At 39.3% G+C, this 94,619-nt stretch carries 87 protein-coding genes and 1 pseudogene; 51 read left to right on the forward strand and 37 right to left on the reverse strand.

Going from position 1 to position 94,619, the window contains the following annotated elements; genetic code table 11:
* Window positions 1–107 precede the first annotated feature (107 nt).
* Complete coding sequence (locus tag M5U24_RS05605) at window positions 108–599, reverse strand: SBBP repeat-containing protein (RefSeq protein ID WP_099326790.1); 492 nt, start codon at window positions 597–599, stop codon at window positions 108–110.
* Window positions 600–676: 77 nt separating this feature from the next.
* Here M5U24_RS05605 and M5U24_RS05610 point away from each other — a divergent pair, with 77 nt between their 5' ends.
* The 6 genes from M5U24_RS05610 to M5U24_RS05635 all read left to right on the forward strand — a co-directional run bounded on the left by M5U24_RS05610 (window position 677) and on the right by M5U24_RS05635 (window position 8,502).
* Window positions 677–1,438 (forward strand): hypothetical protein, encoded by a 762-nt coding sequence (locus tag M5U24_RS05610; RefSeq protein ID WP_099326789.1) that lies wholly within the window; start codon window positions 677–679, stop codon window positions 1,436–1,438.
* The gene (locus M5U24_RS05615; RefSeq protein WP_099326881.1) at window positions 1,432–2,370 is read left to right on the forward strand and encodes an ISAzo13 family transposase; all 939 of its coding nucleotides are present in this window, start codon (window positions 1,432–1,434) and stop codon (window positions 2,368–2,370) included. The genes M5U24_RS05610 and M5U24_RS05615 overlap by 7 nt, the downstream gene beginning before the upstream one ends.
* A 1,351-nt stretch (window positions 2,371–3,721) precedes the next feature.
* Entirely contained in the window at window positions 3,722–4,738 is a 1,017-nt protein-coding gene (locus M5U24_RS05620; protein WP_099323925.1) for an IS110 family transposase, read from the forward strand.
* A 1,073-nt stretch (window positions 4,739–5,811) separates the two neighbouring features.
* A complete protein-coding gene (locus M5U24_RS05625; RefSeq protein ID WP_099326593.1) occupies window positions 5,812–6,921 on the forward strand; it encodes a GNAT family N-acetyltransferase/peptidase C39 family protein in 1,110 nt (369 codons plus the stop codon).
* Window positions 6,922–7,000: 79 nt separating this feature from the next.
* Window positions 7,001–7,831, forward strand: coding sequence for a RimK-like ATPgrasp N-terminal domain-containing protein (locus tag M5U24_RS05630; RefSeq protein WP_298201802.1), 831 nt, complete (start codon window positions 7,001–7,003; stop codon window positions 7,829–7,831).
* Complete coding sequence (locus M5U24_RS05635) at window positions 7,819–8,502, forward strand: RimK family alpha-L-glutamate ligase (protein WP_298201805.1); 684 nt, start codon at window positions 7,819–7,821, stop codon at window positions 8,500–8,502. Before M5U24_RS05630 ends, M5U24_RS05635 begins: the two co-directional genes overlap by 13 nt.
* Before the next feature lie 61 nt (window positions 8,503–8,563).
* Here the strand turns inward: M5U24_RS05635 and M5U24_RS05640 are convergent, their stop codons facing one another.
* The 7 genes from M5U24_RS05640 to M5U24_RS05670 form a co-directional block, all read right to left on the reverse strand.
* Window positions 8,564–9,214, reverse strand: a complete 651-nt coding sequence (locus M5U24_RS05640) for a hypothetical protein (RefSeq protein WP_099326595.1) — start codon at window positions 9,212–9,214, stop codon at window positions 8,564–8,566.
* A gap of 219 nt (window positions 9,215–9,433) precedes the next feature.
* A complete protein-coding gene (locus M5U24_RS05645) occupies window positions 9,434–10,351 on the reverse strand; it encodes an NAD(P)H-binding protein (RefSeq protein WP_099326596.1) in 918 nt (305 codons plus the stop codon).
* A gap of 51 nt (window positions 10,352–10,402) precedes the next feature.
* Window positions 10,403–11,554, reverse strand: coding sequence for an aminotransferase class V-fold PLP-dependent enzyme (locus M5U24_RS05650; RefSeq protein WP_099326597.1), 1,152 nt, complete (start codon window positions 11,552–11,554; stop codon window positions 10,403–10,405).
* Window positions 11,555–11,691: 137 nt separating this feature from the next.
* Complete coding sequence (locus M5U24_RS05655; RefSeq protein WP_099326598.1) at window positions 11,692–12,717, reverse strand: ThiF family adenylyltransferase; 1,026 nt, start codon at window positions 12,715–12,717, stop codon at window positions 11,692–11,694.
* 1 nt (window position 12,718) lies between these two features.
* Window positions 12,719–13,396, reverse strand: a complete 678-nt coding sequence (locus M5U24_RS05660; RefSeq protein WP_099326599.1) for a hypothetical protein — start codon at window positions 13,394–13,396, stop codon at window positions 12,719–12,721.
* A 59-nt stretch (window positions 13,397–13,455) separates the two neighbouring features.
* Window positions 13,456–13,674 (reverse strand): NifU family protein, encoded by a 219-nt coding sequence (locus M5U24_RS05665; RefSeq protein WP_099326600.1) that lies wholly within the window; start codon window positions 13,672–13,674, stop codon window positions 13,456–13,458.
* An 18-nt stretch (window positions 13,675–13,692) separates the two neighbouring features.
* Window positions 13,693–13,917 carry a DUF1858 domain-containing protein gene (locus M5U24_RS05670; RefSeq protein WP_099326601.1) on the reverse strand — a complete coding sequence of 75 codons (225 nt, stop codon included), beginning with the start codon at window positions 13,915–13,917 and terminating at the stop codon, window positions 13,693–13,695.
* Window positions 13,918–14,168: 251 nt separating this feature from the next.
* Here M5U24_RS05670 and ccsA point away from each other — a divergent pair, with 251 nt between their 5' ends.
* On the forward strand, window positions 14,169–15,065 hold the full coding sequence (ccsA, locus tag M5U24_RS05675) for a cytochrome c biogenesis protein CcsA (RefSeq protein ID WP_099326602.1): 897 nt from the start codon (window positions 14,169–14,171) through the stop codon (window positions 15,063–15,065).
* Window positions 15,066–15,297: 232 nt separating this feature from the next.
* Window positions 15,298–16,590 (forward strand): glutamyl-tRNA reductase, encoded by a 1,293-nt coding sequence (gene hemA, locus M5U24_RS05680; RefSeq protein ID WP_099326603.1) that lies wholly within the window; start codon window positions 15,298–15,300, stop codon window positions 16,588–16,590.
* 66 nt (window positions 16,591–16,656) lie between these two features.
* Here the strand turns inward: hemA and queC are convergent, their stop codons facing one another.
* From queC to M5U24_RS05695, 3 genes are all read right to left on the reverse strand, one after another.
* On the reverse strand, window positions 16,657–17,334 hold the full coding sequence (queC, locus tag M5U24_RS05685) for a 7-cyano-7-deazaguanine synthase QueC (RefSeq protein WP_099326604.1): 678 nt from the start codon (window positions 17,332–17,334) through the stop codon (window positions 16,657–16,659).
* A 3-nt stretch (window positions 17,335–17,337) separates the two neighbouring features.
* Window positions 17,338–17,973, reverse strand: a complete 636-nt coding sequence (locus tag M5U24_RS05690; RefSeq protein WP_099326605.1) for a radical SAM protein — start codon at window positions 17,971–17,973, stop codon at window positions 17,338–17,340.
* 311 nt (window positions 17,974–18,284) lie between these two features.
* On the reverse strand, window positions 18,285–19,622 hold the full coding sequence (locus M5U24_RS05695; protein WP_099323988.1) for an IS1380-like element ISCku8 family transposase: 1,338 nt from the start codon (window positions 19,620–19,622) through the stop codon (window positions 18,285–18,287).
* Between the two features lie 56 nt (window positions 19,623–19,678).
* Between M5U24_RS05695 and M5U24_RS05700 the strand changes: the two genes are divergently transcribed.
* From M5U24_RS05700 to M5U24_RS05715, 4 genes are all read left to right on the forward strand, one after another.
* Complete coding sequence (locus tag M5U24_RS05700) at window positions 19,679–20,290, forward strand: 23S rRNA (pseudouridine(1915)-N(3))-methyltransferase RlmH (protein WP_197705248.1); 612 nt, start codon at window positions 19,679–19,681, stop codon at window positions 20,288–20,290.
* Window positions 20,291–20,728: 438 nt separating this feature from the next.
* Window positions 20,729–20,944, forward strand: a complete 216-nt coding sequence (locus M5U24_RS05705; protein WP_099326606.1) for a hypothetical protein — start codon at window positions 20,729–20,731, stop codon at window positions 20,942–20,944.
* Entirely contained in the window at window positions 20,931–21,494 is a 564-nt protein-coding gene (locus M5U24_RS05710) for a hypothetical protein (RefSeq protein ID WP_099326607.1), read from the forward strand. The genes M5U24_RS05705 and M5U24_RS05710 overlap by 14 nt, the downstream gene beginning before the upstream one ends.
* 174 nt (window positions 21,495–21,668) lie before the next feature.
* On the forward strand, window positions 21,669–21,824 hold the full coding sequence (locus M5U24_RS05715) for a hypothetical protein (protein WP_157820723.1): 156 nt from the start codon (window positions 21,669–21,671) through the stop codon (window positions 21,822–21,824).
* Window positions 21,825–22,084: 260 nt separating this feature from the next.
* Here M5U24_RS05715 and cobM read toward each other — a convergent pair whose 3' ends face one another.
* From cobM to M5U24_RS05735, 4 genes are all read right to left on the reverse strand, one after another.
* Window positions 22,085–22,816, reverse strand: coding sequence for a precorrin-4 C(11)-methyltransferase (gene cobM, locus M5U24_RS05720; protein WP_099326608.1), 732 nt, complete (start codon window positions 22,814–22,816; stop codon window positions 22,085–22,087).
* A gap of 53 nt (window positions 22,817–22,869) precedes the next feature.
* Window positions 22,870–23,235 carry a hypothetical protein gene (locus M5U24_RS05725; protein WP_099326609.1) on the reverse strand — a complete coding sequence of 122 codons (366 nt, stop codon included), beginning with the start codon at window positions 23,233–23,235 and terminating at the stop codon, window positions 22,870–22,872.
* 267 nt (window positions 23,236–23,502) lie between these two features.
* A complete protein-coding gene (locus M5U24_RS05730) occupies window positions 23,503–23,910 on the reverse strand; it encodes a carboxypeptidase-like regulatory domain-containing protein (protein ID WP_099326610.1) in 408 nt (135 codons plus the stop codon).
* A 332-nt stretch (window positions 23,911–24,242) separates the two neighbouring features.
* Window positions 24,243–25,949: a tetratricopeptide repeat protein gene (locus M5U24_RS05735; RefSeq protein WP_099326611.1), complete on the reverse strand. Its 1,707-nt coding sequence runs from the start codon at window positions 25,947–25,949 to the stop codon at window positions 24,243–24,245.
* Window positions 25,950–26,249: 300 nt separating this feature from the next.
* Between M5U24_RS05735 and M5U24_RS05740 the strand changes: the two genes are divergently transcribed.
* The 5 genes from M5U24_RS05740 to M5U24_RS05760 all read left to right on the forward strand — a co-directional run bounded on the left by M5U24_RS05740 (window position 26,250) and on the right by M5U24_RS05760 (window position 30,541).
* Complete coding sequence (locus M5U24_RS05740) at window positions 26,250–26,519, forward strand: AbrB/MazE/SpoVT family DNA-binding domain-containing protein (protein ID WP_099326612.1); 270 nt, start codon at window positions 26,250–26,252, stop codon at window positions 26,517–26,519.
* Window positions 26,516–26,779 carry a DNA helicase gene (locus tag M5U24_RS05745; protein ID WP_099326613.1) on the forward strand — a complete coding sequence of 88 codons (264 nt, stop codon included), beginning with the start codon at window positions 26,516–26,518 and terminating at the stop codon, window positions 26,777–26,779. The genes M5U24_RS05740 and M5U24_RS05745 overlap by 4 nt, the downstream gene beginning before the upstream one ends.
* A 105-nt stretch (window positions 26,780–26,884) precedes the next feature.
* A complete protein-coding gene (locus M5U24_RS05750; protein WP_099326614.1) occupies window positions 26,885–28,390 on the forward strand; it encodes a 2-isopropylmalate synthase in 1,506 nt (501 codons plus the stop codon).
* 4 nt (window positions 28,391–28,394) lie between these two features.
* On the forward strand, window positions 28,395–29,879 hold the full coding sequence (locus M5U24_RS05755; RefSeq protein WP_099326615.1) for a shikimate dehydrogenase: 1,485 nt from the start codon (window positions 28,395–28,397) through the stop codon (window positions 29,877–29,879).
* Window positions 29,880–29,977: 98 nt separating this feature from the next.
* Window positions 29,978–30,541: a shikimate kinase gene (locus tag M5U24_RS05760; RefSeq protein WP_099326616.1), complete on the forward strand. Its 564-nt coding sequence runs from the start codon at window positions 29,978–29,980 to the stop codon at window positions 30,539–30,541.
* Window positions 30,542–30,630: 89 nt separating this feature from the next.
* Here the strand turns inward: M5U24_RS05760 and M5U24_RS05765 are convergent, their stop codons facing one another.
* Complete coding sequence (locus M5U24_RS05765) at window positions 30,631–30,933, reverse strand: hypothetical protein (RefSeq protein ID WP_099326617.1); 303 nt, start codon at window positions 30,931–30,933, stop codon at window positions 30,631–30,633.
* A 580-nt stretch (window positions 30,934–31,513) separates the two neighbouring features.
* Between M5U24_RS05765 and M5U24_RS05770 the strand changes: the two genes are divergently transcribed.
* Window positions 31,514–31,867, forward strand: a complete 354-nt coding sequence (locus tag M5U24_RS05770) for a diacylglycerol kinase (protein WP_099326618.1) — start codon at window positions 31,514–31,516, stop codon at window positions 31,865–31,867.
* Between the two features lie 131 nt (window positions 31,868–31,998).
* Window positions 31,999–34,131 (forward strand): sulfatase-like hydrolase/transferase, encoded by a 2,133-nt coding sequence (locus M5U24_RS05775; protein ID WP_099326619.1) that lies wholly within the window; start codon window positions 31,999–32,001, stop codon window positions 34,129–34,131.
* Between the two features lie 132 nt (window positions 34,132–34,263).
* On the opposite strand, the gene M5U24_RS05780 is transcribed toward M5U24_RS05775, so the two are convergent.
* Window positions 34,264–34,812: a hypothetical protein gene (locus M5U24_RS05780; RefSeq protein WP_099326620.1), complete on the reverse strand. Its 549-nt coding sequence runs from the start codon at window positions 34,810–34,812 to the stop codon at window positions 34,264–34,266.
* Between the two features lie 32 nt (window positions 34,813–34,844).
* Window positions 34,845–35,585 carry a phosphoadenylyl-sulfate reductase gene (locus tag M5U24_RS05785; protein ID WP_157820724.1) on the reverse strand — a complete coding sequence of 247 codons (741 nt, stop codon included), beginning with the start codon at window positions 35,583–35,585 and terminating at the stop codon, window positions 34,845–34,847.
* 395 nt (window positions 35,586–35,980) lie between these two features.
* On the opposite strand from M5U24_RS05785, the gene acpS reads away from it, so the two are divergent.
* The 4 genes from acpS to M5U24_RS05805 all read left to right on the forward strand — a co-directional run bounded on the left by acpS (window position 35,981) and on the right by M5U24_RS05805 (window position 40,453).
* Window positions 35,981–36,379, forward strand: a complete 399-nt coding sequence (gene acpS / locus M5U24_RS05790; protein ID WP_099326622.1) for a holo-ACP synthase — start codon at window positions 35,981–35,983, stop codon at window positions 36,377–36,379.
* Window positions 36,380–36,402: 23 nt separating this feature from the next.
* Window positions 36,403–37,884: a radical SAM protein gene (locus tag M5U24_RS05795; RefSeq protein WP_099326623.1), complete on the forward strand. Its 1,482-nt coding sequence runs from the start codon at window positions 36,403–36,405 to the stop codon at window positions 37,882–37,884.
* Between the two features lie 103 nt (window positions 37,885–37,987).
* Window positions 37,988–39,199 carry a beta-ketoacyl-[acyl-carrier-protein] synthase family protein gene (locus tag M5U24_RS05800; RefSeq protein ID WP_099326624.1) on the forward strand — a complete coding sequence of 404 codons (1,212 nt, stop codon included), beginning with the start codon at window positions 37,988–37,990 and terminating at the stop codon, window positions 39,197–39,199.
* 18 nt (window positions 39,200–39,217) lie between these two features.
* The gene (locus M5U24_RS05805) at window positions 39,218–40,453 is read left to right on the forward strand and encodes a beta-ketoacyl-[acyl-carrier-protein] synthase family protein (protein WP_164995032.1); all 1,236 of its coding nucleotides are present in this window, start codon (window positions 39,218–39,220) and stop codon (window positions 40,451–40,453) included.
* A 239-nt stretch (window positions 40,454–40,692) separates the two neighbouring features.
* On the opposite strand, the gene M5U24_RS05810 is transcribed toward M5U24_RS05805, so the two are convergent.
* From M5U24_RS05810 to M5U24_RS05820, 3 genes are all read right to left on the reverse strand, one after another.
* Window positions 40,693–40,839 (reverse strand): hypothetical protein, encoded by a 147-nt coding sequence (locus M5U24_RS05810; RefSeq protein WP_298201820.1) that lies wholly within the window; start codon window positions 40,837–40,839, stop codon window positions 40,693–40,695.
* A gap of 405 nt (window positions 40,840–41,244) precedes the next feature.
* Window positions 41,245–42,099, reverse strand: coding sequence for a tetratricopeptide repeat protein (locus M5U24_RS05815; protein ID WP_099323520.1), 855 nt, complete (start codon window positions 42,097–42,099; stop codon window positions 41,245–41,247).
* A 70-nt stretch (window positions 42,100–42,169) separates the two neighbouring features.
* Entirely contained in the window at window positions 42,170–44,266 is a 2,097-nt protein-coding gene (locus M5U24_RS05820; protein WP_099323519.1) for a glutamine synthetase III, read from the reverse strand.
* Between the two features lie 698 nt (window positions 44,267–44,964).
* Here M5U24_RS05820 and M5U24_RS05825 point away from each other — a divergent pair.
* From M5U24_RS05825 to M5U24_RS05850, 6 genes are all read left to right on the forward strand, one after another.
* On the forward strand, window positions 44,965–45,324 hold the full coding sequence (locus M5U24_RS05825) for a hypothetical protein (RefSeq protein WP_099323518.1): 360 nt from the start codon (window positions 44,965–44,967) through the stop codon (window positions 45,322–45,324).
* A 27-nt stretch (window positions 45,325–45,351) separates the two neighbouring features.
* Window positions 45,352–45,717, forward strand: coding sequence for a Rap1a/Tai family immunity protein (locus M5U24_RS05830; protein WP_298201822.1), 366 nt, complete (start codon window positions 45,352–45,354; stop codon window positions 45,715–45,717).
* Entirely contained in the window at window positions 45,705–46,292 is a 588-nt protein-coding gene (locus tag M5U24_RS05835) for a thermonuclease family protein (protein WP_099323516.1), read from the forward strand. Before M5U24_RS05830 ends, M5U24_RS05835 begins: the two co-directional genes overlap by 13 nt.
* A 90-nt stretch (window positions 46,293–46,382) precedes the next feature.
* On the forward strand, window positions 46,383–47,003 hold the full coding sequence (locus M5U24_RS05840) for a hypothetical protein (RefSeq protein WP_298201824.1): 621 nt from the start codon (window positions 46,383–46,385) through the stop codon (window positions 47,001–47,003).
* Window positions 46,957–47,649 (forward strand): class I SAM-dependent methyltransferase, encoded by a 693-nt coding sequence (locus M5U24_RS05845; protein ID WP_298201826.1) that lies wholly within the window; start codon window positions 46,957–46,959, stop codon window positions 47,647–47,649. The genes M5U24_RS05840 and M5U24_RS05845 overlap by 47 nt, the downstream gene beginning before the upstream one ends.
* A 236-nt stretch (window positions 47,650–47,885) precedes the next feature.
* A complete protein-coding gene (locus tag M5U24_RS05850; RefSeq protein WP_099326926.1) occupies window positions 47,886–48,584 on the forward strand; it encodes a DUF445 domain-containing protein in 699 nt (232 codons plus the stop codon).
* Between the two features lie 34 nt (window positions 48,585–48,618).
* Here the strand turns inward: M5U24_RS05850 and M5U24_RS05855 are convergent, their stop codons facing one another.
* Window positions 48,619–50,451, reverse strand: coding sequence for a sodium:solute symporter family protein (locus M5U24_RS05855; protein ID WP_298201829.1), 1,833 nt, complete (start codon window positions 50,449–50,451; stop codon window positions 48,619–48,621).
* 429 nt (window positions 50,452–50,880) lie between these two features.
* Here M5U24_RS05855 and M5U24_RS05860 point away from each other — a divergent pair, with 429 nt between their 5' ends.
* From M5U24_RS05860 to M5U24_RS05870, 3 genes are all read left to right on the forward strand, one after another.
* On the forward strand, window positions 50,881–51,513 hold the full coding sequence (locus M5U24_RS05860; RefSeq protein WP_230405655.1) for a TetR/AcrR family transcriptional regulator: 633 nt from the start codon (window positions 50,881–50,883) through the stop codon (window positions 51,511–51,513).
* Window positions 51,514–51,773: 260 nt separating this feature from the next.
* Window positions 51,774–52,838 (forward strand): efflux RND transporter periplasmic adaptor subunit, encoded by a 1,065-nt coding sequence (locus M5U24_RS05865; RefSeq protein ID WP_295101959.1) that lies wholly within the window; start codon window positions 51,774–51,776, stop codon window positions 52,836–52,838.
* Between the two features lie 4 nt (window positions 52,839–52,842).
* Window positions 52,843–55,959 (forward strand): efflux RND transporter permease subunit, encoded by a 3,117-nt coding sequence (locus M5U24_RS05870; RefSeq protein WP_099323511.1) that lies wholly within the window; start codon window positions 52,843–52,845, stop codon window positions 55,957–55,959.
* A 405-nt stretch (window positions 55,960–56,364) separates the two neighbouring features.
* Here M5U24_RS05870 and M5U24_RS05875 read toward each other — a convergent pair whose 3' ends face one another.
* From M5U24_RS05875 to M5U24_RS05885, 3 genes are all read right to left on the reverse strand, one after another.
* On the reverse strand, window positions 56,365–56,493 hold the full coding sequence (locus M5U24_RS05875; RefSeq protein ID WP_261341073.1) for a hypothetical protein: 129 nt from the start codon (window positions 56,491–56,493) through the stop codon (window positions 56,365–56,367).
* 631 nt (window positions 56,494–57,124) lie between these two features.
* Window positions 57,125–57,640 carry a hemerythrin domain-containing protein gene (locus M5U24_RS05880; RefSeq protein ID WP_099323509.1) on the reverse strand — a complete coding sequence of 172 codons (516 nt, stop codon included), beginning with the start codon at window positions 57,638–57,640 and terminating at the stop codon, window positions 57,125–57,127.
* Window positions 57,641–58,319: 679 nt separating this feature from the next.
* Window positions 58,320–59,009 (reverse strand): hypothetical protein, encoded by a 690-nt coding sequence (locus M5U24_RS05885; RefSeq protein WP_099323508.1) that lies wholly within the window; start codon window positions 59,007–59,009, stop codon window positions 58,320–58,322.
* A gap of 1,493 nt (window positions 59,010–60,502) precedes the next feature.
* Between M5U24_RS05885 and M5U24_RS05890 the strand changes: the two genes are divergently transcribed.
* The 3 genes from M5U24_RS05890 (at window position 60,503) to M5U24_RS05900 (ending at window position 64,503) form a co-directional block, all read left to right on the forward strand.
* A complete protein-coding gene (locus tag M5U24_RS05890; RefSeq protein WP_164995040.1) occupies window positions 60,503–60,916 on the forward strand; it encodes a hypothetical protein in 414 nt (137 codons plus the stop codon).
* Between the two features lie 275 nt (window positions 60,917–61,191).
* Window positions 61,192–62,562, forward strand: coding sequence for a hypothetical protein (locus M5U24_RS05895; RefSeq protein ID WP_099323506.1), 1,371 nt, complete (start codon window positions 61,192–61,194; stop codon window positions 62,560–62,562).
* A 366-nt stretch (window positions 62,563–62,928) separates the two neighbouring features.
* Window positions 62,929–64,503: a hypothetical protein gene (locus tag M5U24_RS05900; RefSeq protein ID WP_197705293.1), complete on the forward strand. Its 1,575-nt coding sequence runs from the start codon at window positions 62,929–62,931 to the stop codon at window positions 64,501–64,503.
* A gap of 83 nt (window positions 64,504–64,586) precedes the next feature.
* On the opposite strand, the gene M5U24_RS05905 is transcribed toward M5U24_RS05900, so the two are convergent.
* On the reverse strand, window positions 64,587–64,829 hold the full coding sequence (locus tag M5U24_RS05905) for a hypothetical protein (RefSeq protein WP_157775534.1): 243 nt from the start codon (window positions 64,827–64,829) through the stop codon (window positions 64,587–64,589).
* Between the two features lie 477 nt (window positions 64,830–65,306).
* Between M5U24_RS05905 and M5U24_RS05910 the strand changes: the two genes are divergently transcribed.
* Window positions 65,307–65,618 carry a metalloregulator ArsR/SmtB family transcription factor gene (locus M5U24_RS05910; protein WP_099323503.1) on the forward strand — a complete coding sequence of 104 codons (312 nt, stop codon included), beginning with the start codon at window positions 65,307–65,309 and terminating at the stop codon, window positions 65,616–65,618.
* Between the two features lie 516 nt (window positions 65,619–66,134).
* Here M5U24_RS05910 and M5U24_RS05915 read toward each other — a convergent pair.
* A complete protein-coding gene (locus tag M5U24_RS05915; protein WP_099323502.1) occupies window positions 66,135–66,404 on the reverse strand; it encodes a hypothetical protein in 270 nt (89 codons plus the stop codon).
* Window positions 66,405–66,518: 114 nt separating this feature from the next.
* On the opposite strand from M5U24_RS05915, the gene arsB reads away from it, so the two are divergent.
* The 3 genes from arsB to M5U24_RS05930 all read left to right on the forward strand — a co-directional run bounded on the left by arsB (window position 66,519) and on the right by M5U24_RS05930 (window position 69,995).
* On the forward strand, window positions 66,519–67,592 hold the full coding sequence (gene arsB, locus M5U24_RS05920) for an ACR3 family arsenite efflux transporter (protein ID WP_099323501.1): 1,074 nt from the start codon (window positions 66,519–66,521) through the stop codon (window positions 67,590–67,592).
* 52 nt (window positions 67,593–67,644) lie between these two features.
* Window positions 67,645–68,244, forward strand: a complete 600-nt coding sequence (locus M5U24_RS05925; RefSeq protein ID WP_099323500.1) for a DUF4405 domain-containing protein — start codon at window positions 67,645–67,647, stop codon at window positions 68,242–68,244.
* Between the two features lie 83 nt (window positions 68,245–68,327).
* Entirely contained in the window at window positions 68,328–69,995 is a 1,668-nt protein-coding gene (locus tag M5U24_RS05930; protein ID WP_099323499.1) for an FAD-dependent oxidoreductase, read from the forward strand.
* 175 nt (window positions 69,996–70,170) lie between these two features.
* Here the strand turns inward: M5U24_RS05930 and M5U24_RS05935 are convergent, their stop codons facing one another.
* Window positions 70,171–70,356, reverse strand: a complete 186-nt coding sequence (locus M5U24_RS05935) for a hypothetical protein (protein ID WP_157775531.1) — start codon at window positions 70,354–70,356, stop codon at window positions 70,171–70,173.
* Window positions 70,357–70,688: 332 nt separating this feature from the next.
* Entirely contained in the window at window positions 70,689–73,532 is a 2,844-nt protein-coding gene (locus tag M5U24_RS05940) for a hypothetical protein (RefSeq protein WP_099323497.1), read from the reverse strand.
* Window positions 73,533–73,543: 11 nt separating this feature from the next.
* Between M5U24_RS05940 and M5U24_RS05945 the strand changes: the two genes are divergently transcribed.
* Window positions 73,544–74,230, forward strand: a complete 687-nt coding sequence (locus M5U24_RS05945) for a GGDEF domain-containing protein (protein WP_157775528.1) — start codon at window positions 73,544–73,546, stop codon at window positions 74,228–74,230.
* A 26-nt stretch (window positions 74,231–74,256) separates the two neighbouring features.
* Here the strand turns inward: M5U24_RS05945 and M5U24_RS05950 are convergent, their stop codons facing one another.
* From M5U24_RS05950 to panC, 8 genes and pseudogenes are all read right to left on the reverse strand, one after another.
* Window positions 74,257–74,868, reverse strand: a complete 612-nt coding sequence (locus tag M5U24_RS05950) for a transposase (RefSeq protein WP_298201832.1) — start codon at window positions 74,866–74,868, stop codon at window positions 74,257–74,259.
* 20 nt (window positions 74,869–74,888) lie between these two features.
* Window positions 74,889–75,347: pseudogene (locus M5U24_RS05955) on the reverse strand (transposase); the annotation flags it as partial.
* 386 nt (window positions 75,348–75,733) lie between these two features.
* Window positions 75,734–76,864, reverse strand: coding sequence for a glycosyltransferase family 9 protein (locus M5U24_RS05960; RefSeq protein ID WP_099323494.1), 1,131 nt, complete (start codon window positions 76,862–76,864; stop codon window positions 75,734–75,736).
* A gap of 58 nt (window positions 76,865–76,922) precedes the next feature.
* Window positions 76,923–77,909: a site-specific DNA-methyltransferase gene (locus M5U24_RS05965; RefSeq protein WP_099323493.1), complete on the reverse strand. Its 987-nt coding sequence runs from the start codon at window positions 77,907–77,909 to the stop codon at window positions 76,923–76,925.
* Between the two features lie 99 nt (window positions 77,910–78,008).
* Window positions 78,009–79,583 carry a DUF262 domain-containing HNH endonuclease family protein gene (locus M5U24_RS05970; RefSeq protein WP_298201835.1) on the reverse strand — a complete coding sequence of 525 codons (1,575 nt, stop codon included), beginning with the start codon at window positions 79,581–79,583 and terminating at the stop codon, window positions 78,009–78,011.
* Window positions 79,580–80,554 (reverse strand): DpnII family type II restriction endonuclease, encoded by a 975-nt coding sequence (locus M5U24_RS05975; protein WP_157775522.1) that lies wholly within the window; start codon window positions 80,552–80,554, stop codon window positions 79,580–79,582. Before M5U24_RS05975 ends, M5U24_RS05970 begins: the two co-directional genes overlap by 4 nt.
* A 13-nt stretch (window positions 80,555–80,567) precedes the next feature.
* Complete coding sequence (locus tag M5U24_RS05980; RefSeq protein WP_099323491.1) at window positions 80,568–81,812, reverse strand: DNA methyltransferase; 1,245 nt, start codon at window positions 81,810–81,812, stop codon at window positions 80,568–80,570.
* Window positions 81,813–81,874: 62 nt separating this feature from the next.
* Window positions 81,875–82,747: a pantoate--beta-alanine ligase gene (panC, locus tag M5U24_RS05985; protein ID WP_099323490.1), complete on the reverse strand. Its 873-nt coding sequence runs from the start codon at window positions 82,745–82,747 to the stop codon at window positions 81,875–81,877.
* Between the two features lie 1,795 nt (window positions 82,748–84,542).
* Here panC and M5U24_RS05990 point away from each other — a divergent pair.
* From M5U24_RS05990 to M5U24_RS06040, 11 genes are all read left to right on the forward strand, one after another.
* Window positions 84,543–85,271 carry a DnaA/Hda family protein gene (locus tag M5U24_RS05990; RefSeq protein ID WP_298201837.1) on the forward strand — a complete coding sequence of 243 codons (729 nt, stop codon included), beginning with the start codon at window positions 84,543–84,545 and terminating at the stop codon, window positions 85,269–85,271.
* Complete coding sequence (locus tag M5U24_RS05995) at window positions 85,229–85,504, forward strand: DnaA/Hda family protein (protein WP_298201839.1); 276 nt, start codon at window positions 85,229–85,231, stop codon at window positions 85,502–85,504. Before M5U24_RS05990 ends, M5U24_RS05995 begins: the two co-directional genes overlap by 43 nt.
* The gene (locus M5U24_RS06000) at window positions 85,501–85,893 is read left to right on the forward strand and encodes a helix-turn-helix domain-containing protein (protein WP_298201844.1); all 393 of its coding nucleotides are present in this window, start codon (window positions 85,501–85,503) and stop codon (window positions 85,891–85,893) included. The genes M5U24_RS05995 and M5U24_RS06000 overlap by 4 nt, the downstream gene beginning before the upstream one ends.
* 84 nt (window positions 85,894–85,977) lie before the next feature.
* Window positions 85,978–87,045, forward strand: coding sequence for a Xaa-Pro peptidase family protein (locus M5U24_RS06005; protein ID WP_099326583.1), 1,068 nt, complete (start codon window positions 85,978–85,980; stop codon window positions 87,043–87,045).
* A gap of 219 nt (window positions 87,046–87,264) precedes the next feature.
* Window positions 87,265–87,735, forward strand: a complete 471-nt coding sequence (gene accB, locus M5U24_RS06010) for an acetyl-CoA carboxylase biotin carboxyl carrier protein (RefSeq protein WP_099326584.1) — start codon at window positions 87,265–87,267, stop codon at window positions 87,733–87,735.
* 41 nt (window positions 87,736–87,776) lie between these two features.
* Window positions 87,777–89,123 (forward strand): acetyl-CoA carboxylase biotin carboxylase subunit, encoded by a 1,347-nt coding sequence (accC, locus tag M5U24_RS06015; RefSeq protein WP_099326585.1) that lies wholly within the window; start codon window positions 87,777–87,779, stop codon window positions 89,121–89,123.
* A gap of 418 nt (window positions 89,124–89,541) precedes the next feature.
* A complete protein-coding gene (locus M5U24_RS06020) occupies window positions 89,542–90,252 on the forward strand; it encodes a multiheme c-type cytochrome (RefSeq protein ID WP_099326586.1) in 711 nt (236 codons plus the stop codon).
* A gap of 79 nt (window positions 90,253–90,331) precedes the next feature.
* Window positions 90,332–91,375 carry a hypothetical protein gene (locus tag M5U24_RS06025; protein WP_099326587.1) on the forward strand — a complete coding sequence of 348 codons (1,044 nt, stop codon included), beginning with the start codon at window positions 90,332–90,334 and terminating at the stop codon, window positions 91,373–91,375.
* A 70-nt stretch (window positions 91,376–91,445) separates the two neighbouring features.
* A complete protein-coding gene (locus tag M5U24_RS06030; RefSeq protein WP_298201842.1) occupies window positions 91,446–92,204 on the forward strand; it encodes a hypothetical protein in 759 nt (252 codons plus the stop codon).
* 82 nt (window positions 92,205–92,286) lie between these two features.
* Window positions 92,287–93,678, forward strand: coding sequence for a sigma-54 dependent transcriptional regulator (locus M5U24_RS06035; protein ID WP_164995043.1), 1,392 nt, complete (start codon window positions 92,287–92,289; stop codon window positions 93,676–93,678).
* 257 nt (window positions 93,679–93,935) lie between these two features.
* On the forward strand, window positions 93,936–94,481 hold the full coding sequence (locus tag M5U24_RS06040) for a hypothetical protein (RefSeq protein ID WP_099326590.1): 546 nt from the start codon (window positions 93,936–93,938) through the stop codon (window positions 94,479–94,481).
* Window positions 94,482–94,619 lie beyond the last annotated feature (138 nt).

The following is a 94,619-nucleotide window of genomic DNA, read 5'->3' on the forward strand; positions in this document are numbered from 1 at the left end:
AGATATGTTCAGCAATTATGCGATGTTCTTAATAGTTCCGAAACATTATTCCCAGGCACAAATCTGCGCCTTGTATATAATCTGGTATCAAATCAAATTCCACCAGATCAGGAGTTCTGAAGGTAGGTGGAGTATTCGATGCTGCTGCCCGATGTGCCAAGCTTGGTGACAAAGGCGTCATAACTGCCGCCGTGAGGAGTCGTTGTTCCCACGATTGGGAGGCCGTTGCCCTCAGTATATCCGGTAACATAGGCAGACCCCGCGCCGTCCACCGCTATGCCATAGCCATGATCCGTGTCGCCTCCTCCAAGGTAGGTGGAGTATTCGAGGATGGGGTCTATGACGAGGGGGGAGGATTTTTCGTATGAGGCAACGGTAAAGCCGTAGATGAATTTATGATGGCGTCTTTCGGGATGTACACTCTTGGATGGTTCGGGTGGGAGCAGGTTTGTAACCTGATCCCCGTTGTTTATGTCTTTTAAAATCTTAGCTATGGGAGCGACCACAAATAACATGGTATTGTATAGTACCAATAGTATCGTTGCAGTGTCTTTGTGTATGTCACGGTAATAGCCGTTACAACTAGTAAATATAGGCATTGACACCCTCCAGCCATTATGATAACATTAGGATTAAGTGGTATTTTATCCGGCGTATTAATCCTAATGGTGTCATTATGCGTTTAGCTAAGTATTCTCATCGCAAGCTCTTGGGACTATTCAGCAGGGATGTCGTTTTAACTCTGGACAGTATCAAAGAAGCTTTGGGAACGACTTCAAAAGCAACGGTTTTCAGGAAGCTAAAATCGCTCGGACATCGTGCGAGTTATTCCCATGCGGGCAAATACCATACACTGGATACACTTGCAAGCTATAATAAATATGGCATTTGGAGTTTCAATCAAATATATTTTTCTCAACAAGGAAGTCTTGTAGATACTCTCGAGGCCATCATTAATAAATCCCAGGAAGGTTATTTTGCCTCGGAGCTTCAAACGCTGGTACATGTGCGAGTCTTTAATGCACTGACTCAATTAGTGGTATCTGGAAGGGTCTTGCGCGAGCAGATTGCCGGAGAATATTTGTATATCTCCAAGGTGTTAGGTACGGATCAACTCGCCAGACGTAAACAGTCAATCATGTTGTGTGCTTGTAAGGAAGAAAAGGTATTAATTCCCGGCTTTGGGAGTGAAGTGGTTACGGATTGCCTGCAGACATTTCTTTCCATACTTGATGAAAGGCAGAAACGGCTTTATCTTGGTTTAGAATCAATGAAACTGGGACATGGCGGCGATTTAAGACTTTCACAGCTAACCGGCATAAATGTAAAAACAATTGCCAAGGGGCGTCGGGAACTTTCGAGTAAGAACATTACACCGGGACGGATACGTAAGGTTGGTTCAGGTCGTTCTTCGATTAAAAAAAAACTGATGTGGTAAAACTTCTTGAAGAATTGATGGAGGGCGATACTGCAGGAGACCCAATGGGTAAAGGAAAAATATGGACGAGAAGAAGCACACGTACTCTAAAAAAAGAATGCGGTGATAGAGGTGTAAGCGTATGTGCAACAACAGTTAGTAGGCTTCTTAAGGACATGGATTATTCTCTGAGAGTAAATCGCAAAACGATAGCAGAGACACGTCATCCGGACCGTAATAGACAGTTTGAAATTATTAATGAGACAAAAAAGTATTTTGAAGATTCTGGTCAGCCAATAATCAGTGTTGACAGTAAGAAAAAGGAATTGATAGGTAATTTCAGAAATGAGGGCAAGGCGTGGACAAAAATAGTAAATGAAGTTTTGGCCCATGATTTTCGTTCTCAGGCAATTGGTGTTGGATGTCCGTTTGGTATCTATGAATTGCTGACTAATTTAGGGACAGTTATTGTTGGTACGTCCTATGACACACCGGAATTTGCAGTCGAGTCAATTAAGATTTGGCTGGATGAATTTGGTTGGAAGAGGTATCCATGCGCAAAAGAACTCCTTATTCTTTGTGACGCAGGAGGGAGCAACGGATTTCGTCCCCGGTTGTGGAAATATGCGCTTTATCAAAATATTTGTAAAGTTTACGGACTCTCCATCAGGATTTGCCACTATCCCTCAGGAGCATCAAAATGGAATCCGGTAGAACATCGTCTGTTTAGTTTTATCAGTAAAAATTGGGAGGGGAATCCTTTGAGGTCTTATGATGTTATGCTAAGTTTAATTGCTGGCACTACAACAACAGCGGGTCTTCTCGTACAAACCATTCTTAACGAGAAAGAATACCAAAAAGGAATCAAAATCACTGATGACCAAATGAAAGAAATAAACATAAACAAACACAGTGTCTTGCCAGATTGGAATTATACAATTTCACTTAACTAAATTAATAAAAATACCAAATTATTTTTGGACAGTGCCTTAGTTATAGCCAAACAAATATGATTTTAGAGATTTGGCGATAAAATGGCTTTCTAAAAAACAGATTTATTTGACTAGGCATATTATCAAACACACCCCTAAATCCCCTCTTGATAGAGGGGACTTCTTATCTCCCCCCTAAAAAGAGGGGCCGGGGGTGTGTAAATTTTTCGAAAACCTTATTTGTTTGACTATATTTGAAAAATCCAAGGGGACATAAAAAACAATGTAGCCCCTTTAGGGGCGGTCTGTTTGTAGCGCAATAAAATTCAACAGGTAAATAGCTCCGTAGGAGCGGCCTGTATATGATTGACAGGAAGACAGGCCGCTCCTGATTATAGAGACAGGTTTCAAACCTGTCTCTACGATCTGTTATGGTATCCTATCTACAAACAGGTTGCTCCTACGGAGCTTATCGGTAATACGTTTTTTTTAAAAACCAAAGTGTTACAATAATTCTTAACTTAATGACATTGGCTTGCAACCTGAACCTATGAGTTTATGCGTATAATGGGGCCATGTACTGCGGTAAAATTCCAATGCACAAAATCCCTGACTCGAAAATCAGACTACAAAAAATAGTTTAAATACAGATACTACAACACGATATGGTTATAAGCCCATTTTTATCGTTTCTGGGTGTTGCAAATGAAACATGATGACTGGTGACTTATTTTGTCATTACAAGGGTATCAGCTTGTTATTGCGAGGGTCTCAGCTTGTCATTGCGAGGGTCTTTTCCGAAGCAATCTCATAAACCGTCATAGAGATCCTTCCATCCTGCATTCATTCCATTAATTAATTCTATTTTTTAAGCCCTTGAGCCACCCTTAATTTGCTTCTCCTGCGATATGGCGTTTCTTACGTCACGAAATATCTCGTAGTATACTGATTGCTTCGGAAAAGACCCTCGCAATGACAAGCTGAGAGACCCTTGCAATGACAAGCTGATACTTTTTGGATGGCCCTATACATTTGAACCGGTACAGAAACAGAAATGCCAGATGTTTCCGACTCTAAAGTAAGACTACAAAAAAATAGTTTAAGTACACATACTACAACACGATAGGGTTATAAAACCATTTTCATCGTTTCCGGGTGTTGCAAATGAAACATGATGACTGTTTGGAATCTGGAATTTATTTGTCATTTGTTCTGCTAATAGAAGGCTGGATTGAAAGTATAAAACGTTTGGTTCAGGTTGCAAACCTGATAATCATATAGAAGGCACCTCCGAGCGCACTCTTCATGGTAAAATGGAGGATACCGTGAAAGGCGATTGTTAAATAATAACAAAGTAAGGAGGGAGCGAGCAATGGGATATTTCGTAGGAATAGATTTACATGGTGATAATAATTATATTGGAATACTCGATGAGGAGGATCGGAAGGTATTCAAGAGGAGAAACCGTAATGACATCAATGAAATAAAGCGCGTATTAGAGCCATACAAAAAAGAAATAAAGGGTATAGTAGTAGAATCGACCTTTAACTGGTACTGGATAGTGGATGGTCTGATGGAGGCAGGCTATCAGGTACACCTGGCAAATACATCGGCAATGCAGCAGTATGAGGGATTAAAGTACATTGACGACACGAGGGATTCGTTTTGGTTGGCAAAGATGTTACGGTTAAAGATATTACCAGAGGGATATATTTATCCCAAAGAGACGCGGTCAGTGAGGGATTTACTGAGGAAGCGGATGATGTTGGTACAACAAAGGACAGCGCATATATTGAGTATGCAAACGATGGTAAACCGTAACAAAGGAGTACCGATAAGCGGTGATACGATAAAGAAGCTGAGTAACGAAGAGGTAATGGGGATGTTCAGCGACGTGCATTTGACCATGTCAGCACAGTGCGATCACGAGGTAATAGAGGTATTAAATAAGCAGATATACAAGATAGAGAAAGCGGTATTAAAGGAGGTGAAGCTAAAGAAGCCGTATAAGAAATTGCTCAAGGTGCCTGGGATAGGCGAAATCCTGGCAATGACGATAATGCTGGAGACTGGGAACATAGAGCGATTTAGTGATGTGGGGATGTATTCATCTTATTGCAGATGCGTATCGGCAAAAAAATTATCGAATGGTAAGAGCAAAGGGAAAGGAAACCGTAAGAACGGGAATAAATACCTTGCGTGGGCGTATGTGGAGGCAGCGCATTTTCACGTAAGATTTTGCGAAAAGGGAAGGAAATGGCATCAGAGGAAGGCGTCAAAGAGCCATGTAGTTCTGGCAACGAAAGCCTTGAGCAATAAGCTGGCCAGGGCATGTTATTACATAATAAAGGAGCAAGTAAACTACGACGAGAAAAAAATGTTTGGGTAGCAAGCAGATTAGGTGGTGCAAGGAACCGGTTGCGGGTTAGGTAACCAATCCATGAAACCTGATTGGAAGTTGTTCCACCTTTTATTATGAGTTGTGCCGGTAAAGGAATCGGCGAAAAAGAATATTCCATTCTGATCTGCCCATACCATGAGCCGTGAGGTTTTGGCCGTAGAGCCGAATATTCTGTGAATAACGATTGGACACTGGTATGGAACCGATGGTTTTCTGGGACAGAAGATAAGTCAGGGGCGGTGAGAAAGTCTTTCACAAAGCCTTGATCCCGATGGGTGAATGGTGCGGATGAGAACGATACCAAAACAATTGCGAAATACCACGGGCGTAGATAAACGTGAACGGTATAGTCATTTTCGTAAACAGCAGTAAGAGCGATTCCGTACTTGGAGGGGTATTCAAAACGTGAAAATGTAGATATTTTTGCGACCGGAGATATTTTGTCCTTGACAAAAGCCTTCTAATGAGTGAACCCACGAATGTAGTTTCCATTGCCAATTCGTTCCCAAACAGATACTTCACTATGTTCAGTACAAGGTTTGAGAACGAGTTGTGCTTCGGTAGTTTAATAGATTACGCTGAATAGTTACGGAAATTGTGGGGTGGGTAAAAATTAATGCTGTTGCGTTTCTGTCTTTTAAAACGCAACCCAATTTAAATATGTTTCAAAAAACTAAATTGCTACAAAAATAATTATTTCTTTACTTTTTTATAAAGCGCAGATATAAGCAATTTATAATAAATCATACAAATAGTACTTTTTCGCTTCAATTTAGTCCGAAAATAGGTTTTTACCCTCCCTTGTGAGACTGTTTTAGGCTATGAAGGTTTCACCTGTAGTTTTCATTTCGACCAAAGGATAAATCCTGAAGAGTCCTCGCTCGTTCGGAGTTCCGAATGGCAGATTAAAGGGATGTTTCTTTCTCCTTTGTGACCGAAAGTAATGGATTTTTAGTAGAGAGAGAACTATTAATAGAACATTTCTGACATACCCATTATATAAACTGTCTGTACCTTTTATCATTTCTTTTACATATTTCACAGGGATAAACTGTTTTTACATGATTCAAGAGATTACATTAGAACATCTGGACGAGTTGGAAGAACTTGAAAATAAGAGTTTTGCCACAGATAGACTGTCGCGCAGGAATTTCCGGTATCTTCTGACAAAAGCAAATGCAATAACCCTTGCGGAGATAGTCGATAATGCCATTCGGGGCTACTCTATCATACTCTACAATACCGGTACATCATTAGCCAGGCTCTATTCGTTTGCAGTTGACCCTGATTTTAGAAATCAGGGCATTGGCAAACAACTTCTCGAGGCTTCAGAAAAAGCCGCAATTGATTACGATTGTATTTCCATGAGGCTTGAAGTGAGAGAAGACAATTATAACGCAATACAGTTTTACAAAAAAAACGGATATAAGCAAATAGGGGTTATTGACGATTATTATGAGGATCATATGGACGCTATTCGCTTTGAAAAGCTTTTAGCGCCACATCTTAAGCTGGAAATGGTACATGTTCCTTATTACAGGCAGACATTAGATTTTACTTGCGGCCCTTCAGTATTGATGATGGCAATGAAGGCGCTGGACACCTCTGTAGAGATAAACCGTCAAATGGAATTAAGGATTTGGCGTGAATCTACTACCATTTTTATGACGTCTGGGTATGGTGGTTGCGGGCCTTACGGCCTTGCACTAGCTGCCTTTCGAAGAGGTTTTGACGTTGAAGTGTATGTAAATGAAAGCAGTGCGTTTTTTATTGATTCGGTAAGAAGCCCGTATAAAAAAGAGGTGATACAACTTGTTCAGGAAGATCTTCTTGAAGAACTTAGTCAATTACCTATCGAATTAAAATATAAAACATTAAGCGTATCTGAAATTCAGGAAAAGTTTGATAAGGGTGGTATTCCTATTGTCCTGATAAGCTCTTATCGAATTTACCGTGAAAAATTTCCTCACTGGGTAGTAGTTACCGGCTTTGATGAAAAATATATTTATGTGCATGACCCATTTGTAGATGTAGAGGTTTATAAAACAGAAACAGACTGTATTAACATGCCCATTTTGAAAAAGGATTTTGAACGGATGGCAAAATATGGAAAATCAGGGCAAAAATCAGTAATCATTGTAAAAAAGAAGAAGGCAAACATCCTATCTTAATGGGAATATTCAGGAGACATGCCGTGAAACTATTATATTACCTTATTTTGGAATACTTATTACATTTCGATAAAAAATAATGGCAACTCATATTGTGTTAGTGGAAAATTATAAGGATTGGAATCCTCATTATTCTGATGCATTAGTAGTGACTGCAAAAGATTATGTAGCACACCAGGAATATTTGAAAATAAAAGATATAAAAATTGTTAATTTATGCCGTAGCTACCGGTACCTGAGTCTAGGGTATTATTGTTCGCTTCTTGCGGAAGCACGACGGCACAAAGTGATCCCCTCCGTAAAAACGATCAATGATCTGAGCAGTAAGTCAATTTATAGCCTCAACGTAGAAGACCTCGACGTATCCGTTCAAAAAAGCTTAAAGAAGAGAACGAAACACCTGGCGGAAACGGCGACGTCATTTGATTACATGATATATTTCGGGCAATGCGAAGAGAATGATTTGCAGGAACTCGCACGGCAATTATTCGACATGTTTCGCTGTCCGATCCTCAAAGTAGAGTTTCGTTTTCAGGGCAAGTGGAATATTTTTGCGATAAAACCTTCATACGTGCATAATCTTATCCAAGGGCAGGAAGCTATTTTTTTTCAGGCATTCAATGACTATTTAACAAAACGCTGGCAAACGCCTAAAGTAAAAAACAAAGAAAAGTATGACCTTGCAATTTTATATAATCCGACGGAACAATTACCTCCTTCCAACCAACGGTCTCTCCAAAAATTCATCAAGATTGGGAAAAAACTCGACGTTAACGTTGATTTAATTGAAAAAAAGACTATTCAAAACTCGCGGAATATGATGCCCTGTTTATTCGTGAGACAACAAGGATTAATCATCATACGTTCCGATTTGCGAAAAAAGCGGAAAATGAAGGCATGGTCGTCATAGATGATCCCGATTCAATTGTGAAATGTACCAATAAGGTATATCTCTTTGAAATACTTTCCGCCAATAAAGTACCTGTCCCTAAAACGATATTGTTGCAGAAAAAAGATATTAATAGAATAATAAAAGCGCTCGAATTAAAGTTTTCTTATCCGATTGTTTTGAAAATACCTGATAGTTCATTTTCAAGGGGAGTAATAAAAGCAGATAACCTTGACGAATTAAAAGAAATAACAAGCCGCCTGTTTGAAGAATCCGATTTGATTCTGGCACAGGAATTTTTATATACCCCATTTGACTGGCGTATAGGCATTTTAAATCGTGTCCCGATATATGCCTGCCAGTATTTCATGTCGAAAAAGCACTGGCAAATCATACAACATGGCCCTGATGGCCGTTTTACCGGGGGAGACTTTAAAACATTTCATGTTGAAGACGTTCCGCAGGATGTTATTTACATTGCCGTAAAAGCTGCAAATCTCATCGGCAACGGATTGTATGGAGTGGATTTAAAGAAGACCGACAAGGGAGTGCTGGTGATGGAGATAAATGATAATCCTACCATTGACGTAGGTGTAGAAGATGGCTGTTTAGGCGATAAATTGTATCGGATTATTATTGAAGAATTCATTAGAAGACTGAGCATGAAAAACGGCGAAAAGCATGAAAAATAGGTATGCAAGCATAGTGGTGGGTGCAAGCAATAGGGCATAGGGCACTGCCCACAGATTTGAACTAGGGAAGGGGGGGGTATTTGGATAAAATTAAATATTCAAATCCACCGGGGCCACAAACTTTAGTGAGTTGATCAATGATATACTTCTGTCGGGTAGCATTTTCATTGGGACCTGAAATGTAAAAAGGTTTTCCATTTTGTCCAAATTCAATTTCTTCCGAACAGGTATTTGGGTCAACATCACCAAAAATCATACACGCCTTAATATATGCAGGATGAGGATTAAAGCCCAAATCTCTCGCATAGGAAACAGCACTTTCTACTAATTTTCTCACATAGGAAGGGTCTTTTTTCACAAACAATGATGCCTGGTAGCTGTCATGACCCTTAAGTTTGGCGTTATATTCAGTTTCCGGGGCGACAATATACATTGCGTTTTTTACTCCTAAGCAATATACATCAACTAAAAAAGCACTAGCGGCGATATTGCCGTTTGGCAGAACCCTGCTAAATAATATATTCGTGATACCCCTGTCTAAGGTCTCCTGCATCAGACACTCATACATAGGATATTTTGCAATCTTTTCCGCGTCGATTTTATTAAATAATACTTCTTTTTTTAATTTTGTTGTTTTTTTTGCAAGTATCAATTTTCTTTTCGCCTTCTTTTTTTCAACTTTCTTTTGCTGTTTTTTGTCTCTTTTGTGCATGTTAGTTCCTTAATTAATATACTATATATAGCGTTTCATTAAAATATCTACATTGATACCGTCATTGCGAGCGATAGCGAAGCAATCTTAAGTCTTTTGGGAACAAGAGATTGCTTCGTCGCTCCACTCCTCGCAATGACATTTTTTTACGCACACATTTTAACGAAACAAGGGACAATTAAATATTTTGTTAATACTTTATAAGCATCTTGAGTCTAATTATTTTATTCTTCTTCTCGCAAGTTCGCTTTCGTATTGTTTTCCCAGTATTGATGCATTTTCCCTCGCCCATTCGGTTAATTTTGTATTGCCCGCCGGAGGTGCATCAACGTAAAGCAAGTCATCCATAAGCCCTTCTATTTCATCTTTTGTTATCAAAACATCATGGACAAATTTCCCGATAATTAGTGCAAGGCAATATCCAATGAAGGGAGAAACTGAAATAAAAAGTCTCTTTTTACCAATGATGTCGCCAATTTCCGTAACCAAATCACGATAAGAAAATGTTTCAGGTCCGATGGCATTAATAATGGTATTTTCGCTCTTTTCACCTTGCTCCACCGCCAATATGGCAAAATCATTTACGTAAATTGGTTGTAAACGATAATTGCCCTCGCCGAATATACTAAAAAAGGGAAATTTTCGCAACGCCCACGCAATGTTGTTGATCAAAATGCCTTCCTTTCCGAACAAGACAGCCGGACGTAAAATAGCATACGAAATACCGGATTCTATAAGGTTTTTTTCGATTATTGCCTTATCCCTGAAATACTCATACGGTGAACTTTCGGAAGGGTTCGTTATACTCGTGTGTACTATTCTTTTTACTCCGGCTTTTTTAGCCGTTTCGAACAGGGCAAAAGTATTTTGTATCGCAGTGGAGTAACCAAAAGTCTTGTAATTAAAACGAACCCAATAGGTGTTGTAGAGCACTGAAACACCACTTAATGATTCCGCAAGTTTCTCTGGCTTGTCAAAATTAAAAGGATACGCCTTTACACTTTCACCAAAAGGGTTAGGGCGATGCAAGGAATTGGTGAGGGTAATGACATTACGCCCGCGGTCTAATAAGTTTCTTGCAATATATCTTCCGGAAAATCCGAATGCTCCGGTGACGGCATGTAATTCAGTACTCATACTGATTTGTTTAATATAGGGGTTATTGATAGGATAATGGCGGTTTTGTACTTAATGAATCGTTTCATTTGCAATGTCATTCAATGCAGAGATTAATATATCTATTTCTTCTTCCGTGTTAAAAAAACCAGGACTAATTCTTATTGTGCCATCGGGATACGTACCCATTTGCTGATGAACAAAAGGTGCGCAATGTAGTCCGGGTCGTACTGCAATAGTAAATGATTGATCTAATATTGCCCCTGCTTCTGCTGCAGTATATCCTTTTATGTTTATTGAAAGTATTCCTACTTTCCTTGATACATCTTTCGTCCCATATAAAATAAATCGTTCATCATTTTGAAGGGCATTGATTATTTTTTGAATTAATTTCCGTTCATGCGCCCTAATCGTGTGTGTACCCTTTGATACGACATATTCAATTCCAGCTTTCAGGCCAACGATACCAACGGTATTTGGGGTGCCGCTTTCCAGCCGGAACGGCATTTCTTCCGGTTGTGTTAATGATGCGGGTTCAAATCCAGTGCCTCCCTCTCTCCATGGACGAAGCTTAATACGTTCATGGATATAAAGACCGCCTGTTCCCGTTGGGCCAAAGGGCGCTTTATGTCCCGTAAACGCAAGCATATCAATATTGCATTCATTAACATCAATTTCACATACTCCGGTAGTTTGCGCTGCATCTACCATAAACACAATATCCCGTTCTTTTGCAATCAAACCAATTTCTTTTATCGGTTGAATTGTGCCAAGAACGTTTGTTGCATGGGTGAGAACGATTAAGCGGGTTTTGGGAGTAATGGCATTTTTTACGTCGTCAGGATTAATAAAACCATCAGAGGAATTTTTCACCTTTGTTACGGTTATTTTATTATCTTGTGCTAATCCGTTTAATGCGCGGGATACAGCGTTATGTTCAAGATAAGAAGTAATTGCATGATCGCCTGTTTTGAGTAACCCTTTTATGCCCATATTTATCGCATCAGTTGCATTGAAGGTAAATACAAACCTGTTTGGGTCCTTTATGGCAAGAAAATCCGCAATTATCTTTCTTGTATTCTCAATTTCACGTTCTACGGTGACTGCCATCCTGTGGCCGGAACGTCCGGGGTTAGCCCCCATTGTCCTGTAAAAGGTATCCATTGACGTATATACAATTTCTGGTTTCGGATAACTTGTTGCTGCATTATCTAAATAGATCATAATTAAATAGGTCCCCTAAGCTGGCGTAGCCAGAACCAAACAAGCATGAAATAAAAAATACGAGATTCGAAGTACTAAATACGAAACAAATCCGAATAACAAAGCATCAAATCCAAAATATACAATAATAATCGGTTTTACATCCCGATGTATTTTGCATAAATACCTTTTGCCGTTATTACATCATTTGTTCCGGCTATAATTGTCCTGCCGTCAGGGAAGGCCGTTAATTCATAATTATTTACCTTCAACCGTAGCAGATATTTATTAAAAGATACGTTTCCTGCTGTACTCAAACGCGAGGCAAGCGTTGACAAATCAATCGTTGAACCGTTTGCCGGTGCGATTTGCACTGCATTTCGTCCGCATAAAGAAGTGGTTGAAGAGTATTTTTCATTCCTTAAATATTCATATTGTTTGTTTTTACAGGCCTTACAATCATTTATTTCTCTGAGGTTGTTTATATTAAGCCTTGTTATCTCATTCTTCCACAAATCAAATTTGAGAAGCTGCCTGTTAATAGACGCGCCATTGCCAGTCAGGATTTTTAAAGCCTCGGCAACCTGAATCGAGGCGATCAAACTTGCGGCAGGCGATAGTATCCCTGCGGTATCACATGTTTCAGTATTGCCGAAAGGGGGAATGTCCTGCATGACACAGCGTAAACAGGGGGTTTCTCCGGGAACGATTGTCATCGTTAATCCCGTGCTGCCAATACATGCACCATAAATCCATGGAATGTCATTTTTCACACAATAATCGTTAATGAGAAACCGGGTTTCAAAATTATCGGTGCCGTCAATGATTATATTTGCATTGTGTAAGTTTGTATCGATATTGGAGGGATTAATATCCGTGACGGCTGCTTCTATTATTATGCCGGAGTTGATTTTTTGTAGTTTTTTTTGGGCGGCTATTGCTTTGGGTAGATTATTCCAGAGGTCTTCTTCATCAAATAATGTCTGGCGCTGCAAGTTGCTTTCTTCAATAAAATCCCGGTCGATTATTTTTACACGATTCACACCGCTGCGTACCAGGAGATTTGCAGAAGTGCAGCCCAATGCGCCGCAGCCAATAATGACGACTGTCGTATGGGCGAGTTTTCTTTGTCCTTCTTTTCCTATGGCAGAGAATAATTCCTGCCGGACATAACGGTCAGACATGTTAACTGTTATTTTTTAGAATACTTAAACACGATTTGTCACCGGATGCAATTGCCTTTTCTCTTTTATATGTTGAGCTGGGATTCAGTCCCTCGCAAAAACCGGAAATCCATGCATTAACAATATCGCACATCGTTAAAAAATCTGCGCCTGCATTTTTCCAGTATTTTTCATGCACACATTCCTCATGATCCCATGTGGTGCATTTCTCTGAATCTTCCACAACCTGAGCGCCTCTGTCGCAAGGCATCCCATCGCACAGGTAATCACCCAGTAATTCAAATGCCTTTGATGTACTTTTGCACTCGTTCGCAGATAACCCTTTACGGTTTACGGCCTCCTTACCACATTGAATGCCATGAGCATGCGCTGCTTCGGAGGCATTTTTCCCTGCAGCATCATATTTTGCACAAAAGGCAGCTATAATAGCTGCCTCCCGTGTTTCTCCCTCGATAATAATGCTTTGAATCCCCTGATGAATGGACTTGTTTGCCAGTAATTCTTCTAACGATTTAGTGCTGTCTGTTTGAGGGTATTTTTTATATACCTCTCCGAGCAATGCTTCTGCGTCAGCACCGTATCTTGCTTTGAATGCAGAGACAATATTATTTTCGCGTGCTTCAGAAGTCTTTATTTTTCCAAACATCCAATAGTGGATAGGTCCCAGGACCATGCTCATAATAGCGCTCCTTTTATTTATCAGTCTCTTCTGTATTGCGTTGCCTAATAGATAGTAACTTACGCCAGTTCTACGGATTCAATCTCAGGGATAATTTCCTTAAGTCTGGCTTCAACTCCATATTTCAATGTGGCAAGAGAGCTGGGGCATGAACCACATGCGCCTTTTAAACGCACTTTAACAATACCATCTTCATAATCAACAAGCTCAATATCTCCGCCGTCTGCTTGTAATGCCGGCCTAATGCCCTTAAGAGCCTCTTCTATTTTTTCCTTCATTATTCTTCCTCCTTAAAATTATGATTTATGTTTTTCGATAATTTCATTTAATTCCTTTATGATAACTTCCGGATCTACATTATGCATCGTTGCGCCAAATGCAATGTCTTCTGTTTTAGAACCGGGGCAGGTATAGCAGCCTGCGCCAAAATACTTTTTTACAACGGATTCTGTTTCGGGGTAATTTTGGATTACATCGCCTATGGAAGTCTTCTTTGTTATCTTAGGTTTTGTTTCCGGCATAGATAAAACCTTTCTTAAATAATACGTTTTAAAAGTAAAAGCTCTTACTGAGTACAACCACTTAAAAAAGCTTATTCAAAGCAGAAAGCATAGATGCGGGTTGTGATTCCATCCAAAAAATGATTACGGTTTTCAGGTTATCTGACAAATAAATATTTGTCAATTAAAAAAAACCAATATATTTCCTACTATCGCTGATGATTGAAAATAATGGTTGATTAATAGAGGGTTATTTTTTAAATTAACCTATTATGTTTACGGCATCTCACATTCCATTTATAATAAGCATCGTCTTGTACCTTATTTCATCGGTATGGTCGGTCGGTCACATTATAAAACCTGATTTATTTAACAAAAAAGTGGCCAGATGGGCAACGGTAATGGGCTTTTTAATCCATAGCGGGTATCTCATCTTTCTTGGCATTCGTTCTAACAACATTCCCATCACAAACGTTTATGAATCTTTTGTTTCATTGCTCTGGTGCGTCTTATTTGTCTTTATCAACATAGATTACCTCTATAAATTGCCTTCTCTGGATACCTTTCTCATGCCGCTCGTTACGGCGCTTTCTCTATGGGCGCTCTCTTTTGATAAAAGTGACATGTTGATTACGGTGAGTCTCCAGAAATTCTGGCTTGTTGCCCATATTATTCCTATTTTTATCGGCTATGCGGCTTTTACTATATCGTTTAGTTTGAGCGTAATGTATTTAACACAGCAGAGACAGCTAAAGCATAAAATATTTGGTCGTCTGTTTAACAAACTCCCTTCTTTGGAAGGTATTGATATGCTCATTTGGAAGACTATTTCTTTCGGTTTTCCATTACTTACTCTTGGTTTGGTATTTGGTACGTTCTGGGTAAAGACACAGGATATTTTGGGGGAAATGTGGTATTTGGATCCCAAAGTTATTCTTGGCCTTGCCACATGGCTTATTTATGCCGCCTTATTACACATGCGCCTGGTTGCTTCCTTTCACGGCACAAAGATAGCGTTATTAACGATTGCCGGTTTTTGTTTTGTTCTTTTTACCTTTATCGGAGCATTTTTTATCGGGTCAAAACACGCTTTTCAAAAACTGAGCACTAATGCGGCATATATCGAAATTTTAGCGGCGAATAAACAACAGTACCCTAAGCGGACATAGCTGATAAAAAATACGAAGCACGAAATACGAAAGAGGAACCACTGATTGCACGGATTGCATCGATTAAAAAAGTAGTCGGCAACCCACAATCTACAGTCGGCAAATTGCAGATTGCAGACTGAGGACTGAGCGAAAAATGGGAATCTTAGGATTTCCTACTTTTTAACGGTACAACCATGGCGGAAGTAAGAGTTATTATTATTTTGATTTGCAATAAGGATTAAATAAAATCATGAGTATTTTAGTGGTGGGACTAAATCATAAATCTGCTCCGGTTGATATCAGGGAAAAGCTTGCATTTAATAATAATTCTGTTTCAAACGCACTGTCTTTATTTTCCCAAAAATATCCTTCGTCAGAAGCAGTTATTTTATCCACCTGTAACCGCGTAGAAATGTACGCGTCGTCCGCTTCAGATGCGGTGAAATTGGAAGATATCCTCTCGTTCCTGGCGGAATTTCATAAAATCGAAGAAAATGAATTTTCCCAGTATATGTATCATTATAAAGACGACCGTGCGGTGATGCATCTCTTCCATGTGAGTTCCAGCATTGATTCTATGGTAATCGGTGAGTCGCAAATTCTTTCACAGGTTAAAGAGGCATACACACTCGCCAGCATGGAACAATCAACCGGAAAAATTCTCAATCAATTATTCCAACAGGCGTTAAATATTTCCAAAACGATACACACCAATACTTCCATAGGCCAGGGCAAGGTTTCCATAAGCTCTGTTGCTGTCGAATTTGCTGAAAAGATATTCCAGGATTTTGCCGGCAAAATGGTATTAGTGGTAGGGGCTGGTGAGATGTGTGAACTTTTGCTTAAACACCTTTATGAAGAGGGGGCGCGAACGATTATTGTAGCAAACCGTACCTTTGAACGCGCACAGGCAATTGCTGATGCATTTCAAGGTGAGGCGATTAAATATGAATTGCTCGGTGAATACCTTTCAAAGACTGATATTATTATTACTTCCACCTCAGCGCCGCATTACGTAATTCATAGCGATCAGGTGAAAGACGCAATTAAGCACCGCAGGGGGAATCCCATGTTCCTTATCGATATTGCCGTTCCCAGAGACATAGAACCGTCTGTTGGCAATATCGACAATGTGTATTTATATAATATTGATGACCTTCAATCCGTTGTAAACCAGAACCTTGACGACAGAACCCGCGAAATCGAAAAATGCCGGGCAATTATTGAAAAAGAAGTGGAACACTTCATGGCAAAGCTTGAACAAATAAAGATAGAACCTGCGATAACATTATTGAGAAACAGTTTTCACACCATCGGAAAAGATGAATTAAGCCGCTTGAAACCAAAACTGAGGAATATTAATGATGAAGAATGGAACCAGGTGGTTTACACTATGGAAAGAACCCTCAATAAACTCTTGCATCATCCTGCCAAGATAGCAAAGCAGGAAGCAAGTAACGGAGGAGGATACCGTTACGTAGAGACAATTAAAAAACTCTTTGGCGTCTTTCATCACCATTCATCAGAAGATTCAAACAAATAGCCCCGCCTCATAGTATCACCATGTAAAAATGTATTACCCTATGCAATTGTTCACCATGCCGGCGTATCATGCATATTCAACCGGGTCTTTGTATCCGGATTCTTCGAATGCCTTTCGTCTTAGATAACAGCTATTGCACACACCGCAAGCCTTATCAGTGTTTTTGTAACATGACCAGCTAAGATGGAGCGGCGCTTTCAATGATATACCCAATGTTACAATCTCTGCCTTCGTTTTAAAAATAAGTGGAGTCTCCACCGCTATGCGGGTTTCAGGTTTTGTTCCGGCGTCAATCAATTTGTTAAACACTTCGTAATAAAATGGTTTACAATCAGGGTATCCCGGGGTGTCGTGTGAAACGGCGCCGATAAATACCTTTTCAGCGCCGATAACCTCTGCCCATGAAACTGCTACGGAAAGAAAGAGGGTATTTCTGAATGGCACGTATGTTGTCGGAATTTCTTTGCTATCAGGCTCTGCCTCTTGAACAGGTATCATCGTATCCGTAAGGCTTGAACCACCAATTTTTTTAAGATAATCGATATTTGCAATAAGAATTTGTTCGGCAGGGACTTTGTAATATGCGGCTATTTCATGGAATGCCGAAAGTTCTTTTGATTCGGTTCTTTGTCCATAATTGATATGTAATAATGCGAGATCGTATGTTTCATTTGCGATTGCAGCGGTTACACAGCTATCCAAACCGCCGCTGGCAAGCACAATAGCAGTATCTTTTCCTTTCATTTTTTACACGCCCCTTGTTTCCGGCCCCCAAATATACTTATGCATCTGAAGCTGCAACCGCACGTTAATGTGATCCTCTAAAATCCATGAAGCAATTAAAGAAGGTTGAATCATTCCGTAAACAGGATTCATTAAGATATGGGCAATTTCGGTTAGATGATATTTACTGATCATTGATCTTGCCCATTCATAGTCGTTTCGTGAAGACAGGACAAATTTAACCTCATCCTTTTTTGTTAAATGCGATATATTGTGCCAGCACATTTTATGGCTCATACCGCTGTCTGGACACTTTACATCCAAAATCCTTATTGTACCTTCGGGCAAAACACTGACGTCATAACTGCCGTTTGTTTCAACAAGAACGGTATAATTCCTGTTAAGTAATTCACGTACCAACACAGGTGTATTGTGATTTGACAGAGGTTCTCCCCCGGTAACACACACTGATTTCAATCCGAATGAATCAATCTTGTCAATGATGGAAGAAATTGGCATTTCATTCCCTTCATCATAGGCATACTGCGTATCACAATAGCTGCAGCGCAAGTTGCATCCGGTTAACCTGACAAAAACAAACGGAAGGCCGGTAAAAGACGTCTCTCCCTGTATACTCCTGAATATTTCATTAATCAACATGCAATAATTTTATCAGCAAAAGAAATCCTTGCAAAGTAATTAATGGTATTGATACCTAAATCCTGCAAACGATTTTCGCAATGCGAAAATCAGTATTTTCCACTACCAAGATTGGCAAAAAGCGATAACAGATATCCGTTTTTTAGCAATTGTGGTAGCGCTATTGTACTACTTTAAACAAAAAGACATGGGAAATTGTCGGAAACGTGCTCTCTGATGCAATGAAAATCAAGATAGGGATGTACTGTCTCCATCTGCGGTATACTTACCACTCTCAAAAGACTAAAAAAACGAAATACAACGTCGGTTTTCTACTGAAAAACTACATCCAGTGACATGCGTTCCCACTTTTCCCATTCCTCCTGATGGAGAAATTTCTCCGGCAATTTTAATGTCATCTGCCGGCTTCTCTCCACCAGTTTCCCTGCCACACGGATTAACCACAGTCTCATCGTCTTTACTTCCCACTTTTGTATCACTCCACCACTGAGCAATCCCATCCACTTCAAAAGATTATACGCTAACACCGCACACTGAAATAGCGCAGCATTGGCCAAAAATTCACCCGTACGTATGTGCCCCGCATTCATCTGTCCTTTACTCTCTTCTATCAAAGTCTCGCAGGTAGCCCTCTTTCCATAACAACGATGCGCTTCCATCGGACTTAACCGCTCCGTTGTAACGTAACAAAAATACTCATACACGGACACTTCTACTAATTTCTTTTCTCTTTTGACCAATTGCCGCACTGCCACAAAACGTCTCGCACGATCCCACCCTGCACATCGATACCAAAATTCAGCCTGTTCCCATCCTGGCTCCCCTTTCACCTCATTCCATTTCTGCCCTTCAAGCAATCCTTCCAGATTCTTCAGCTTTACCTTAATCAGATATCCCGCCAATATTGACTCAAGGTATTCAAGTAATTCTCCGGTAAAAAAACCGCTGTCTCCCCGAAATACCACCCTTACCCCCTTATTCATGTACGCCATACATTCCTTCATGAACTCTACTACTCCGTTACTCGTGTAGGCGCTTCCACAGCGGAACCAACTATGTAATACCTCCTTTGTTTCTGCAATAAATGCCATTAAGGGATGATACGCCTTCTGCCCCTTCTTGTGCGGATTATATCCTACCTCTGCACCCTCCTGTTTCCCATATACACCATCTACGGTAGAATCAACATCTATCCATACTTCGCAAAGAGCACTCCTGAGTTTATGGCCTGATCTCACCGCACGCTTCCATATCTTTCCCCTAAACCGGTGGATCACCCCCGTCAGTTCCACTATATCTCCCTGACTCGCCAGCTTCATAATACGTCCTATCGTAGTATCTACAGGTACCTCTTTCCACCCGGACATCTTCTTCAATACCTCATCTGTACACACCTTCATCACCTCTACCATCGATGTCGCCCCTGCTATCAACCCTATCACTACCATTTGTACCGCATCGACAAACTGATACCGGGCATTTGCTCCACGATCCTTATGGACCGCTTCATGGACTCTCTCCCGGAACATCAGCTTACCCATAAAATTCAATACCGGTAAAAGCCCTGCATGTACCGTTAAGCCTTTCCCGCTCATCTCTGCCTTGATTTTCGGTTGTCTTTTGCTGTATTTTTTTGCTATATTCTTCATCGAAATGGTGAATCTCCTTTCAGGTGTTTTTTGTTATCAATATACCGCCGAATACCTTGGAAATCCTACCATTTCAATCCTATTCCTGCAACAAGGCTTTGCCTTGTTTGCAGGATTTAGGAGATACTATTTCATTTCGTATTCGGATGTTATTCAATGTACGATTTACGGCAGGGGATGTTACGGATATTCACATGAAGATTGAACTTATAGTAACAGGGAAAACGGAAGATGACTATCTGAAGAGGGGGATATCCGTTTATGCAAACAGGCTAAAGCATTATTGCGCATTTAATATTGCAGAAATTTCTTCAGTAAAACCTATTAGCAGCAAATCGTCTGAAGATGTGAAGGAAAGAGAAGCAGTTGCTCTTGAAAAATTGCTGGCGCCAACAGACTTTGTTGTACTGTTGGACGAAAAGGGCAGAGAACTGACTTCTGTTGAATTTGCTGATTTTTTACAGCAAAAGATGAATACGGGTGTAAGGGCAGTTAAATTTGTCTCCGGCGGGGCATACGGCATTGCAACACAGATAAAAAAAAGGGCAAATTTTACGTTATCATTATCACTGATGACGTTTTCTCATCAGATGGTGCGCCTGTTTTTCGTAGAGCAACTTTATAGGGCAATGACCATTATCAGGAATGAAAAATATCACCACGAATGATTGAGATATAGTCAAACAAGTCAGGTTTTTGAAACTTAAACCGGCAAATGCAGGCGATTCGCACTACATTTTTAGAAAATCAGAAGCTTTTGGCTATAGTACCTGGTGTAAAATAATTATTTCCCTTGCCCTTTTACGGCAAAAATAGTAATTGCTGTAACAATTTAGTTTTTTGAAAAAGTAGGGGCGAAGCATTTGCCAGTTTGGGGAAGAACGCATTTGTGAAATTTATAGCGAATGCTTCGCCCCTGCACTATACGGCAAACATCATTATTATTGGAATTTATCAAAGAACTAAAGGGGAGTATTCCCGAACTAAAGTGTTACGAAAGAAAAAAAATGTCTATTCTACATGCTGCATTCATGCTGCATTCAGCTTACAATATAACAAAGGTTAATGCGTGGCCATTCGTGGCTAACTATTGAGGACTGTATGGTATGAGGCTGGACAAAGGGCAGATTGAAGTAGTGGACGATAAGGTTGCGGAGATACTCCGTGGAAAAACAGGCATGGAGCGATTACAAATAGTTTGGGATTTATGGACGTATTTTCAAAAGAGTCTGAGGGCATATTTAAAAAACCTTCATCCTGAATGGACTGATGAAGAATTGCAAAAAGAGATTATAAGGCGGATGACCCGTGGAACAAACTAAACTTATGCGTTTGATTGTTCAGGTGTTGGAATCCCTGGAAATACCGTATATGATTACTGGTTCTCACGCATCTGCATATTATGGTGAACCCCGTTTTACCATGGATATTGATATTGTCGCAGACCTGAAAGAAGAACAGATTGATGGATTTATCACATTCTTTCAGTCTGATGAATTTTATTGTGATAAAGAAACGATAAGGACTGAAATAAAAAGGCGGGGACAGTTCAATATCATCCACTCTACTTCAGGGTTAAAAATTGACATTATTTTGACAAAAGAAACCACTTTTTCTAAAACTGAATTTTCCAGGAGAAAAAGGGAATCACTGTTTATTGATAAAAAAGCGAACTTTACAACACCGGAAGATGTAATTATAAAAAAAATGGAATTTTATAAAGAGGGCGGTTCTGAAAAACACCTCCGTGATATTACCGGGATTCTCAAAATATCAGGTGACGTACTAGACATGAACTACATCGCCCAATGGGCAGACAGATTAGGCATTCGTGTTATATGGGATGCAGTATTAAGGCGACTGAAGGAATAATTGGTTTGTTTGTGTAGAAATTCTTGCTTTGGACTCGGGTAAATACTGATGTTATTCCGTGTCCTATTGAAAGGAGAATTGCACAATGGCAACAGGCAGATGGGTTATAGACGATCGCACACTAAAAGGAGAAGAGCTTAAGGCATATTTGGAAGCATAGAAGTATGGGATGAAATGGAAATTGCACGACTTGGCTGGACAGGAGGAGACGATTACAACCTTGCCTACTTTCGGCACACCGGCAAATGGCAGGACTGTTTATCAGGGACACTGGACGAATGCCTTCAGGCGATAAAAGATAATGAGTTTGGGTTGTTTTGGATTTTTTAATTTGAATTGTCTGACCAACCCCAATGGATTTGACTGGTAATTAAGAAAAGGCTGAAATGATTGAAAAAGCCGAATATGAGGAGCTTGAAAGCCTGATTTAATCAAAGAATGATTCGGCTGAAGATAAAGCAGAAAATTAAAAAGAGTCTGGTAGGTGAATGCCATTATCTTGGCTATACCCAACCCATATCTGTCCGCGTCTCAATTACAAAAGTATGGAGGGGATATGTATGCCATGTGAACGGTTACTGTTTTTATTTCTAACGAGCATTTTCACTATAGAGTATTGATCGCTCAAATTCCTTGTTTAGCACGTGTCCTACTATAATCATAGCTGTTTTTGTTATAGCCTCGTCTTTTACTAATTTATCAATGTGCGATAAGCATGAGCGAACGATTTTTTGTTGTGGCCAGGATGCCTTGTAGACAACTGCGATAGGACATTCATTTCCATAATGAGGAATGAGAATTTTTACAATCTCAGATAATTTTTCAATGCTAAGAAAAATACACAGTGTAGGAGTAGAGGCCGCGAGTTTGCTGAGGTGTTCTTTTTCCGGCATGGGAGTGTTGCCTTCCATTCTTGTAATTACAATCGTTTGGGTAACTCCTGGAAGCGTCAATTCCTGTTTTAATGCGGCAGAAGCGGCAACGAAAGAACTCACTCCCGGAATAATTTCATATAAAATCCCTAGTTCATCAAGCACACGCATTTGTTCCTGTATAGCGCCGTAAATAGCGGGGTCGCCGGAATGCAGACGAACGAGGTCTTTGTTTGCTATTTTTGCCTCTTTGAATACCTTTGTCATATTTTCCAGATTCATTTTCGATGAATCGTATTTTTTTGCACCGGATGGCAGGGCGGAGAGCAATTCCTCGTTTACCAGTGATCCTGCGAAAATACAATATTCTGCGCATTTAAGCAGATTAAAACCTTTTACTGTTATAAGATCTTTGTCACCTGGTCCAGCGCCAACAAAATATACTTTCATGAAAAAACTCCGTTTATAATGGGGAGGGTTAAAGGTATATTAACGGTATTCTATCAGTTTCCGTCTTTCCAATGAATTGAGTTTATGATAACTTTTTTTGATTCCTCGCCCACGATCTTAAATTGGCTATCTTTTATTACATAGGTAGAGGCAGATTTACTGCTGTTTCTTACCGTAATAATCCAATACGCACCGTCTTTGCCAACGGATTCCACTCTTCCGTTTTTTAAAGTGATAGTAACACTTAGCACCGCTTCGCCTTCGCTACCCGAGATTTGTCTTACATTGCTTATGGTAAAAACGCTGGGCAATCCTGCTTTTAACCGGATCTGCTGAGATCCTACATCGATAAATTGTCCATTTGCAATAACTGGCATAGTAAACAATAAAAATAGAAACAAAATAATTTTGCAATTCATTTCCTGCTCCTTTTCTCTCTTTTCCCGAATATTTTGTTGTTTATACGGATATGATTTATTATTAAATTTTCCCTGTTATACCCATTTTCCCGTAAAGATTTCAAATAAATCCTTATTTTAAGCACCTGCCTTCTTCATATTTCCATTCTTCGGCATGATTACTTTCGGTATATATACTTACAAAAAAACGCATAAGCCAATTTATTAATTTTAAATCAGACTTATGCGTTTTATTTAACAGGAAAATGAAGTTGCAGGGGTTGTTTACTATTTCTTTCCTGAAGATTCGATCTCTATTTCGGCAAATTTCGCCCTTCCGCTTTTCAATTTTACGGTAGCTTTTGAATTTTTAAAATTTTTCTTTCCCGCCGTCAATTTATAAGTATCTTCTTTCAAATTATCAAATTTAAATTTACCGTTGCTGTCTGTATTAACCTCATCCTTCATCCCTGTATTTTTCCCTTTCAGTTGTACCTGGGCAGCCTGCATGTATGACATATAACATGATTGAAAATATACTACCGTGCCATAAATAGACCCCTTTTTACTGCAAGCATTCTCAACGCTATTTGTGAGTCCTTTTTCTCCATCCGTGCCTGCCTTGAGGGATAACACAAGCGATATAATCAATACACCAACCATAGGTAAAATAAACAAAAATTTACGTTTTTTCATAGAACTGTTCTCCTTTGCTTTATGTTAAAAAGATTGAATGTACAAATGGTAGAATAATTATGTTTAATTCGAAGGCTAATTTGAATTATCGGGCTATCGTCGAAACACCTTAATAAAAATCCGGCTTATTATATAAACCCTAATAGATAAGTCAAGACAAAAAAAAAGAGGTTAAAAGCGTTTTACCTGTAATTACCATTTCGAGGAATGAAGTATCGTGAAATCTTTGTCCGGATCAGGCTACGAGGGGGGGATTCTCGTTCTACGCTGAATGAACGCCGTCTAAGTGGTGATTTCATGACTATTTGTGACCAAAGAAACTATTGAATGCTTCATTCTTCTTCCGCTTTAAATGATTTCAGACTGTTGTAGATTCTCTCTTCAGTTTGAGCTTCCAGATCCATGTCTTTTTCTTTGTAAAGTAGCCATAAATTGTGGTGTGCGTCAATATCATCAGGGTCAATATCAATTGTTTTTGAAAATGCCGCAATTGCCTCATCGAGCCGCCCGAGTTTTTTATAGGTTTTCCCTAAATTGAAATAGGCATTCACGAAATCCGGGTCAATAATGACTGCTTGTTCCCAACAGGCAAGGGCAGAATTATACTTATTCTTTTTTGTATATGCATTTCCTAATTTGTAATATACCAATGAATTAACCGGGTGGCCTTCTACAATTTTTTCCCATGTTTTTATCGCTTTGTCGATGCTGCCTTTGGCTTCGTAAGCGTCCGCAAGATTATTCAATGTAGTATAATCATCAGGATTTGTTTCAAGCACCTTTGACCACATGGAAATAGCATTATCAATTTTTCCTTGATTATAAAGCGCAACGCCCAGATTAAAGTATGCGTCTGTGTTTGTTGGATTTATTTCTATAGTCTTTTTCCATGCACGGATAGATTTGTCTACATCACCAATTTCAGCGGCCAGTTCACCATAATTATAATACGCTTCTTCATACGAGGGGTCATCGGAAAAGGCGCTTTCATATGCGGATAAAGCTTTGTCAGGCATGTTAATTTTTGTATAGATTTCTCCAAGTTTAAAATGTGCGGGGGCAATGGCATTGCTTATTGCTATTGCCTTTTCAAGCGATGCTATGGCTTCTTTTGAGTTGCCTTCTTTACTTAAAATTAATCCAAGGTTATAGTGTGCTTCGGCAAAATCCGCTCTTAGTTTCAGAGCGGTTTCAAAAGCATCTTTTGCCTCGTTTAAATTATTATGTGCAAAGAGTGCAATACCCAGGTTGTTATAGGCGTCTGTGTAATTATTTTTTAATTTGACAGCAGTTTGGTGTGCAGAAATGGCCTTTTCAATTTCGTTCATCTCATAGTAAATAATACCTAAGTAATTGTGTGCTTCAGCATCCCTGGGATTCAAATCAAGTGTTTTTTGGAACTCTGTAAGCGCTTTTTCCGGCATGTTTTTTTTGTAAAATGCAAGTCCCATGCTAAAATGAAAATCAGGATTGTTTGAATCGAGCTTGATTGCTTTATTTAAATAGTCAAAGCTCTCATTGATTTTGTTTGTTTCAAGGTATAAAAGTGCCATAGTGTAGTATGCTTCCGCCATAGAAGGATTTAATTTCAGGCACTCTTTTAAAGCGGAAAATGCCTCTGTATATTCATTTTTCTTTTTGTATAAAAGACCCAGGTCGTTGTATGCCTCAGCTTTTCCTTTAAAGTTATATTTGTCGTAGTAAGAGATGGCATTATTTAGTTCATTCATTGCTTTACTAAATTGATTAATTTCTAAGTAAGCCTTGCCTAAATAATGGTGCAATTCTCCATCTTGCCGGATACCCTGCAATGCAAAATTAAATTCGTCAATGGCTTCCTCGGTCATGCCTTTTTTGAAATAGGTAATACCTAAAGTTTTATGTTCCTTTGCTGACAATGCGCCGGTCAATTTGTCGGTTATTGAACCGATATATCCGCCTTTTATGTTTTTTTTATCTTTAGTATCGTATGGAGAGCTGCATGCCATCGGGAAGAAAAGAAGAATGTAAGCTACCCAGAAATATTTCTTAATGATCATTGGTTTTTAAGTAAAAAATAAAATTAAGCCTTCAGCGACTTTTTTGGATGAAATATTTCAACGCAGGGGCGATCCGGCAGGGATTGAAGATCTTCAACCCCTCCTTTATCAGTTCCTTGCTCTAAATCTTACCAGTATTTACAAGGCATTCAAGGAAATTCATTTACTTTTTGCTTGTATCTGTTTTTGTTTCCTGTGACTTTCCGGATAAAATAAAAAGTAATGGTGGAATTGGAAACGGTAGTATAGTAAGATATTCTTACCATTTATCATATAATTTACAATTGGAGATACGGAAATATGAAGGTGTTGACAATATCATCCAAAGGGCAAATTGCAATACCAAAGGAGATAAGGGATTTTTTGCATATCAAAGAGGGCGACAGACTGGTTTATAAGATAGACAGGGGCAGGATTGTATTGGAGCCTGTAGTAAGCGTCCCACGTTCACAGTCGTACTTCTGGACACCCGAAGTACAGGAGAAGGTTAAAAATGCTGATGAGAATTTTAAGACGGGCAATTTCAAGACGTATAAGGTAGATAAATTTATAAAGGAATTAAAGGCGTGAGCGGGTATCTTATTGCCGTAGAACCCGAATTCTTCCCACAGTACGACAGTCTGCCTAAAGAGATAAAGAAGAAGTTTAAGAAACAATTAACCTGTCTGAAAGGCAATCCAAAGCACAATTCATTACAGATGCACAAACTTGAAGGTACGGACTTCTGGGAATTTTATGTTGATAAGGGCTATCGCTGTGTCTTTAAACTAGAGGGTAATGTTTTCAAGCTTTATTTTATAGGGACACATAAATTGATTGATAATTTTTAATAATTAAAGTTTGTCTTTTATCCTATGTATAGTGTAAAAAACAAAAAACTAAAGTGTTACAAAAACTTTGAAGGTCTCATTTAATTATATTGGCAAAAGGATGTTATGGATAATATCATTATTTTTGATACAACTTTGCGTGATGGGGAACAGTCGCCAGGCGCCAGCCTTGATATTGGGGAAAAGCTACAGATAGCACGACAGTTGGCATTGTTAAATGTTGATGTAATTGAAGCGGGCTTTCCGATTGCGTCTCCGGGCGATTTTCAGTCCGTGAGCAATATAGCAAAGGAAATTCGCGGTGTTTCCATTGCTGCACTTGCCCGCGCAATGGAAAAGGATATAGACAGTGCGGCAAAGGCATTGGAAAAAGCGGAAAAGCCTCGGATTCATATTTTTCTCGCCACTTCCGAGATTCACAGAAAATACAAATTGCTTAAAGCAAAAGATGAAATAATTAATTTGGCAGTGAAGGCTGTTGCTTATGCCCGAAAATTTGTTGAGGATATAGAGTTTTCTTCGGAGGATGCTTCCCGCACGGAGATGGATTTTCTTGCCCAGGTCGTTGAGTCTGTTATTGCAGCAGGCGCCACAACCGTTAATATTCCCGATACTGTTGGTTATGCAGTGCCCGAACATTATGCGTCAATAATTACCGGATTAAAAGAAAAGGTAAAGAATATCAGCAAAGCTGTTTTAAGCGTACATTGTCATAATGATCTTGGTTTGGCAGTGGCTAACTCATTGGCGGCGGTAAAAGCAGGCGCAAAACAAGTGGAATGCACCATGAATGGATTGGGGGAACGGGCGGGGAATGCCGCTTTGGAAGAGGTAGTTATGGCGATAAAAACACGTCAGGATTACTATCGCTGTTCAACTCGCATCAAAACAAGGGAATTAACAAATTCAAGCCGGCTTGTGAGTGTGTTAACGGGGATGCGTGTTCAGAGGAATAAGGCAATTGTAGGCGAAAATGCGTTTGCACATCAATCCGGCGTCCATCAGGATGGTGTGCTCAAGGAGAGAACCACATACGAAATTATGCATCCAGAAGACATTGGACTTCAGAAAACAAAAATCGTGTTAGGGAAATTATCAGGCAGGCACGCTTTTAAAGAAAGAATTAAGGAGTTAGGGTATGATTTGACGGAGATTGAATTTGAAAAGGCTTTTGAAGAATTCAAACGGCTTGCTGACAAGAAGAAGGAGATATTTGATGAAGAAATAGAAGCTATTATCGATACGGAAAAGATGGAAATTCCTCACATTTTCCAGTTAGAAAGTTTAAGCATTAGCTGCGGGCCAAATGTTGTGCCAACTGCAGGCGTTCGGATCAGATTGAGTGATGGAAGTGTTGCTGATAATGCGACAATAGGCGACGGCCCCATAGACGCGCTTTTTAAGGCTATCGATCTTGCTACCGGAATTTCAGGTAAGTTACTTGATTATCATATTCAGGCTATTACCAGTGGAAAGGACGCCATGGGCGAGGTTTACGTAAATGTTGATATACACGGGAAGAATGTGAAAGGCCGTGCGGTAAGTACTGACATCATTGAGGCGAGTGCAAAAGCCTATTTAAATGCATTAAATAAAGTGGCTGCAAAATAAACCCATGATCTGTGTACCAATAGTTGCAAATAATAATAACGATGCCATTCACGACATGGAATGTGCATCAAAAATTGCCGATGCTGTCGAGTTGCGTATTGATTACATTCATGATTTGAATTTACGGCAGATACTGGGAAAATGTACGAAGCCTGTTATCGTCACAAACCGTCCGGTTCGGGAAGGGGGAAAGTTCAGAGGAACTGAAGAAGAAAGACTACAATTGCTGAAACAGGCAATACAACTGCAAGCCGATTATGTAGATATAGAACATGACAGCATCCGGAACGTTAAAAAAAACGGAAATGCCCTGTTTGCCGCCAGCAAAACTAAAATAATTGTCTCTTATCATAATTTCAGGGAAACTCCTGAAAATCTTTCGGAAATATACAATACATTATTTCAGAGTGGTGCTGATATTGTAAAGATTGTTACTCATGCGAATTCGATAACCGATAATATTAAAATATACCAGCTTCTTCAGCAGTCAAAAATACCCATAATTTCATTTTGTATGGGCGAATACGGAATAATCAGTCGTATATTATATAAAATATTTGGCAGTTATTTGACTTTTGCATCACTTCAGAAAGGAAAAGAATCCGCCCCCGGCCAAATCAATATCGAAGAACTTTTAAATAGGTATAATATTAAAAACCAAAACAAGCATACCGCAGTGTATGGTTTAATTGGCAATCCTGTTTCTCACAGTATTAGTCCAGTGATTCATAATGCACTTTTTAAAGAAATAGGCATGAATTGTGTTTATGTTCCTTTTAAAGTGGATGAAATTGGCAGATTTATTTCTGAATTTAAAAAATTAAATATTTCAGGGTACAGCGTTACTATTCCTCATAAAGAATCGATAATAAATTATCTTGATGACGCGGATCCGATTGCCAAAAAAATTGGTGCGGTAAATACTGTGGTAAACAAAAATAACCGTTTGATAGGTTTTAATACTGATTTGGAAGCTGCCGTTACCGTGCTCGCAGAGGTTGCGAATGTATCTGGCCATACTGCAGCGGATGCTTGCTTTAAAAACAAGCATGTTACTATTATTGGAGCAGGGGGTGTTGCACGTGCGATTGCCTTTGGGTTAAAAATGTATGGCGCCGATATTACACTCGTTAGTAGAAATCACAATCGTATGCAATCACTTGCCGGCGAAGTTGGTTGTTCCTTTACCAATAAGAATGGTTTGCAAAATTTGGAAACGGACATATTCGTTAATGCAACACCGGTGGGTATGTATCCCTCAATAAATGAGACGCCCGTTGATAGAAAACTTTTGAAGCCGAATATGATTGTTTTTGACACTATTTATAATCCTCCCGAAACGAAATTAATAAAAGATGCAAAGGAAATAGGCTGTAAAACGGTGGGGGGGATGCCTATGTTTATTCGCCAGGCAGCAGCGCAGTTTAGATTGTGGACGGATACAGAACCACCTCTGAATATAATAGAAAATATTGCATACAATGCCTAGCAAATACGTTTTGATGTCGGGTTTTCTCATACTGAAGTAAGGGATATGGACGTTCGTTTAATGTTCATTGATAATAAACGTATTAATGAGGATCAGGATTGAACATTTTTTTAATTGGTTTTCGAGGCACCGGAAAAACTTCTGTAGGCAAAATACTCGCTCAACGATTAAATAGGAAATATATTGATGCGGATGAGTATTTGGAGCAAAAAGAAGGAAAAACCATAAAAGACATATTTGAAGAATGCGACGAAGGGAAATTCCGGGAAATAGAATCGGACGTAATTGCTGAGTTGTGTTTGCAAAATAACACGGTTATTGCTACCGGCGGGGGAGTGGTTATTAAAGAGGAAAATGTAAAGAGGATGAAAAAGTGCGGTGTTGCCATTCTTCTGGAAGCGGATGCTGATACTCTGTATAAACGAATAAAAGGAGACATTACCTCAACTACTAAAAGGCCTGGCCTGACAAATTATGGGGAATATCAGGAAATCCGGTATCTTTTGGGAAAAAGAAAACCATTATATGATAAGACGGCTGATTTTGTTGTAAACACCGGAAAGATGTCAATAGATGAAGCGGCAGGTAAAATAGCGTCTTTTATAGAAAATTATGTGATGGATTTTGATAAAGGGCAAGATCCTTCTCTGACAATGCAATAAATTGAAATTCATTGCAGGCACTGGTTCTCTAACACCTTTCCCGATGATTTGATATTAAAATGTACCGTATAAATTTTGTTTAATAGGAATTATGACCTGGTGCTGTTTATTTCCTTAACTAATTTTCTGATTAATTTTTCATAAGATTTAACAACGTTTTCTTTCGCATTTGTATCAATGCGTTTTAATGGGTTCTTTTCGATCAGTGCCAGGAGGGAATCGGTAGCATTTGAAATAGTAACGGCGGAAGTTTTATCAAATAATGGAGATTTTAATAGTTTCGATTCCGGCGACGTATCACTTGATATCCCATTTTTTTTCGTTGAAGACTTTTTGCCTGATGTAGATTTCTTGGGCTGCCTGCCTGATGCAGATGTGTTTTTTTTGTTCATATTTTCCTCTTTCCCGCCTCTGAAAATTTTTTATTTACTCATTTAACGCAAGGAATATCAATTTTTTTGTAGAGACGCATTGCATGCGTCTGGAAACTACTGCACGTAATGAAAATGTTGACACAACAGAGAGGCACATGCAATGCGTCTTTACATCAACATCAACAACAGTCATCATGCCGCTATAGCGGCATGATGACTGTTGTACAAAAGCAGCTTTTTGTAAAAAGAAAAACTCTGTACATATACATGTACAATGTATATGTATATAGATACTAACTACCAAAATCAACATATTTTTCATTTGGTTTTACTGAGGCATTACATACAATAAAAATATGCGCATTTTGTTATTTGAAGTTTTTAGCCCTTTTTTTAACAGAAAATAAAAATATGAAAATTCATCTATCTTTAATAAAAGTAGGCATTTCAGGAATATATCACACTCAATAATTCGCATCGCACGTAATTGACCGTAATTTTCATTTGTGTCTGTCTTTTGTATTCCTTCTGAAATGATGAAACATTGGGTGGGGATGCAATCATCTGTTTAATTTTTTTTAAATAAATAAGTAAAAATATGAAGCGTTTATGGAATGCCCTGATGTATTCTCTTTTTGGGTTAAAAGATACCTTCGTCATGGAACGTGCTTTTAGACAGGAGATAATTGCTACAAGTATATTGCTGCCTCTTGCGCTATACATAAAGGTTTCGCTCTGCTTAAAACTTCTGTTAATCGTTTGTAATATTACCGTGCTTATCGTCGAACTTTTGAACACTTCTTTGGAATTAATAGCCGATATTGTTTCTCCCGGATTTAATATTAAAGTAAAACATGCGAAAGACTGCGGGAGCGCCGCTGTTTTCCTGAGTCTGGTAAGTTGGTTTATTGTATGGATGGTTGCTTTTTCCCAATGGTTATGTGCTCTATAGCAGTAAACAGAAAGATATAAGCATGGAAACGTACATAAGAGGGAGAAATAACTATCAATACGTTTACGTTTTCGCCCACTTTATATACACACCGTTTATAGTAGTCCTTATTTAATTTAGTTGCTGTATCTATGAAAAGACATTATTTCAACAAAGCATTTGTTACGCCAATAATACTCATGTGGGTGTTTATGAGCGTGCCCAGGCTTTGGTATTTTTACCGGGGAGGGCTGCCGGCAGATACTACGATACTTACCGGCGGAGTCTATCCGTTTATTCTCGGCTTTATGCGAGACGGGGCTTTTGCCTGTTCTGTTCTTATCCCCGTACAGTTTTTATATCTGCTCAAAGTGGCAGATATAATGCCGGACAAGATAATAAAAATTTTCGGGATTTCATTAAAAGTATTTTTCTCCGTACTCCTTGCAATCATGATGGTCAACGTAGAGTTCTTCAGATATTTTGGCTTTCATTTCAATAGTACCCATTTTAGTTTCCTCAATTACACAGGCCATATTTCAAGCTCATTTTTTGAATTTTCTAATCCTTTATGCATGGCTTTTGAACTTCTTATTTTCCCTGGAATATTTCTTTTTTTTAGTTTGGTTATTTCAATAAAAAAATTTGAAAAGGTGTTTTTATCCCGTTACTCATTCTCAATCTCACTTTTTATTCTGCTTGCTGGAATAGTTGTTCAATATGTTCCGTTAAAAACGGCGCTCATTACCAATTTGACGGAAAACTATAACATCGCCTTTGTAAAACACCTGGTTTTTGGAGATGAAATAAAGAGCAGACATTCCAAGGATATTGAGAAAATATTGGATACACTTCCGCTTAACGATGACCGGATAAAGAATCAGCCATGGGTATATCCAGACCCCGATTATCCTCTATTAAAGGCAACCTTGCACCATTTATGTAAACTTGGGAAATTGCCGGAGGCAGTATGCAATGAAGACAAAGACGGCGACGGTTATGTCTTGAAAGATGATTGCAACGATTATGACCCTAATATTCATCCCGGAGCATATGATATTCCTAGAAATGGAATTGATGAAGATTGTTCCGGGTGTGACGCCGAACCGCCAAACATTATATTTGTTCATTGGGAAGGTGTGCGGGCAGTAAATGTAGATTGCATTGGTTATTCCGCGCCGTCCACCCCGAGGTTTTGCGACATTTGCACAGAGAATGGAGTACTCTTCACGAATGCTTATTGCAATGGCGTTCAGACAAGGTGGTCTCTCATTTCGGTATATTGTTCCATACTTCCCCGTCTTTCAACTGAATGGATATTCCAATATAACATTGATTTGAATTTGTTGTCTTTTCCTGAAATCCTGAGAAGAAGGGGATATGAAACGATTTATGTTCATGGAGGCAATATTGGGTTTTCAAACAAATTAAGCCGGTTTGCCGGATGGTTTGAAACCAGGTACGACCGTACAAATGCACCAATAAAAGATATGGAAATGTTTAACTGGGGGTTAAAAGACAGGGATTTATTTGAATTTGCGTACAGTGCTATGGAGAACCGTGAAGATCCAAGGCCTTTTTATATGACAATTGCGACACTTTCCATGCATCATCCTTTTAAATTGCCTGAAAAGGAATTTGAAATGAACGATCATAACGATGTGAAGAATCAATTATCAAATATTGCAATATATTCTGACGATGCACTGGGCGATTTCCTGGAAAAGGTATTATCAAGTGAAAAACTGGAAAATACCATCATTATTGTGACGAGCGACCACGGCATTAATTGGTTCTATCCCCACCCGGAAAGAGAACAAAACATATTATGGGAAGACCTCGTATGGATACCTATCGCTCTTATTGGGAAAAACTGGAATATTGATACCGGACAAAAAATCAGTGAAGTCAGACAATTGGCAGACATAGGGCCAACAATCCTTGACCGATTAGGCATAGAAATCCCAAATCCATTTATTGGACATTCTCTTCTGAGGCGTTTTAAGAATCGGGATGCGAGGGCATTTTTTGCGACGGCGAATGGTGGGGCATCAGCGGGAATCCGGTTTAAAAATCATAAATATTTTACTCACTTTGATTCAAAAAAAGAATATTTATATGATATTGAGAACGACAGGGAAGAAAAGTTTAATCTATGTGAGGATTCTCGTTACAAAGAACAGCTTGAATTGTACAACAGTATGGTATCAGATGTGTACTCGCAAAGTACGGAACTTATTAAAGATGACAGAATCTGGAATTGGGAGTATTGGATAGAATATTAAATAAAAAACGATACGTATGATAAATATAGTAGTTCTGATAGGTGCGCTACCGCTTGCAAACCAGAATCCCGCCCCCAGGGTATTCTGCCGGAGCAAAAGTTATGCGCATAATTCTGGTATTAATCGTGGATCCTATAATACTCCTTTAGGCGGGAAAAGTTTTTCAATCAAAGTTCTTATAAAGGCAAGTTCTTCCTTTTGTTTTTCAAGTGTTGATTCCATTATCGTTTGCTTCTTTTGCATCAACCATAACATTCTTAGAACAAATCCAAGAATTACAATGCTTATGGTAATAAAGAGGCCAAACATCCACTGGAGTATGTCAAACCTTTTGTCTACAGATGCGAATTTGGCGTTCATCTCAGAACGTAGGTCATCAAATCTCTTGTCGACAGCATCAAATCTTTTGTCGACAGATTCAAATCTCTTATCGACAGCATCAAATCTCTTATCGACAGCATCAAATTTTGTGTCAACAGATTCAAATCTTGTGTTCATTTCAGAACGCAGGCCTTCTAATTGTTTTTCTAAATTTTTTTGTCCGTATTCCAGTTGAGTAAGTCTTTCAATGATTTTCCTATCGGTAATCCTTGGAGCAACTTCAACCTCAGCAGCAATAACGTGCGCTGTCTTTAATAAAACTACTGATAAACATAAAAATATCGTCAATGTTCTATACATGACCGGATTCTATCATACCACAATGGATAAAGTCAAATGCCTGAACCATCGGAAAAGTTAATATTGCAATATTTTGGTACATTGTCAGATGATTCATTTAAGTGCCTCCAGCGACCTGCCCTTGGGTTTTCTCCAGGTCTTACGGGCGTCGTGCAGCACTCGCAACCAATGCTGGGATAATTCTTATTATGTAAAGGATGAATCGGTATGTCATTTTCAAGCAAGTAGGATTCTATTTGTTCATCCGACCAGTCAAAAAGCGGGTGGAGTGCATAACCCTCTATTCTCGGGTCCCGCAATAAAGGCTCTAATTTCGAGCGTTTTCCGCCTTCCGTTTGTCTCAGACCAACCATAGACAACATCAAACCATTGTTTTTCATGTAACTAAGATAGGGCGCCTCTTTTCTTAAACGACAACATTCTTTCTGTCCGTCAATATATTGATACAACTTCTTGCCGTACAGCTTTTCTTGTTGCTCTATAGTAAGATCAGGGTACAATGTGACCATGTTTAATTTGTATCGTGTAATGAATTCATCCCTGAGTTGTAATGTTTCTGCAAAATGGTATCCCGTATCGATAAATAAGATGTAATTTTCCAGGCCCAGGGAATAAAAATAGTGCATTAACACAGAAGCCGTCTTTTGCATACTGCTCAATAAAATTGCATCCATTCCGAAATTGTCAACTGCCCATTGTATTCTTTCCACGGCGGAAAAATTTCTAAGTTTTTGATTAACTGAGATAATATCCAGTTGCATTGTTTGTTCCATTCGTTTTGCATAACTCCCGGTATAATTACGTAAAAGTTGTTTTATCGTAAAATTAAAATTCCACAAAGATGCCTGTGGCAATCCTGTTATTATGGTTGAAAAATGAAAATTCCATCTCAGTTTATTAATCAATTAACAGTGAGTCAAGCAATAAGTAAGGTGTTTTGTAAAATCGTAAAGATTTTAACAAATTAAGGACTGCTTGCTCAAAAAGGTAAGATTGTAAATATGCAGCTATCGATATACAAGGGCTTATTGCCTGAACAGCAAAGATGATATTATGCATACAATAAATTGTCGTTGACTTTACATTTATTAGCCTGTACAATGCGAAAAATTATATTAGATACTTATTTTATAAGGAGTTACGATAGTTTTGGTTGGTTAGGATTTATATGTTTATAGGCATTGACATAGTTGAAATAAATCGTATAAAGAAGCTATGTATTTCCAACGAAAGATTTTTAAATAAAATTTATACGGTGAAAGAACTTGAGTATTGTTTACCGAAAAAGAACAGACATCAACATTTAGCGGCACGTTTTGCTACGAAAGAAGCTATGTTCAAAGCTTTAGGAACCGGATGGACTGGTAAAATAAAATGGACTGACGTCGAGTTGTTAAATGATGAAAAAGGGAAGCCATATCTGAATTTTTATGGAAATGTAAAAGAATTAGTTGAAGAGAAGAATATTAATACTGCCGAGGTCTCATTATCACATTGTAATGAATACGCTATTGCACAGGTGTTATTAGTGCCAGGAGCAGTATCTGCAGCATCATCAAAACTGTAAACGCTTATAAAAAGGGTAATTGCATGAAAAAGCTCGTACTTATCAACCCGCATCCAATGGGTAACGTTGGTGAGGAGAATGTGTCCGTATTAAACCAAATGCCGGTAAATCTTGGTTATTTGAAAGTGCTAACGCCCGGCAACTGGCAAGTCGATATCATTGATGAAACGCAGGAATATGCCATTGATGAAAATACAGGCGACATTACCTTTGGAGGCGCCGACCTGGTTGGGATTACCTCAGTAAGTTATCAGGCAGACCGTGCGTATAAAATAGCAACAGCCTGCAGAAAAAGAGGAATACCTGTAATTATGGGTGGCATTCATGCCACAAGCAATCCTGATGAGGCTGCAAAATATGTTGACAGTGTGGTGATCAGAGAGGGAATCACCCTTTGGTCAACCATTATTGATGATTTCGAAAAGGGTCGTCTCCGGAAAAGGTATGACGGCGGCCTTACCCCCATGGAAATCTACTGCAATTTAAGCCCTGATAGAAAGTTTTTGAAGGATAAATATAAATACCGGTATTCGGGGATTATTACCACCGCAGGGTGTCCGTTTGCCTGTGAATTTTGCTCCGTCCCACAATTTCAGGGTCAAAAATACAGGGAACGGCCTGTAGACGATATATTGAATGAATTTGAATCGATAAAGGGACAATACCGCGGTTTGATTCTAACGGATGAAAATTTTTACGGACATAGTAAGAAATCTAATGAACGGGTTCGCACTCTTTTTAAAGGTATGGTCGAGAGAGGTATCTATCAAAACTGGTTCGGCTTTACCTCCCTTAATATATATAAGGATGACGAAACGCTTGAGTATATGGCGAAGAGTGGATGCGTTGGCGTGCTGATTGGCATAGAATCCATTGAGGAAGAATCTCTCAAGTCCATGAACAAAAATGTGAATTTGAAAATATCCGTAGAAAATTATTATGAGGCAATCGCTAACATAAGAAAACATGGTCTTGCCGTGTGGGGAACTATGGTATTCGGAAATGACGCCGATACCTCTGGCACGTTTGAACGGGTAGCCGATTTTATCCTTGATTCGCATATCGATATTATGACTTGCGGCATACTCTGTCCGTTTATCAATACGCCGCTTTATCACCGCCTGAACAGAGAAAACAGGCTTTTTCGTACACATTTTCCTGAAGATTGGAAATATTACACGTCGCATCATTTGACGTATGTATTGAAAAAACTGACCCTCGATGAAATGATCGAGGGGTTCCAATACCTTTACGACAGGATTTTTGCCACAGAGGTGTTGCGGAAGAGATTCCACCGCGCTAAGGATGAGTTGAATAATAATATGAATGCCGCTATGTTTGCATTTCGCGTGAATCTTGACTGGCAAAATGTGTATCAGCATTTGATTCAAAATCTAAAAGATTTACAGACCTCTGGCGATTATGAGGCAGCCTTAAAATGCTACGTTGATACAGATAAGCAAGGCAAAGGGAAAAAATTAGCTTCAATTGAAGCAGCTCCTTAAAATGTAGTTCCTTTTTTTGCAGATTTAAAACAGGCATCGTTCAGGTCAACTTATTTACATATACTCGTGGATAGTTGACCTCTCTTATTTTTGAGAACTGAAAATGACAAAGGTCGTTATTACTGGATTAGGATTGGTCACTCCGGTTGGAACCGGTTTAAAAAAAAGCTGGGAATCTTTTGCACAAGGGCGTGATGGGGCTTGTGAAATGAAATCATTTGACACCTCCTTGTACAAGGTACACAGGTCGTGCGAGGTAAAGGATTTCTTCCTCGATGTCGAACTGGAAAACCAGATCAGCGAAAATACCCTTCACAAGTATGTTTATTATGCGGCAAGAGAGGCATTGCTGGAAAGCGGATTACATGGAGATAAGAAATCGGGTAGAGAACGGTTTGGTATTGCCATAGGAACGCTTGCTGCAGAGCTGACCCCTTTTGAGCGACTTTTAAGAAAAAACACTTCTTTAAAAAATAATGGATTCGACCACAAAGTAGCTGCGGTATACCCCCCCAATTCTATCACGAAGATGCTGGCAAATTATTTCAACTTTGAAGGGCAGTCAATGATATCCCTTAATGCCTGCTCTTCCGGGAATCATGCCATTGCCTGGGCGTATGACCGTCTGATTGACAATAAGCTTGATGTGGTAATGGTGGGAGGAGCCGATATGATTCCTCAAACGGAATTTACCCACTTTCATAATCTTAAGGCATTAACGCCTGATAAATGCCAGCCTTTTGACAAGAATCGTAAGGGGCTTATGATTGGAGAGGGCGCTGGTATATTGATTATGGAACGTTATGAATATGCAAAAAATCGCGGCGCTGCAATTATTGCCGAAATGGCGGGATATGGGCTGAGTTGCGACGGGTTTCACATGACTGCCCCGCATCCGGAAGGGGATGGGGCGGTAAAATCCATGAGTGATGCGCTTAAAATGGCGAGAATGAATCCGGAGGATATCGGATATATTAACGCTCACGGAACTGGTACGCCACATAATGATAGAACGGAGACTATTGCGATAAAAAGAGTTTTCGGTGAGCATGCTTACAAAATTCCGTGTAGTTCCACGAAGTCCATGATAGGACACCTCATGGGCGCCGCAAGCGCCGTGGAGTCTGTAATATGTTGTTTAGTATTGAGGCATGGTATAATTCCTCCAACAATCAATTACGAGACCCCTGACCCGGAATGCAATCTGGATGTAACGCCAAACAATGCCCGCGAGGCAAATGTATCCTGTATTGTTAATAATTCATTTGCCTTCGGGGGCAATAATGCAACTACTATTTTTAGAAAATTAGAGTAATTAACCAATAATAAGGGCATGAAAAAAAGGGTAGTGATAACAGGATTGGGGGCGGTATCGCCCCTTGGAAATACGAAAGAAGAATTCTGGAATGGACTTGTAGAAGGGAAATCAGGCATTGCCCCGATGACTTCACTTGATTTATCCTGTTATAAGTCCAAATTAGGCGGGGAAGTACGCGATCTCCTGCCGGAAATCCATTTGGGGAAAAAGGGGCTGCGTTATTTGAATAAAGGCACATACTTTCTCGGTTCTGCCGCTAAAATGGCACTTGATGATTCAAAATTACCTCAGGATGGTTCTCTGGAAGATACGATTGGCATTATTATCGGGTCATCTCTGGGAAATTTTTCTGAAACTACAGATTATTTTTATGAAATAATACGGAATAACCCGTCAGAATTGTCCCCTATGTGCAGTTACGATGTGGCATTAAACTCTTCTGTCAATTATGTGTCCGTTCTCTTTAAAGCAAAAGGGCCCGTTCGTACTATTTCTGCAGGATTTACGTCAAGCATCGATGCCATAGAAGATGCATACCGAATGATACGGAATGATAGGGCAAAAGTTATGATAACCGGTGGTGTTGAGCAGATTTCCATTGATTTGTATTTGATATTTTACCTCAGAAAATATCTTTCCGGTATCAATGGGGGGCAGGAAATTAGCGCTCCCTTCGATGCAAAACGAAACGGATTCATTATGGCAGAGGGTAGCTATGTAATCATCCTTGAAGAGCTTCAGCACGCATTGGAAAGGGGCGCCTCCATTTATGGTGAAATAAAAGGATTTGGGAATACCTATGTGGGTGCAAAAAATTATTCTCTCCTTGAAAGAGTAAGCAGTGTTGAAAAAGCCATGCAGGAAGCATTACAGCGAGCGGGGATAAAGAAGGAAGATTTAGATTGCATGAGCGTAAATGCGAATGGATGCAAAATACAGGACCCCATAGAGGCAAACGCCATACAATTTCTGTATGGTGAGGACGTAAAACATATCCCTATATCTGCAATAAAATCAAACGTGGGAGAGTCTTACGGTACGGCAGGCGCCGCACAACTAGTTTCAACGGCAATGTCTATTAATAACGGCATTATACCCCACATCATCAATCACCAGGGAAAAGAGCCTGAAAATAACCTCAACCTCGTCCTCGGTAAACCACTTCGCAAACAAACCAACCACGCAATGATTAACAACATGGATTTTGAAGGGAATAATTCTTGTCTGGTCGTGAGCAGGTTCATTCAATAAAACATTGCAGCGATCCCAGGCTGGTTCAATAGTTCACGATTGAACCGAAACGTTTTTTATTGGTTCCTATGCCTCTTGCCAATTCAATAACGTGCATATCTTTTCCAAACACATGGCATGGTTCAATCTAAAAGATTGAACCGGTCATCATGTTGCATTTGCAACACCCAGAAACGATGAAAATGGTTTTATAGCCATATCATATTGCGGTACCTGAGCTTGAGCTATTTTTTGTAGTCTTACTTTCGAGTCGAAAACATCTGGCATTTCTGTTTCTGTACCGGTTCAAATGTATAGGGCCATTCAAAAGGTATCAGATTGTCATTGCAAGGGGCTCGGCTTGTCATTGCGAGGGTCTTTTCCGAAGCAACCTCATAAACCGTCATAGAGATCCTTCCATCCTGCATTCATTCTATTAATTAATTCTATTTTTTTAGCTCTTGAGCCACCCTTAATTTGCTTCTTTCTCCCGCGATATGGCGTCTCTTACGTCACAAAATATCTCGTAGTATACTGATTGCTTCGGAAAAGACCCTCGCAATGACAAAGCGGATACTCGCGTAATGACAAAATGAGTCATCAGTCATCATGTTGTATTTGCAATGCCCAGAAACGATGAAAATGGGTTTATAGCTATATCGTGTTGTAGTATCTGTACTTAAACTATTTTTTGCAGTTTTATTTTCGAACCGGACAATCCATGCCGGGTACAGGCTTGTAACCCATAGTGATAAACCATGCGAAAGGGTACAAATTTTACTGATAAGGTACGATTCGTGTTACAACGCATTTCATTTCCGGTAATTGGAATAAATCTTTTTTGCCCTGTCATGTAGTTGTTTTGCAGCTTCTTTTTTTCCGGTTCCCTCGTAAAAAACTGCCATATTTTCCAGTATGGTTGCAACTAAGGGATGGTCTGCGCCGTATTCATTTTCATATATTTCCAGCGCCTGTTTATAAAGAGACTCCGCTTTTGTGTTTTCTCCATTGTGATAATAAAGTGTTGCAAGATTGTTCATTGATGATGCAACGTCCGGGTGGTCGTTGCCAAAGATTTCCACTTCAATTGCCAACGCCCTTTTGTAAAAGAGTATTGCGTCGGCATATTTTTCCTGGTGTTGGTAAATTTCTCCCAATCTGTTCAGGATGTTGACTATGCCGGGATTGTCCTGTCCGGAGACATTCTCATATATACCAAGAGATTGTTTGTAAAGCGGCTCTGCTTTAGCATAGTTGTCCTGAAGGAGAAACATTTCCGCCAATTCCTGCAGGACGTAAGCGACCGTAGGGTGGTCTGTGCCATTTGTTTCCCTATAAATATCCAGCGCCTGATTGAAAAGAGGTTCGGCTTCGTCATACATGGTGTAGGTTCTATAAAGTATACCAAGCAAGTTCATTGAAGCTGCAATAGAGATATGGCCGGGCGGGAATGTTTCCTTTGCAATCTTTAATGCATCTTCCCCTGACTTTATTGCGTCGGCGTATCTTTTCTCTTGTAAAAGTGTGGTAGTTTTATCATTGAGTTCCTTCCACAGATTCTCCTGCGCATATGCAGGTAAAATAAAAGATACCACAAGTGACAGTGTCAAAATGATTTTCGTCCCATGGCGTCGAAACGATTTTATACTGTTTATTAACTTACTCATTGATGTAATTCCCCTTTATTAGTATGAAATGATGTGTTTGTTACAAAAATATTTTATCTTTGCGATTAAATTACAAATTGAATAAAAGGTCTGCATAGGTAGGAACCGGCCACAATTTTCGTGAGACAATTTTTTCCAGTGAGTCGATGTTTTGCCTCAAATCATTCATTGTAGCAACCACCGTATCACGGCATGCAGCCGCACGTTTATCGCTATCCTCAATTTCATACGTCTTTGTCAGTTCGGTATCAAGTTGTTCAACATTTTTGTATGACGTCTCCAGAAGGGTGGATACCTTTGTCAGCAAATCTCTTTGCACAACAGAAGAACCTTTTATCGTCTCCAGCTTTTCTATTGATTCCGCAAGTTCTTTAACAAAGGTCAATACTGCGGGAATATATAAACTTCTTGCCATATCAAGCGCCGCTTTTGCCTCAATACAAATCTGTTTTGCATACTGTTCGAGATAAATCTCGCGCCGTGAATGCAACTCTTCTTTAGAAAGTACTTTGTATTTTCTAAACAAATCAACTGCCTTTTTTTCCGCAAACGTTTTCAGCGCTTCTGCGGTGGAACGAATATTTGGCAATCCTCTTTTCTCCGCTTCTTTTATCCATTCTTCCGAATAACTGTTCCCGTTAAAAATAATCCTTCCATGTTCCTGCACGGCGTCGCGTATAACGAGTGTGGTTTCTTTGTTTATATCCTTTGCTTTTTCAAGCCGGGTGGCAATTTCATCAAGCGCTTCCGCCACAATGGTATTTAAAACAACGCATGGCCCTGAAATGGAAGCGGAAGACGCAACCATACGGAATTCAAATTTATTGCCGGTAAACGCAAAGGGAGACGTTCGGTTTCTGTCAGAATTATCCAACGGAAGTGGCGGCAAGGTATCTACCCCTATCTCAATCGATGTGAGGCCTTTTGAAGTCGCTTTTTTCCCCTTAGAAATTGCTTCTAAAATGTCAGTCAGTTCCTGTCCCATAAAGACAGAAATAATCGCAGGCGGCGCCTCATTCGCGCCAAGGCGGTGGTCATTGCCAGAATTTGCCGCTGATCTTCTCAAAAGGTGCGCATGGCGGTCAACAGCCGTTATCAGTGCGCTGAGAAAAAGTAAAAACTGAGCGTTCTCGTGGGGTGTGGTTCCGGGGTCAAGCAAATTCATGCCGTCATCAGTACACAATGACCAGTTTGTATGTTTTCCTGAACCACTTAAACCGGCATAGGGTTTCTCATGCAAAAGGCATACAAGGTTATGCCTGATGGCAACCTTCTGCAGCGTCTCCATTACAAGCTGATTTTGATCTGCCGCAATATTTGCCGATGTAAAGAGCGGCGCCATTTCAAATTGAGAAGGGGCGACTTCATTATGTTTCGTTTTAGAAGCGACCCCAAGTTTCCATAGCTCCTTATCAAGGTCCTTCATAAACTCGGCAATACGATCCTTTATTTGACCAAAGTAATGGTCTTCCATTTCCTGCCCTTTGGGGGCTGAAGCTCCAAAAAGTGTTCTTCCTGCTACAATCAAATCTAATCTTTGCGCGAAGAATTTTTTATCAACCAGGAAATACTCCTGCTCTGCGCCGACTGTTGGGGTAACTTTATTTGTGGTTTTATTCCCCAATGCCCTTAAAACGCGGAGCGCTTGTTTTGAAACAGCCGCCATGGAACGAAGCATTGGCGTTTTCTTGTCAAGCGCCATACCGGTATAGGAACAAAAAGCGGTTGGAATACAGAGGGTGACGCCGCCAAGCCCGTCTTCCTTTAAAAATGCAGGAGAGGTGCAGTCCCAAGCGGTATATCCACGAGCCTCAAAGGTTGCGCGCAACCCACCGCTTGGGAAACTCGATGCGTCCGGTTCTCCTTTGATAAGTTGCTTGCCGGAAAATTCCATAATTATGCCGCCTTGTGTTGTCTGCGAGATGAAAGAATCATGCTTCTCGGCGGTACTTCCAGTCAGAGGCTGAAACCAGTGGGTATAATGTGTTGCGCCCCTCTCTATTGCCCAGTCTTTCATAGCGCTTGCAACAACATCCGCGACCTCCGGCGGTAAAGGAATTTCTTTATCAATTGTTTTTTTAAGCAGTTGATAGGTATCCTTTGGCAGCCTTTTCCTCATAACTTCATCGTTAAAGACATTTGTGCCAAAGATTTGGGTAACATCCATTTCGCAACCTCCTAACGGTATGCTGTTCTATTGTATTTATAATGAAGACTGCATCATGAATAGGGTATCTGTTTGTTTACTATGCATAAATAATAAACGACAAATAACAAATAACAAATAAATTCGCATTTTTATAATAGTTTGGCTTTTTGAAAAAAATAGAGTTTTTACAAAATAATACTATAAATAGCATAGTAAACACATGCAAATTTTCATAATGAGCTCATGTTTGCAGCCCAATGTCATTAAGTTAAACTACCTGCCGCAAAATCCCCCTTAGAAAAGGGGGTTGTTTTTGATCAAATATCCTTAACTTAATGACATTGGTTTGTGGCCTGAACCCTTGCATGAATGTATTTGTATAATAGCTTTAGATACAAGCAACGGTGAGTACGCTATCGCGTCACCCTTCCTTACTATGAATAAAACACAGCGCTGTTTTTCATTTCCGATTTGTCTGTATTACATATAATTTTTCTATCGTTACAAAAGTATTATAAAGATATTATTGCCATAAATAGTTACAATTATTTACAAAATTGATTGAAGGTGTGAAATACCGGCGAAAAAACATATAGAGAGAAGTAAATATGTTTTATACTACCCAGCTTTCTTGTGTTTTAATTGGTTGCGGGTCAGTATCACTCGTTATTTTACATAAATTACTATAAAGAAGCCCAAAGGGGAGGTTCCGATGTATGATAAAGTATGATAAAAAGCGTTTTTTATTTATGGGGGTCAGTAGTCTTTTGCTCTTAGTAGTTATTGCCGGATTAGCAGTGAATGTATCGAAGACAATGCCCCGGAATACCTATGTTTATGTTAATGATGAGGACAAGGAATATTATGCCCCGAATTGTGTGAAAGATGTTCGGAAATTACGATTAATTACGGTACAGGAAGCACTCTCATTAGGATATATTCCTGAACCTCAATGTGCGAAATCGGGAGAGTTTCTTCAAAAAGGACGTTCATTAGCCGGAGTTTTGTTAGAAAAAATGGGCATTTTAAAAGAATTGCCGCCAAGATGGAATAAAGACGGATCGTGGAATTACTAAAATTATTAAAAAATGGAGACTGATAAAATGAGAAGGTGTATTTTTTTTGTTATGGTTATTATATGTGCGGGGGTTTTTAACACAGTGAATGCAGACGCCGTACCATTCACTTCAGGGATCAAACTTGTGGATCATATGAAGGAAAATGATAAGGCAGTGTCCGGGATGAAAGAGGTTGATTGGTTAAAGACAGGCCTTTATCTGGGTTTTATCGGAGGCGTTTATGATGCATGTGATGGGGCATTCTTTTGCGCGAGTCCATCAGACCCCACACAAGGAGAAATAGTGTCAACAGTGTCAAAATATTTAAAGGAAAACCCGGAAAGATGGAATGAACCAGCAGTTGTGTTAGTTGTTGATGCGTTAAAAGAGGCTTATCCATGTCCACAGTAAAACAATACAATCGTATTATTTCATACAGGAGGCACACCGTGTTTAAAATGAAACTATCTCCCAAAGTTATTGTTTTGTTTTTCTTATTCAATGTTGTATTCTTACCCCATCTTTTTGCAAGGGACAAGGCAATTGTGTTATCCGTGATCGATAGTGATACTTTAAGGGTAAGGTATAAAAGCAACGAAGAACGGTTTAAATTGGTGGGAATAACCACGCCCGACACTAAGCTAAACAGTGCAGTACTGGACAACGCCGAAAAATATGAAAAAGATGTAAACGACATCCTGCTGATAGGCAAACGTACCCTGGAGTTTACGAAAAGCCTGGTAAAACCGAATGATAAAGTATCGATAGAGTTTGACATCCAGTTTTTGGATAAGGACGGCAGGTATCTGGGATACGTATATCTTGAGGATGGAAGGATGCTTAATGAGGAAATTATTAAGGCTGGGTTTGCAAGCCCTTCTGCTGAGCGACTCAATGTTAAATATAAAAAGAAATTCCAGAAGGCATTCGCAGATGCAAGAGAAAATAGAAAAGGGTTGTGGAATCCGGCGGAGTCTGGTAAATAACAATATTTGTGAGGAATTACTATTACTCGCTGCCAATACTGGCCGCAAACAACTTTTTAAACAAATTTTAAAGACTGCCATCTCTGTTAAATGAAACTTCCTGTTATATCACTTAAAGCAAAAAGAAATTCACTCCACCCATGGATCTTCAACCGCATGATTCGTCATCCGCAAAAACCTGTTCCACCAGGGACATTGGTTGAAGTGGTATCCAAAGAAGGAGGGTTTATCGGCAGGGGTATTTATAACCGGAAAAGCAATATCGGTATTCGGCTTTTAACCGAAAATGTTACCGAACATTTGTGCAAGGAATTTATATTAAAAAAACTTGAATACGCCAAAGCATTGCGTGAAGAGGTGTTGGGGATACATAAGACGTCGGATTGCTACAGGCTCGTTCATGGCGAGGCAGACGGGCTTTCCGGCCTGATCATTGATAAATTTGCCCATGTGATTGTAGTTGAACCTTATTCCGCCGGCTACATTGGAATTATGGACTGGATAGTTTCGTCACTAAAAACCCTCTATCCGGATAGCAATGTAACGGTAAGACCAAAAAAAAGGTTACGTTGCGAGGAATGGGGAAAAAAAAGGGGGGGATTTCTAAAAAAGGGAAAAAACCCCCCCCCCCCCTCTCTGAAAAAAAACAAAAAAAAAAAATTTTATGATGATAAATTTCAAATCGGGACACAAAACAGGTTTTTTTCTTGACCAGAGGGAAAACCGTTTGGCCTTGTCTCTTTTATGTCGCGACAAGGAGGTGCTTGATTGTTTTTGTTACACCGGAGGGTTTGGAATATCTGCAATGCGTGCAGGCGCAAGGTCTGCAACAGGCGTTGACCTTGATGAAAAGGCATTAGAAACCGCAAAAGAAAACGCCCGGTTAAATTCGGCAGCTATTTCGTATGTACATATTGACGTATTTGATTTTTTAAGAAAAATGTATAACAGTGGTACGCAAACAGATGTGGTAATACTGGATCCCGCCAAGCTTGCCGGTTGTACAGGAGAAATAAAGAGAGCCATGAGAACATATGGAGATATTAACCGGCTTGGTATGCAAGTGGTCCGGCCAGGGGGGATATTGCTAACCTGTTCCTGTTCCGGCCTTATTTCAGAAAAAGATTTTCTTTCAATACTTACCCGTTCAGCCGCCGAAGCCGGTGTAATATTGCAAATATTTAAAATCACAGGAGCTGCGCCGGATCATCCGTTTAGTTCTGTATTTCCGGAAGGGAGATATCTCAAGGCCGTTTTTGCAAGAGTCTTTCCGTTCGCAGGAAAAAAACATTCGTTCCGAATAGTTCGGAATATGAATCATACTAAAGAAGTTTGTTATATAGCCAAACAAATATAGTTTTAAAAATTTGGCGATAAAATGGCTTTCTAAAAACGGCGGGGGGGATTTAACAGGAACAGATTTATTTGACTAAGCATACTATCAAAGCCCCCTTAAATTTCCTTTTGATAGAGGGGGCATCTTCTCTTCCATCTAAAAAGAGGCGGCAGGGGGGAGAGGTAAATTTTCTAAAACCTTATTTGTTTGACTATATCTATGCCTTATTATTTGAAATTTCAGTGAGGATATCTTTCGTGAATAAAAGTTTACTTACCAATCTTATAGCCGGTATTGTCTTTCTTGTTTCTTATTTTTATCCATCTTTTTTTGGAAAGACAGTGATAGTGCATGCAAGTCTCTTTGCCTTGTCCGGCGCATTGACAAACTGGGTAGCCATTCATATGTTATTCGAAAAAATACCCGGCCTGTACGGTTCAGGAATAATTACGCTCAGGTTTGAACAATTTAAGGAAGGCATTCGTTCGTTGATTATGGAGAATTTTTTTACAGAAAAAAACTTTGCCAAAGTCACGCAGGAAACACTTCCTCATACCATAAAGCCGGAACTTGTAATGGATCAGATAGATTTTGACAAAGTATTTGCCGGGCTGGTTTCCACCGTGAAAAAATCGACCTTTGGCGGCATGCTGGATATGTTTGGAGGAAAAAATGCCCTTGAACCGCTGAGAGAACCATTTAAAGCCGAAATGGAAAAACAGGTGACGGATATCATCACAAACATTGACATAGCTTCGATATTGCAAAAAGAAACTGATTTCGACTCCTTTCGGTCGAAGATTGATACTATGGTAAATGCGAGACTCAATGAATTATCGCCGCAACATGTAAAGAAAATTGTTGAGGAAATGATACGCAGTCACCTGGGCTGGCTTGTTGTTTGGGGAGGGGTATTTGGGGCGTTGATTGGTTTTTTCAGCGCACTTCTGCTCTGAAAATGAGTTTTGCGGCAATGATTCAATTCGCAGTTTATCGCAAGCGTTTTTCTTGTTTTTTCAGGAAAAAAAATAATGCGGTTCCCGAACAAATTGCAACAAGCAATAAGATTATTCCCGATACTTCAGCGCCCAATATAACCTTTCCCGTTCCTATCAGGATGCAATTTACCACGATAATTCCCAATAGAATATGAAGGAAAGTTACCGGTTTAATCCCTTGATCTTCATAACCGGGGACTTTTTGCGCAATTGACTTCCAACCAGGCCCTCCGGGATACACCTTTTTGTAAAAGGCGATAAGATGGTTTTGGGATACCGGACGGGTAATGAATGTAATTGCTATCCAGGCGGGAATAATAACAACCATTGATACTGCAATTGAATAGGGAAACTGAAACAGTGGTTGTTCCGGATAAAAACCGGACAATCCTTTCCCCCAGATGGTATCTTTTAAAAAAGAGAGTCGATTTGAAAACGGAATGCCTTTAAAGACAAATGTGCCGGCAAGCGCAAGGGAAAACGCCGAAATTTCCGACCATGCATTTACCCGCCACCAATACCAGCGCAATATATAAACAGAACCAATCCCCGCTGTAACAGAAAATACAATAATCCATACCTGAGAAATATCCTTCACTGCAAATGAAAAAAACGCACCAAGAAAGGCAAGGCATACAATAACGATTCTTGCTATCAGCACATATTCTTTATCGCCTGATGTTTTCCTAAAAAAACGTTTATAACAATCATTAACGATGATAGAGGCGCCCCAGTTTAACTGCGTGTCGATAGTTGACATAAACGCCGCGAAAAATGCAGCGATCATAACACCGAACATCCCTACAGGCAGCGTCTCTTTCATCATAAGCGGATAGTATGTTTCCACGTCATCAATCTTCCCAAAATATGCCATGCCGCAGAGTCCGACAATAATCCATGGCCAGGGACGCAGGCATATCATGGCAGTGTTAAACCATAAATAAGCAAACATGGAATGCCGTTCATTTTTTGCGGCAAACAGTCGTTGCGCAATATAACCTCCCCCATCCACATTGTACATAACCACCCACACGATTAAGACAAGCGCCAGGAATTCCGTAAACGGTGTGGTATGGTTAAGCGGCGTAACCTTTGGAATGATTCTCAGGACAGAATCTACGTCAAAATGCCCTTCTGCCAGTTTGCGTTGTATTTCAGCCATTCCGCCAAGTTTTATAACTGAAGCAACTGCAAGATAAATTGATCCTGTCATTGCGATGATAAACTGTACCACATCAGTAGCAACGACCCCCCAAAGCCCTGACATTGTCGTGTAAACAACCGTAATCAGGAAAAGCACCAAAACGGCAAATACCTCGGCATTCAGCCCAAGTATTATAGTAGTCTGGTCCCACTCCATGATGGTGACAATGATCTTGGACATTGCCTTCATAACCCATGCAATTATCAGCACATTCTGGAAAAGGCCAAACCATACTGCACGGTAAATCCGGAGACATGCGGCAGCCATGCCGTCGTAACGCAGCTCAACCAGCTCTGCATCTGTGGTAATGCCAGCCCTGTTCCAGAGACGTGCAAAGAGAAATACGGCAAAAATACCGCCTACTCCCCAATTCCACCAAATCCAGTTCTTCCAGATACCACCTTTTGCAACAAGACCGGAAACAGCAAGGGGCGTATCAGCCGCAAACGTTGTGGCAACCATAGAAGTGCCTACAATCCACCACGGCAAACATCGCCCCGAAACAAAAAACTCGTCCATGTTTTTTGATGCACGGCGTGAAAAATACACACCAATCAGAAAAGTGAAGAAAAGATAGGCAAGGATAATGGAAACGTCGATGTAATGAAGCCGTTCAAACATTGTTACCGTTGTTATAAAGAGAGGAATTTAATAAATCGTAACACTTTCGTTTTTTTGAAAAACCATCAAAGCAAAATCATGCTGTGCAGCAGTCATTCTGCATTCCTACCCCTCAATTTCACCTTCTACAACCACGTCAGCGGGGCACAGTTTTTAGCAATCGCCCTTGTTTTAAAACTCTGGCATGGAAATGAGCGTTTTTGTTTTTTCAAGAGATTAAATTGATACGGTAAATGAAGTATTGTGCATGTACGTTATCGGCAATAAGCCATAATTGTAATCGTTCAAAGGGTCGTTATCAATCAAAACAATTGTTCATGCAAAAAAGTAATGAGAAACCTATGTATCTGTTTTAAATGTTGAAAAACAATATATTCAAATTATAATGCTAATGTAAGCGTATGCTAACAATTGCAAATCAATTTTATTTTGAATAAACTACAGTATTCGTTATATATCATGTCCGGTCATCAGGAAGAAGCACACTCGGCGAGGAAAAAGATTCTGGAAACGGGATTGAAGCTTTTTTCAAAAAAAGGCTATCTTGGCACAACTACGAGAGAAATCGCAAAAGAGGCGGGCACTGCAGAGGTAACGATTTTCAGGCATTTTATATCAAAAGAAAAACTTTTTGAAGAAGTTTTAAATACCTATTCGTTTCTTCCGGCTTTGCAGGGACTTCTGCCGGAGGTTGCTGAAATGCATTATACGGAAGCATTGACTGTTATTGCGGAAAGATTCCTCGATACGCTTGCTGTGAGAAAAGATATTATAAAAATAATGCATATTGAAATTCAAAGATATCCTCAAAAAATCCTAAAAATGTATCATGCGTTTATTGATGAAATTTTTAAAACGCTGGCTTCCTATTTCACAACGATGCAAAAGAAAGGGGTTCTTCGGGAGTTTAATGCTGAAACTGCAGCACGTGCCTTCCTTGGGATGTTATTCTCCTATTTTGATGCAAAGGAATTTCTCATGTGGAAAAAATACAGAATTGATGATTCAGATGCGATTATAAAGGAATTTGTCGATATCTTCGCGTCAGGGACAATGAAATAATTTTTTGAGGTATTATATCTGTTAATGTTCAATTCTCAAATTGTTGCTCATTTACCTTTATTCCTTCACATTGAGTATTAATTTTCAAATACGAAATCGGATTTCACCGTTAGATATACCAAACAAATTAGGTTTTTTAAAAAAAAAAAAATTTATTAAAAAAAGATTTCCCCCCTTTTTTTAAATTCTTTTTCTCACCCCCCCCCTTTTTTATATTTTGCCAAAACTTAAATTTATTTTTTTAAGGATACCTTATGTTTATGCGGACGTGTTATTTTCTTATCGTGCCTTTTGTGCTACTCTCAATTATTTCATCGCTTTTCGGACAAAGCGAAAAACAGAGTCCACCGCCGCTTGTCGTTGTTTCAGAAATCACCACCGGTATAATGACTCCAAAGACTGAATTTATAGGAACGGTAAATTATCCCTATATATCGGATGTTGCGGCTGAAGTAAATGGCAAGGCAGACTATGTAAACCTTGAAGAAGGTTTTAGGGTAAAGAAGGGAGAGTTGCTTGTAAAAACGAATTCGGATTTGCTGAGAAAAGAAATTAAATCGAAAAAGGCGTTAAGGGATCAGGTTTTATCCGACATCGATCTGGCATTATTAAACAAACAAAGGGTTGAAAAACTGTATCACGAAGAAGTCGTTTCTCAACAGATGTATGACGAAATTATATTTAAATTGATTAATTTTGAAAAAAAATCTGATTCAATAAAAGCGGAGTTGGAGTCGCTCTCAATCGAACTTCAAAAGAAAAACATACGGTCTCCCTTTAATGGAGTAATATTAAAAAAATATGTGCAGGTTGGCGAATGGCTTACGCCAGGTACTGTTATCGCAACCATTGCGCAAACCGATGTGGTTGAAGTAGTTCTTAACGTTCCTGAGAAAATATGTCTGTTAATAAAACAAAATATGGATGCCGTTGTCAAAATTAACGAAAAAATATTCCATGGGAAAATATTTGTCGTGATTCCCCACGGCGATGTGTCAACAAGAACGTTCCCTGTAAGAATAAGAATAACAGACGCTGAAACGCTTATGTCCGGTATGGAGGCTGTAGTATCTTTGCCCTCCGGAGAAGAAACGAAATCTCTTCTGGTGGACAGGGATGCAATAATCAACTTTTTCGGAAACACGGTGGTTTTTGCGGTAAAGGACTCACAAGCATATATGACGCCTGTTCGCGTACTGGACTACAGTGAAACAAAGGCTGGCATTGAAGGAGTTGGCCTTATGGAAGGAACAGAGGTGGTAATAAAGGGAAATGAACGGCTTCGTGACGGCCAGAGAATAAATGTAAAGAGAGAGGGGATATAATCTTTTGGACAGCATCAGATTTTCCATTGAAAAACCGGTTACTATTATCGTTGGGATTATCTTTGTTGTGCTTTTCGGGGTAATCAGCCTTCTCACAATGACATACCAGTTAAGTCCCACCATTACCGAACCCGAAATTACGGTTACTACTACGTGGGTGGGAGCTACTCCATACAACATTGAACGTGAAATAATCGAAGAACAGGAAAAGGTTTTAAAAGGCATACCCGGACTTGTAGAAATGGAGAGCGAGTCGTTTGACGGAATGGGTTCAATTACACTAAAATTCACAATTGAAACTAGAATTGACGATGCATTGTTGCGGGTCTCCAACAAACTCAACGAAGTGCCTGAATATCCTGAAAATGTTGATAAACCAATAATCAATCCCACGGGAAGTGCGGCATCACCCGTTATATGGATTATTTTGCATGCAACGGAAGACAATCCCCGCTCGATTTATTCCTACAGGACATATTTTGAAGACGAGGTCAGACAATATCTTGACCGGGTAAAGGGGGTTGCAGATCTTGCGATTCATGGCGGGACTGACAAAGAGATGCATATCATTATCAATCCCCAAAAAATGGCTGCATACGGTGTAACAATAACGGAACTTGTTTCTCTCTTAAAAGCGGAAAACGTGAATATCTCTTCAGGTATTATGGGCATTGAAAGAAGGGATTACCGGATAAGAACGATTGGGGAATTTAATTCGGCGAAAGAAATTGAAAATATAATAATAAAATCCGATGGCCAGCAGCGAATCGTACTTTCGGATTTGGCAAAAGTCAGTTTTGGTTATGAAAAACTAAGCAATGTAATGCTCCATAATGGTGAAGAAGCCATTGCTATTGGCGTAAAACCGGAATCGGGCGTAAACGTACTTGAACTTACTAATACCATTTATGAAGTAGTGGATTGGTTGAATAAAGAAAAACTTGCCGAAGAAAAGGTTTATCTGAAATGGGTATACGATCAGAGGCCTTATATTAACGGGGCAATCCGGCTTGTGAAAAATAATATCCTTATTGGTGGCTTTCTCGCAATAGCAGTATTGCTGCTTTTCCTGAGAAATGTTTCTTCCACCGTAATAATCGCCACTTCTATTCCCATAAGCATTTTTGGCACGTTTTTGTTCTTGAAGGCATTTGGAAGAAATCTTAATGTTATAAGCCTTGCCGGAATTTCTTTTGCGGTCGGGATGCTTGTAGATAACGCTATCGTGGTGCTGGAAAATATTGATCGTCACAGAAAATCGGGGAAGACCGCTTTTCTTGCCGCATATGAAGGAACGAAAGAAGTATGGGGAGCAATACTCGCCTCTACGCTCACAACAATTGCGGTATTTCTTCCCATAGTGTTTGTGCAGGAAGAAGCTGGCCAGCTCTTCAGAGATATTGCAATTGCGGTAACATGCGCCGTAGGATTAAGTTTCTTCGTTTCTGTTTTTGTGATCCCCATGTTTTCGGAACAACTGTTCCGAAGGTTAAAAGTAAAAACAAAATCATTCGCCGGGCCTGGTGTGCTTCTGAAAGCAGGTGCATTTTTTCAGAAAATAATCATGGCTTTAGTGGCATTCGCAATTAAGGAGGGGAAAACCAGAATAGCAACTATTTTAATTCTTACCGCGTTTTCCTTTATTGCGACAATACTCTTATTGCCAAAGATGGAGTATCTTCCACAGGGAAACAGGAATCTTGTTATGAGCATACTCGTACCTCCTCCAGGCCTCTCTTACAAAGAAAGAATGGACATTGGCAGGCACATAGCCAATCAGCTTGGTCCTTACATGCAGAAAGATCATAACGGATTCCCAGGAATAAGTGATGTGTTTTATATCGGGGCGGACACAAGGATGGTTTTTGGCGCAAAATGCATGCATGAAGAACGCGCCGGAGAACTGGTGCCTTTGTTTATGCAAACAATCCAATCCATTCCCGGGATGTACGGAGTAAGCATGCAGGCAGGCATTTTTGAAACAGGTATTGGGGAAGGGCGTACCATCGAAGTGGATATTAGCGGCAGCGATATTCATCAAATTGTACAAGTGTCAGGAACCATGTTCGGAATGATAAAGAAAGAACTTCCCGACGCCCAGATCAGGCCGATACCCTCACTAGAGATCCTTTTTCCAGAGTTAAAAATAGTGCCATCAAGAGATCGCCTCATGGCTGCGGGGATGAATACTTATGAACTTGGCATTGCCCTTGACATACTAATGGATGGAAGGAAGATCGGATATTATAAACAAGAAGGGCAAAAAAAAATCGACCTTATCGTTAAGGCGTCTGATGAAACTATTCATACGCCTGAAATATTATATAACTCACTTATTTCTCTTCCCAATAGATCTGTAGTACCGGTATATTCCCTCTCTCAGCTTCAGCGAACAACCGGCATTACTCAAATCCGGCACCTGGAAAGGGATCGTACAATAACACTCCAGGTGACCCCTCCCGAAACGATCCCCCTGCAGGAAGCAATGGAGATCATTGACGGGACGGTTTTGCAAACACTAAAAGAACAGGACATGCTTCAGGGGGTAACCATAAGATTGTCTGGTGCAGCGGATAAACTCACCACAACAAGAAAAGCGCTGCAATGGAATTTTGCCCTTGCAGTTGTTATTACGTATTTATTAATGTCCGCCTTGTTCGGGAATTTTATCTACCCCTTAATTATCATGTTTACCATTCCTCTTGCCGCTGCAGGAGGTTTTATCGGGCTAAGATTGGTCAATATATGTATTGCCTTGCAGCCTTTTGACATTTTGACCATGCTCGGCTTTGTAATTCTTATCGGTGTTGTTGTTAATAACGCTATTCTCATTGTATATCAGGCACTGAATAATGTTCGATTCCAGGGGATGAACCATCATGACGCCGTAATTGAGTCAACGAGGACAAGGTTAAGGCCGATATTTATGAGCGCATTTACCAGTATATTCGGCATGCTTCCCCTAGTCATCGCGCCTGGTCCTGGTTCCGAATTATACAGGGGATTGGGGAGTGTAATGCTTGGAGGGCTGGCATTTTCGACAATTTTTACCATCTTCATCATTCCCGCCATTCTCATGTTCGCCATAAGAATGGAAAAGACGGAGAATACGCAAAGCTGATCGTGCCGTTTATTTATCGCTTTTTATGCTTAAATGCCGGGCAATATTTTTAGCCTTGCTTCCCCGCCAAATTTCCAGCCACACTGCATGCGGAACGTGTATGGCATCAAAATATATGAAACAGGTATAATATTGAGCATCTTGCCAGAAAGGAGGATAAACCCTATACAATAATTTCCGCTTTATCGACTCTATAATAAATCGCATAAGGAAAACGTTTAAGTAAACAACGTCTGAAATCTTTATATACTGTCTTATAGACTAACGGATTTCGTCTGATTTCTTCCGAAAGGGCATAAAAAACGCGAAGAAAATCTTCACCAAGCCCTATTCATTTCTCTTCATACCAAAAATAGCCATTTACGGAATTTTCTTTTAATTCAGAAAGAAACAACAAAGAATATATCATTTCCTCTTCTCAATACGATTTTGTAATTCCTCGATACTTAACAAATCTTCGGGAGAATAATCTTTTGACAGCCGGGCGTCTAATTCCTCCCTGTGGCTCTCTGGAACAGGCACCTCCGAATCCATAGAAGATACGCTATCCTATAGGTCTTCTATAAAAAGTATTTTTTCCGGTATACTCATTCCGTTCCGTACTATTATCCATCAACTTTTTGTTTTTAATGCTCGTTTTTCAAAATGCATAACCGTTTCAAGATGTTGCAGTAAAATAGCATGAAAAGGTAACGATAAAAATTATTTCTCTTGATGACTGGCAGAGACGTTTTCGTTGCATTATCGAGAAAATACATGAAAAATCTGCACGATATACTCATAATGAAATTGAATCTGATATTGCCCACTCCATAAAAGAAGTGAGACAAAAGAAAAGTGTCCATTAAGGTTGTTATTGACACCAATATCTGGATTTCCTCTCTATTAAACCCTTACGGATTCCCGCCAGATTAAGAAAATTGTTTTGAAGAAGACACACTCCACGTGGTTATTTCAGAACCGATACTGGAAGAAATTGCAGAAGTACTCACCCGTCCGCGTATAAAAGGCAAATATGGAATTTCAGAAGCCGATATTAAGGAACTATTGATTATGTATAGAAGAACGCGCAGAGCATGTTTTGCTTTCGGTAGATATTACTGTCTGTCGTGTAACCAAATGACCAATGACTAATGTCGGGAGGTTGAAGTATTCTTAAAACACATTATGTCTGTTTCACAGCCGCACTTTCTTTAGCCTCAATTTCAATGAATAGTCGGGCGACATTCTGTTTTTCGATTGGTTTTAGCCATTGCTCGGCCATGACAAACAGCGAGTTGTCTTCTTTGTTGATGTGGTCACGCAGCATCCAGGCAAAGTGAGTAGCATTCCCTTTCATCGGCGCAATAAACTCAGAGCCATCAGTGTTGGACAGATAACCGGCAACCGCCGCCTGCCAAAGTTCATTACTTGCACGAAGCTCAACATGCTCGCGCAGCATGATGCCAAGAGGTCCCTTACCTACGAGGGTGTACTTGCCCATTTCCGGGAATAAAGCCTCTTCCTCCTTGGTAAAATGTACCCAGAATTCCGTCTGGAAAAAGGTGGCCAGCGTTCTCAGTTCTGCAGTCGTTTCCGGCCGTTTGTCAGGGTGAGTAACGATTCTTTCCAGTGCGTCTAATTTCTTGAGTACATGCGCATGTTCCTCGCGTAATTCATCGGTGGGTCTCTGGTCTGACATATTCAGCCTCCTTAGTTTGCATCAGATGATAGGAAATTATTTTTTTCTATTTGGGGGGTCAGTTTAGCGAAAACTAAAGAAAATTACAAGTTTTTTTAGTTTATCAGCCCTACTGAACATCAAGGGAAAGAGAAATTAGAGCAGACGAGGAAATGAGGATCAAACCTTGATTAGTGATTAAATACTTGACAATAAAAGATAGTGTCTGCAACCTTGTCTTTGATGACAAGACAATGACGTACAGAATTTAAAGGCGTTTATTATCACAACTTATCGCGCGGCAATGAGCGAAGAGATATTTTTCGGAATAATGGTGATCACGTTTTGTTTCTGTAAACTTTAGGAAATATGTCGGACAGGTTTGAGGTTGAAGTTGTGGTTTACGCCTACGTTCTTATGGATAATCATTATCACTTGCTACCCAAAACCAATAAACCCAATATTTCTAAAAGCATGCACATGGATAAGTGATTCAAAATAAACTAAATCGTGATTTATTAATCTATCTTTTATGGAACATAGGTTGGTATGATAACCAGGAAATTGGTAACTTGTTTAGTATTGATTATTCATCAATAAGTCGGCAAGTAACTATTATGAGATCAAGGATTCCGAAAGATGATAAAATTAATAAGAGAATAACAAAGATTAAATCACTAATTAAGGTGTGACCTCATATTCATTCATACACTCTAACAGGCATTCCGTCGTACTTGACAATACACTCACGTTTGCCGCAAAAAACGAAACTATCATTCATGTGATCGCGTTCATCCAAACCGATGCGCCGGAACACATCCGCCCAAGTGTTAAGATCCCCATATTGTTTAACCAGCTCATTATGAACAGGCTGATCCTCCCATTGAGGATTCTCTGCGACAAACTGAGCATAAACATGTTCGGCGTGGTCTTCAAACTCTGCGTTAAAAAGAAATGCCCGGCGGATATTTACCAACGCCATGAACCGCGTAATCAACACATAGGAAATGACCATCACGAAGGGTATCAGTGGAAAGAAATACCACGGTTCTTTAACGCCGTCTTCTTTCATTTTTTCATGAATAACACGCAAATGCCAATATTCATTGTCCTGGGCTTCCCGCCCCCATGCCATAATTTTCAGGGCTTCTTCCACAACTTCTTTTTTTCGAAAGAAGCACGTCAACCGCCCATATTGGCGAACTTCCCATGCCCGGTAAGGAATGCTTGCCAGAATTTCAATGAGCTTTGTTTTTGCCAGAGTCACTTTTTTCCCTGTAATCCAATCCATCGTGACAAAAAAACATTTCGCCGCCAATGAATACTTATACCGCGTCCGAGTCAAGGACGACTGCTGTTCTTTTTTTAAATCAATTTTTCCCTGTTCCATAGAGTCTTTTCCTTTCGAGACAAGAAAATCCTTTTGTACATTTCATTGTCGTCTGCAAAGATTCATCACCTACGACAATGAATGATAAATTGATAATGAATAAATGATAGGAAATTGCTTTTTTGAAATGGCGTAAGGTTAAGGCAATGACAAGTGTAAGTCAAGTATTTTTTTATAATACTTGATTCAGCTCAATTGAATAAGCTTTCTGAAATTTAGAAAAAGTGATTGTTGTCGATATATTTGTAAATATAGGTTTTGTGATAGAAAGTAGGTATCTCTCTCCCGATATTCTTACATTAGCAAATTTTCACAATGATCAATTTGTAATAATGCAGGGTTCTTCATAACCAGACCCTTGACCTCTGTTACCGGCTTTGCCAGCAAACAGATGCCAAGAGTAGAATGTATCCGTTTCTCGAAAGGTTGGCTGGAATAAGGTAAAATATCCTAATTGAGAATTGGGAGTGTGGATTCAGGAAAGGAGGATATTTTAGAGATGGAGTGAAATTCATAAACGATTAGAAGGAATTAAACCACTAATATATAATGTATATCCCTTCTTGTTTACTATATGGAGTTCTTGATTGCCGCAGGAATCTTGCTTAAATAAAAAAGAAATTCAGGATATTCCGGGGGAGATATCAGAATTTCCAAAAGCATACACCCATTTGTATACACCCAGAATAGGGTATTTACAAAGATAGTATTTTTAATATAATCGCCGGGTTATATAGGGTGGATTATTTTTTAAGAAAGGAATTCCTGATTCCCTTCCAGCTTATCATGAAAGGATATATCGGAATTCGAAGTCAGGTCGATGGTTTACAGGCCAGAGTATACAGTCTGTATAATTCGTAATGAGCGATTAGCTGAAATGCAGCAATAACATGATAAAAATAAGTTACAATACGTCAAAAAAAAATACGCGGCAACTTTTTAGACATACTGAGGCAGTTCGTGTTTGCCGTTTTATACAGACTGTATAATTATTGTTAGCAGAAGAAAAAATGGCATTCACACTTGGGTTGCCAGAAATTAGTTTGAGAGTGATCCTCTTCGGAGTGCTTCAATACCTTCCATCACTCTGAATCAGCGAAAGACTCAAGACGTCACTCCGAAAAGAGCACTCCGCTTTTCTTGAAAATCTGAAATGGGAAGTAAAGGTGCGCGAACAAGCAGTCAGAGTTGCTGAGTATCTGGCACTAGCAAGAAGCCTGAAGGAGAACTCTCCTGATTCGGATACAGAATGGTTAACCAAATGTCATGGGAGTTGGCCATGTGGCTCCCCGAAGACATTTACAAATAAATGGCGAGTGCAATCGCCACTCTCAGTGAACAGACAAATGAGTTAACAACCGTCTGGTGCGGACACCGGGGACAACGCACCATGTTTCCTGATACTTTTATGGCCGATGCCGTACATCCGGAGCGTTACGTCAGAAGAGGCGCATTCTGGTTTCTTACAAACTACGTAGTGAGGTTAATACACAATGCTCAAGGACATGATCGACGCACTGAAACTCGTTACAGAAGGAATCGACAGCGTTAAGACGATTGCCGAGGCAGTCAAAAGCGGAAAAGACTATATCGAAGCCAAGCATCCTGAAGTTCGGAGCGACTTGCACCTTATGGTGGATGAGTTGCAAAAAAGTCTGTTACTCATTAAGTGCGCTTCAGCCGTCTTGACTAACTTTCGGTTTGCTATCTCCGCAGACGTCCAAGGATCGGAATTGGTGCGATTCAATGACTATTTCATCCAGTCAAAGACGGAGGCGCAGCATCTCGAAAACCATATCGATGACTTGCGCACCCATTGCAGCAAGATTCGTAAACACGGAACAAAAATTGGCGGAGAAGCGACAGTCGCAGGCTTTACAAAGGTTTTTCACACTTTAGTCTTTTGAAACTGGAAATTGTCATTTGTAGTGCGACGAGGTTCGTCGCACTACATGGTAGAGACAGGTTTCAAACCTGTCTCTACTCCCGAATCCTATAAAACTGTAAAACGTATAAACATTTCTACAAAACACTCAAAATATGCCATTTCTAAAGATATATTATCCTGCCTTCTACGTCTGAATTTGTAGGAACGATAAAGGACCTGACCGGGATAGCAAATGCTAAAGAAGCGCAGAGCGGACGTCGCGATGCACTGGGAAGTGCTTATAATCCGGATTGTTTGGATTTTCTGGAAGACAGCAAGGATTTTAAAATTGAAAAAGTCTTTGAATTTTGTCCGAATGAGCAGCGTGCTTTTGGTGTTGAAGAAATGGTAAAACCCATTCCGCTTGCTATAAGATGCAATCCTGGTGAAGAGGCAGTTCTTCTGTCTTATGAAGATGGCGTTTGGTCCTGGCACTTTAAAAACAACGATTGTGTGAGTAACAGGGATTTGGTATCCGATGACGGCAGGCATATTAGTCTCTTTAGTGTTCCGTTTAAAGTGCAGGACAGAACCACAAGGGGTTTATGGAGCAAGGTTGTTCACGTCTTTAAATTTGCGACAGATTGGATACAAGAAGGCAGTTCGGCGGCTATCAACAATATGCTGCGTGAATACGAAGGGAGAAAAATTAAGGAAGGTTTTAAACGAATAGAACACAATTTAGGTTTTATTGAAGGCCTTACAACTGCCGATCCGGTTTCGGATTGGGGCGGTATTAAAGACGTAATGAAAGATAAAAAGAAAGCGCTCCTTTTTATACATGGCACGGGGAGTTCAATCGAAGGTGGATATGCAGATGTGCCGCAAAAAATACTGGCGGTTTTAAAAAATAAATATCCCGTTATTTTAGGATATGACCATTTTACCTTGTCTAAAACCCCTGAGGATAATGCAAAAGACATGCTGTCTACATTGGAGAGTACTGGTATTTTAGATACGGGAATAAAATTCGATACTGTAACGCACAGCCGTGGAGGACTTGTATTGCGCTCATTTGTGGAACTGTGCAATGGTTATTTAAATGTAGACAATGCTGTAATGGTCGCATGCCCTGCCGGTGGGACGAGTCTTGCAAATCCTGGAAAATGGGACTCACTGGCCAAAAAGATCGACCTTCTGACAAACATATTCTTTTTCACGGGTGGGGCGCCGATGAAGATATTTTTCAATCTCGTGGGAGGGCTGATAAAGTTTGCCGCGTCTAAATTAAAGGAACCGAATGCAATACCGGGCGTCTGGGCAATGAATCCCAATTCTGAATTTATTAAAAAACTGAACAAAAGCAGTAGCAGTATCGGCGGCGATGTTGTATATAACACCATTGGGTCGGATTTTGAACCGTCGGGCATTTTCAAAGGAGGGCTTAAAGACGATATAACGGATAGCATTGCCGACGTCTATTTCGGCGATCCAAATGACCTGGTCGTTGACACAGACAAGATGGTCGTTCCATGGCCAACCGGTATTAAAAGCGGAATAAAGTTTAACTACGAACCGTGGCAACATGTCTATCATTTAAACTACTTCAGACAGGCAGAAACGTACAGAAGGTTTTCGGATATTTTTAAGGTTGACTTAAAAACGGTAATAGATGAGTGTCTATAGGCAGGTAAAAGATGTGAACTAAAAAAACAATTGTTAATTGTATTTATCATGTGGCATCAAGAATCCAATCACCAATCAAGAATAGAAGTGGGTGCATTCCCGATTTTTTTGCAAAAAAAACAATCAGTAGGGGTTAACAGTAACGTAGAGACAGTTTTCAAACCTGTCTTTTACCGCTTGAAAATGGCAGAAACAACCCTGTCAGGGTTAATCAAACAAGATGTTTGCGATACAATACCTGTCAACCAACAGGCATGTGCGAATATTTACAAAAAATCGGGAATGCACCCATAGAATAGAAGTTTCGTATTTCGAATTTGGTTGCAGCCAAAGGCCGCACCAAGAATATTACAGGTAAATAAAGCAATGTACGATCTTACAAATTTTACCATTCAGGACATGACCCGATGTGGAGATGCACTGGAGCACCTTGGGTATAAAGCGAAAGGTGTAGAGGAACTGGCTGATTCGGTGGTCCACTATTTTTACGAACACCTTATTGACAGGCGGACAGGTGAAAAGTCCTCTGCACTGGTGCGCTTTTTCATAACATATACCTACGAAAGCCTTGACGAAGAATTACGTCAATTAGCCAACATGATGTCAGAGGGGCAACGTTTGACTAATACTACGAGTTGCTTAGTCCTCTTAGCAACAGTGGGACTGCAACCTGAGTGGAATTCGATAAAACGCTCCAAGGGACACCGGGTTATTCCCCTGGTAGATAAGCAAACGGTGGATAAGCATCCTATGATCGCCCAATTGGTTTACCAGTTCGGGATAGATATTGACAAGGTGCTACATCCTCGTCCTACTCTTGAGACTGAGCTGGAAAGTAAGATTTTTAATGTGTTTCACGTGCCCGATGCCCTGGGAAGTCCCCATATTCCAGCTCAGGATGAATTTGTGATACCTTTCGGAATTAAATCGGCATTGGGGTTTGGAAGTATGTTGCCTACGGGGAATTTATTTACGGTGGTTATATTTTCGAAAACGAGGGTTCCACGGAATACGGCAGAGATGTTCAAATATCTCGCCTTGAATACAAGGATGGCGGTATTGCCCTTTGTATCAAAAAAAATTTACATAAACGAGAAGACCGTGCTTGACGAAACCGAGAGACTCTGGTCGATCATTGCCACGCAAACGAGTTTATTGAGCGTATACAAGAAAACTGCCGTTAATCAATCCAGACGTCTGGAAAGCTTTTCATTGAAACTTAAGCTGTCTCTGGCTAAATTTACAAAAAAAGCATGGCTCTATATTTCTTTGATAACAGCATCGGCATGCTCTTTATATGTTTTTTATGCGACACATATCGAGTTTATGTTGCACGTGGCTGCAATACCCCTTGAAATATTGCTGGGTGCATTATTAATAGAAAGGCTGTTAGAAAGAAAAGAAAAGGCAGAAAAATTTAATCAATTGATGTACATAAAGAGTCACCTGTATCGTTCTGAGATGCGTAACTTTTTTGTCACCAATTTTAGTGCATTAAAATTCCCGGTAATAACAATGTCGAAGATCAAAAATGCAAGTTTAGAAGAATTAAAGCACATGCGCAGCGATGCGGAACACCTGGAATATTTTTCATTGGATGCAATGGAATCAGTGATTCTGGAGTATGTTTCAGTCTATCATGTATTTAAAGACTTCATGGATCGGGCGAGCACTTATGGCATGGATACCCTTTTTCAGGATATGATTTATATTTTACATTTCATCCAGGATGTTAAAATGTTTAAGCAGGTGAACCCTGATAAGCCTTTTATTTATGAAGCACAGAAGCATCCTTTCTTAATGGAAAAAGTAAGAAAGATTTTAGGTGATGGTACCCGGAAATTTTTGGATTATATGATAGAACTGAAAGAAAAAAAGCCAGAGCTGTTCTACGACATTTTAACCGACTATGAATTATCATCACGCAGAATGACCAGATAATGCATGAACGATAAAAAGTTGTCTTTGCAAAGAAGAACGGGTACTGTCAACAATCTTGTGTAAATTCCTTTTCAGCGATTTATTTAAAGAAGGGTAGATTGCCATACGCCTGTTCTCCTGGTCTTTTCTTCCCATGGCGCTCTCTTATGCGTTTTAGTGAGAGAAGTATTTGATGCCCAGACTTTGCTCAAATTGCCACGGTTTCTTGTGATATTTTTCTGTGGTGTTATCCGACCTGTCTCATCCCTGCTAACAGCATTCTCATCACCTTTCAGGCAACAAAGCCGCTTTACTGAAAGTATGAACGGAAAAATTATTTTTATCATAACAAGCACGGGGGCATTCCCGATTTTTTGTAAATATAAGTAAAAAAATAAGGTTTTTTGGAAGATGAATAATAAAATTTATTGCAAGGGTGGTACAGGCATTCCTGCCTGTATTCCGCAAAGGCAAAATGCCTGCGCCACCCATCTATTGATACCTGGATTGTATATTAAATTTTAGGGGAATAAATACTTTTAGCTATAAACAATTAGTAGAGACACGCCATGGCGTGTCTCTATGATGCTTACCTGTCTGCGTACGTTTCCGAAGGTAGCCAGACCGTCCCGGTCTGGGAGAGTCGCCTGTCTGCGTGCCGGGACGTATAGGCAAGGCCGCTTGTGTATTAAATATCACAAGCAGGATGCTTTTGTTACATTGTGCAGACAGTTTCAAAAAATCTGGAATGTACCCACAAGCACCTTGACCTTGACATTCAGGTTTTCAATTCATATTATATCAAGATAATTTGATATATATTTATGAACACTATCAAAACCCAACAATTTGCCAAATTACTAAAAGCGTTGAGCGGTGAAATCCGTCTCAATATTATTTCGTATCTTGCATCCGGCGAAAAATGCGTGTGTCATATTTATAAATATTTTAAACTTCCGCAAAATCTTGTTTCTCACCACTTGGGAATTTTACGGGGAAGCGGTCTCATTAAAGACCGTAAGGAAGGTAAATGGGTCTACTACTCACTAAATGAAAGAAATATAGAAAAAGTAACAATTTTTTTACAAGAGATCGTGCAGAAAAAGGGAGAAGAAAAAGAAGAAGATAGCTGTTAATTTGTCGGTTTACTTAAAACAATAGAACGCCAAAATGAGTGTGTTGCATTAAATGAATTTCACACGACGAAACATTGGCTGTGTATGAGAGAAAAGTGGTAACAGTTTATATTTTTTAAAAAAGCAAAAACGCTTGTTCCCAAGCTCCACAGACTGGACCAAAAGAACTTTGTTGTCTTAAAGGTGGGGACAACTCCTCTCATTATGCCTGTTTTCGACCTTATTTAGTGCTGTTTTCCCATAAAAGTGGAGAATGCCTGTCGTAAAATAGGATAAAATTGTCCATTTGACCCGGTCTGTGGAGCTTGGGAACGAGCGGAAGAGCCGGAGCCTGGAAACGAGAGTATTATTTAAAATGCTAAACGAGTGCGTTTTTCGTATTTCGTGCTTGTTTAGTTCTGGCTATGCTAGCTTAGGATAAATAGCTCCGTCAGGAGGAGCATCCCTTTTTTTGTAACCGTTTGTGTGATTGGGGTAAAACAACGCTGTCAGGGGTTAATTCTACTGTACGTTTCATTAAAACATGGCAGAAGTCATAAAAAACCGGAAATGTACCTGGATCAACCCTGCAAAGGCATGAAAGCTGTAAGGGATGTGGTAAGCCTGTCCCCCCGCTGGCGGGGGATTAAGGGGTGGAATTGTCTGCGGAGCGTGGGAAAGAGGGTCAAATTTATTTTCATAATAAAGAGGTAGTTGAATCGATGGAGAAATCCAGTCCACCCCCTGCACCCCCGCCAGCGGGGGAACATAGCTTGAACAGGAGCATACTTCCATATCATGGGTCATGGGTTGATCTCTTCAGGAGCGAACTGTATATGACTGACAGGGAGACAGCCTTCCCCTGCGGTAGAGATGTAAGATTTTGAGCACGTTTTTTTAAAAGCGAAAGAGTAGCGAAGAGTGAAAGAGATTCCCGAAAAAAAATTATCTGTTTTTGAGAAATATTTAACACTCTGGGTGTTGCTGTGTATCGGTGCAGGCATTGTTTTGGGGAAGACGGCGCCGGGGGTTGCCTTCAGGTTAGATTCCCTTGCGGTATATGAAGTTTCTATTCCTATTGCCGTTTGCCTTTTTTTTATGATGTATCCTATTATGGTGAAGATAGACTTTGCGGAGGTTATAAAAGCAGGGAAGACCCCCAGACCGGTTATTCTGACCATGGTTATAAATTGGTGCATTAAACCGTTTACGATGTATCTCATCGCAACATTCTTTTTAGGATATATATTTAAAGATTATTTACCCGGCACAGAAATTATTAAAGACGGAAGCACGGTAGATATTTATCGTTCATATATATCCGGAGCTATCCTTTTAGGAATAGCCCCCTGTACGGCAATGGTTTTAATGTGGGGATATCTGGCAAGGGGCAATGACGGGCTAACCCTTGTTATGGTGGCAATAAATTCTTTGACCATGTTGGTTTTTTATGCCCCGCTGGGTGGTTTCTTATTAAAAGTGAACAAGATGCCTATCCCCTGGGAAACAATAGTGCTATCGGTTTTAATTTACGTTGCCCTTCCTCTGGTGTCGGGGTATTTTTCCAGAAAATGGATCATCAAAACGAAAGGGTTGGTGTGGTTTCAGCAAAAATTCTTACACTTCTTAACGCCCGTATCTATAACAGCGCTTCTGGCTACATTGGTTCTTTTATTTTCATTCAAGGGCGATGTGATTATTACTCAGAAACAAGCGATTCTTTTTATAGCAATCCCCCTTTTTATTCAAACCTGTTTTATCTTTGCAATAGGTTATGCGTTAGCAAGATTTTTCCGGTTAGCCTACAGGGATGCTGCGCCTGCTGCAATGATTGGAGCGAGCAATCATTTTGAAGTGGCGATTGCCACCTCAACAATGCTTTTTGGCCTATCGTCAGGGGCATCTTTGGCCACTGTTGTGGGTGTATTAATTGAGGTGCCTGTGATGCTCATGTTGGTTAAGATATGTCTTAAAACACAAAATTGGTTTAAATAACAGGTGCACGTCCTAAGGATTTGAAAAAGTTATACTTCAAAAAAGAGAGAAAATGAAACGTTCGATACAGAATATTGTTATTGATGCGATTGCCTTTGTTGGTTTTATCCTCTTAACCACCACCGGTATGTTGATGCACTATATCCTTCCTGCCGGGAGCAGGCGTTTTAAGACTATTTGTGGAATGGACAGGCACGAATGGGGTAACATCCATTTTTGGATTTCAGTCTTCTTCTTATGCTGTTTAGCGGTACATTTGTTTCTTCATTGGCGTTGGGTAGCGAATATTTTTATTGGCAAGTCACATGAAAGGTCAGGGTTACGTGTTGCATTGGTGATTATTGGATTCATAGGTGTGCTGGTATTTGCAATATCTCCTCTGTTAAGTCCGGTAAATGAAACAAATGTAGAAAGACAGGGGTGTGATTTATGTTTATCGCAGGATCATAAGAAGATTCAAGTACGGGGTGCAATGACATTTACCGAGGTCGCAGAAGAGTCGGAGGTTTCTGTTGAATATATTATTGAAAAACTTGGCCTGCCGGAAGATGTGGACAAAAAGGAACACTTAGGCAAATTGAGAAAAGAGTATGGATTTGAAATTGAGGATGTACGGCGCATTATTTGTGAATATAAAACGAAGCACCCATGAACGAATGTTCACACCAGTTTAGGATGAACGTATTGATGAATACGGTATTGGGAAGGGTATATTAGGAGATTAGGAGATCAGAAATGGGACCAAAACGCATGGTTATTATTGGCGCAGTAGCATCCGGGACAAAGACTGCCGCAAAGGCACGGAGAGAAGATCCGGATGCGGAGATAACGCTTATTACCGAAGAAGCGGATATTTCTTACGCTGCATGCGGCACGCCGTATTTTATCTCAGATATAATAAAGGATAGTTCCTCTCTCATAATAAGAACGCCTGATTATTTTCTCAAAATGTTGAATATAAATGTTTTGACGGAACACAGGGTTGAGGCAATTAATCCGGGCGGCAAGGATATTGCCGTCAGGAATCTCAAAACAAACAGTTCTGCTTTCCTCCCATATGATTTTCTTGTTTTGGCTACAGGCGCAAAGCCTTATGTTCCTGAGTGTGAAGGGGTAGAATCCGGGAATATATTTACCTTGCACAATATTAAGAGCGCAATGCGTATTAAATCGGTGTTGCAACAAAAAAAAATAGGGCACGCCATAATAGTAGGCGGTGGATTTATTGCATTGGAAATAGCTGAGAGCCTGATGGAATATGGAATAAAGGCCCATATTATTATTCGCCGCGAGCATATACTTTCTCACATTGACAAAAACATAGCGCTCCTTGTCCAAAACCATGTCAGGGCAAAGGGCGTGCATATACATGAAGATGATGAGGTGATAAAATATGAAGCCGATTCAGAAGGCAACGTTTCAAAGGTAATTACAAAAAAACAAACGCTTCCGGCAGAAATTGTGGTGCTTGCGACGGGAATTAAACCGAACGTAAGCCTTGCAAAAAATGCAGGAATAGCCATTGGACAAACGGGTGCAATACAGGTAAACGAAAGGCTTGAAACAAATATTCCCGATATTTATGCCGTTGGTGATTGTGTTGAAACGACACATATGGTAACAGGAAAACCCGTGTGGATACCTCTGGCGACAACAGCAAACAAGCAGGGGCGCATTGGCGGAATAAATATTTGCGGAGGAAACGATACCTTTCCCGGAGTGATGGGAACGTTTATTGTAAAAGTATTTGATTGGACAGTTGCTAAAACCGGCTTATCGGAGAAAGAGGCAATCAGGAATGGATTTGACGTCGTGTCTGTTATCGTTCCGTCCCATGACAAGCCCCATTATTATCCCGGTTCAAAGCTGATTATTGTTAAATTAATAGCAGAAAAGGGGAGCGGCATTTTGCTTGGAGCTGAAATTGCCGGGGAAGGTGTGGTTGACAAAAGGATTGATGTTGTTTCCGCCGCTTTGATGGGAAGGGTTACCGCCGGACAACTTTCAAAATATGACCTGTCGTATGCCCCGCCATATTCATCTCCTATGGACCCGCTTATAACGGCCGCAAACGTTTTGCGAAACAAGCTAGAGGGGAAAATCCAGAGCATATCGCCGCTTATTACTAAACAAAAGCTAGAGCGTAAGGATGATTTTGTTTTATTAGACGTCCGTACAAAGCATGAGCACGATAAAGGCCATATTGAAGGCAGCCTTCACATTCCATTAAACGAACTGAAATCAAGAAGCGGCGCATTGGATAAAACAAGAGAAATCATTACTTATTGCGGCGTTGGTTTAAGGGCGTCACAGGCTCATTTACTTTTAAAAACCGAAGGGTTTGAAAATGTAAAATTTATGGAAGGTAGCTTGTTGGCATGGCCTTATGCAATTGAAAAATAGAGTTTCTGCCAGGAGCATTCCCGATTTTTTGTAACCGTTTGTGTGATTGGGGCAAAACAACGCTGCAAGGGATGTGGCAAGCCTGTCCCCCCGCTGGCGGGGGATTAAGGGGGTGGAATTGTCTGCGGAAGAAATCTGGGAGGTTTATAACATGAATAGCCATAAGTTTTTATTCTCATTCCTGCGCTCTGCGGGAATGCATGTCACGAAACAGGATAAAATTGCCCATTTGACCAGTCTGCGCAGCGTGGGAAAGAGGGTCAAATTTGTTTTCATAATAAAGGGGTAGTTGTATCGACGGAGAAATCCAGTCCACCCCCTGCACCCCCGCCAGCGGGGGACATGGTTTGAACAGGAGCATTTCAAATTCTTGGCTAACTAATTGTACATTGTACCACAAACATCCTGCTTGTGGTATTTTACCCTCAAGCTTGAAGCTTGAGTTACTATTCTTCCCCTCTCCCCGCTAATGGCATTTTTACAAAAAATCGGGAATGCTCCCGTTTCTGCCTGAGATTTATGAATTACAATTTACGATTTGAGATTTGAGATCTAAATCGTACTTCGTACTTCATAAATGAATTACGATACAACGTTTTTCATTATGCCTTTAACCCACCCCTTAATCCTCTCCCAAGAGGGGACTTTCCAAATTACCCTCTTGGGAGGTAGCAGTGGGGGTAAGCAAGCTTTTCAGGTGTCGCCTTCTTCCCTCTTAAAAAGCCAGAAGGTGGTTATTCCGGGAATGAGTGCTTTTAAGAGAACCCTTAACCTGCCGGCTGCGTTGAAGGCCTGGAGGTCGTTGATTTCAAATTTTTCTATGGTGGATTCAGTGAGAAGCCAGTCTTTGTAATTGTCATTGTATTTGAACCCCAACACCTCCTTATTACGAACCCTGGGATATTGCGTATAATTTTCCAATACCCACCAATAATAATTTTTCAGGTAAGTATGGTTTTGTATGTCCGCATCTTGTAACGCCGCAACCATAAAATCTATCATCACCTCCCAAATAGCCCCCCATCCGTGATATTCGTTTTTGCCGATAAGGTTCCATGGAGAAAGTATTTTTGGATCGATTCCCCTGTTTTTTTCGGCAGGCGTTAGCAACAGTTCGTAGCCATTTCTATTTGCAAGCATGGGATTGGCAACGGTAAAACCGAGGCTTTCACCATTTCTATCTATGATTGCCAGCCCACCCAGGGATAAGGGAAGCTCTACCGGCAGTATCAATTCTTTCTCTATGTGTTCCTTTCTCATAGACTTTGTAAATGCCTCAAAGCCCAAATCGCTATGCATGATAGGAATCGGATTTTTATCTTTATCGAGTGCCATGGCGTATGTGTGAATGCCGTTGGGAAAGGGATTTCCATCAGGAAGAAAAAAATTATCTGGCAGAAGCTCAAATTGATATTGCATACTGTTTTCCCATTTCCGGTCATCTAAAAAATCTTCTGCCGTAAACCATACCCTGCCTTGTCCGTGTTCCCTGAGATAGTAGCCAATCTTCATTTTTTTCAGGTCCTGAATTGATTTTTCGTGGTTTTGCGGGTCGTTGTAAAAACTTTTTAAACGGGTACGCCACTCTTCTAACGAGTATGAAATCTCAAACTTTTTTTTGGTCCGTTCAATAAGGGTCGTAATTGTATTACCAGGCGTACTGGTGATTGTATGAAGAAGTGTTTCTGTAGGTTTAAAACAATGGTTTGGATAGAGAGCCTGAATTTTATTCAGGAAAGCTAAAAGGATTTCCCTTTTTTCTTTGTTTGTGCTGAATGATTCTAAAAGGCGGAGTAGATGGGGAACCCATACGGCATTTACATCATAGGAATATGTGCCTCTTGAAAAACTATTTACCGCATCCCTCCAATTGGCGGAACTGGGGTCGTTTATTCGCTTTAATGGGACAAGGTCATTGTTTTCAATAAGGGTAAGTGCTCTGTTTAAATTACGAATGATTACCGTCGCATTGTTGATAAAAAATGTCTCGTCTGGTGCTGTACAATGATAGCGATTTTCGCTGTCTTTATGGTTTAAAAAATCTTCAATATCCTTGCAACTCATTTCGTTTAACAATTCAAAAGTTGAGATAGCTACCAAGAAATCGGTATCGGTCATACGATAGTCGTAGTGGGCTTCATTTTCTTTCAGGACGCGGGAGTCTGTTTCGTGAGCACCCTCACCCGACTGGTTTGAACGGTTTAAGAGTTGTTGCACTATTTTTTGCTGAACAAATATAGTAAGAAACGGTTTGAGCAACAAATGGGTAAAGACGGTATCCCTGCCAAAATAGGTGAGATAGGTAAACGCTCCTGCCAGAATCATGTTGTTCGTGATCAAAAATGAAAGTGAACGGTAAGAAATTTCAAGCATATTTAAAAGGCTCATGATCTTTTCATCTATCAGACCCGCCATAGTTTTGGCATTTTGCAAGCGGTTGATATATTCCATGCTATCATTTTTAAATATGCCTCTTAACGGGAATGCTTTTGGGCGATAGTGCTGTAATGTTGTATTTACCGTGAGTTCTATATCTATCTTTATTGAGGAGTTTGATTTTGAAGGTATTATTTCAAAAAAAGGACACAGGATTTCGATAATATAAAGGTCTTTTTTAGAAGCATTCAAATATCGTTTGTATCGATGATGTGGGGCGCCTGATTTTGCATGGTCATCAGCTCCGGAAAAGCAAAGAAGACGCAACTGCTTTTCCTTAAACCACTCAGGGCTTTTTTTAAATATATCGTTAAGTAATTCCCAGCCTTTTTCTTCTTTGCTGATATTATTTTTGGCTTCCTCGATGACAAAATAACTCAACACCAGAGGATGTTCGGCCTCTTTTATGATTATTTCTTCTTGTATGCCTTCCACTATTATCTTAAGCCGGTATGTTTCCCCAAGGATATTCTTGCTGAGGGTAAGAGATACATTGTTTTTATGTCTTTCTATTTTATAGGAGGGAATGATGGGGAAAAGACCGTATGAGTCGTCCTCTAAATATCCGAAAATATCTTTTAGCGCCCGGATATCCGCATTATCCTCAATCATTCTTTGCATATCTCTCAAACTACGTCCATCTCCCAGATAAACGGAAAAGGTAACAGGGTTGTTTCCTGTCACATTCAGACTGAACGAATCAGATATCCCGTAAGTAATACTATTTTTAGTATGAGGACATTTAAGGGGAATGAGTTGAAAATCGCCTTTTATTGATTCCGGGAAAAATGGTGCAATAATGAATTGCGCAATAATGTTTTTGAATGATGCTAATAACAGTTCTGTCCGGCTGTTTTTGTTTCGAATCCTCTTTCCAAATACCCCGGTTTCTGCGTCCATTTTTAAAACCGTTTGCGGTGAAATCCATAACGATTCGTTGAAGGCCGGGAAAATTTCAGAGGTTTTTGATTTCGGAAACAGGAAACTATTGTCGTTTAGGAAATGTAGTATCGTTTTCGGAAATGCGCCTTTTACATCACTGACGGTTGATTGTTTCAGGAGTGACGCGAAAGAATGGCTATTATTATGTAAGGTAAACATTGGGATTTAATATGGAAAAACCTAAACCGGTAGAAGATATATTACTGGAAGCAAACGCGGCCCTTAGTGTTATAAACCTGACATATGACCAGATGAACAGGGAGCATGTTGCTACAAAAATACAACTGCAGAAATTAGCCAGAGAATTAGAAACAAAAAACAAAAGTCTCCAAAATCTTGCGAATATCGATGGATTGACGGAGGTGTATAACCATCGTTTTCTGCAAGCATTTATTGAAAAAGAAATCAACAGATCGAAACGAAAACAGACTAATTTCCGCCTGGTATTGATAGACGTGGATAATTTTAAAAGTTTTAATGGCTTATATGGACATCAAACAGGCGACTTCATTTTAAAGGAACTGTGCAAACTGCTGACGTTATGTTTGCGGGAATATGATATCCTTGCCCGCTATGGAGGCGAAGAGTTTGCCATAGTTTTAGCTGATACAAAAGTGGACGCAGCCGTTATTGTTGCCGAAAGGATGCGTGAAAAAGTAGCGAAACATACATTCATAATAAATAACATGAAATATAATGTTACGGCAAGTTTTGGCATCGCTGAAATTGCGCCACACGTTGATACATTAAAACGAAGCGATCTCACAGACAACGCAGACAAGACATTGTTAGAATCAAAGAAAAAAGGGAAAAACAGGGTTACCGTCTGGAGACAAAAGAAAAAGTGGTTCAGATAATAATAATAGCATTACTTTGTTAAAAATTAAGCGGCGATTTTTTTCTTAAATCGAGCGGATTTAATTTTAAAATATTCTTGTGAGAGTTTTTCGTTCTTTGATAAAGCGTTTGTTGATGAGAATTCAAGCAGGGAATTGATTGCTTTTTTGAATTCATTAAAGGTAGAAGGTTTTGTTTCTATGATTTTATCCAGATAAGCGTTTTGTTTTATCCAGTAAACGAATGTCCATGAGATCAGACAAATATTCCAATATCGCTCAATCTTGTCAATGTGCCTTACCTGATAATGATCGAAATAAAAAGTATCCTTCAATTCCTTGAAACAGTGTTCAATACCCCAACGCAACAGATAGTTTGTGATAACCGTTTTTACAGAGGCGTCGAGTTGATTGGTGATAAGGACATGATATTTTTTATCATCTTCCTTGTTCCATTTTCCCAAAATTACCACAAACTTCAACGGGACATTGCAACCATTCAGTTTGGCGTCAAACGTGTAGGTTTTATAGGAAACTTCACTTCCATCCGCGGATTTTAAAGTAACATACTTGGTTTTGTCGGCATAATGCTTTTTGATGAGGGTCACGAGCTCATCTGGTTTGATTATGCAATATTTTTGTTTTTCCGGATGGTACATGGAGATATTTCTGTTTGATTTTATTTCTGAAAAAAGTGTTTCTTTTTTGCGTGAATATGTTCGAGAAACCGTTGAGAGGCATACCATGTGTCGAAGGCAATAGCTGAAAAATCAAAGACGTTAGAAGCAGCATCAAACATATCCATTGCTATTTGTATTTTGTCTTTAAATTTGGGATCATTTTTCCCTTCCCCGAACTCATCGGCAGGAAGGTAGGGAATAACATCCAGGGGAAAATGTTTTGTTTTTGAGACAAATGCCGCGCCAACAACAACATTGCAGGTTTCCGGCCTTTTAAGCGGACCGCAATATTGCCATTTGGCTGCCTCTGTATTTTTAGCATAGGGCTTTGGACATCCGGTATCATCTATGGTAAGGATGCTGTCTTTTGTCAATGCCGTGGTTCTTTGTTTTTGGATAATGTCCATTCTTTTCTGCTTTAATGCGGGTAAATCCCATTTGGATTCAGAAAAAAAGTATTGAAATTTTTGTAAACCCTAATGAACGGCTTGCGCCATGGCCTCCAGTGAATTTCTTTTATAGTCTTTAAACATTGCGTAGACAACAAGTAGAAACATTGCAAATTGTTTTTTAGTAAAACACGATGCAAAATGTTCAAGAAATTTATTTAATAACGGTATGTTTGTTCTGAAAATACTCAAATCCTTTGCTCCGGTAATTGATTGTGTAAAAAATTTACAAGTGCAATTAATACCGGAAGTAACGAGCAAAATCAAGAGTAAATATTTGTCGCAAAGCATTGCTAAGTCATAAGTTGTGGCCGACTCGACTTACGACTTAAAAATATTTTTTCAGACGCTTTCTTTAACAAAGTAATGTAATAGTAGGAGCAGATGCTTCGTCCCTACACGGCTATGGCATGATTCGCCAAAACCTCACGGCATGCATGAAACACATCGTTAGCGCTTATCTTTTTCATGCATATCATGTTATCGCAGTTTCCTTTGTAACAAGGAGAGCACTCAACATGGGCGACCAGCGATTTCCCTCTGCCATAAAGGTCGATTTCCTGATAACAGGTAGAGCCAAAGAATGTGACAGTGCATTTTCTTAATGCAATAGATAAGTGCAGGGCAAGGGTATCTCCGGTAACGATGAGATGACATTGATTGATCAATCCCATAAATTCTTTCAGGTTGTGATGGCAACCGCTGTCAATAACGTTCGATGTGGTTCCGGAGGCGATTTCCTGATTTCTTTCCACTTCTTCAGGCCCGCCTAAAAGTAATATTTGAGCATCTAGGTCATTTTGCAATTTGTCTGCGAGTTCAACAAAACTTTGGATTTCCCATCGTTTTGTGGCGAATCTTTTTCCAGCTCCGGTGTTCAGGCCGATAAGTAATTTCCCAGGATCAATATTAAAATTGCTTAAATAATTTCTGGCGTACATATTATATTTATCGGGGAGAGTGATAATATACTCTCCGTAGTTTTCAATAAACCCGAGTGCTTCAAATATAAGTTGCTGGTAGGTCTTTGTGTTTTGCCGGAACTTTAGTTCGTCAGAAACACCCAATCGCAGCAAATGATTTGCTTCCTTGTTCAAGGAATAAATGTGTCCTGTACCGGAGAGGGCGAAACCAAGTTTGACGTCGGCCTTGACCATTGCAGCAAGGCTGGTGGCAGTCGCATCTTTGTCAAGACATATCAGTAAATCAAATATTTCAACTTGTAGACGCAGGGTATTTTCAAGAGTAACGAATAATAAACGATCGATAAAGGGATTATCTTCCAGCACAGGCAGTGAGGAACCATCTGTTATCCATGTAATATGAGATGATGGATATTTTTCTTTCAAAACAGGAAGAATCGGCGTAGTTCTTAATACATCACCGATGGCCGCTAATTTTATAATCAAAATCCTTTTCCCCATTGAGGCGTATTTTGCACAGCTTGAATCAATGGGACAATCAAGTTTAAACCTGCATGGTTTCTCGGAGGCAAAAAAACGGCAATCAAAATCTTTTGACATCATAATAATTTTCTTAATAATATGAATAATCTAAATTTGTACATAATCTAATAAACAGAGTCTATCGTAAAAACAGCTTTTCTCTTTTTGTCATAATTTTATATCTCTTATTCAACTTATTTTTACTTTTTGAACTAATTTCCTTTGTTCTTATAAATTTAATTACTGTACTATCAATCTCATTACGGGGTTCCGGTATAAAGTAATTTTGAGAGAGTTCTTCCCAATCTTTGTCCCTGATTGTTGTTAAGCCATCTAAAAACCAGCTTACCCAGATATTTCCAATTTTTGAGTTTGGATTTTCTCTTAATAATTTAAACTGCGCATTTTTAATATATTTTTCATCTATATCAAAACCAATATAACTCCTTCCTATGCGCTTTGCAGCTACTACTGTTGTCCCGGTTCCAACGAAAGGGTCGAGAACAATATCGCCCTCGTCAGTTGACATCAAAATAATCCGTTCTAATAAATGAATTGGAAGTTGGCATGGATGTTCGTCTCTATATTTATTGTGCTTTATTCTATGAATATCTGTCCAAACATCAGAAATAAGTGGCCCAAAAGGATGAAGTCCGGCTTTTTTCCCACCGTAATCCTTTAGCAAATATTTACATTTTCTGCAACGTTTATGCGGATAGCGGATTTCGTAAAACTTGTTTTGCTTTGCATCCTTTGCATAATACAGAATCCCATAGTGAGATGGTTGAAGTGTTTTTCCCATAGGACCTGATGAAGCATCCCACGAAATCCAATGTTTGAAGTCTGTTAATTTATTAAGAAAAGCCGCGTAATATGTTAGCCATTTTGGGATATTATGCACAAAAATTGAGCCAGTAGGTTTTGTAACCCGTACCATTTCACTAATCCATTTTTCACACCAGTTCAGATAATCTTGAAATTCAAGGCTATCTTTGTAACCATTATATTTCTTTTTTAGGTTAAATGGTGGATCAGCAAAAGCAATGTCAATATAGTTGTCTGGAATTTCTTTTAATAAGTCAAGGCAATCACCTTGCGTTACTTTATTTAGATATTTTTCAATCATTTTAATCCAATCTAAGATTCCAAGTTTTCACAGCAATTTCTGCAAGAAAAGCTTGTCTGTTTATTATGGTATCTTTATTCCATTCTGTGAAATTCTTTTCTATTTCATTCGTAATTTTAATTTCGGACTTTTTATAATTTTCTTTCTTCTTCTTAAAAGATTCATTTTTTTGGTTGCTATTATCTTTTTACTCATAACCGTAAGATTTCCCAATCTATTTGAATATTCATCCACTTCTTCAGAAGTAAAGTTCGGCCATTCACCTTGTTTTGGTTTCTTTGGTAAAATATGTTCCAAGTCAACAACGTTTGGGTCGCTATTTACTATGCACTCTGGATTGCCATTTCCTTTATATTGATTTTCAATAGCTCTCAAATAATACCTCGCAAATTTTTCTTTGCTCAAAGTAATTGTCAATAATCTTTCTTTGAATTCTGAGTCGGAAGGAATAACCTTTAATTTATCACGGAATTCTTTAGCAGTTTTGATTGTATTATTGTATATGTTTTTAGCTTTTTCTGCGTATTCACTTTCTAGGGTTCCACCTCTTAAAGAACCAGTAATTAAATTTCTTACAACCCAACTAACAATTAATTTCAAAGATTTCTCCACTTCTTTTTTGTCATCAAATCTTTTTAAAATTGATAACACTAATGGTTTATATGGTTCCAATTCTAAGTAATTAAGGGTTTCAATATAGTTTTTGCTATGCTCAGTGTGCTCTTTCCAATAATTATCTTTGTGATTGTTTATTGCTATATACAATTTAGTATCATCGTTAAGCTCTTTGACAAAATCTCTGACATCCGTTGGTGATTTCTTTGAATCGCTAATTGATTTATACAGTTGTTTATTTTCCGGTCTTGTCAGTCCATTTCTTGACGACCAAAAATGTTTAATATAAATAAGTATTGAGGATTCTCCCAGCGCGTCTTCAATTTTAGCAGTCATTTCTATCCACATAAATTGAACTTCATCAAAGTAATCACCTGCTCTGCTAAAAAGATAATTTTTAAGTAAGTCGGTTTGCGCCAAAACTAACCCTCTGTCATTTAATGTTTCAAAGAGTGTAAAAGCATTTGATTCGCCTGGAACTATAATGGATACAACTTTCAGTTTATCCAAAATAAAATCTTTCCAATTGTGCACTTGAGTTTCTGACAATGCAGATAAAGTTTTTACTTTTTTTGTCGATTCATCCTTTGCTGTAACTATTCTAAAATGCGAGCCTTTTGTTGGCTTTTCATCTATATTATCTACAATATATTTTTGAAAAAATGTTCTGTCTTGATTCCCTAGTTTTAGCTTGGCAACATTTTCTTCGTTCCTAGTGTCATAATTGCTAATAAAATCAGTTTGAATAGAATTGGCGGATTGTGATTTGCCATTATTGAAAAAATAATTTCTTATAGCTGACAAAAAAATAGCTATTGTAGTAATTCTTTGTTGTCCATCAACTATTTCTAATTCTTTGGAGCCTTCTTTCTGTGATAAAACTACAGTTCCCAAAAAATATTCACTCTCATTATTGTCAATGGCTTTTGACAAATCCGAAAACAATGATTTAATGTGCTCGTCTTCCCACTTGTAAGCTCTTTGATAATTTGGCACACTAAATTGATGTTCCTTTATTAAAGCACCAATACCTTTTATTTGAAAATCTATTTTACTCATTTCCCAAATGTTTCCTCTATAAGTTTCTCAAATCTTGCCAATTCATCTTTATGAAAAGTAAAGACATCTTCATATGCTGCTACCATTCTTTTTAAATCACCCTTGCGAACATACCAACCAATTCCATCTATAAATCCTATAAACTTTGCTTGTGGATAATGTTCCTTGATAAGCAAATCAATTGATATTTCCGTTTTGGATTTATCGCCTTGTCCAGAAGATGTTGTGACTAAAAATGAACTCTCAACTATGATTCTTGGATTTTTTTTGCTGGGTATAATAAAATCCATTGTTCTTTTAGTTGAATGGGCGTTTTCAATAAGTTCGCTCAAATCACCTTTTTCAAAAAGAATATTTAAATTGTTCAATAAAGTTTCTATTAAAGTTTCTGGATTCTTTTCCTTCATACCGGAATACGATCCTTTCTCTTTATATCTGATCAGTGTATCTATCATTGAAGGAACATCAAATTTTAATTTTGAAATACTGAGTTTTTTTAACTCAAAAAGAGGAATGGTATTTGACAAAAACGGGATGGTTGACCCTTCAAAGAAGATATTGACGATTCCTTTTCGGAAATATTCATTTGTGGTAAGCATTTTTTGAATTTTTTCATCTGACCATTCTTTGATTGTTTCTACAGGTTCATTTTCACACCACTTATCTTTAGAGACAAGCCTTGAGAGTTCAGGATTATTAACCACGCGGATAACTGTTGTTAATCGTTTCAGGTATTCATTTGAGAAACCCGTTAAGGCAAGTAGCGCCCTCAAACCATTTTCTTTCTCACCAATAAGACGCTCAAACTGAACCTTTTTCAGGCCTTCGTTTTCTATTTCATTTTTCAACACAAGCAGTGTTTCTTTGATGGAGTTTAAATAACTTTCATATTTTTCTTCAAAAATGGGATTAAAAAAATAAAAGGTGTTCTTTTTAATAACAATTTGGCATTTTTCATCAACTGATTTCATAAGGTATTGTGGTTTAAATAGTTTTCTCAAAAAATAAGATATATTCGTCTTTCATTGTATTGCGCATACCCTTGATAGGTTTCAAAACACTTTTAACTAAATTTAACCTAAATTTTTTACAAGATTCGATAATTTTATTTTCCAACCGAATACCTCCAGTTTGGTTCGTATTCGAGCCTATAATCATTATGAAAAATTTCCCCTTTTTTAATACACGGGAAATTTCAGCACAAACGCTTTCCATATCACGAAAATAGTTATCCAAACGCGCAGTTTTATTTTTTCCAATTAGCCCAATCATTTTTGATTTAAGTGTGTCTGTATCACATCCCAAATAATTTAACTGAACCTCATCGTTTTTTACATAATCTATGGCAAATGAATATGGTGGCGAAGTAATAACTCCATCAATAGAACCATCATTCAATTCCAGTTTTAAAGCACTTGAATTATTTAAAACGTTTACTAATCCAATTTCGTCTTTTTTGTAAAAGGGGTTGCATGAAAAATCGAACAATGTTTTTATATATCGATGTAATACTCTTTCGAATAACTGTTCGTGACTGGATTTAGAAACCCTCATCGAATAACCCATAGCATCTAAAAAGGCAAGTAAAGCTAAATTATATATCTTTAATTTATCCGCATCTTTTATTTTTTTTAATTGAACTGAAATATCTTTAACACTAAAAAAATCAAATATTTTTTTTACTTGCGGAAAAAGTCCATTCAATAAATCGACATTAATTGTCAATGCCTCAAATTTTGTCTTTGTCATAAATTGGCAAAATGGACTCTGGTCAACCGCATAAGAATTAATTCCCATTAAAGCTGCTTCGATATTAGCGGTTCCACTTCCACACATTGGATCAAGAATAAATTCGCCTTTTTTAATGCCAAGAATATTTATCAACCCTTTAATTAATTGAGGATGAAATTTACCACGATAAGGAAAAAGTCCATGAGTTGCATAACCAGTTGAAAACTGGCCATTTTCGAAATAACTTTTTGTTTGTACAGATCGATCTTCAGAAAGCGCCGATGATTGCACCGAATAAAGTTGAAAATGTTTAGTTAAGCGTCCATTCACAGATTGAAAAAAGGCGCTTCGCTCTATTAATTCGTCTTTACTCAAAAGATTATATTCTAAATTGGCTAATTCCAGTTCAAACAATTCATCAACAGAAGGCAGCAGTTTAACATCACTACCAAATAAAGTATTAGAGATTTCAGGTATCTGATAAAACAACTTATTCACAAATCACCAACCATTATAAAAGCCAATTAGCCAATAAAACTAGTGCTGAGCTTGTCAAAGCATCAGGCCAAAGTAATTAAACAAACAATCAAAACCATCAGAATTATGTTATCAATCAGGCGTGTCTTACCAATCATGACTGCCAGGGCGACAACGTTTCCATTTCTCACTTCCGTCACTGCCTCAAGTGTTTCGGGATTGACTATTGAAAGATAATCTATCCGGGCTGATTTACAATTATTAATAACCTTTTCCATTTCCAATTTAATTTCTCCGGCATTATTTTCGCCTGCATTCACCATATCCTTTGCCTTTATCAGCGCCTGATACAAACACCGTGCGTCTTTCTTTTCTGTCTCGCTGAGATAGGCATTTCGTGAACTTAGCGCCAATTCTTCCTTGTCCCGCACTGTTGGAAGTACTTTTATATTGACATCTAAATTTAAATCGGCAGCCATTCTACTGATAACAACTGTTTGTTGGAAGTCTTTTTGACCGAAGTAGGCACTGTCGGGTTGTATGAGATTAAATAATTTCAGGACAACAGTGGCAACGCCTCTGAAATGTCCGGGACGCGATTTACCGCACAGTTTGTCCTCTAAATGCTCTGGAACAACTGTTGTACAGAATCCGTCAGGATACATTTCCGACGCTTTTGGGTTAAACACAACATTCACACCCTCTTTTGAAAGGAGCTCGCAATCAGTGTCAAACATCCGTGGGTATTGAGCAAAATCTTCATTTTTCCCGAACTGTATGGGATTGATGAAAATACTCACAACCACGGTATCATTTTCCGTCCTTGCCTGTCTTATCAGACTCAAATGGCCTTCATGTAAAGCGCCCATTGTAGGTACAAAACCAATGAGCAAATTATTTTTCTTTGCCGCTTTTACTATCGACCTGATTTCGTCTAAAGAGCTTGTTATCTGCAATAATATTCACCTGTGAATTGTTAAAGGGAGGTTGTATGGGGTATTTATTCTTAAGCAGGCATAGCTAGAACCAAATATGCACGAAATACAAAATAAGCAAAACAAAAGGCGGAACCAGAGATTGCACAGATTAAAAAATTAAATATTCGGATTCCAGCATTAAATATTTTGTCAAAAAGCACGCACTGACGAATGGAAGTGTGCAAAGAAATTACTGATAAGGTACTGATAAGATAAAAAACAAATCGACGTTAATTGTTTTTGCAGGTCGGTTTTTTTTAATATTGCGGGTTATTTGGAGAAAAAAAGCAACAAAGGCAGCATGAATTCTTTATACAAAGACCTGCAAACTAGTTATAGGTGTGAAAAGTCTAGCAAAGATCAAATACAAGTGCAAGTGTCATTATTCATTATGACGTATTGTAACGATACGGGGAAACAAACTCATTTTAGCAGCAATGAGTAATGAATGTGTATATCGGTCGTCATGTCGCAAGTGCGACACCCTAAAACGATGAAAATGTTTAATTTTTAGACAGTCGACGGTATTTTCGAGCCAGTCATCATGTTGCGTTAGCAACACCTGGAAACGATCAAATTTGTTTTATAACCATATCATGTTGTAGTATCTGTACTTAAACTATTTTTTGTAGTCTTACTTCCGAGTCGGAAATGTTTGGCATTTTTGTTTCTGTACCGGTTCAAATGTATAGGGCCATCCAAAAGGTATCAGCTTGTCATTGTAAGGGGCCTCTCCGCTTGTCATTGCGAGGGTCTTTTCCGAAGCAATCAGTATACTACGAGTATTTCGTGACGTAAGAAACGCCATATCGCGGGAGAAGCAAATTAAGGGTGGCTCAAGGGCTAAAAAAATAGAATAATTAATGGAATGAATACAGGATGGAAGGATCTCTATGACGGTTTATGAGATTGTTTCGGAAAAGACCCTCGCAATGACAAGCGGAGAGGTCCCTTACAATGTCAAGCTGATACCTTGTAATGACAAGCATGTGGTATTGGTATGATGGATAGAGCATCGGATTTCTAATCCACTTCCGCTTGTAATGATAAAATAAATCACCAGCCATTAGTCATCATGTTGCATTTACAACACCCAGAAACGATGAAAATGGTTTTATAGCCATATCATATTGCGGTACCTGTGCTTGAGCTATTTTTTGTAATCTTATTTTCGAGTTAGGAGAAAAAGAATAAAAAGGCAAATGGAAGAGTAAAACATTTAAACTTATTTACAAAACAATGCACATGCAATAAACACATTTGGAGAGGTAATTGTATGAGAGATAATAAGGGGTGTATTGTCTTACAAATAAGGTATTAACGAGAAGAAACCATACAAAGGGTGAGGAAAGCTACTGACATATTATCCACAATCAATTTCCCGGTTTGAGAGGGTAGAGAACAGGAACTGTGCGCAGGATAATTTGATGAGCGACTTTGGGGGGTAAATGTATATCGCGAAGGCAAAGCAGCGGTAATATGATGTACTGATACGACTTATGGAACCTCAAATACAACGGCGGTAAAAAAATGTGGCGGGGAGGTGAGAGAAAAAAAATTATTTTCATCTTTTTGAAGAAGCGGCCGATTTTTTTAACTATGTGATACCTGCAAGGGTTGCATTCGTTTCAGTGGTATGCCAAAAATTTTGGGTAAAAAAAGCACCGGTTTTTTTTTGACACATAAAAACTCTTTTGATACTATCTCAATCCTTCGCGTACGATTGCGTATTCACAATCCAACCAAAACAAGCAACAAGAAATTAGGAATCACAATGGAACCTTGTTCAAAAATATGGGATGATATTCTTGAGAATGTCAGAGAGAAATTAGGCCCATTACGATTCAATCTGTGGTTCAAAAATACCCGTCTTGAGTCAATAGGTGATGCTTACGCAAGCATTGCCGTTCCTAACGTATTTACCCAGATGTGGCTGCAGGAGAATTTTTCCGGTTTGTTGAAAGAGGACATAGGGCGGTTTCTGAAGAGGAGCGACCTTGATGTACGGTTTATACTGGACAACAAGCAGGAGAAAGAGATCGTATTGCCGGAAAAGCCTGATGTTGTTGATGAGAAGGGTGCGTATACTGGGAGGAAAGCACTGGGGTTAAACAAGGGTTTGTTGCTGGAGGATTTTGTGATAGGCCCCAATAACCGGCTTGCATATACGGCGGCCCTTGAAATGATAAAGGAGGAGTATCCGCCCTTTAATCCCCTTTTTATTCATGGGAATGTAGGGGTGGGGAAGACACATCTGCTTGTGGGGATATGGAATCGGGTCAGGAAAGAGCAGACGGTGAATGCGGTGTATATGTCTGCGGAGAAGTGGACGAATGAGTTTATCTATGCATTGCAGAAAGGGAAGATGGAGTCATTTAGGCAGAGATACAGGAATGTGGACGTATTTCTGATAGATGACGTTCATTTTTATCCAACAAGCAGGGAGTGCAGGAGGAGTTTTTGCATACGTTTAATGCGTTGTATGATTCGTCAAAGAGGATAATATTTGCGAGCGATGCCCATCCGAAGCAGATAAGCCAGTTGAAGGAGAATTTGGCGAGCCGGTTTATGTCGGGTATGGTGGCGCGCATAGAGAGGCCGGAGTATGCGACGAGGTTGTTGATATTAAGGACGAAGGCATCGAAGTACGATGTGTATTTTCCGGAGGAGGCGCTGGAGTATATTGCGGAGAATTTTGATGATAGTGTAAGAGAGGTGGAGAGAGCGCCTTGGTGACGTTGACGGCGCATGCCAGGTTTAATGACAGAAAGATAGACATTGCGTTTGTCAAAGATGTGTTGAAGGAGTTCTTTTACGGCGACGACAAGGTAGTAAAGGTGGAGGAGATAGAGGGTGCGGTGTTGCGGCATTTTAACATAAGCCGCAGTGACCTTCATTCGAGCCGGAAGGCGAAGACGGTATCGTTTCCGCGTCAGATATGCATGTATTTAATAAAAAATCAGTTGGATTGGTCGTATCAGCAAATAGGGAATTATTTTGGCAACAAGAAACATACGACAGTGATATTTGCGATAAAAAAAATAAACGAAGAATTGAAAAAAGATGACCAGTTTAAATCGTTCCTCGATATACTTATGGAAAAAATTAAAAAAAGTCGTAAATAGACCCTGAGAATGGCGCATGATGTCGAATTAAAAAACAGTGTTAAGCACATTAAAGATGTAATTATTCCTGTAAATTAGATATTTATGAGTTTAGGCGAGATAAAGAAAAAATTAGAAGAAGACGGCGTGGATGGGTTTTTAGTCACGAATGAGATAAATATCAGATACATTACGAATTTTAAAGGTTCTGATAGTGCTCTTTTAATAACACCGGGAAGCGACTATTTATTCACTGATTCCAGGTATATAGAACAAGCACACCAGGATAATCCGGAAATAAAAATAGTAGAAAGAAAGATATCATTGACAAATTCGATATGTGGAAAGATTAAACAACTTAAAATAAAAAAACTTCTCGTCGAGTCTTTATATATTTCAGTAGACCAGTTTAATGAGATTAAACAAAGAATAAATAACATTTGTATGCTTACGGTAAAAGGAATAGTAGAGAATTATAGAAAGCAGAAAACAAAGGATGAATTAGAAAAAATACAGAAGGCTATAGGGATAGCGGAAAAAGCATATACAAATGTTCAAAGCAAAATAAAATATGGCATTACTGAAAAAGATATAGCGGATATTTTAGAATATGAATTGAGGAAACAGGGCGCGGAAAAAAGTTCATTTGATATCATATGTGCCGTTGGTAAACATGCATCAAAGCCGCACGCACGCCCTTCAACAACCATGATTCAAAGAGGGGATACCGTTTTAATTGATTGGGGAGCAAGATTTCAGGATTATAATTCTGACTTGACAAGACTTAAGACCATGGATAGAATATCCCCGAAATTCCGAAGGATATATCAAATAGTGCTTGATGCACAATACCTTGCAATTGGAAGCATAAGGCCTGGCGTAATAGCAAAGAAAATAGATGCCGTTGCAAGGGGTTATATTGAGAAAAAAGGATTTGGAAAGTATTTTGGTCACGGTTTGGGTCACGGAGTAGGGCTAGAAGTTCATGAAGCGCCATTTATTAATAGGAAAAGCAATGAAATATTAAAAGAAGGCATGGTTTTTACTGTAGAGCCAGGCATCTATATTCCCCAATGGGGAGGTGTTAGAATAGAAGATTTGGTATTGGTTACCTCGACGGGATGTGAGGTGTTGAGTAAACTGCCTAAAAAGTTATCGGATATTGACGAATGATTTAACGTGTTCATTGCGGAAATTCTGCAAGACCCTTTTTAACAATAGCCTATATTTATTATAGAAAAGCTATTCATTCAGTAGCCCATCGTTTAATCAATCCTTTATCTCTTCACGTAAGCCCGAAATTTATTTTTTACACATGAAACAATTCGTAATAAGAGATGCTATTTTCGCTTTACTATTTGATAATTACTAAATTTTATATAGGGAAAAATAATGGACATTATAGAGAAAGTAAAGCAATTGATAAAAATTATGGATGAGAGCGAGTTGTCTGAGCTCGAAATTCAAGAGGAAGCGACAAAAATAAAAATAAAAAAGGGGATCTCCGGGTATTCACAAACTATTTCTCACCAGACAATTCCACCATTATATCCGGCGCAAGCCCAACAGATAGAACAGCCATTCGCAATTTCCCGGGAAAATGAAAGCTCTTCTGAGATTTATTCGCCCATGGTGGGAACATTTTACCGTTCTACTGCTCCAGGCGAGAGTCCTTGTGTTGGAATTGGTGATTTCGTAAATGAAGAAACCGTTGTTTGTATCATAGAAGCAATGAAAATTATGAATGAAGTAAAAGCGGAAATGGTAGGTGAAATTATTGAAATATATGTACAAGATGGGGAGGCCGTTGAGTATGGGCAACCGCTCTTTCGCGTCCGACAGACAAAGAAAGCGACGATATAAGTGGACTCGAATCATTTCAAATAATTAAGGAAGAAGGAAATATGTTTTCCCGGATAATGGTTGCAAATAGAGGTGAAATTGCTTTGAGAATCATTAGGGCATGCCGCGAAATGGGGATAGAGACTGTCGCTGTTTGCTCAAAATCGGATGCAAATGCCACTTATTTAAAGCTAGCCGATATCGTAGTGTGTATTGGACCTGCTGATGCGGAAGGTAGTTATTTAAATATTCCGAGCATCATCAGCGCTGCAGAGATCACGGATATAGAAGCAATCCATCCTGGGTATGGTTTTTTATCGGAAGTGAGTCATTTTGCGGAAGTTTGTGAATCGTCAAATATCGTATTTATTGGCCCGAAATCTGATGCATTGAGGAAGCTTGGCAATAAGACTGAAGCAAGGAAAATTGCAATAGAAAACAAGGTCCCTGTTGTTCCCGGAAGTTTGTCTGTAATAAAAAGTCAGCAGGAAGCGTTAAGCGTTGCACATGAAATAGGTTTTCCCGTAATCATTAAAGCTTCTTTAGGGGGCGGTGGACGGGGAATGCGGGTAGCTCATAATGATATAAGCCTCATTAATTCATTGACTATTGCCCAAAGAGAGGCTAAGGCTGCATTCAAGGATTCGTCTATTTATATAGAAAAATATATTGAAGATGCACGTCACATTGAGGTGCAAATAGTTGGAGATAATTACGGGAATATTATACATTTGGGCGAAAGGGACTGCACCATGCAGCGAAGACACCAAAAACTAATCGAAGAGTCCCCTGCACCATACATTACCGATCGGGCGCGGGAAGATATTTGTAAGGCTGCCATAAAAATGGCAAAATCCATTAATTATACAAATGCCGGAACTGTTGAATTTTTATTAGATAAGGAAAATAATTATTATTTCATAGAGGTGAATACACGTTTGCAGGTAGAACATCCGGTTACGGAAATGGTGACGGGAATAGATTTAGTGAAATTACAAATAAAGATTGCCAGTGGAGAGAGATTAAATATTAAACAGAAAAAAATTCGCAGTCAGGGGGTTGCTATAGAATGCAGGATCAATGCAGAAGATCCTTATAATGATTTTCGGCCGCAACCGGGGAAGATCACAAATTATCATCCTCCAGGAGGGAGAGGGGTTAGGGTGGATTCTCACATTCACTCCGGCTATGAAATCCCGCCGTACTATGATTCATTAATCGCTAAGTTGATTGTACATCAAAACACACGTGAGGAAGCAATTGCCTGTATGCGTAGGGCATTGAGTGAATACGTTATCGAAGGAGTGAAAACTACCATTCCGTTACAATTGGATTTAATAACACATCCTCAATTTGCAAATGGGAATATAAATACAAATTTTGTCGATAATCTTATGGCAAAAACTTAAATGGTAATTTTATTGATTTGGAAAACAATTTTTAGTTGACACAATAAAAAAACCATGCTAGTGTATGCATCTACGTCCGATTATTCATTTCAAAAATTGCGATATGATGGCTTACTAAGCATAAGGGGTGTAATTATTTGAGATAAGGCTTGGAAATGTTTTTCAGCAAGCACCGCAATTCTATGCATCATTAAACTTCATATATACTTAGTTTCTCGATCTAATTCTTCATAAGTGGTAAAATTAATGGGTTTGGCAGATGTACTAAAGATAAATTATCATTAAAAAGGTTTGTGGTGATGCTATACGAGTATCGATTGTTGTGATTGGGTTAAGTTTTATTGTTTTAGGAGTTTCATATTTTTTAAGATTTTAATAGTTTAAGGTTATTTTTTGATTATGTGAAAGGAGCATTTAGATGTTAAGAGGAAGAGTTTACAAGTCATTATTTGGTGGTTTGGTAATTTCATTTTGTTCTATTTCATTTGCAGTATCTGCGAAAGCAGCTGAGCCTAAATTTGTTAGTAATGCCGGCTGTAAGTGTCACATGTCTAAGGGATGTTATGAAGGGGAAGAATACAAAGAGAGATTGCATTCAAATACTTGGGAAAAAAGGTTGCAGGGGACAGCGGACGAAGATAATCCTGAATGTTTGAAGTGTCATGCAACGGCTGTGGGAGCGAAAATTAAGAAAAAATTTGGGGATAAAAAATATTTGCCAAATGTGCAGTGTGAGGCGTGCCACGGTGCCGGAGAAGAATATGAAAAGGTGAAGAAAAACTATCAGGGAAAGGGAAAGGACGCCTTTAAAGAATTGTTAAAGAAAGACCCTCTTCTTGCAAGAAAAGCACAATATGACGCCGGCTTGATTGTTGCGGGCATAAATGGACCTGCTACGGTGAAAGAACAATGTCTGCAATGCCACTGGGAGAGCGCTGATGCTAAGAACAAGTGTCCTAAAACAGATAAAGTGATGGATTATAAAGAATATTTTAAGAAGGATGACCACCGCGACGAAGATGATATTGACCTTGTAATTAAGAAGCTCTCTGATGCAGATAAGAAGAAATGGGCGGACATCTTGCCTAAAGACGATATGCTTTATTTGCCCTATAAGAAAAAACATTGATGGGTTTTGAGTTGTTACTTGAGTTATTATATCCCGATGGGTACCCCCAGTGTGGGAAAGGGACAGGAAGAGAAAGATTATGAAATTAAAACAATTACTACGATTTATTAGACCGGGGTGTTTTTTCTTTATTGCTCTTGTTTCTGTAATAGGATTATGTTCTCGGGCCGCAGTACTGATTGCGGCCGAGAACGAAACATGTTATGGTTGTCATGCAGATCCGGAAAAAATAGAAAAGACCGAGAAGGCTAGGATTGACCCGGTTACGGGTGAAATTGAAGTTGTTTCTTTGATGATTGATAGGGAGGTTTTTGATAAAACGGCACATGGTGGAACAGACTTTTCCTGTACAGATTGCCATGCTTCATTGGAAGAGGCCGAAGATGATGACATTGCGGAAAATGGGCACAAACCTAATCTTACGCCTGTTGACTGTATAACATTTTGTCATGACGACCCTGCTGCGGAATATTATGAAAGTAAGCATGTTAAGTTGATGAAGGAGAATGATAAGGACGTACCTACGTGCAAGCATTGTCATGGAGGGGTTACTTATCATTTTTCTATATACGGAGAAAAAGCCCCGATGAATGTTCTTAGGGAAACTGACCCGCTACACAGAAAGTTGACAATAGATACATGTGGTTCTTGTCATGAAGAGCATCTTGCCAGCTATAGGAATAACGCACATGGTCAGGTTACTGCGCTTGGACATACCGCAACGGATGTGCCTGTATGCTTTGATTGTCATGGAAAACACACTATTCTCAACTCGTCAGAACCTGAGTCTATGGTTGGACAAGACAACATAATTAAAACATGCGGTAGTTGTCACGCAAATGCAAATGCAAGCTTCGTGAAACATGTTGAACATCCTCAGATAAAAAATTTAAATTATTACAAGACCTTGCTTGCTGCAGCAAAAAATTATCGCAAAGATCCTGAAGCGTTGAAGAAAGTAGTTAAAAATCCCCAAACAATCCTATGTATTGTGTTTGTGGCGTATATTGGTATTCTAGCTTTAACATTTACCAAGTTTGGGCTCCATTCATTGTTAGGCTGGTTTGCTACAGTTCGTGACGAGTTTAGGAGAAAGGGGCATTCCGATGAAGAGCAACACTAATTATTTAAGATTTACGCTGTTTCATAGATTCTGTCATTTTTTAACGATTATTAGTTTTTTTGGGCTAGTCTTGACTGGCTTACCACTCGCCTTTAGCGGTTATGATTGGGGGAGGTGGTTGTACGAGTTGTTTGGCGGATATCCTACGGCAGGATATATTCACAGGGTCAGCGCCTTAATCACTTTCTTTGCTGGTTTTTTACATTTCGCGTGGCTGTTTTTCAATGTATCTATTAAAAAGAAGAAAGGTTTTTTTTGGGGACCTAATTCAATGCTTTTGCAACCAAGAGATCTTTTTGATGTAATAGCAGACATCAAATGGTTTATTGGTATTGGCAAAAGGCCGAATTTTGATAGATGGATTTATTGGGAAAAGTTTGAATATCTCTCTTTGATGTGGGGAACTATTGTTATGGCCGCTACCGGCTTAATTCTTTGGTTTCCTGTTCAGTTTACAAAAATTATTCCCGTTTCGGTTGCCAGCATCTTCGATATCCCCGGTATTGCGTTGATTATCCATCGATATGAAGCAATACTGGCGGCTGTTTTTATTTTCACAATTCATTTCATTCACACGCACTTACTGCCTGAAAAAATGCCAGTAGATGAATCGATATTTACAGGGAGAATAACGGAGGCTGAGTTTAAACATGAGCGCCTTGGTGAATATGAAAGGCTAAAAAATCAAAGACAGTTGGATAGTTTTAAGGTAGCGCCTCCATCTCTTTTCGCAAAATTTTTATCAAGGCTGATTGCTGTACCACTTTTGATCACTGGGTTAATATTGGTGAGTCTGATGGTCTCTGCGCTTGTTGTTTGGGCGCTATAGTAGATAAAAATTTTGTAGCAGGCGGATGCTATACTGTTAAGTCCGAATCAATTAAATGCTTGATATATTTCAAGGTGGAATAATGACTTACAGGGTATTAATAGCTGATGATGAAGAACGCATGCGACGCGTGCTAACGATGATATTCGAGGAGATGAAAGATGTTAAAGTTGTTGCGGGAAACAGCTTTGAGGATGTCCTCCGCTATTTAGATAAAGAGAGGTTTCACCTTTTAATTACAGACCTAAAGGTTCCTGGCAGTAATAGTATCGATTTTATCAGGGCGGTGAAAAATAAGGTAGCGGATATCCCAATCATCGTGTTGACCGCTTATGGTTCTGTTGGTTTTGCCATTGACATTATGAAGGAAGGCGTCTTTGATTATCTGGTTGCGCCTTTCGATAACGATATTTTAGAATTGGCGGTAAAAAGAGCTTTAAAAGTAAGCTCATTGACTATTGAAAATAAAAACCTACGCAAGGCGTTAGAGTTGCAATATAACTTTGGGAATATTATCGGCAACTCTCCAAGTGTTGTTGAAACATTGCGGCTGGTAGGCGAAGTTACAAGAACCGACTCCACCGTTCTGGTCACTGGTGAAAGTGGTACAGGTAAAGAGCTGGTGTCAAGAGCGATACATTACAACAGCGATAGAAAGTGTGGTCCCTTTGTGGCGCTTAATTGTGCTGCAATTCCTGAGAATTTACTAGAAAGTGAATTGTTTGGCTACGAAAAAGGGGCATTTACAGGAGCTGAAAAGACTAAGAAGGGACGATTTGAGTTAGCCGCTGGCGGGACTTTTTTTTTGGATGAAATTTCCGAGATGTCTGCGGCAGTACAGGCAAAAGTTCTTAGAATAATTGAATCGAAAGAGCTGGAACGGCTTGGTGGTACGGATACGATAAAGGTTGATGTCCGGATTATATGTGCAACAAATAGAGACCTTGTACAGATGGTAAAAGAGGGAAAGTTTCGGGATGATCTCTATTACCGCATCAGCGTCTTTCCAATAATGCTGCCCGCTTTAAGGGAGAGAAGTGGGGATATTATCCCGCTGAGCAAACATTTTGTTAATCATTTTTCAGCAAAAATGGGCAAGACTCCGATTGTATTAAGTTCTGAAGTTGAAAAGATATTAATAAAGCACAAATGGGAAGGTAACATAAGAGAATTGCAAAACATTATTGAACGCGCAGTAATTTTGTGTAAAAACGGCGTTATAAGAACAGAGCATCTTCCTACTTCTATTGTGCATGGTTACACCCCTCCGGAATTAAATGAAAACATTTCACAAAATAATTCCGTTAATTTTGACATACCACCTAATGGCCTGTCGCTTGACGATCTGGAAAAACAATTAGTTGCGAAAGCATTAGAAAGAAGCAAAAACAACATCACAAAAGCCGCAAAACTTTTGGGATTAACACGAGGGACATTCCGCTATCGGTTGCAGAAATATGGAATATCAAATTAGCAAGACATTGCGCATTTAACATCAAAGTATGTCAAATTTGCAATAATAAGCTATGTAAAATGGCTGATAACTGCCGTTAAAAATGACTTGTGTTAAGAGCATCAAAGTGTCTGTGTGTACAAGTAATTGTTTCTTCATATATTATGGACAATGTACAAATTGTTCAGTTGTTGGTATGAATTGTGCTTAGTTCTTTTGTCGTGCAAATTTTAAATCAGTAGTTTTTTATAAAATTAAGGAGAGGGGGTGAAAGTGAAATGAAGAAAGGTATTATAGTTTTGCTGGGTATTTTTAGTATGTTATTTGCCGTAGTACATTCTAGTTATGCTTTGTGGGACAAGCCTTGTGGTAAGAGGCAGATTATGGAGGTTTACTACTGTAAGGATTGCAAAGAGGTCCGAGAGTTTGATGAATGTTCTGAGATTGGTTACATATGGGATTTCAAGGCACACAAAGACGCTGGTGATAAAAAACATACTAGTCTTCCTTCAGCATGGGGATGTCAGAAAATTGCTTATAGCTGTATAAACACTGCCTGTGAAGCATATGGCAAATGCATACCGCATCCTGGCATTTGCGAAATATGTATGGATGATATTACCAGCACTAAGGTATGGTCAAGAGTAACATTTAAATGCCCTAAATGTGGTACAGAATATGAAGAACCCGGCAAAAATTTTAAGGTGAAGGAAGGCTTACACCCTGCACAGTTGCAAACAGGTGGAGAATGTGAAGCTTGTGGCGGCGTTGAACTTGAAATCGTATGCGAGAAGTCCGGTACATGCCCACATGTTGAAAGATAATTCAGTAATAGATTTTATGATCATTTTTATGTGGTGATTAGGAGGAAAATGAATAAGATGATACGAAAGGGAATGATAGGAGCGGTGATGCTTGGAGCTGCGGTAGCGATAAGTGGCGGAGTAGCGACTGCGGGGTAT

The organism is Candidatus Kuenenia sp., assembly GCF_027493735.1.
Taxonomy (GTDB): domain Bacteria; phylum Planctomycetota; class Brocadiia; order Brocadiales; family Brocadiaceae; genus Kuenenia; species Kuenenia stuttgartiensis_A.

What these genes read in the sequence shown, in the direction of transcription:
- M5U24_RS05910 (WP_099323503.1), top strand. Translation starts at nt 65,307, where the DNA reads ATGAACACTATCAAAACCCAACAATTTGCCAAATTACTAAAAGCGTTG.
- M5U24_RS05730 (WP_099326610.1), bottom strand. Translation starts at nt 23,910, where the DNA reads ATGAAAAAACGTAAATTTTTGTTTATTTTACCTATGGTTGGTGTATTG.
- M5U24_RS05795 (WP_099326623.1), top strand. Translation starts at nt 36,403, where the DNA reads ATGAAAAAGCTCGTACTTATCAACCCGCATCCAATGGGTAACGTTGGT.
- ccsA (WP_099326602.1), top strand. Translation starts at nt 14,169, where the DNA reads ATGTTTACGGCATCTCACATTCCATTTATAATAAGCATCGTCTTGTAC.
- cobM (WP_099326608.1), bottom strand. Translation starts at nt 22,816, where the DNA reads ATGAAAGTATATTTTGTTGGCGCTGGACCAGGTGACAAAGATCTTATA.
- M5U24_RS05900 (WP_197705293.1), top strand. Translation starts at nt 62,929, where the DNA reads ATGTACGATCTTACAAATTTTACCATTCAGGACATGACCCGATGTGGA.
- M5U24_RS05750 (WP_099326614.1), top strand. Translation starts at nt 26,885, where the DNA reads ATGGATAATATCATTATTTTTGATACAACTTTGCGTGATGGGGAACAG.
- M5U24_RS05875 (WP_261341073.1), bottom strand. Translation starts at nt 56,493, where the DNA reads ATGGATTCGGAGGTGCCTGTTCCAGAGAGCCACAGGGAGGAATTAGAC.
- M5U24_RS05715 (WP_157820723.1), top strand. Translation starts at nt 21,669, where the DNA reads ATGGAAATTGCACGACTTGGCTGGACAGGAGGAGACGATTACAACCTT.
- M5U24_RS05695 (WP_099323988.1), bottom strand. Translation starts at nt 19,622, where the DNA reads ATGAAGAATATAGCAAAAAAATACAGCAAAAGACAACCGAAAATCAAG.
- queC (WP_099326604.1), bottom strand. Translation starts at nt 17,334, where the DNA reads ATGAAAGGAAAAGATACTGCTATTGTGCTTGCCAGCGGCGGTTTGGAT.
- M5U24_RS05970 (WP_298201835.1), bottom strand. Translation starts at nt 79,583, where the DNA reads ATGAGTAAAATAGATTTTCAAATAAAAGGTATTGGTGCTTTAATAAAG.
- M5U24_RS05725 (WP_099326609.1), bottom strand. Translation starts at nt 23,235, where the DNA reads ATGAATTGCAAAATTATTTTGTTTCTATTTTTATTGTTTACTATGCCA.
- M5U24_RS05950 (WP_298201832.1), bottom strand. Translation starts at nt 74,868, where the DNA reads ATGTACCATCCGGAAAAACAAAAATATTGCATAATCAAACCAGATGAG.
- M5U24_RS05640 (WP_099326595.1), bottom strand. Translation starts at nt 9,214, where the DNA reads ATGCACAAAAGAGACAAAAAACAGCAAAAGAAAGTTGAAAAAAAGAAG.
- M5U24_RS05880 (WP_099323509.1), bottom strand. Translation starts at nt 57,640, where the DNA reads ATGTCAGACCAGAGACCCACCGATGAATTACGCGAGGAACATGCGCAT.
- M5U24_RS05960 (WP_099323494.1), bottom strand. Translation starts at nt 76,864, where the DNA reads ATGATGTCAAAAGATTTTGATTGCCGTTTTTTTGCCTCCGAGAAACCA.
- M5U24_RS05935 (WP_157775531.1), bottom strand. Translation starts at nt 70,356, where the DNA reads ATGCTCCTGTTCAAACCATGTCCCCCGCTGGCGGGGGTGCAGGGGGTG.
- M5U24_RS05820 (WP_099323519.1), bottom strand. Translation starts at nt 44,266, where the DNA reads ATGGATGTTACCCAAATCTTTGGCACAAATGTCTTTAACGATGAAGTT.
- M5U24_RS05735 (WP_099326611.1), bottom strand. Translation starts at nt 25,949, where the DNA reads ATGATCATTAAGAAATATTTCTGGGTAGCTTACATTCTTCTTTTCTTC.
- M5U24_RS05810 (WP_298201820.1), bottom strand. Translation starts at nt 40,839, where the DNA reads ATGACGGTTTATGAGGTTGCTTCGGAAAAGACCCTCGCAATGACAAGC.
- M5U24_RS05835 (WP_099323516.1), top strand. Translation starts at nt 45,705, where the DNA reads ATGTCCACAGTAAAACAATACAATCGTATTATTTCATACAGGAGGCAC.
- M5U24_RS05805 (WP_164995032.1), top strand. Translation starts at nt 39,218, where the DNA reads ATGAAAAAAAGGGTAGTGATAACAGGATTGGGGGCGGTATCGCCCCTT.
- M5U24_RS05635 (WP_298201805.1), top strand. Translation starts at nt 7,819, where the DNA reads ATGGTCGTCATAGATGATCCCGATTCAATTGTGAAATGTACCAATAAG.
- M5U24_RS05705 (WP_099326606.1), top strand. Translation starts at nt 20,729, where the DNA reads ATGAGGCTGGACAAAGGGCAGATTGAAGTAGTGGACGATAAGGTTGCG.
- M5U24_RS05690 (WP_099326605.1), bottom strand. Translation starts at nt 17,973, where the DNA reads ATGTTGATTAATGAAATATTCAGGAGTATACAGGGAGAGACGTCTTTT.
- M5U24_RS05865 (WP_295101959.1), top strand. Translation starts at nt 51,774, where the DNA reads ATGCGGACGTGTTATTTTCTTATCGTGCCTTTTGTGCTACTCTCAATT.
- accB (WP_099326584.1), top strand. Translation starts at nt 87,265, where the DNA reads ATGGACATTATAGAGAAAGTAAAGCAATTGATAAAAATTATGGATGAG.
- M5U24_RS05605 (WP_099326790.1), bottom strand. Translation starts at nt 599, where the DNA reads ATGCCTATATTTACTAGTTGTAACGGCTATTACCGTGACATACACAAA.
- M5U24_RS05925 (WP_099323500.1), top strand. Translation starts at nt 67,645, where the DNA reads ATGAAACGTTCGATACAGAATATTGTTATTGATGCGATTGCCTTTGTT.
- M5U24_RS05990 (WP_298201837.1), top strand. Translation starts at nt 84,543, where the DNA reads ATGGAACCTTGTTCAAAAATATGGGATGATATTCTTGAGAATGTCAGA.
- M5U24_RS05630 (WP_298201802.1), top strand. Translation starts at nt 7,001, where the DNA reads ATGGCAACTCATATTGTGTTAGTGGAAAATTATAAGGATTGGAATCCT.
- M5U24_RS05945 (WP_157775528.1), top strand. Translation starts at nt 73,544, where the DNA reads ATGGAAAAACCTAAACCGGTAGAAGATATATTACTGGAAGCAAACGCG.
- M5U24_RS05645 (WP_099326596.1), bottom strand. Translation starts at nt 10,351, where the DNA reads ATGAGTACTGAATTACATGCCGTCACCGGAGCATTCGGATTTTCCGGA.
- M5U24_RS05830 (WP_298201822.1), top strand. Translation starts at nt 45,352, where the DNA reads ATGAGAAGGTGTATTTTTTTTGTTATGGTTATTATATGTGCGGGGGTT.
- M5U24_RS05770 (WP_099326618.1), top strand. Translation starts at nt 31,514, where the DNA reads ATGAAGCGTTTATGGAATGCCCTGATGTATTCTCTTTTTGGGTTAAAA.
- M5U24_RS05905 (WP_157775534.1), bottom strand. Translation starts at nt 64,829, where the DNA reads ATGATAAAAATAATTTTTCCGTTCATACTTTCAGTAAAGCGGCTTTGT.
- M5U24_RS05940 (WP_099323497.1), bottom strand. Translation starts at nt 73,532, where the DNA reads ATGTTTACCTTACATAATAATAGCCATTCTTTCGCGTCACTCCTGAAA.
- M5U24_RS05775 (WP_099326619.1), top strand. Translation starts at nt 31,999, where the DNA reads ATGAAAAGACATTATTTCAACAAAGCATTTGTTACGCCAATAATACTC.
- M5U24_RS05965 (WP_099323493.1), bottom strand. Translation starts at nt 77,909, where the DNA reads ATGATTGAAAAATATCTAAATAAAGTAACGCAAGGTGATTGCCTTGAC.
- M5U24_RS05840 (WP_298201824.1), top strand. Translation starts at nt 46,383, where the DNA reads ATGAAACTTCCTGTTATATCACTTAAAGCAAAAAGAAATTCACTCCAC.
- M5U24_RS06020 (WP_099326586.1), top strand. Translation starts at nt 89,542, where the DNA reads ATGTTAAGAGGAAGAGTTTACAAGTCATTATTTGGTGGTTTGGTAATT.
- M5U24_RS05650 (WP_099326597.1), bottom strand. Translation starts at nt 11,554, where the DNA reads ATGATCTATTTAGATAATGCAGCAACAAGTTATCCGAAACCAGAAATT.
- M5U24_RS05755 (WP_099326615.1), top strand. Translation starts at nt 28,395, where the DNA reads ATGATCTGTGTACCAATAGTTGCAAATAATAATAACGATGCCATTCAC.
- M5U24_RS05765 (WP_099326617.1), bottom strand. Translation starts at nt 30,933, where the DNA reads ATGAACAAAAAAAACACATCTGCATCAGGCAGGCAGCCCAAGAAATCT.
- M5U24_RS05825 (WP_099323518.1), top strand. Translation starts at nt 44,965, where the DNA reads ATGATAAAGTATGATAAAAAGCGTTTTTTATTTATGGGGGTCAGTAGT.
- M5U24_RS06035 (WP_164995043.1), top strand. Translation starts at nt 92,287, where the DNA reads ATGACTTACAGGGTATTAATAGCTGATGATGAAGAACGCATGCGACGC.
- M5U24_RS05620 (WP_099323925.1), top strand. Translation starts at nt 3,722, where the DNA reads ATGGGATATTTCGTAGGAATAGATTTACATGGTGATAATAATTATATT.
- M5U24_RS05740 (WP_099326612.1), top strand. Translation starts at nt 26,250, where the DNA reads ATGAAGGTGTTGACAATATCATCCAAAGGGCAAATTGCAATACCAAAG.
- M5U24_RS05660 (WP_099326599.1), bottom strand. Translation starts at nt 13,396, where the DNA reads ATGAGCATGGTCCTGGGACCTATCCACTATTGGATGTTTGGAAAAATA.
- M5U24_RS06025 (WP_099326587.1), top strand. Translation starts at nt 90,332, where the DNA reads ATGAAATTAAAACAATTACTACGATTTATTAGACCGGGGTGTTTTTTC.
- M5U24_RS05915 (WP_099323502.1), bottom strand. Translation starts at nt 66,404, where the DNA reads ATGACCCATGATATGGAAGTATGCTCCTGTTCAAGCTATGTTCCCCCG.
- M5U24_RS05930 (WP_099323499.1), top strand. Translation starts at nt 68,328, where the DNA reads ATGGGACCAAAACGCATGGTTATTATTGGCGCAGTAGCATCCGGGACA.
- M5U24_RS06005 (WP_099326583.1), top strand. Translation starts at nt 85,978, where the DNA reads ATGAGTTTAGGCGAGATAAAGAAAAAATTAGAAGAAGACGGCGTGGAT.
- M5U24_RS05845 (WP_298201826.1), top strand. Translation starts at nt 46,957, where the DNA reads ATGATGATAAATTTCAAATCGGGACACAAAACAGGTTTTTTTCTTGAC.
- M5U24_RS05665 (WP_099326600.1), bottom strand. Translation starts at nt 13,674, where the DNA reads ATGAAGGAAAAAATAGAAGAGGCTCTTAAGGGCATTAGGCCGGCATTA.
- M5U24_RS05785 (WP_157820724.1), bottom strand. Translation starts at nt 35,585, where the DNA reads ATGGAACAAACAATGCAACTGGATATTATCTCAGTTAATCAAAAACTT.
- M5U24_RS05815 (WP_099323520.1), bottom strand. Translation starts at nt 42,099, where the DNA reads ATGAGTAAGTTAATAAACAGTATAAAATCGTTTCGACGCCATGGGACG.
- M5U24_RS05885 (WP_099323508.1), bottom strand. Translation starts at nt 59,009, where the DNA reads ATGGAACAGGGAAAAATTGATTTAAAAAAAGAACAGCAGTCGTCCTTG.
- M5U24_RS05780 (WP_099326620.1), bottom strand. Translation starts at nt 34,812, where the DNA reads ATGTATAGAACATTGACGATATTTTTATGTTTATCAGTAGTTTTATTA.
- M5U24_RS05670 (WP_099326601.1), bottom strand. Translation starts at nt 13,917, where the DNA reads ATGCCGGAAACAAAACCTAAGATAACAAAGAAGACTTCCATAGGCGAT.
- M5U24_RS06040 (WP_099326590.1), top strand. Translation starts at nt 93,936, where the DNA reads ATGAAGAAAGGTATTATAGTTTTGCTGGGTATTTTTAGTATGTTATTT.
- M5U24_RS05625 (WP_099326593.1), top strand. Translation starts at nt 5,812, where the DNA reads ATGATTCAAGAGATTACATTAGAACATCTGGACGAGTTGGAAGAACTT.
- accC (WP_099326585.1), top strand. Translation starts at nt 87,777, where the DNA reads ATGTTTTCCCGGATAATGGTTGCAAATAGAGGTGAAATTGCTTTGAGA.
- acpS (WP_099326622.1), top strand. Translation starts at nt 35,981, where the DNA reads ATGTTTATAGGCATTGACATAGTTGAAATAAATCGTATAAAGAAGCTA.
- M5U24_RS05890 (WP_164995040.1), top strand. Translation starts at nt 60,503, where the DNA reads ATGCTCAAGGACATGATCGACGCACTGAAACTCGTTACAGAAGGAATC.
- hemA (WP_099326603.1), top strand. Translation starts at nt 15,298, where the DNA reads ATGAGTATTTTAGTGGTGGGACTAAATCATAAATCTGCTCCGGTTGAT.
- M5U24_RS05855 (WP_298201829.1), bottom strand. Translation starts at nt 50,451, where the DNA reads ATGTTTGAACGGCTTCATTACATCGACGTTTCCATTATCCTTGCCTAT.
- M5U24_RS05800 (WP_099326624.1), top strand. Translation starts at nt 37,988, where the DNA reads ATGACAAAGGTCGTTATTACTGGATTAGGATTGGTCACTCCGGTTGGA.
- M5U24_RS05610 (WP_099326789.1), top strand. Translation starts at nt 677, where the DNA reads ATGCGTTTAGCTAAGTATTCTCATCGCAAGCTCTTGGGACTATTCAGC.
- M5U24_RS05655 (WP_099326598.1), bottom strand. Translation starts at nt 12,717, where the DNA reads ATGTCTGACCGTTATGTCCGGCAGGAATTATTCTCTGCCATAGGAAAA.
- M5U24_RS05975 (WP_157775522.1), bottom strand. Translation starts at nt 80,554, where the DNA reads ATGAAATCAGTTGATGAAAAATGCCAAATTGTTATTAAAAAGAACACC.